The organism is Lichenicoccus sp. (genome assembly GCF_965277665.1).
Classification (GTDB): domain Bacteria; phylum Pseudomonadota; class Alphaproteobacteria; order Acetobacterales; family Acetobacteraceae; genus Lichenicoccus.
This window is the reverse complement of record NZ_OZ255835.1, coordinates 3288823-3399989: the sequence shown is the minus strand read 5'-3', so window position 1 is coordinate 3399989 and position 111167 is coordinate 3288823. Positions and strand designations below refer to the sequence as shown.

The following is a 111167-nucleotide window of genomic DNA, read 5'->3' as shown; positions in this document are numbered from 1 at the left end:
GCGCACCCATGTCACCATCTCGCCGCATCTCGTCGACATCACCGAGCGGTATCGTATCGCCGGTCAACTGGTCAGCGACGTTGAACTGACGTCGGTGCTCGAGGAGATCGAGCGGGTCAACCAGGGCGACGCCATCACCGTGTTCGAGGTGCTGACCGCCGCTGGCTTCCTGCTGTTCTCGCGTCATCCCGCGGACCTTGCCATCATCGAGGTCGGGCTCGGCGGCCGATACGATGCCACCAACGTGCTGCCCAGTGCCGCCGCCTCCGTCATCACCGCGATCTCGATGGACCATGAGGCGTTCCTCGGCGAGACGATCGAAGCCATCGCGGCGGAAAAGGCCGGCATCATCAAGCCGGGCGTTCCAGTGGTGACCGGCCGTCAGCCGGAGCCTGTGCTGGACGTGCTCGAGCGGGAGGCCAGGCGCCAGCGGGCCCGCCTGCTGCGGCGGGACCAGGACTGGCGCATCACATCCATCGGCGACGGCCTGCGCTACGAGGACGACGCCGGAGCGCTGTCTTTGCCGACGAGCGCGCTGCGCGGCCCGCATCAGATCGAGAATACCGGGCTTGCCGTCGCCGCATTGCGTGCCGCCGGCCTGAAGGTGCCGGAGCAAGCCTGGAGCGGCATCGCCTGCACAAGCTGGCCGGCCCGCATGCAGCGCCTCTCGGGCGCGCTCGCAGACGGTCTTCCGGATGGCTGGGAGCTCTGGCTGGATGGCGGCCATAATCCCGGCGCCGGCGTCGCGATCGGTGCAGTCCTCGCGACCTGGCATGACCGGCCGGTCGACCTGGTCATCGGCATGAAGCAGAGCAAGGATGCCGCCGGCTTCCTGCGGCCCCTGCTGGGTCATGCCCGCACGATCCATGCGGTTGTGGAGCCGCACCAGCACATGGCGCTGCCCGTCGAGGCGATCATCGAGGCGAGCGGCGGCCGGGCTCTGCCGGGTCCGACAGTGGCGGAGGCCTTGGCTTGCATCGTGCGGGAGGCGTCCGAGCCGGGCCGCATCCTGATCTGCGGCAGCCTCTACCTCGCCGGCGAGGTGCTGAAGGCGGATGGCTGGCGGCCATCCTGAAAACCCGCTTCCCTGAAGCCGGGAGGCCGTCCGAGTTGGTGAACCACCAAGTGCGAGGCTGCGGTTGCCTTTGCAGCCACATCGCGGTTTGCTCGGGTGAACCGGCGGCCATGCGTCGATTTCGTTCGAGGCAGCATCCGATCACATGGGATCGCTTTGCGATGCCGCGTGATGGATAAAGCTGCTGATCAAACGACAAGCAGAGCATGACTGGTCGTATCATGCTCTGGCTGGGGAACGCCGATGCGCAAGGTCATCTTTGACACTGATCCCGGCGTGGATGACGCGATGGCGCTGGCGTTCCTGACGCGCCGGCCGGAGCTGGAACTGGTCGGCGTGACCACCGTCCTGGGCAACGCCGATATCGAGACGGTCACCCGCAATGCATTGTTCCTGAAGGACCGGCTGGGCTTTGCGGCGCCGGTCGCGCAGGGTTCCGGTGTGACCGTGCTCGGCAAGCACGGCACCCACGCCAAGCATGTGCATGGCCAGAACGCGCTTGGCGACATCCCCATCCCGGATCTGATCACCAGCCGGCCGGACGGGCGGCGCGGTCATCGCATGATGATCGATCTGATACGCGCCAATCCAGGCACCGTGACCATCATCGCCGTCGGCCGGATGACCAACCTGGCGCGCGCCCTGGACAAGGATCCCGAGATCGCCCGGCTGGTGCAGGGCGTCGTGGTGATGGGCGGTGCGTTCGGCACCAACGGCCACACCGGCAACGTCTCGCCGGTTGCCGAGGCCAACATCGCCGGCGACCCCGAGGCGGCCGACGCGGTATTCACGGCGCATTGGCCGGTTACCATCATCGGCCTCGACGTAACTCAGGAGGTGGTGCTGGACGTACCGCTTCTGGAGCGTCTGCGCGATACCGGCGGCGAGTCGGGCCGCTTCCTCTACGATGTGTCGCGCAGCTACCTCGCCTTCCACCAGAAGACGCGCAAGCTGGACGGCATCTTCGCGCATGATAGCCTGGCGGTCGCCTATGCGGTGGATCCTTCCCTGTTCACCACCCGCCAGGGCCCGGTGCGTGTCATCTGCGGCGGCCTGGCGTCCGGGCAGACGATCCAGAAGATGCAACGCGCACCGTATCCCTCGACCGCCTGGGACCCGCATCCGTCGCAGTCCGTCTGTGTGGGAGTGGACGTGCCGCGCGTGCTCGACCTGTTCGCCAGCAGCTTCATCGGCAGCCCCTGACCGCCTTGTAGCCGCAGGCGCGGGCGCGGATGCGTGGGTAGCCGATCAGCCCTCCACTTGAGACCTCCATCCTGCGCTTCCTGCAACAGGCCGATCCGAGCGGTCCCGTCAGGCGGCGCAGCGCGCGCAGAGCCCCTCGATCTCGATGGTGCTCGCCAGCGGCCGGAAGCCGACGCGTCGCGCTGCGTCCCCGATCGCGGACCCGATCACGGCATCCTCGAGTTCCAGGACCGCGCCGCACTGCCTGCAGATCAGGAACTGCGCCGCATGATGCACCGAATCGCCTTCCGCCAGGTGTTTGTGGCCGTGCCCGTGCTGGATGCATCCCACGTAGGCGGAGAGCCGCTCGACCTTGTGGATCAGACCCTGCTCGAGCAGGAAGTCCAGCGCCCGGTAGATCGTCGGGGGTGCCGCACCCTTATGGTGCTCGCGCAGGCGGTCGAGCAGGTCATAGGCCGTCGCCGGACGCTCGGTGTCCAGGACCAGTGCCAGGACCTGCCGCCGCAGGCTGGTCAGGCGCGTCTCGCGGCGGTCGCAGATCCGGGCCGCCGCGGCGAGCTGCTGCTCGATCTCAGGCGAATAGCCGGAGCTGTCCATGACCACTTCCCACATGAAACGTTATAATATATCTTGAGCGGCTTTCCCGGAGGACAAGATGCGTCGTATTGCCGCTGCCGTCACTGCCCGCTTCCTGGCGGCCGGCCTGTTCGCTGTCCTGTCCACACGCACCCCGCCTGCCAGGGCCGCCGCGTCCCCGGCTGCTCCCCCTATCGTGGCGGCCCCGCGTATCGTGGCCGCCGAGAATGTCTATGGAGACGTCGCCTCGCAGCTTGCCGGAGCGGGAGCCCAGGTCAGCAGCGTGTTGTCGAATCCCAACCAGGATCCGCATTTGTTCGAGGCCAGTCCTTCGGTGGCCCGCGCCCTGTCCCGGGCCACCATCACGATCTCCAACGGCGCCGGATACGACGCCTGGATGAGCGGCCTGCTTGCAGCCTCGCCAGCCGCCGGGCGGCATGACATCGTCGTCGGCGACCTGCTCGGGGTCCGCCCTGGCAGCAACCCGCATCTCTGGTATGACCCGCAGACCATGGTCGTGTTCGCCGGCGGTCTTACCGAGGTCCTCGATGCTTGCGAGCCCGCGCGCGCCGCGGCGCATGCGGCGGCGCGTGACCGCTTCCTGGCGTCGCTGGCGCCGGTCACGAGGCGCATCGCCGAGATCCGCAGACGGTTCGGGGGCACCAGCGTCACCGCCACCGAGCCGGTGTTCGGGCTGATGTCGAACGCGCTCGGGCTGGTCATGCGCAACGAGCGCTTCCAGGTTGCGGTCATGAACGATGCCGAACCCAGCACCTCGGACGTCGTCGCCTTCGAGGACGACTTGCGCTCCCACCGGGTCGCGGTCCTGTTCTACAACAGCCAGGCCATCGACAATGCCGCGCGGCGACTGCTCGGCCTCGCCAGGACGGCTGGCATTCCCGTGGTCGGCGTGACCGAGACGGAGCCCGCCGGCCTGACATACCAGAGCTGGATGCTCCGCGAGCTCGATCTTGCGGAAAAGGCGCTCGCAGCGGCCGGCTCCGGCAAGCGTCCCAGCAAAGAGCCCAGCATCAAGCCATGAGTCGTCCGGCGTGAACGGCACGGCATGAGCCAGTCGCAGCCTACCATTCGCATGCGGCATGCAGCCCTGGCGGTGGGCGGCCGCCTGGTCCTGGACAGCGTCGACCTCAGCATCGAGCCCGGAGAGTTCGTCGGCGTGCTCGGCCCGAACGGCGCCGGCAAGACCACGCTGATGCGCGCGGTGCTCGGCCTGGTGCGTCCGCGCGCGGGACGCATCGAGGTGCTCGGCGAGCCGGTCCGGCGGGGCAATCCGGCCGTCGGCTACATGCCGCAGACGCGCAGCCAGGCGCCGTTTCCGCTGTCCGGCCGCAGCTTCGTCGCCGCGGCACTCGGCGGCCGTCGCTGGGGTCTGCCATGGATGAGCGACGCCAGCCGGCAGGAAGTCGAACGGGTGCTGGCACTGGTCGATGCGCAGGCGGTGGCCGATCGTCCGCTGGACCGCCTGTCCGGCGGCGAGCGCCAGCGCCTGCTGCTGGCGCAGGCCCTGCTCGGCCGCCCGCGCCTGCTGCTGCTGGACGAGCCCCTGATCAGCCTCGATCCGCCGCGCGCGGACGCCGTGGTGACGCTGGTACGGCGGGTGCAGCAGGCGCTCGGCATCACCGTGCTGTTCAGCGCGCACGAACTCAACCCGCTGCTGCCGGTGCTCGACCGCGTGCTCTATCTCGGCGGCGGCAGTGCGCGGCTCGGCCCGGTCGACGAGGTGATCACTGGTCCGGTGCTGTCGGCCCTGTACGGTGCCCCGATCGAGGTGCTGCATGTGCGCGGCCGCATCTTCGTGATGTCCGCCGGGCACGACCTCGAGCGCGGCATCCAGTGCGGCCCCGGCCATGCCTGCTCCGACCATGCGGCCCGGCCGGTGCGCCGCGAGGCGAGTGCCTGATGTTCGCCTACCAGTTCATGGACAACGCCTTCATCGCCGCGACCATCGTGGCGGTGGTCTCGGGCCTCGTCGGCTACTTCCTGGTCATGCGCGGACAGGCCTTTGCCGGGCACGCGCTGTCGCATGTCGGATTCACCGGCGCCACCGGCGCCGTGCTGCTTGGCCTGCCGCCGCTATGGGGCCTCGTCACCATGACGGTCGCGGCCGGCGTGGGCATCGGCCTGCTCGGCGAGCGGGTGACCAACCGCGATGTCGCCATCGGCCTGGTCCTCTCGCTCGCACTCGGCCTGGGGCTGCTGTTCCTGCATTTCTTCACCGCCTTTGCCACGCAGGCGACGGCGCTGTTGTTCGGCAACGTCCTGGCGGTGGACCGGCCGACGCTTTGGAGCCTCGCAGGGCTGGGCGCGCTGAGCCTGGGCTGCCTCGCGATCATTGCCAGGCCGCTGCTGTTCGCGAGCGTGCAACCCGACGTGGCGGAGGCGCGCGGGGTCAGCCTTCGCCTGGTGTCGGTCGCCTTCCTGGCCATCGTGGCGCTGGCGACCGCGGAATGCGCGCAGATCGTCGGCGTCCTGCTGGTGTTTGCCCTGATGGTCGGACCGGCCGCCTCGGCGCAGCATCTGACCGCCCGCCTGGGCCTCGGCCTGCTGCTGTCGGCGGTGCTGGCCCTGGCGGTAGCGTGGTCCGGCATCGCCATCGCCTGGTACACCGACTGGCCGGTCAGTTTCCTGATCAGCGCCCTCAGCATGGCGGCCTACCTCGCTGCCGCCGCCTTGGGCATACGATCAGCCTGACGGTTCGGCCGCCCGTGCGAACAGTTCGAGCTCGATCTGCATGCCGGCGATCTCGAAGCCATCGACGAACCGCAGGGTCGCGGCCGGCCGTGCCGCCCCGAACGCGTCGCGCAGATACGGAAAGCAGGCCGGGAAGGCGTCGGCGTCGTGCACGAGATAGACCACGCGCACCACGTCCTGCATCGAAAGCCCGGTCGTGGCGAGGGAGTCGGCGCCATTGCGCAGCGCCTGCCGGCACTGGTCCGACAGCCGGCGCGAGAAGCCGTTCTGGCCGCGGTCGAACCCGGTGACCTTGCGTATCTCGACCTCGCGTGGCCGGCCCTGGCGGCTCCGATGCTCGATCGCGGCGGGCGCGAACGTCCCGGACATCATGGCCGTCCGGGCTTTTGGCGCCGGCCTCACTAGCATCATGATGGACCTCTATGCCGGAAGCTCACAATTGCGTCACATTTCATGAAACGGCAATCATTATTTGGTCAGCTTGCGGCGATCTCCGGAACAGGGAGCCGCAGAGCCGCGCCGGGAGCAGCTTTATCGATTGCATGGCACCCGGGACAATTTTCATGTGCCCGGATGCTGCTCTAGCTTCAGCGGGTGAGAAGAGAGCTCCATGCCAGTTGTGCGTCCCTCGACGGCGCTGCGGTGCTGCTGCTCGGGCCGTCCGGAAGCGGCAAGTCCGACCTGCTGCTCCGCCTGCTCGATCGCGGCTTCTCCCTGGTCGCCGACGACCGCGTCGTGATCGAGGCCGGCAAGGCGGCGCCGGTGCCGGGTCTCGAAGGCCTGATCGAAATGCGCGGCCTCGGGATCCTGCGGCACGCCTATGAGGCGCCGGTCCGGCTGGCACTCGCATTCGAGCTCTCGCCGGCGGTGCCGGAGCGGCTGCCGCCTCGGATGGCGAGGCAGTTCCACGAGCTTCCGCTCCTGGCCCTCGATCCGCGTCCGGCCTCCGCGCCGTTGTTCGTGGCGCGCGCCCTGGCCTGCCTGCGCGATCCGCGACTGATGCAGACAGGCGCTTTCGCATGACGGATCCGCGCAGTGTCGTCCTGGTCAGCGGCCTGTCCGGCGCCGGGAAATCCTCGATCCTGCGCATCCTGGAGGATCTCGGCCACGAGGCGGTCGACAACCCGCCGCTGGCGACGATCGACGGCATCATCCAGCGCAGCACCGGTCCGCTCGCCATCGGGGTCGATGTGCGCACCACCGGCTTCGACACGGCCAGCCTGCTCGGCACTCTGGCGATGCTGCGCACCGATCTATCGCTCCGGCCGGAACTGGTGTTTGCCGTCGCCGAGGAGGCGGTGCTGCTGCGTCGCTACAGCGCTACCCGCCGGCGCCACCCGATGGCCCGCGGCGGCGCGGTCGCCGACGGCATTGCCGCCGAGATCGCGCTGACCGCGCCGCTGCGCAGCGACGCCGACTGGGTACTCGACACCTCCGAACTGCCGCCGCCGGAGCTGCGCCGCCTGGTCGAGGCGCGGTTCGGCGCCGGGTCGGAAGAGGATGGACAGGGTCTGACGCTATCCCTCACCTCCTTTGCGTTTCCCGCAGGTCTGCCCCGCGAATCCGACATGGTTTTCGATGCAAGATTCCTGCGTAACCCGTTCTACGACACCAGATTGTCATCAATGACCGGATTGGATGACGCAGTCGTCTCCTACGTGATGACCGATCCCGACTATCAGGTGTTCCTGGACAAGATCCATGGGCTGTTGCGATTGGTATTGCCGCGTTTCGTAACCGAGGGAAAAAAATACGCCACGGTCGCGGTGGGCTGTTCCGGTGGTCGGCACCGCTCTGTGGCGTTGGTCGAGGCGCTGGCGAGGTTGCTGAGAGGCGACCCTGCCCGCGGCAGTTGGGATGCGAATGAACAACCGGTTCGGGATGAAGCTCTCCGTCATGTCAGGTCGCCGATCATCGTGAGACATCGTGAACTGGCCAGGCCGGGTACGACATCATGATCGGGATGGTCCTGATCACCCACGGCGAACTCGGCGAGACGATGCGCGCTGCCATGGAGCATGTTGTCGGGCCGCAGAAGCAGGTCGGCACGCTCAGCATCGGCGCCGAGGACCAGATCACAGGGTGCCGAAAGGCGCTGCAGGCGGAGATCGACCGGGTCGATACCGGCGACGGGGTCATGCTGCTGACCGACATGTTCGGCAGTACGCCGTCCAATCTCGCCATCGCTGCCATGGAGCGCGGCGGCGTCGAGGTCATCGCCGGGGTCAACCTGCCGATGCTGGTCAAGCTGGCGAAGGTGCGCTCGCAGCGCACCCTGGAGGAATGCACCGACATCGCCGAGATGGCCGGGCGCAAGTATATCGCGGCGGCGTCGCATCTGCCCTCGAGCTGCCTCGGCGGCGCCGCGTGTTGCGGCAACAGCCTGGTGAGCCCGGAATCGCCACCGGTCCTGGCGCCCGTCGCAGGCTGAGGACCGTCCCGGTGGCCGGAGAGGATGAGGCTGCTCGCGTGGCGTCAGGCGGCGACGCGGTCCATCGCATCGTCACCATCGTCAATCAGCGCGGCCTGCATGCGCGGGCGGCCGCCAAGTTCGTCACCACCGCGGAGCGCTTCGGGGCCATGATCGAAGTGGCGCGCGAGGGTGAACTTGTCGCGGCGCGCTCGATCATGGGCCTGATGATGCTCGGAGCCGGGCGCGGCTCGACGATCGAGCTGATCGCCGAGGGCTGGGATGCGCGCGAAGCCCTCGACGCGCTGGTGGCGCTGGTCGAGTGCGGCTTCAATGAGCAGGACTGAACCCAAGGCTGCCGGGCGCCGGCGCAAGGCTCCGCCGGAGCGCCGCTTCAGCGGCGTTGCGATCTACCCGGGCATCGCCATCGGGCCGGTCGCCATGGCGACCGAGGCACCGGCCCCCTCCGTGGCACTCCGGATCGAGCCGGGCTGCGAAGAGGCCGAGCAGCTTCGCCTGAACGAGGCGGTCGCACGTTCCCTCAAGCAGCTCGACAAGGTGCGCGCACGCCTCGCCATGCTGCCCGAGGAGACCCAGCACGAGATCGCGCCGTTGCTGGACGCATACCGCCAGATGCTCGGGCCCTCCCGCCTGCTGCGGGGCACCCGTCGCCGCATCCAGCAGGAGCTGGCCAGCGCCGAGGCCGGTGTGCTGGCCGAGGCGGAAGCCCTCGCCGAGCGGCTGCAGGCGCCGGTCGGCACGGCCGCGGATACCGAGGATGCGGCCGCCGCCAACCGCCGCGCCGACGAGGTGCGCGAGATCGCCCGACGGCTCGTTCGCAACCTCACCAATGCGCCATACCGGTCGTTCGCCAACCTGCCGCCCGGCTCCGTGCTCGTCGCCGAACAGCTGCGACCGGCCGATGCGGCCCTGATCGATCCCTCGCGCGTGGCCGGCGTTGCCACCGACGAGGGCGGGGACGCCGATCATACGGCGATCATGCTGCGCGCGCTGGGCATCCCGTCAGTGCTCGGCGCGTCCGGTGTCGCCGCCGCCGCCCGGGCCGCCGCTTCGCAGGCCGGGGCGGCGGCGGTGATCGATGGTGCCGCCGGCACCGTGGTCATCGATGCGAAGCCGGCGACGCTGGCGGAGGCGCGGCGCGGCGTTGCCGCCTATGCCCGCACCCGGCAGAAGCTGGCGCGGCTGCGCCGGCTGCCGGCGGAGCTGTCCAGCGGCGAGCGCGTCGAGCTGCAGGCCAACCTCGAAATTCCGGCCGAGCTGCCGTTGATCGCCCAGTCCGGTGCGGCCGGCATCGGGCTGCTGCGCACGGAGTTCCTGTTCATCAACGCCGGGACGCTGCCCGACGAGGCCGCCCAGGAGATGGTCTATCGCGAGGTGATCGAGGCGATGGGCGAGGACTGCACGACGATCCGGGTGCTGGACTGGGGCGGCGAGAAGCAGAGCGAGGCCCTCGGCAATGCCGGCTTCTTCTCCGGCGATGTCGATCTCAACCCGGCCCTTGGCCTGCGCGGCCTTCGCCTGCTGCTGCTGCATCCGACTGTGCTGGAAACGCAGCTCGGTGCCATCCTGCGCGCCGCGACCGCGGGTCCTACGCGCATCCTGCTCCCGATGGTGACCTCGCTGGGCGAACTGCGCACGGCGCGCGAGATCTACGAACGGGTGTTCCGGCGGCTGCGCCGCAAGGGGGTGAAGCTGCCGGACCGGCCGCCCCCGCTCGGCGTGATGATCGAGACCCCGGCGGCCGCGATCAATGCGGAGGCGCTGGCGCTGGAGGCCGACTTCCTGGCCATCGGCACCAACGACCTCACGATGTACACCCTGGCGGTCGATCGCAGCGCGTCCGCGGTGGCGCGGCTGTACGATCCGCTGCATCCCGCCGTGATCCGGTTGATCGCCGATACCACCGCCGCCGCTCTGCGTCTGCGCCGCCCGGTCTCGCTCTGCGGCGAGATCGCGGGCGATCCCCGGGTGGTGCCTCTGCTGATGGGGCTGGGGCTGCGCTCGTTCAGCATGAATGCGTCGGCGGTGCCGCGGGTGAAGCAGGCGGTACGCGCGGTCAGCCTCGATGATTGCAGGCGGTTCGCCCGCCGTGTCAGCGACGAGGTCGATCCTGACCGGATCGCACGGCTGGTCGAGGAGTTCTCGGCATAGCGACCGGACGGACACATCTGCGTCGTTCCGCTCGGCGTTGCCGCGCCAGGTCTTCGGATCGGTCACGGCAGGGTTCCGAGACGGGCATTTGTGCAGGCCGGGCACGCGGGATAGATGGCGCCTTCTAGAGCAAGACCGGCTCAAGTTGAGCCGGTCTTGCTCTACCAGATTGATCTAGAGACTGATTCACGTCTCAGGCTGATTCAGCCTGAGACGTGAATCAGTCTCTAGTGTCCCGAACCAGAAGTTCGTAGGACTTCTGGTTCGGGACACTAGGCTTATCAACAAGATAGTGGCTTGCTCATTTCCAAAATTCGCGAGCGAATTTCGGAGGCAGGACACTAGCGCCACGGAAGGCCGCCTGCATGAGTTCCGCGATCCCCGCCGCCGGCGTCCCGGCTGACGCCGCGCCCGACATCGTACGGGTCCGCCGCGCGCTGATCTCGGTGTCGGACAAGGCCGGGCTGGTGGCACTCGGCGAGGCGCTGGTGCGGCATGGCGCCGAACTGCTCTCCACCGGCGGCTCCGCGCGCGCCCTGCGCGCGGCCGCACTGCCGGTGAAGGAGGTCAGCGAGCATAGCGGCTTCCCGGAGATCCTTGACGGCCGCGTCAAGACGCTGGTGCCGCAGATCCATGGCGGCATCCTCGCACGTCGCGACCTGCCGGCGCACCAGGCGCAGATGGCCGAGCATGCGATCGCTCCGATCGACCTCGTCTGCGTCAACCTCTACCCGTTCGAGACGACCGTGGCGTCCGGAGCCGCGGCCGCCGATTGCATCGAGAACATCGATATCGGCGGCCCGGCGCTGATCCGGGCGGCCGCCAAGAACCACTCCCATGTCGCGATCCTGACCGATCCCGCGCAGTATCCGGCGCTGATCCGGTCGCTCGCCGCGTCCGGCGGTACGACCAGCGCCGATCGCAAGGCCTGGGCGGCCGCGGCCTATGCCCTCACCGCCGCCTACGACGTCGCCATCGCGGCCTGGTTCGCGCACGAGGGCGGGGATGGCTTCCCGCTCCGGATCGGCCTCTCCGGCACCCGTGCCGAGGTGCTGCGCTACGGCGAGAACCCGCACCAGCAGGCAGCCTTCTATCGTGACGGCGGTGGCCGTCCCGGAGTGGCCACCGCGCGGCAGGTGCAGGGCAAGTCGCTGTCCTACAACAACCTCAACGACACCGACGCCGCCTTCGAAACCGCCTGCGAGTTCGAGCGGCCCACCGTGGTGATCGTCAAGCACGCCAACCCCTGCGGCGTCGCCTCGGCGGATACGCTCGAGACGGCGTGGGACAACGCGCTGCGCTGCGATCCGGTCTCGGCGTTCGGCGGCATCGTGGCGCTGAACCGGACGCTGGACGAGGCCACGGCGGCGCGCATCGCGGCGATCTTCACCGAGGTGATCGCGGCACCCGACGCCACCGAGGCGGCGCGCGCGGTGCTGGCGAAGAAGAAGAACCTGCGCCTGCTGCTGACCGGCAGCCTGCCGGACCCGGCAGCCGGCGGACTGGTCTGGCGCTCGCTCGCCGGCGGCTTCCTGGTGCAGAACCGCGACAGCGGCCGCATCGATCGCGACATGCTCCGGGTGGTGACGCGGCGCGCACCGAGCCCGCGGGAGCTCGATGACCTGATCTTCGCGTTCCGTGTCTGCAAGCATGTCAAGTCGAACGCCGTGATCTATGCCAGGGACAGCGCCACCGTCGGCATCGGCGCCGGACAGATGAGTCGCGTCGATTCCGCGCGGATCGCCGCCCTGAAGAGCCAGGAGGCTGCGCACGCGGCAGGCCTGGCCGTCTCGCTGGCGCAGGGCAGCGTGGTGGCCTCGGATGCCTTCTTCCCGTTCGCGGACGGCCTGGAGGCGACCATCGCCGCGGGTGCCACCGCGGTGATCCAGCCCGGCGGCTCGGTCCGCGACGAGGAGGTGATCGCCGCCGCGGATCGCGCCGGGGTCGCGATGGTGTTCACCGGCATGCGCCATTTCCGGCATTAGGACATCATGATGGATCAGTTGATGTCCTACCCGGCGGTTGCACGCGCCGCGATGGAGGGGCTGGACGGCTCGCTCATCCGGACCGTGTTCGCCGAGGGCGCCGGGCTCGAGGATGTCATTCCGCTCTGGTTCGGCGAGCCGGACGTGGTGACGCCCGGCTTCATCCGCGAGGCCGCCAAGCAGGGGCTCGATGCCGGCCGGACCTTCTACAACTCGAACTTCGGCATCGACGAACTGCGCGCCGCGATTGCGCAGTATCAGTCAGGGCTTGGCCGGAGTGTCCGCTTCGACGGCGTCTGCGTCACCGCCTCCGGCGTGAACGCGATCATGCTCGCCTGTCAGGCGCTGCTCGACCCAGGCGACCGGGTGGTGCTGCCGGAGCCGTTCTGGCCCAATCTCGCCGGCATCTCGCGCGTGCTCGGCGCCGAGGTGGCGACGGTACCGTTGCGGCTGCGCGGTGCGGCCTGGTCGCCCGCCTGGTCGGTGGACCTCGACGAGCTGCTGGCGGCACTCACCCCCGGCACCCGCATGGTCATGCTGAACGCTCCGGCCAACCCGACCGGCTGGATGCTGTCGCGTGCCGAGCAGGAGGTGCTGCTGGCGCATGGCCGGCGCCTGGGGATCTGGATCCTCGCCGACGACGTGTACGAGCGCGTGGTGTTCGACCAGCCTGCCGCGCCGGCCTTTCTCGACATCGCGCACGCAGACGACCGGCTGGTCTCGATCAACTCCTTCTCCAAGAGCTGGGCGATGACCGGCTGGCGGCTGGGCTGGATCAATGCGCCCAGCACGCTGATGCCGGCGCTGGGGAAGATCAGCGAGTTCAACACGTCCTGCACGCCGCCTTTCGTACAACTGGCCGGCATCGCGGCGCTGCAGCAGGGCGAGCCGTTCATTGCCGCCACCATGGCGCGCTACCGGGCGATGCGCGACCTCGCCTGCGCGCGGCTCGGTTCTATCCCGGGGGTGTCGGTGCCGGTTCCCGGCGGCGCGATGTACTCGTTCTTCGCAGTCGAGGGCTGCACGGACAGCCTGGCGCTGGCGCGTTCGCTCCTGCATGGCGCGCATGTCGGCCTCGCCCCGGGGCGGGCCTTCGGACCGGCCGGCGAGGGCTGCCTGCGGCTCTGCTTCGCGGTGGCCGAGGATCGCCTGCAGGCCGCGTGCGATCGCATCGCGGACCATCTCGCTCATACCGGAGGCCGCTGAGATGCGCCCGTCCCGGGAGCTCATGGTGCTGCTTGCCGCCCTATTCGTAGCCCTGGGCGCCACGAGGCCGGACCCCGCGGCCGCCCAGACGCCGGTCGCAGCCAGCCTGACGCCGGCCGACCGGGGCTGGGTGCAGCGCGTGCAGGACACGCTGAACGCGATCACCACCCTGAAGGCGCGCTTCCTGCAGATCGCGCCCGACGGCCGCACCACGCAGGGCACCGCCTGGCTCGACCGTCCCGGCCGGATGCGCTTCGAGTACGCCAAGCCGAGCCCGCTGCTGCTGGTGGCCGGCGGTGGCAAGCTGGTGTTCAACGACAGCGAGCTGAAGCAGACCACGGACGTTCCGCTGGACAAGACGCCGGTCGGCCTGCTGCTGCGCGCCAACCTGACCTTGTCCGGCGATGTCACCGTGACCGCGTTCCATCACGCCGGCGGCCAGTTGCAGATCACCCTGGTGCGGACCGCCTCGCCCGGCGACGGCAGCCTGACGCTGATCTTCTCCGACCAGCCGCTCGCGCTGCGGTCCTGGAGCGTGCTCGACGCGCAGGGCCGCGAGACCCGTGTCGACCTCTACGACGCCCGCCTCGGTCAGCCGCTGCCGCAGACCCTGTTCGACACCAGCATCGGCGAGCAGGGCGGCTAGACTTCAGAAATGCTCGACACCGGCAGGTAAACCTTCAAATCGCCCGGATCCTTGGCCATCATCAGGGCCATGAAGCCACTGATCGGTATCACCACCTGCCGCAAGTATTTCGGGCCGTTCGATATCGAGAACCATGCTGCGTCCGACACCTATGTGAAGGTGACGGACCGCGTCGTGCTCGGAGTTCCGGTGCTGATCCCGGCGAACGGCGAGGCGGTGGATGTGGAGACCCTGATCAACCGCCTCGACGGGCTGATCCTGACCGGCAGCCAGTCCAATGTCTCACCGGGCGAGTATGGCGGCGTCCCGCATCTGGCGGGCACGCCGGAGGACCAGATGCGCGACGCGGTGACCTTGCCGCTTACCCGCGCCGCGATCGCCGCCAGCCTGCCGGTGCTCGCGATCTGCCGCGGCTTTCAGGAGCTCAACGTGGCGCTGGGCGGCTCGCTGCATCAGCGGCTGCGCGACCTGCCGGCCCGTCTCAACCACTCCAACCAGGACCACGCGGATATCGCGATCCGGCGGGGCAAGGCGCACGACGTGGCGCTGGCCGATGGCGGCCTGCTGCATCGCCTGGCCGGCGGCCAGCAGGTGATCCGGGTGAACTCGCTGCATAACCAGGGCATCGAGCGCCTGGCCGCGCCGCTGAGCGTCGAGGCAATGGCGCCGGACGGCGTGATCGAGGCCGTGCGGGTGACGCTGGCGAGCGGACTGGCGCTGGGGGTGCAATGGCACCCGGAATACGATTTCGAGGTGGATCCGCTGTCGCGGGCCATCTTCATGGCATTCGGACGGGCCGTGCGGGCGCGGGTACGCGGCGACGGGCTGCCGGAGGACCTGCGCGTGCTGCCCTGCGAGCAGGGACGAACCGCCGCCGAGTGAGCAGGCCACCAGGCTCAGGCGGGGCAACCACGATCGCCAGCGTGCGTTGTTTTCATCGTCTGCCACTCATGGGAGAGAGACGATGGATAAAGACCGCACCGAGGGCATTGGTCACCAGGTGAAGGGTGCTCTCAAGGAGGGTGCCGGCAAGCTCACCGGGAACGAGCGCCTCGAAGCCGAGGGCAAGGTCGAGCGCACCGGCGGCAAGGTCCAGGAAGGCGTCGGCAAGGGTAAGGACACGCTCCGGGACGCCGCCGACAGCCTCAAGCGCTGATCTCCGGGCGCGTGACGAGATCAGGGGCGGTAGCCGGTGGCTGCCGCCCTATTTCGTTGTCCGGCTCAATTCGAGGGCGCGCGCATACACGACGCGTTTCGGCAGGTTGGTCGCTCCGGCGACCAGGCTTGCGGCATCCTTGACCGAGTGCCGTTCCAGCGCCTGCAGCAGGTCCTGGTCGAGCTTGTCCGTGCCGGTCGCGGCCGCCGGTGCCGGGCCGATGAGGACGGTGATCTCGCCGCGCGCCGGCTCCCCCTGGTAGTGCGTCGCCAGATCCCTCACCGTCCCGCGCCTCACCTCCTCGAACCGTTTGGTCAACTCACGCGCCACGGCCGCGTCGCGGTCTTTGAACATCTCGGCCAGGTCGACCAGCATCTCGGCAAGCCGGTGCGGCGCCTCATGCCAGATCAGCGTCGCCGACAGGCCGGCCTGCTCGGCGGCCCGCAGGACCGAGAAGCCCTCCCGGCGAGCCGTGCCGCGGGGTGGCGGAAACCCCACGAACAGGAACGGATGCGGCGGCAGCCCCGACAGTGTCAGGGCCATGATCGCGGCGTTCGGGCCGGGTGTCGCGGTCACCGGGACGCCCTCGGCGATGGCGGCGCGGGTCAGCCGGTAGCCGGGATCCGACAGCAGCGGTGTGCCGGCATCCGACACCAGGGCGAGCCGCTTGCCTTGCTTCAGCATCGCGACCAGGTGCGGCACCCGCTGCCGCTCGTTATATTCGTGCAGCGCCTCGAGGCGGGTCGCTATGCCGTGCGCCCCGAACAGGCGACTGGTCACCCGGGTGTCCTCGCAGAGCACGAGGTCGGCCTGCCGCAGGACAGCCATGGCCCGGAAACTCAGGTCCCCGAGGTTGCCGATCGGTGTCGATACGAGCACAAGACCGACTGGCAGGGGACCTGCCGACTGGAAACCTGGCAGGGGACCTGCCGACTGGAAACCTGGCAGGGGACCTGCCGACTGGAAACCTGGCAGGGGACCTGCCGACTGAAGACCGGCCCGATCCGGCGCGCCAGGGTTGACCTGAGAAGAATTTTGGGGAGTCGAGGATGCTTCGTCGGACATGGATGTTCCTCGCGCGGACGGGGACGCCCCGTCCAGTCCCGACCGCCATCCGCGTCGCGACCCTGGCATGCCTCGCCGGGCTCGCGGCCTGCACCACCGGGCCGATGGCCATGTTCGGCGGCACGTCGCAGCCGCCGCCGTTCGACCAGGGCAGCCCGGGAGCCGACCAGGCGGGGTCGCGCAGCACCCGCGTCGGGTTGCTGCTGCCGCTGACCGGTGCCAATGCGCCGCTCGGCCAGGCCATGCTGAAATCGGCGCAACTAGCACTGGATGCCCCGGGGGCTCCGGCGCTCGATCCGCAGGATACCGGGGACGCCCCGGGCGGTGCGGCACGCGCGGCACAGGCGGCACTCGGCGGCGGCGATGGCATCCTGCTTGGTCCGCTCACCTCGGCTGACACGGCGCAGGCAGCCCCGATCGCACATGCCGCCGGGGTGCCGATGCTGGCCTTCACCAGCGACCTGGCACAGGCGCAGCCGGGCATCTGGGTGATGGGCGTGACACCGGAGCAGCAGGTGCGACGGCTTGTGGCGGCGGCGAAGGCTGACAACCGCAACCGGATCGCGGCCTTGCTGCCGGACAACGCGCTGGGCCATTCGATGACGGACGCGTTGCGGCAGGCCTGTTCGGATGCCGGCCTGCCGGCGCCGGTGGTCGCGCAGCATGGCGAGAGCATGGAGAGCGTGAATGCCGCGATGCGCTCGCTGTCGGACTTCGCCGACCGGCGCGGGGCGATCGAACAGAAGGTGAAGGACGCCAAGGCCAGCCAGGATCCGGCGGTGCGCGCCACGGCGGCGGCACTCGGCCAGACACCGATCCCGCCGCCGCCGTTCGATGCGCTGCTGCTCGCCGATACCGGCATCGGCCTGCAGGAGGTGATCTCGGTCCTGGCCTATTACGACGTCTCGCCGTCGCAGGTGCGGATCATGGGACCGCTGCTGTGGGGCGCCTTCGCCGGCAAGCTGCATGCGCTGGAAGGTGCCTGGTTCGCCGGGCCGGATCCGCGCGACCGGCGCGGCTTTGCGTCCCTCTACGAAAAGAAGTTTGGCCAGCCACCGCGGCCGCTGGCCGACATCCCATACGACGCGGCGGCCCTGGCGGGCAGCCTGTCGCAGCGCGGCGGCTACGGCGTCGACACGCTGACCCGCGGGGACGGGTTCGCCGGGGTGGACGGGATTTTTGCCCTGCAGCCGGACGGCCACGTGCGCCGCGGCCTCGCCATCTTCCAGATCCAGCCCGGCGGCGGCGCCAGCATCATCCAGCCAGCCCCGGTCTCGCTAGGCGACACGAATACTTAGAGAGCCACCAAGATAGAAACGCCTGATGCTGGACGAGAGCGGCCCACAGGGCCGCGGCCGGCGTGACGTTTTGAGCACCGGAGCGGAGCGGCCTTCTCGGCCGTGAGCACCGGAGCGCAAAAACGGCGCGTCGGATCGCCAGCAGCAGGCGTTTCCAGGATCAGGCGGCGGCGATGGCCCCGCAGGAGAGGACGGGCCGGATGCAGTAGAGCGCCGCCTCGAAGCTCGCGAAGCTGCCGAGCTTGTGGTTGCGGACATGGTCGATCACCAGCCAGCGCATCCCTTCGGGACGGATCATGTATGCCGGGTCGGCGTTCTCGCGCACCCAGACCAGCACATGCTCGAGCGTCACCGGCTCGCGGTTCGACGCGGCACGCGGCGAGACGTCGACGTCGCACAGGCCCATCGAGGCCCCGGCTTGCAGCCAGCGCAGCAGGTACTCCCGGTGGCGCGGCAGGAAGGACAGCCGCAGGGACACGACGTTGGAGTTCGCGGGAAACTCGATCTGTGCTGCAGGTCTGGCCATGGGTGTGTCCCTCGCAACTTTGTGAGCCAAACTAATTGGTCCACACCGCCGGTGACAAAAGGATTCTGACGCTCACCGAAAAGCACCTCCCACACCCAGGGCCAGTGTGACATTTTAGCCAGGGTCTGTTACGAAATCGCCTCGTTCTTGCGATTCGCTCCAACCCTTGTGACTCCATCTTGTGTTTTTGAGCCGTGTCATCTTCCTCTAGGTGTTGCATCAAAGTTTTAGGCCAGTCCCTCGCTTTGGTTTCCAGCCTCCAGCAGCCGGTCCAGCGTGCCCTCGATCGCGGCCGGATCCGCCCACTGCAACCCGACGCCGAGCACCACGATCCCGGCACGAAACCCGGCCGGCAGGCGTATCGCGTCCTTCGGGGTGGTGACCAGCAACGCGCCCAGTGCCCGGGCCAGCTCCGAAAGCCGGCGCAGCTCGCCCGGGCGATAGCGGTGATGGTCCGCAAAGCCGGCCTCGGCGGCCACGTCGAGCCCGAGCGTGCGCAGGGACGCGAAGAACTTCTCGGGCCGCCCGATGCCGGCAAACGCGACCAGCCTGCGTCCGCGCAAAGACCGGGCTTCCGCCGACAGGGCCAGCTCGGCGCGCAGCACCGGCAGGGCGGCCGGCAACAAGGCGGCGACATTGCGCTGGTCAGGGCCGATCAGGATCGCGGCCCGCGCCCGCCCCGCCCCGGCCGCCACCGGTTCGCGCAGCGGGCCGGCCGGCAGCACGCAGCCATTGCCGAAGCCTGCCGCCCCGTCGATCACCAAAAGCGTGCAGTCCTGCACCAGCGTCGGGTTCTGCATGCCGTCATCCATGACCAGGCACCTGGCGCCGGCGGCGATGGCGGCCCGTGCCGAAGCCGCGCGATCCGCCCCTACCCAGGTCGGCGCGATGGCCGCCAGCAGCAGCGGCTCGTCGCCGACCTGGGCTGCATCATGCTGGGCCGGATCGACCCGCACGACGCCGCGCACCGTGCCCCGATAGCCGCGCGTCAACGCATGCACCACGACGCCGCGTGCCCGCAGCCGCGACAGCAGGTCGAGCGTCAGGGTGGTCTTGCCCGCACCACCGACGGTCAGGTTGCCGCAGCACAGCACCGGCACCGGCGCGTGCCAGCCTGGCCGCGCGAGCCGCCGCCGGGTAATGGCCTCGAACAGCCGGGCGCCAGGCCGAAGCAGGTGCGCGCGCAGCCCGGGCGTGGCGCTGGCCCAAAAGGCCGGCGCACGCATCAGGCCGCGTCCGTGAGGCCGAGCAGCCGACGTGCGAGGTCGACCGGCAGGCTGGAGGCCGGGGCGGCGATCAGCCGGGCTGCCTCCGCTCGCCTGGCCCGCAGGGCCGGGTCGTTCAGCATCGCGTCGGCCCAGTCGGCGATCGCCGCTGCCGTGGGTGTGACGGTCACCGCCTCCACCCAGTGCAGGGCTTCGAAGGCGGCGTTGAAGTTGCAGGTCAGCGGTCCGGTGGCAACCAGGCAGCCCAGCCGTGCCGGCTCGAAGGGGTTGTGGCCGCCGCCGGCGCCCCGGATGGCCGTCTGCAGGCTGTTGCCGAGGAAGGCGATCGGCGACAGGCGGTAGAGCAGCCCGAGCTCGCCGAGCGTGTCGCAGACCCAGAACGCCTGCGCCGGTCCGGGCAGCTCCCCGAGTGCGCGGCGCGGCGCGCCACCCAGGGCCCCGGCGATGCCGGCCCCGCGTTCGGGGTGCCTCGGCGCGATGATGGTCAGCAGCCCTGGCTGGCGGAGACGAAGCAAAGCGTGCGCCGCAGCCAGCACCGGCTCCTCGCCGTCATGCGTGCAGGCGGCGAGCAGGATCGGCCGGCCGCCGAGGGCAGCGCGCACGCGTTCGAGCTCGGCCGCGTCCACCGGCAGCGCCGACGCCGCCTGCTTCAGGTCGCCGGGTGTTTGCACATCCTGCGCGCCCAGCGCCCGCAAGCGGAGCGCGTCCTCGTCGCTGCGCGCGGTGATCCAGCTGAAGTGCCGGAGCAGGTCGCGCGACAGGCGCGGCAGTCGCTGCCAGCGTCTCGTGCTGCGATCGGACATGCGGGCGTTCAGCAGCGCCAGCGGCAAGCCGCGCCGGTGGACCGCGGCGATCAGGTTCGGCCACAGCTCGCTCTCGACCAGCGCCACCGCCTGCGGCCGCCAATGCGCCAGGAACCGGTGCAGCCAGCGCGGCACATCGAGCGGCATGAACTGGTGCAGCACGCGCGCCGCCAATCCCAGCTCCGGTAGGCGTTGCGCCAGCAGCCGCTGCGAGGTCAGCGAGCCGGTGGTCATCAGCACGTGCAGCGCCGGATCGAGGCGGCACAGCGCCTGCAGCAGCGGCAGCAGCGACACCGTCTCGCCGACGCTCGCCGCATGCAGCCAGATCAGGCGGCCGGGCGGCCGGGCCAGGCTGGCGCGCCCGCGCCGCTCGCCGAGGCGCGCCGCGAGCTCCTTGCCGCGCGCCACCCGGTGCCGCAGCAGCAACCGCAGCGGCAGCTCCGCCAAGCTTCCGGCGAGCCACCAGAGCCGGGCACTGGCCGGAGGTGCGGGCACCCTGGCAATCCGCCTGCCGGGCTGGTCGTCGTCGAGGGCGTCCAGGGCCCGCCCGATCACGTCGAAGCCCGCGTGCCAGCCCTGGCGCGGCACCGTGATCGGCGTGCCGCAGCGTATGGTGCCGCGGCCGAACGGCAGCGGCAGCATCATCCGGTCCCAGGAACGCAGGCGACGGCTCGGCCGGCAGAACACTGCGATCGGGACCACCGGCACGCCGGCGAGTGCCGCCAGCCGGGCACTGCCGGGCTGCGTCACCCGCCTCGGGCCGCGCGGGCCATCCGGCGTGATCGTCACCACCTGCCCGTCGCGCAGCAGCCCGAGCAGGTGGCGCAGCGCCGCCGCCCCGCCCTTTTCCGATTTGCCGGCGCGGGCGGAGGATCCGGTCACCGTATTGATCCGCCAGCGCCGGATGACGTCCGCGATCAGGCGCCCGTCGCGATGGCGGCTGATCATCACGTTGAGCGAGAGGTGCGGGTTCTCGCGCCGGGCCAGCAGCCAGAGCGCCGTCACCAGCGGCAGGTACTCGTGCCAGAACACCACGATGGCGGTGCGGCCGTCGCGGCCGGTCAGCAGGGCCCAGGTCTCGGCATCGGCCTGCAGCCGCCAGCGGGTGGAGCGAAGCGCGAGGTCGAGATACAGCCCGATCCCCCAGGCCGACACGGCCAGCATCGCCCGGCTGCGCAGCGCACGCTTCAGCAGGGAGTCTGGCTCGGATTCTGGGTCGGGCCTGGATTCTGGGCCCGGTGCCGTAGCAGGTGATCGGCCAGCACGCAGGCCAGCATGGCCTCGCCCACCGGCACCGCGCGTATGCCGACGCACGGATCGTGCCGCCCCGGGGTCGCGACATCGACCTCATGGCCGGAGCGAGTCACCGATTGCACCGGGGTCAGGATCGAGCTGGTCGGCTTGACCGCGAAGCGTGCTGTGATTGGCTGTCCGGTCGAGATGCCGCCGAGGATGCCGCCGGCATTGTTGGAACCGAACACCACCTCCCCATCTCGCAGCCGCATCGGGTCGGCGTTCTGCTCGCCACTGAACTCGGCGGCCGAGAAGCCCGCCCCGATCTCCACTGCCTTCACCGCATTGATGCTCATCAGGGCCGCGGCCAGGTCGGCATCCAGCTTGGCGTAGATCGGCGCGCCCAGGCCGGGTGCCACACCTTCGGCCTGCAGCTCGATGATGGCGCCGGCCGAGGAACCGCGCTTGCGTACCGCGCCGAGATACGCCTCCCAGACCGGCACGGTGCCCGCATCGGGGCAGAAGAGGGCGTTGCGGCCGACCTCCTCCCAGTCCCAGCGCGCGCGCTCGATGGGGTGCGGGCCGATCTGCACCAGGGCGCCGCGCACGCTGACGCCCGGTCCCAGCACCAGCCGGGCCACCGCGCCGGCCGCAACCCGCATCGCGGTCTCGCGGGCCGACGAGCGGCCGCCGCCGCGCGGGTCGCGTATGCCGTATTTGAGATCATAGGCAAGGTCGGCATGGCCGGGCCGATAGCGGTCGGCGACGGAGGCATAGTCGCGCGAGCGCTGGTCGAGATTGTCTATCACCAGGGAGATCGGCGTCCCGGTGGTACGGCCCTCGAACACCCCGGACAGGATGCGTACCGCATCCGGCTCCTGGCGCTGGGTGGTGAACTGCGACTGTCCCGGACGGCGGCGGTCGAGCCAGGGCTGGATGTCCGCCTCCGACAGCGCGAGGCGCGGCGGGCAGCCATCCACCACGCAGCCGATCGCCGGCCCGTGGCTCTCGCCCCACGTCGTGACCCGGAACAGGTGACCGAAGCTGTTATGCGACACCGACCCGCCTCGAGAACGCTACTACACCGGCAATCCGACGCGGCTCTCTGCGCTTCCGGTGCTCACGGCCAGAAGGCCGCTCCGCTCCGGTTCTCGATAGCCACGCCGGGCGTGCCGCTGCGCGGCACTCTTGCTCGGTGTAGCGCATTCTCGAAGCGGGTCTCAGTCCGAAACGGCGGCGATGTCCGGCGCCTTGGGGTTCTTCATGCCCACGGTATGGTAGCCGCTATCGACGTGGTGCACCTCGCCGGTGACACCGCTGGACAGGTCCGACAGCAGGTACAGCCCGGCGCCGCCAACCTCGTCGATCGACACGTTGCGCTCCAGCGGCGCATTGAGCTGGTTCCATTTCAGGATGTAGCGGAAGTCGCCGATGCCGCTGGCGGCCAGCGTCTTGATCGGCCCGGCGCTGATCGCGTTCACCCGGATGCCGTCGGCGCCAAAGTCGGCGGCGAGGTAGCGCACCGAGGCTTCAAGCGCCGCCTTGGCGACGCCCATGACGTTGTAGTGCGGCATCACCCGCTCGGCGCCGAGATAGGTCAGGGTCAGCAACGAGCCGCCGCGGTCCATCAGGGCTGCCGCCCGCCGGCTGACCGCGGTGAAGGAGTAGCAGGAGATGTCCAGCGCCTGCAGGAAGGCCTCGCGCGGGGTGTCGGCATAGCGGCCGCGCAGGTAGGTCTTGTCGGCCCAGCCGATGGCGTGCACCAGGAAGTCGAGGCGGCCCCACTCGCGCGCGATGATCGCGAAGGTCGCGTCCATAGCGGCATCGTCGGCGACGTCGCACGGCAGCACCAGCGCTGCGCCGACGCTTTCCGCCAGCGGCCGCACGCGCTTCTCCAGCGCCTCGCCCTGGAACGTGAAGGCGAGTTCCGCGCCCTGGGCGGCGCAGGCGGCGGCGATGCCCCAGGCGATGGAACGGTCGTTGGCCACACCCATGATCAGGCCGCGCTTGCCCTGCATCAAGGTGCCTCGCACGGGAAGGGGGTGGGCGCCGTCGGGCATGCGGCCTCGTCCTGATGAGAGATAGGAAGCCAGGCTTGAGCGGGCTGGCCTCTCGCGTGCCGTCCTGACACACACGCTGCCCAGCGACAAGCCTGTGCTCCCGGCACGGCGCGAACCGGCATCGGTCGGGCGGGTTAAGCGCGGTACGTTAAGCCCGGCAGGATAAGGAGTTGACCATGCCTGATGAGCCGCTGCAGTGCGATACCGACCCGATCGGGCTGTTCCAGCGCTGGCTCGCCGAGGCCGAGGCGGTGGAGCCGAACGATCCGAACGCGATGGCGCTGGCCACCGCCACGCACGAGGGGCTGCCCTCGGTGCGCATGGTGCTGCTCAAGGGCCTCGATGCGCGCGGCTTTGTTTTCTACACCAACAAGCAGAGCCGCAAGGGAGAGGAACTGGCGGCCAACCGCCATGCCGGCCTGCTGTTCCACTGGAAGAGCCTGCGCCGGCAGGTGCGCGTGGAGGGTCCGGTCGAGGATGTGACGGACGCGGAAGCGGATGCCTACTTCGCCAGCCGCTCGCGCAACTCCCGCCTGGGCGCCATTGCGTCCGACCAGTCGCGGCCGCTTGCGGACCGTGCCGAACTGGAGGGCCGGCTGGCGGCGATGCAGCAGCGCTACCCGGATGACGACGTGCCGCGGCCGTCGCACTGGTCCGGCTACCGCGTGCTGCCCGACATCATCGAGTTCTGGCAGGACATGCCGCACCGCCTGCACGACCGCCTGGTGTATCGGCGCGAGAGCGAGGCCAGCTGGCAGACGACCCGGCTCTATCCCTGACCATTCCATGCTAGTGCAGCAATCCAAACAGACTGAACCAGTCTGTTTGGATTAAAGCTGCACTATATCAATGTTCTAGGGCACCTTTAACCCAGACAAAGCTGCTCGCTTTGTCTGGGTTGGTGCACTAGTTTCGGCGATCGAGTAAGGAGGGAACTCGCCGATGAGCGAGCTGCGCAAGATCCTGCTGCCGCTGAACGGCACGCCGAACGGGGAGGCGGCGCTGGCGACCGCCCTGATCCTGGCCCGGCGCTTCGGCGCGCATCTCGCGGCGCTGCATGTCCGCAGCGACAGCCGCGAGGTCGCCCCGCTGGCGGGCGAAGGCCTGTCCGGCGCGATGGTCGAGGAGATGATGACCGCCGCCGACCGCGAGCAGGCCCGACGATCGCTGGCGGTGCGCGAGGTGTTCGACCGGCTGGTCGGCGCAGCCGGGCTGGAGGTGCGCGGCGGTCCGCCCGATCCGGACCCGCGCACCCACGACCTGGCCGGCCCGACCGCCAGCTTCCGCTCGATCACCGGCCGCGAGCACGAACTGGTCGCCTATGCGGCACGGCTCTCCGACCTCACCGTGGTGCCGCATGCGGATTCCGGCGAGGAGGTCTCGTCGTCGGAGGCCCTGCATGCGGTGCTGTTCGACAGCGGCCGGCCGGTGGTCATCGCGCCGAAGCTCTCGCCGCAGCAGGTCGGGCGCCGGCTCTGCATCGCCTGGAACGGCACCGGCGAGAGTGCCTCCGCGGTGCTGTCGATCCTGCCATGGGCCAAGCAGGCGGAGGCGGTCCAGGTGCTGCATTCCGAGGACTACCAGCGTCGCGGGCCGGATGCCGCCGCCTTGCTGGACTATCTGGCGCTGCACGGGGTGCGCGCGACGCTGCAATCCTTCCGGGCCATCGACAAGGAGGTCGGTGCCGGACTGCTGGCGGCCTGCACGAAGTTCGGCGCCGACATGGTCAGCATGGGTGCGTATTCGCACTCCCGCCTGCGCCAGCTCATCCTCGGCGGCGTCACCCGCCACGTCCTGGAGAACGCGCAGCTCACCGTACTCATGGCACGCTAGTGTCCTGAACCCGAAGTTCGCTTGAGAACTCTTGTACTCGACCTTTGTGTATGGGATACTCCTTTGGTTGGTGAGGAGCGGAACATGAGAGGTCGACCGCCTGCCGCCATAGTGTTGAGCGATGCGGAGCGTGCGGAGCTGCTGACGTTAAGCCAGCTGCGGTCGACCGCTCAAGGCCGGGCGATGCGTGCAAGGATCATTCTTGCTTGCGCCGATGGTGGCTACGGCAAGGACATCGCAGCGTCCCTCGGCGTGGATCAGGTCACCGTCAGCAAATGGCGGCGACGCTTTGCAGCGCATCGCATGGACGGGCTGCTGGACGAGCCACGCTCCGGAGCGCCGCGCACCCTTGACGATGCCCGGATCGAGGATGTGATTGTCCGGACCCTTGAGAGCCTGCCGCTCGGCGCGACCCACTGGAGTTCGCGCAGCATGGCCCGCGCCTCGGGCTTGTCGAGCACGAGCGTGCAACGGATCTGGCGGGCGTTCAGCCTGCAGCCGCACCGCGTCGAGACGTTCAAGCTGTCGACCGATCCGGATTTCGTCGCCAAGACCCGGGACGTCGTCGGCCTCTACGTCTCGCCGCCCCGGCATGCGGTTGTGCTCTGCGTCGATGAGAAGTCGCAAATCCAGGCGCTCGATCGAAGCCAGCCGATGTTGCCGTTGAGGCCGGGGCAGGTCGAGCGGCAGACCCATGATTACAAACGGCACGGCACGACATCGCTGTTTGCTGCCCTCGACATCGCCACCGGACATGTCATCGGCCGTTGCTATCCCCGGCATCGTGCTGGCGAGTTTCGCAAGTTTCTCGACGAGATCGAGGCCAATGTTCCGGCCCAGCTCGATGTCCACCTGGTGATGGACAACTACGCTACCCATAAGACGCCCTTGATCCGCAACTGGCTCGCCAAGCGCCCCCGGTGGCACATCCACCTCACGCCGACCAGCGCGTCGTGGATGAACCAGGTCGAGCGGTTCTTCGGTTTGCTGACCGAGAAGCAGATCAGACGCGGCGTTCACCGTAGCGTCGCCAGCCTCCACCAGACGATCGAGACTTTCATCAACCAGCACAACGCCGACCCGAAGCCGTTCCGTTGGACGAAGTCCGCCGACGACATCCTCGCAACCATCGAGAGGTTCTGCACCCGAACCACTTATACAGTTAATGAGCGAACTTCGGGTTCAGGACACTAGCGGCGGCTGCTTGAAAACGCCTGCTGCTGGCGATCCCCCGCTTTCAAGGTTGGGCGCCTTTTCTCCGCTCCGCTGCTCACGGCCGAAAAGGCCGCTGCGCTGCGGTGCTCGGAAAGGCACGCCGGGCGCGGCTCTACGAGCCGCTCTCATCCAGCATCAGGCGTTTTCAAGCAGCCTTTCGGGAGGCTTCTAAACACCTGGCATTTCGTTGACTGCTACCACGCGCCAGGATTTGGGGTGGCGCTCGAGGATTGTCAGCGACAGGTTCTGCACCGACAGCCGAAGGGCGGCGTCCGCATCGACGCCGAGGGCATGCGCTACCGCGGCCCGAATTGCGCCGCCGTGGCTGACCACCACGATGTCCTGCCCGTCATGCGCGTCGGCGATGCGCTCGATCGCCCGGCCGACGCGCTCGCAGACCTGGACCATGCTCTCGCCGCCCGGAGGCACCTCGTCCGAGGCCAGTGGCCAGAACACATGCGCGGGTGACTGCAGCCGCTCCGGCAGGTCGCCGTGCGCCAGCCCCTGCCATTCGCCCATGTCCTGCTCCAGCAGCCCGGGCTCGATCGCGAGCGGCGTCTGCGGGTAGCCCGCCTCCTGGATCGCCTGCGCGGTGCGCTGCGTGCGGCTGAGCGGGGTCGCATACCAGGCCGGGGTGCGCGGCAGCCGGGCTGCCAGCCCCTGATACATGCCCACCTGTGCCACCAGGCTGTCCGGGCAGAGCGCCACGTCCATGGTGCCGTACAGCATCAGGCGGGCGTTCTGCTCCACCAGGGCATGACGGATCAGCCAGAGCCGGGTGACCCCGGCTTCGAGTTGCGGGGTGTCGAGGAAGGTCGAGCGTTCGGTCATCGCCGCACCGTATAGCGTCACGCCGGCCGATCTACAGGCCCACCTGCCGTCCGGTCTGCACGAAATGGTCCGCCGGCAGGTCGAAGCGGTCCACGAAATGCACGGCGTTGCGATACATGAAGCCGAACAGCACCCGTCGCCAGCCCGGCAGGCGCGAGCGTGGGCGAGTGCGGTCGCGCACCACCTCGTCCCGGCCGCCGACGAACAGCGCATCCTGCGGCACCACCGGGCAGCCCTTGCTTTGCGCCAAGGAGAGCGCCGCCGAAAGGCTCGGGATCTCCACGAACCCGTAGCGCGCCACCATGTGCCACAGGCCGCCATCATAGCCGTTCAGCGTGATGCGCTCATCCTGCGCGACCCTCGGGGTCTCCTCGAACTCGACGGTGAGCGTCACGACATGCTGCTGCAGCGCCCCGAACTGCGCGACATGCGCAATCATCAAAGGCGAGATCGGCTCGCGGATGCGGGTGAGGAACACGACGGTGCCGGGCACGCGCGGGATGCCGCCGTCGGCGAGCTGCTGCAGGAATTTCTCCGGCGCCAGCACACCCTCGCCCGAGATGGCGCGGAGCGCGGCGATGCCGCGCCGCCAGGTGCTCATGACGGTGAACATCAGCAGGCCGGCCAGGAGCGGAATCCAGCCGCCCTGCAGCAGCTTCATCAGGTTGGCGGAGAAGAAGGCAAAGTCGATGACCAGGAACAGGCCGGCTACCGGCAGCGCCGCCGCCAGCGACCAGCCGGCGCAGCGACGCAGGTAGGAGAACAGCAGCACCGTGGTCAGCAGCATGGTGGTCGAGACGGCGGTGCCGTAGGCGCCGGCCAGGCCCGAGGAGCTGCCGAAGCCGGCGGTCACGCCGACGGTGAGCAGCATCATCACCCAGTTCACCGCGGGCACGTAGATCTGGCCGTATTCCTTGTCGGAGGTCTGCCGGATGTTCAGGCCGGGAAACCAGCCGAGCTGGATCGCCTGCCGGGTCATCGAGAACACGCCGGTGATGATGGCCTGGCTGGCGATGATGGTGGCGGCCGTCGCCAGCAGCACCATCGGCCAGATCGCCCAATGCGACATCGCCGCCGGCAGGATGCCGTAGAACGGGTTCGCGGGCAGCGACTTCTGGCCGATCAGCGACGCCGACTGGCCGGCGTAGCAGAGCAGCAACGCCGGCAGCACGATCACGTACCAGGCGAGGCGGATCGGACGCCGCCCGACATGGCCCATGTCGGCATACAGCGCCTCGGCGCCGGTCAGCGACAGGAACACGCCGCCGAGCACGGCCAGGCTGCCCCAGCCATGCTCGCGCAGGAAATGCGCGCCGTGCCGCGGGTCGATGGCGGCCAGCACCGCCGGATGCCGGATGAGGGCGACGGCGCCGAGGCCGCCGATGGTGATGAACCAGAGCAGCATGACCGGCCCGAACACCGCGCCGATCCGCGCCGTGCCGAACACCTGCAGCGTGAACAGCCCGACCAGGATGCCCAGCGCGATCGGCATGATCAGGTGGTCGAGCGCCGGCGTCGCGACCTTCACCCCCTCGACGGCGCTCAGCACCGAGATCGCCGGCGTCAGGATGCCGTCGCCGTACAGCAGGGCGCCCCCGAACAGGCCACAAGAGAGCAGGATGCCGGTCGCCATGCCGCTGCCGGTCCGCGCCCGGCTGCCGGTCACCAGGGAGGTCAGCGCCAGGATGCCGCCCTCGCCGTTATGGTCCGCCCGCATCACGAAGATGCCGTACTTCACCGACACGGTGAGCAGCAGCGCCCAGATGATCAGCGACAGCACGCCCAGGACGGTGTCGGGTGCGACATTGCCGCCGGTCGTCTGCAGGATGGTCTGCATCGTGTAGAGCGGGCTGGTGCCGAGATCGCCATAGACGATGCCGAGCGCCGTCAGCATCGCCAGCGGCAACGGAGGTTTCGGCTTCTGGAACGACTGCATCATGCGTCGCCCGGGCCGGGCGTGCCGGGCGGCCACGGCTCTGGCTGGGGCAGCGGGGCGTAGCTCGGTTCCGGATCAGCCCGCGCCATCGCCGGCCAGTAACGCAGCAGCAGCGTGATCTTGTCCAGCACGCGGCGCATGTCGGCGATCTCGCGCGCGATCCGGTCGTCGCTGCCGAGGCCGCCATGCGACGGCTCGCCGGACACCACGCGGGCGCCTGCCGAGATCCTGAGCGCCCCGGCCGGCACGCCGCCCAGCGTCTCGTGCGCGACCGGCACCGGCTGGCCGACATGGCATAGCAGCCGTGCCAGGACCCGCTCCGCCGGCGTCGCATGTCTTGGCAGGGCCCGGGAGACATCGGCATTCAGCCAGCGATACAACCGGCGCGCGCGTTCGAGCTGCAGCGGACATCGGTCGCCGGCGCCGGCTTGCCGGCCAGCCCCGGACGGCTCGAGCACCATGAAGCTCAGGATGGTCTGGAGCCGGTCCCAGGAGATCGCCGCCTGGCGCTGCGGCGCCGGCACCTCGATCAGCACAAGATCCGGATGGACGGCGATCGCCGCGCGCGCTGCGGCCAGGAAGCGCTCGAGCCGCTGCAGCAGCTGGGCCGCGGGCACCGCCTGGAATGCCCGCATTTCCGCCAGCGCCGCCTGCCAGCGCAGCACCATGCCGTGATTGACGGCGTCCGGCAGGTGACGCGCCGCAGGCACCCGCGCCGGCCAGTCCGTCCGGCTGCTGTAGGCGGCGAGGCCGGCCGGCAACGCCCCGGCCTGCAGCCGTCGCGCCACGGCCTGCGGCAGCAGCAGCGCCCCGCAGAAGGGCGGCCCGGTGAAGAATTTCGACCCGGTGATCATCACCATCCAGCCACGCGCCAGGTAGTCGCGGACATGCCCGGGATCGACCCGCGCCTGGCAGGCATCCACCACCACGTCACAGCGCTCGCCCGGCTGCGGGCCACCGAGGCTCACCTGCAGGGCGTCGATGGCGGCCGGCGACGGTGCCAGCAGCCCGGTCTTGGACAGGTCCAGCAGATGCAGCAGGACATGGCGGCCGGCGGCGTGCTCGGCGCGCGCCAGGCGCACGCAATCGCGGGCGATGTCGTCGGCGTCCCGCAGGCATCCGCTGCCGCCGCGTATCGCCACCGTGAGCACCCGTGTCTCGGTGGCGAAGCCCGCGACCGGGTCGCCCTTGCGGACCCGATGGCGTCCGGAGGTGTCGTCGGCGAAGTGCCGCCCGGCGGCCGCAAGCGGCACCCCGGTGCCGGTCTCCTCGGGCGCCACCAGGATGTTGCTGACCGCGGCCGCCTGGCCGGCCAGCGCCAGGGCCAGCAATTCGCAGTCGGTGCCGGAGGCCGCCAGGACGACCTCGCTGCCGGCGGTACGCGGATCATCCTGCAGGCCGTAATACGCCCCGATCCCGTCGCGCACCGCCCGCGCCTCGGCCGCGAGCGCGGTGTCGGCCTGGCCGCTGAAGGCCGCCGCCGCCAGACGCAGCCGGGCCAGTTCGGCGCCGCCGAAGCCGCGCTCCGACAGCGAGGAGGCGGTTGACGAGGCGAAGGTGATCGCCCACGGCCTCGGCCGGTGCGAGCAGCCATAATGGTTCAGGCCGGTCGCAGGATCGACCGCGAGCCGCTGGTCGCCGCCCTGTGCCATCAGCGCCTCGGCCGGCCCCAGCAGGTGCCAGATCGCCGCCAGGCGGCGGACCATCGCCGGGGGCACCCCGCTGTCATCGACGCCGAGGCAGGCCGCGCGCAGCAGGCGGTAGGACGGGCCCTGCAGTCCGCGCACCTGCGCCCAGACCCGGTGCAGCACGGTCTCATCCGGCGGCCGCTCGGCCGCCATGGCGGCCAGCCAGCTGACCGGCTCGATGCGGGTCGCGGCCTCGCCGGCCGGCCCGTCGAGCTGCCAGAACAAGGCGGCGGTGCGGGCGGCGCACAGGCCGGCCAGGATCGGCAGGTCGCACAGCAGCAGCGGCTCCGTCGCGGTGCGGGCGGCGACATCGAGCAGCATGGACAGCTCGAGCGCGTGCCGGATGTGGAACGCGCAGACGCGGGCAGGTCCCAGGCATGCCGCGCCGAGCACCACCTCGCCGCCGGGATCGGCGCGAAAGGCGGTGTCCAGCGACGCATCGAAGTCGATCCGGCGGCCTTCCGCCACGACGCGCAGGTCCGGACGGTCGAGCGCTGCCAGGAGCTGGGTGCTCAGCTTTTCCGCAAACATCGATCGACCGTCCGCCGGTTGGGTGGTGCCGCTTATTGCCCGCAAACGCATTGCCCGCAAACGGCAGCTCGCAAAGAGAGTGCCGTGTAACAGCGTGCAGTGTAACAGCCTCGGCTCACATTGTGTTGCTTGACACCGTTGAGGCTGCCAGATTGGCGCCGCCCGGCCTATCCGACCGGGTGAGTGGGACCGCAAAATGCGAATTCTCTTGACCGGCGGTTGCGGTTTCATCGGTTCGGCCGTGGTGCGCCACCTGATCCGCGCGACGGCGCACAGCGTCGTCAATGTCGACCGGATGACATACGCGGCCTCCGAGGATGCACTCGAGGAAGCCCGCACGCATGAGCGGCATACGCTCGTGCGCGCGGACGTCGCCGATCTTGCTGCCATGCAGCGTCTGTTCGCGGAGCATCGTCCGGAGGCGGTCATGCATCTTGCCGCCGAGAGCCATGTGGATCGCTCGATCGACGGGCCCGCCGTGTTCATCCAGACCAACGTGGTCGGCACGTTCGCCCTGCTCGAGGCGGCGCGTGGCTACTGGTCCGCGCTGGATGCGGCCAGCCGAGCGTCGTTCCGTTTCCATCATATTTCGACCGACGAGGTGTTCGGGGCGCTGGGCGACGGCGATGCGCCCTTCACCGAGGCCACGCCGTACGATCCGCGCAGTCCGTATTCGGCGAGCAAGGCGGCATCGGACCATCTCGTGCGCGCCTGGCACCACACGTACGGGTTGCCGGTCTTCGTGACAAACACGACGAACAATTACGGTCCCTGGCATTTCCCGGAAAAATTGATCCCGCTTGTCACCATCAACGCGATCGAGGGGCGGGAGCTTCCGGTCTATGGCGACGGATCGAACAAGCGCGACTGGCTGTTCGTCGAGGACCATGCCGAGGCGCTGGTGCGCGCGGTCGAGCAGGGCGTGCCCGGCGAGACCTACGCCATCGGCGCGCGTCAGCCACGCTCCAATCTCGAGGTCGTGCAGACAATCTGCCGCGTGCTCGACGATCTGCGCCCCGATCCCGCCGGCCCACGCGAGCGCCTGATCCGTTTCGTTTCCGATCGGCCAGGCCACGACTTTCGCTACGAGATCGATGCCTCGCACGCCGAGGCGAGTCTCGCCTGGCGCGCGGCCCATGATTTCGACCGCGGCATCCGCCGCACGGTGCAATGGTATCTCGATCACCAGGACTGGTGGCGGGCCATCCGGCGCAAGACCTATCCCGGCCAGCGGCTCGGGACGGCGGCATGACGGAGCAGAGGTCGGCCGAGGCCGAGGCGCCCCAGGCTGAAACAGCCCAGGCTGAAACAGCCCAGGCTGAAACAGCCCAGGCTGAAACAGCCCAGGCTGAAACAGCAATGAAGGGCATCCTGCTGGCCGGCGGCTCCGGGACCCGGCTGCATCCGATGACGCTGGCGGCGAGCAAGCAGTTGCTGCCGGTGTACGACAAGCCGATGATCTACTATCCGCTCAGCACTCTCATGCTGGCCGGCATACGCGACATCATGATCATCTCCACGCCGGCCGACCTGCCGCAGTTCGAGCGTCTGCTCGGCGACGGCAGCCGCCTCGGCGTGCAGTTCACCTATCGCGTGCAGCCGAGCCCGGACGGCATCGTGCAGGCATTCCTGATCGCCGACGACTGGCTGCGCAACGCCCCCTGCGCGCTCGCGCTGGGCGACAACCTGATCTTCGCCGACCATCTCGGCCTGCTGCTGCGCGGTGCGGCGTCGCGCGCCGAAGGGGCGACCGTGTTCGCCTACCAGGTGCGCGACCCGGAGCGCTACGGCGTGATCAGCTTCAACGAGGACGGGCGCGCGCTCGAGGTCGTCGAGAAGCCGACCAACCCGCAATCGAACTGGGCGATCACCGGCCTGTATTTCTACGATGCGCGGGTCAGCGAATATGCGCACCGCATCCGTCCGTCGGCGCGCGGCGAACTCGAGATCACCGACCTCAACCGCCTCTATCTCGACGAAGGTTCGCTGCATGTCGAGAAGCTGGGACGCGGCTGCGCGTGGCTCGATGCCGGCATGCCGGACAGCCTGATGCAGGCCGGTACGTTCGTGCAGACGATCCAGTCCCGCCAGGGTATGCTCGTGGGCTGCCCGGAAGAGGTCGCCTTCCGCATGGGGTTCATCGACAGCCCCATGCTGCGCCGTCACGCGCAGGGCCTGAGCAAGACCGAACTCGGCCGCCTGCTGCTCGAGCTTGCGGACGGGGCACACAAGTAGGGTCCCAGGACGCGATCCAGGAGAATACCACGTGCAGATCGAGCATCTTGCGATCCACGACATCGTTCTCGTGACCCCGGCGCGTTTCGCTGACGAGCGCGGTTTCTTTTCCGAGACCTACAACCGCGCCCGCATGCGCGAGGCCGGCATCGCACCGGAGTTCGTGCAGGACAACCACAGCCTGTCGAAGCAGCGCGGCGTGGTGCGCGGACTGCACTGCCAGGTGGCGCCGCATCCGCAAGGCAAGCTGGTTCGCTGCACCCGCGGCGCGATCTTCGATGTCGCCGTCGATGCACGGGTCGGATCGCCGAGTTACGGCCAATGGGTCGGTGCGGAGCTCTCCGAGGCGAACTGGTCGCAGCTCTGGATCCCGCCCGGCTTCCTGCACGGCTTCTGCACGCTGACCGGCGACACCGAGGTGCAGTACAAATGCACCGACGTCTGGGACCGCGCCGCCGAGCGCGCGGTGCTCTGGAACTCGGAAGAGATCGGCATCGAATGGCCGATCACGGCCGACGAGGCGGTGCTGTCGGACAAGGACAAACTCGCGCCGCCCTTCGCCCAGGCGGAAGGCTGGTTCCGGCTTTGACGCACCCGATTCTGGTCACCGGCGGCAGCGGCCAGCTCGCCTCGTCGCTGGCGGCAATCGGCGGCGAGCAGGTTCGTCGTGTCGGCCGTCCCGAGTTCGATTTCGACGTGCCCCCCAGCATCGATACGATCTTCGCGCGCGCCGCACCCCGGCTTGTGGTGAATGCCGCCGCCTGGACGGCGGTGGATGCGGCGGAGGCCGACGAGGCCGGTGCGGCGCGCGCCAATGTCGCCGGGCCGGCGCGGCTCGCCGGTCTCTGCGCCGATGCCGGCATTCCGCTGATCCATGTCTCGACCGACTATGTCTTCGACGGCGACAAGGGTGAGCCCTACCTCGAGACCGACCCGACATCGCCGACCGGGGTCTATGGTCGCACCAAGGCAGACGGCGAGCGAGCGGTGCTGGCGGCGTGCCCGCGCGCCATCGTGCTGCGTACGTCATGGGTCTATTCCCCGACCGGCAAGAACTTCGTCCGCACCATGGTCGAGGCGGCGACGCGACATCCGACCCTGCGCGTGGTCGGAGACCAGTACGGCCGTCCCACCAGCGCGGATGATCTCGCGGCAGGGATCCTGGCCATCGCCGGCCGCATCGAGGCCGATGGCTGGCAGGAGCAATACGGCGGCATCTTTCACGCAGCCGGCAGCGGCGAGGCCACCTGGCACGGCCTGGCGGTGGCGGCGCTGGAGGCGGCGGCCAGGCATGGCCGGCCGATGCCGGACGTGATCGCGATCCGCACCGCGGACTGGCCGACGCCGGCGCGCCGCCCGTCGGACTCGCGTCTCGATTGCAGCAAGCTGGACCGGGTGTTCGGCGTCCGGCTGCCGCCCTGGCGGCGCAGCGTCAGTGCGACGGTGGATCATCTCCTCGGGGCGGGGCAGTAGCCTTCGATACGCCTGCGGGCTAAAGCTTCTCGCGTGCAGCGGCCGGTCGTGATCCTGCTCTCCACCTACGAGGGCGCTCCCTTTCTGCGCGAGCAACTCGCCAGCCTGATCGCGCAGACCCACACCGACTGGATGCTGTACTGGCGCGACGACGGCTCCCGCGATGGCTCGGCGGCGATCATGGCGGAGTTCTCGCGCACCGCCGGCGCCGGACGCTGCAGGGCGGTCGAGGGCGGCCGCCATCTCGGCATCACCGCCTCGTTCCTGACTTTGTTGCGCGCCGCACCCCCGGGCCACGTGGTGGCGTTCGCCGACCAGGACGATGTCTGGCTGCCGGACAAGCTGGCCCGTGGGCTGGCAGGGCTCGGTGCTCCGGCATCCGCGCGACCGGCGCTGTACTGCGCGCGCCAGGTGCTGACCGATGGCAATCTGCACTCGATCGGCCTGTCGCCGGCGATCCGCCGCCTGCCGTCGTTCCCGGCGTCGCTGACGCAGAACCTCGCTACCGGCTGCACCGTGCTGCTCAACCCCGCGGCGGCGGCGCTGGTGGCAGGCAGCCGGCTGCCGGACAATACCCTGCATGACTGGTGGTCATACCTGCTGGTCGGCGCCGCGGACGGCGCGCTCGTGGTCGATCCGATCGCCGTCGTGCTCTACCGCCAGCATCACCGCAACGCGGTCGGCGCTCCGCATTCGACGCTCCGGCGTGGCCTCATGGCGCTGAGGCGCGGGCCGGACAGCTTCATGCGCCTGTTCCGCCAGCATGTGGCGGCGCTGCTGGCCCAGCCGGCGCCACTGTCCCCGCAGGCCCGCGCGGATCTTGCGATCATCGCAGCCGCGCTCGACAGCGACCGCCTTGCAAGGCTACGTGCCCTGCTCCGGCTGCACGCCCTGGCGCGCAGGACCTGGCCGGAGACGATGCTGTTCAGACTGTGGTTCCTGATTGGATAGAAGGTGCTGGCCGGATGAGCCGAAACGGGATTGTCCTGATCTGGGTGCTCGGCGCGGTGCTGGCCCTGCTGCTGATCTTCGCCGGGCCGAACCCGGTGGAACAGGCCTTGCGCGAGGCGATCGATCGCACGGAGTACACCCTCGACCGCCTGAGCGGGCCGACCATCGAGGTGGTGCGCGCGCTGGCGGTCGCCCTGTTCTGCGTGTTCCTCGCGCTCTGCGTGGTGGCGCTCCGGCGCGGACAGCCGGCGCTGGGGCTGGCGATCGCGGTCTCGATCGTCTTCCTGCTGCTGGCCGGCTACGACTTCGCCTGGATCATCTTCCTGCGCCGCCCGCACTGGGTGCTGGCGCTGCTGGTCGCGCTGTTCGGGTCGCTGTCGATGACGCGCCGGCTGCTGTCGGGCACATCGCTTCCGGCTCGTCGGGGTTGACACTTGGCATCGCGAAGCGATTCCAATTGATCGTATGCTGCTCTAGTTACGGACGTGCCGTGCCATCCCTTCTGACGCTCATGTCTGGCTCGCCTTCTCTGCATTGGCGAGCTGCCGGTCCAGCGTGACCAGCTCCGCGTCGAGTTGCCGGGCCAGCCAAAGATAGCAAGCGTCGTAGGCGGTCAGACCGGTGGCATTGGCCAGCTCCAGAACGCCGCCGTGATCAACCGTGGCAGCCGCCACCTGAAGCCGGCCGCGCATGCCGAAAGCTGCCAGGAGCGCGTCCCGCTGCTCCGGATGACGCCGGCTCTTGATCAGGCAAACATTGGCAAGCTCGAAGCCGAGCAGAGCGGGCGCCACCAGTTGCGCGCCCTCGAGCCGGACGGCGATTATGTCCGCCTCCGGTTCACCGAACAGCAGGGCAGCCAACGCCGAAGCGTCGACCACCTTAATGGCCATCGCGGTCCGCACGAACGATCGCTGCAGACTCACGCGGCGTATGCAGGCCCAACCGACGCATCTCGGCCAGAAGTTCGGCAGGCGTCGCCGGTCTGTCTTCCTCGACAGCGGCTTCGATGATGGCCAGCAGCTCGCCTTGCAATGATCGGTGATGCCGTTCAGCCCGCTCCTTAAGGCGCTGCACAACCCGATCAGGCGCGTTCTTGATCGACAGATTAACCGACATGGTTCCGATCTGGCTCCAGAATGGATGTGTTCTAGCAGCCCCTATGCGATCTGTCATGCGAGCAGTCAGACCTTGCCGAAGACGGTCGACGGACAATCCCGCGTCCAGCGCTTCAAGCCTGCGAACCGGCTTCCTCTCGGGTCAGCTCGGCCATCTCGATCATTGCCGCCTTGGCGCTGAGCGCCGGCAGCGGCGCCACGGGTTGCACGCGCGCCTGCATCGTGTGCATCCGGCGGGTCAGCGCAAAGGCGGTGACGACCGCCAGCAGGCCGAAGACGATGCCGCCCGCGGCCTGGCCGACCAGCACCCCGCGCGGGCCGTAACGCATGCCGAGCAGCACGAACGGGATGGTGCCCAGCGTCGCCCGGCCCCAGTTGAACAGTGTCGAGAGCAGCGGATGGCCGAGATTGTTGAAAGCGGCGTTGGCGACGAACAGCGCCCCAATGAACAGGAAGCTCGCCACCGTCCACGTGCAGAACAGGTGCAGCAGCATCGCCATGTCGCCGGTGGCCGAGAACAAGGCCACCACCTGGTCCTGCAGCAGCGCAAGTGCGAACCACATCGCCAGCACGCAGGACAGCACCAGCAGCAGGGCGCAGCGCAACGCCTCGCGCACCCGGGGGAACTGCCGCGCCCCCAGGTTCTGCGCCATGATCGGCCCGACCGAGCCGGTGAGGGCGAAGATGAAGGCGAAGGCGACCGGGATGATGCGGTCGATGGTCGCCTGGCCCGACACCGCGCCGAGCCCGAACTTCGCCATCACATGCGTCGTGTAGGCGCTGCCGACCGGCGTCGCGAGGTTGGTCAGCGCCGCGGGGAAGCCGACGGTGAGCACCGGCCAGGCATGCGCGGGTAGCATCCGCCAGTGTGGCCGCTGCAGGAAATCATGGTGGCGCACGGCGAGCAGGCCGAGCCCCGCCGCGGTGGCGCGCGACAGCACGGTGCTGATCGCGGCCCCCTCGAGGCCGAGATGCAGGCCAAAGATCAGCACCGGGTCGAGGCAGGCAAGCAGGAACGCGCTCCACAGCGTGACCGTCATCGAGCGGCGGGCGTCGCCGACCGAACGCAGCAGCGCCGAGCAGCCCATGCCGAGCGCGATCAGCGGCAGGAACGGCGAGATGATCGAGAGATTGCGCGTGGCCGCCGCCAGCACCGCGCCGCGTGCCCCGAGGGCGTGCAGCAGCGGGCCAAGCAGCAGCACCGTCCCCAGTCCGATGGCGAGCATGACCGCGACCATGACCGTCAGTGCCGCGGAGGCGATCTGACGCGCCTCGCCGACCGCGCCCGCGCCGATCCGGCGCGAGACCGCGGCCCCCAGCCCGATCGAGAGGCCGATCGAGACCGCCATCTGCAGATAGGAGACGGCGCCGATGAAGCCGATCGCCGCCGTCAGCCCCCGATCGTGCAGCATCGAGATGTAGAGCAGGTTGAGCAGGTCGACCGAGAACACCGCGAGCAGGCCGATCGATCCGGTGCCGGCCATGACGCAGGTGTGGCGCAGGATGGAGCCGGAGCAGAAGCGGGCGGGCCGGGTCGGGACGCGGAGCGGCTTGGAGCGGATCACGACGTCAATGTAGAGCGTTTCCGCGATCAGTTCAGAGCGGAAATACCATCAATTTCCAGGGCTCATCGGTCGGGCCGGAAGCCGCATGCCAGCAGGCCGGCGAGCATATGCGGCGGCGGCGGCGCGGTGGCCGTGACCGGCGGCTCGAGCGGCAGCCGGATCGCCCGGGCAAGCAGGTGCAGGCAGGGGTCCGCCTCTCGCCCGGTTTCGCCCGAGGGTTCGCCATACAGCGCATCGCCGATGATCGGGCAGCCGAGGCTCGCGCAATGGATTCGGGCCTGATGGGTGCGTCCGGTCAGCAGCTCGAGCTCGAGCCAACTCGTCGTCTCGGCGCGGCCGAGCACTCGATACCGGGTCCGGGCGGCCACACCCTGCGGGTCGGCACGCATGCGCCAACCCGTCCGAGCCGTGCTCCGCTTGAGCAACGGCAGGTCGATGATTCCGGCCGGCGCGGCGGGTGAACCGCGAACCATCGCCCAGTAGGTCTTGCCGGCGCGACCCTCCGCGAAACAGGCCTGCGCCGCGTGCAGCGCCGTGCGCCGGAGTGCCACCAGCAGGCAGCCGCTGGTGTCGGCGTCGAGCCGGTGCGCGAGCCATGGGCCGTCGCGTCGTCGGGAGAGTAGCCCGAACCAGTCCTCGACGGAGGGGCCGCCGCCAGGACCGGGATGCACCTTCAGCCCCGCAGGCTTGTCCAGGACGACGAACCGCGCGTCCGAGAACAGCAGCCTGGGGGGTGCCGTCAGGACTTCGCCCGCTCCAGATTTGGCAAGAACAGCGCCAGTATGCCGATCGCCGGCAGGAAGGCGCAGACCTCGTACACTGCGTCGATCCCGGCATGGTCCGCCAGCACGCCCAGCACCGCGGCACCCAGGCCGCCCATGCCGAAGGCCAGGCCGAAGAACAGGCCCGAGACCATGCCGACCCGGCCGGGCAGCAACTCGGTCGCGTACACCAGGATCGCCGAGAAGGCGGAGGACAGCACGAGCCCGATCACCACGCTCAGCGCGATGGTCCAGCCGAAGCCGACATGCGGCAGCGCCAGGGTGAAGGGCAGCACGCCGAGGATGGAGCCCCAGATCACGTATTTGCGGCCGATCCGGTCGCCGATGGGGCCGCCCGCGAAGGTGCCGGCGGCGGTGGCACCCAGGAACACGAACAGCTCGACCTGCGCGGTCTGGGCGGACACGCCGAAGCGGTGCATCAGATAGAAGATGTAGTAGCTGCCGATGCTGGCGAGATAGAAATACTTCGAGAACACCAGGGCGATGAGCATGGTCAGCGCCGCGCCGGTCTGCCGCCGGCTGAGCCCGGTGTTGCGCGGGGCGGCGTCCCTGCGCGCCAGCCGGCTGCGCTGCGAATACCAGCGCCCGATGGCGGCCAGCAGCCCCACCCCGAGGAGGGCCAGCAGGCAGAACCAGGCGAGGCTGGCGCGCCCGTTCGGCAGCACCACGAAGGCCGCCAGCAGCGGCCCCAGCGAGGTGCCGAAATTGCCGCCGACCTGGAACACCGACTGCGCGAAGCCGTGCCGGCCGCCGGAGGCCAGCCGGGCGATGCGCGAGGCCTCGGGGTGGAAGATCGAGGAGCCGACGCCGAGCAGGGCGGCGCCCCCGAGCAGGTGCGCGTAGGTCTGCGCCAGCGCCAGGATCAGCAGCCCGGTCATCGAGACGCTCATGCCGGCGGCCAGCGACCAGGGCAGCGGGCGGCGGTCGGTGAACTGGCCCACCAGCGGCTGCAGCAGCGATGCGGTGATCTGGTAGGTCAGGGTCAGCAGCCCGATCTGGCTGAAGGAGAGATGGAAGCCACCCTTCAGCAACGGATAGATCGCGGTCAGCAACGACTGGATGGTGTCGTTGAGCATGTGGCAGAGGCTGATCGTGCCCAGTACCAGGCCGGCGCGTCCCTGGGTGCCGCCGATCGGGGCGCGCAGCGGAACCTGCCGGCCGGCGACGCTCTGGCTCATGGACATGCCTCATGCTGCGGAACCGGTAAGCCTCTACGCCGCCCGCCGCGCCGTTTCAAACCGCGAGATACCGGATTGCTGCAAGGCAGCATCCCATCGCCAGTGAGGAGGGGGGACAGGCTGGATTTCCCGGCGCGCAGCCTGTAGCGGCATGATCCCATGTCGAGTGCGATCAGCGAGGACCCGCGTCCATCGGCGCCAAGGCTGGAGGCGCCGGCGCGGACGGACGGCCTGCATGGCCGCGCCCGGCAGCGCGCGATGCTGGCGATCGCGCTGTCGGTGCTGCTGTCCACCCTGGACTACGCGGTCGCCAACGTGGCGCTGCCGACCATCGCGCACGACATCCACTGCACCGCGGCGGACTCGATCTGGGTGATCAACGCCTACCAGCTCGCCACCCTGATCGGCCTGCTGCCGCTGGCGTCCCTGGGCGAGATCAGGGGCCAGGACCGGATCTGCCGGATCGGGCTGATGGTGTTCATCGTCGCCTCCGCCCTGTGCGCCGCCTCGGACAGCCTGCCCGAGCTTGCCGCGGCGCGCGTGCTGCAGGGTCTCGGGGGCGCCTGCATCATGAGCGTGAACGCCGCCCTGGTGCGCGCAATCTATCCGCAGTCGCTGCTCGGGCGGGGGATCGCGCTCAACGGCCTGGTGGTGGCACTCGGAGTGGCGCTCGGCCCGACGATTGCGTCCGCGGTGCTGTCGGTCGCCAGCTGGCGCTGGATCTTCCTGATCAACCTGCCGCTTGGCGGCGCGGCGCTGGTGTTCGCCTTTACCAGCCTGCCTGCGACCCTGCGCGGTGCGCGCCGTTTCGATCTGTCCAGTGCCACGCTGAGCATGCTCGCACTCGGTCCGCTGTTCATCGGGCTGGACCGTTTCGCGCACCACGGCGCGGTCGGCCTGTCGCTGGTGCTGATTGCCGTGGGCGGGGTCTGCCTGGCGTGGCTGGTGCGGCGGCAGCTTCGCATCGGCGAGCCGCTGCTGCCGGTTGACCTGTTGCGGCTGGGCGACTTCCGGACGGCCTTCACCGTCGGCATCCTCGGCTTCATCGCCTCCAATCTCTTCATCATCGCGATGCCGTTCTTCTTCGAGATGAACTTGCACCGATCGGCGGTACAGACCGGCCTGCTGATCACGCCGTGGCCGCTGGCGATCGTGGCGATCTCGCCGCTGGTCGGCCGCCTCGCTGACCGGCACTCCGCGGGCTTCCTGTCGAGCGTCGGCCTGCTGATCGCAGCTATCGGCTTCACCCTGCTCTGGCAGATGCCGGCAGCCCCGTCCGACTTCGACATCGCCTGGCGGATCGCGCTCGCCGGCAGCGGCTTCGGGCTGTTCCAGGCGCCCAACAACCGGGCGATGCTGACCGCGGCCCCGATGCACCGGTCGGGGGGTGCGAGCGGCATGATCCCGGTGGCGCGGCTGCTCGGCCAGACCATCGGGGCGATGCTGGTGGCGCTGGTGTTCGGGCTGCTGCCGGTCGAGAGTGCGCGGCATTGCCTCGCCTTCGGCGCCCTGGTCGGGATGACCGGCGCCGTGCTCAGTGCCGCCCGGCTGCTGCCCGGGACGCGCCCGAGATCTGCGGCATGAGCGGGGGCATGAGCAACGATAACGAGGGAACCGACATGCAACAGCCCGAGCAGGAACTGGTGGAGCGACTGTTCCGCTACCTCGCCGTCACCAGCCAGAGCGACGCCCACGCCCAGACGCTGCCCTCCACCCCGGGACAACGCGTGCTGGCCGAGTTGCTCGCCGGCGAACTGGCCGGGCTCGGGCTCGAGGATATCCATCTCGATGCGAATGGCGTGCTGACCGCGCTCCGGCGCGGCAGCGTGCGCGAAGCGCCCTGCATCGGCTTCGTGGCGCATCTCGATACCGTCGATGTCGGGCTGTCGCCGGACATCCACCCGCAACGCCTGCGCTACGAGGGAAGTGACCTGTGCCTGAACCGGGCCGCGGACATCTGGCTGCGGGCGGAGGAGCATCCCGAACTGGCGCCCTATGCCGGCGAGGACATCATCTTCGGCGACGGCACCAGCGTGCTGGGCGCCGACAACAAGGCGGCGATCGCGGTGGTGATGACGCTGCTCGCTCGCCTGAGCCGGGGCGACCTGCCGCACGGCGACATCGCGGTGGCCTTCGTGCCGGACGAGGAGATCGGGCTGCGCGGCGCCAAGGCGATGGATCTCGCGCGGTTTCCGGCGCGCTACGCCTACACCATCGACAGTTGCGAGCGTGGCGAACTGGTGTACGAGACCTTCAACGCGGCGAAGGCGACGATTGCGATCACCGGAGTGACGGCGCATCCGATGTCGGCCAAGGGCGTGATGGTGAACCCGGTGCGGGTTGCCGCCGACCTGATGGCGCAGTTCGATCCGCTCCAGACGCCCGAACATACCGACGGGCGCGACGGCTACTGGTGGTGCAACGATGTGGTGGCGAACTCGAACGAGGCGCAACTGCACCTGTCGATCCGCGATTTCGATGCGGCGTCATTCGCCGCACGCAAGCGGCACGTCGAGATGGCGGTGGACACGGTGCGGGCGCAGCATCCGCGCGCCAGGATCGAGTGCATCATCGAGGACCAGTACGGCAACATTGCAGATGCGCTCGGTGAGGACCGCACCGCCATCGAGCTGATGCAGGCGGCTTTTGCCGATGTCGGCATTGCGCCCAGGATCATCGCGATGCGCGGTGGCACCGACGGCTCGGCCCTGTCCGCGCGCGGACTGCCAACGCCCAACTACTTCACCGGCGCGCTGAATTTCCACTCGCGCTTCGAGCTCCTGCCGGTCAGCGCGTTTCGCGATGCCTATCGGGTCACAGAACGTATCTGCGCGCTGGCCGCGAGCATGACCGATCACGACAGCAAGGTGGCCTGAAGCATGGACCTGCATCTCGCCGGCAAGCGCGCCCTGATCACCGGAGGATCGAAAGGCATCGGCCTCGCCACCGCCCTCGTGCTCGCCGAGGAAGGCTGCGACCTCGTCTTGGTGTCGCGCGATGCTGGCACCCTCGCGTCGGCGTCCGAGGCGGTGCGGGCGCGCCGCCAGGTCGGCGTGCAGCTTATCGCCGCCGACCTCTCCCGCCAGCCCGAAGTGGAGCGCGTCGCGGCCGAGGCCGGCGCGCTCGACCTGCTGGTCAACAATGCCGGTGCGATTCCGGCCGGCAACCTCCACGCGGTCGACGATGCGGCGTGGCGCGCGGCCTGGGACCTCAAGGTGTTCGGCACTATCGGCCTGACCCGCGCGCTCTATCCGCGCCTCGCCGAACGGCACGGCGTGGTGGTCAACGTGATCGGTGCTGCGGGCGAGTATTTCGATCCGAACTACATCACCGGGAGTGCCGGCAACGCGGCGCTGATGGCGTTCACCCGCAGCCTCGGCCGCGCGGCGCCTAAGGATGGCATGCGCGTGGTCGGCATCAATCCCGGGCCGGTCGGCACCGGGCGCATCGAGACGCTGCTGCGCGCCCGGGCGGCGCGCGAATTCGGCGACGAGCAGCGCTGGCAGGACTACTACCGGACGATGGCCTTCGGGCGGCCTGCCACCCCGGAGGAGATCGCCAGCGCCGTGGCGTTCCTGGCCTCGCCGCGCTCCGGCTACACGACAGGCACCATCCTCACCATCGATGGCGGTCCCTGATGGGCTCTGGCAGTGTCGCGCCGGCGCGTACATAGTCGTGCCATCATAACGCGGCCAGGAGATCGCCATGGACGTGCAGACCATCGACCAGAGCTACCAGCAGCTGCAGGGACAGTCGCAGCAGACTGTGCAGGCGCTGCAGACGCTCGGCAACAAGCTGCAGACGGCAGCAGCGGGCGGCGACCAGCAGGCCCGCGAGTGGCTGCTCGACCTGCGCGAGCTGGCGCTCTCGTTCCGCTCCGAGCAGGACCAGGTCACCAACCTGCTGCAGGCCCTGCATGGCTTCGTCGCCAACCAGGCGCAGATGCAGCAGGCCAGCCCGCCGCCGCCGCAGGGCAACTGGGGTCAGAGCCCGGGCTACGCGCCGCAGCCGGGCTACCCGCAGCAGCAGCCGGGCTATGCCCAGGCGGGCGGCTTCATGGGAGGCGCCGCGCCGGCGGGCGGCATGATCGGCAACTTCCTGAACTCGGGTTTCGGCCGGGCCATCGAGATGGGCGCCGGATTCGGCATCGGCGACGACCTGATCAACAAGATCTTCTGACGATCCTCAGTCCCCGGCGAACGGCTTGGTCATGCCCGATCGTTGCAGGCGAGCGCGCCGTCCGGGGTAGGCCTACGGCCTGAGCGTGGCCGCAACCTGCCGCTCGATCTCGGCGAGCTCGCGCATCGTTTCGGTAATGGCGTTCTTCATGCTGCTCAGGTGCGCGATCCGCTTGCGCACCGCCTTCAGCAGGCGGCGCTGCTGCTCCTGGTGCCCGGGGTCGACATCGTAGAGATCGAGAAACTCCTTGATGTCGCGGAGCGTGAAGCCGAGCCGCTTGCCGCGCAGGATGAGCTGCAGGCGGCCGCGGTCGCGATGCGTATAGATACGCGCGCCACCGGCCCGCGACGGACTGATCAGGCCCTTGTCCTCGTAGAAGCGCAGGGCGCGCGCGGTCACCCCGAGGGCCGTCGCCAGTTCGGTCACGGTATAGAGCCGGGTCGCGGCGGCGTTCTGGATCACCTGGTCAGGCACGGGCGGCTGCACTCGCTGCCCGGAACTCGTGCAGCAGCCGGTCCACCAGTGCCGCCGCCGGGCGGACCGCGTCGATCGCGCCGATGCCCTGGCCGCAGCCCCAGACGTCGCGCCACGCCGTCGCCGCCCTGCTCACTGCGAGTTCTTTGTCACCGGATGCGGGCGGCAGGTCGTGCGGATCGTAGCCGGCATTGCGTATGGAACCGGCCAGGTAGTTGCCCGCAACGCCGGTGAAGAGGCCGGAATACACGATGTCGGCGGCACTGCTCTCGACCACCATCCGCTTGTAGCCGGCGACCGCATTGGCCTCTTCGGTGGCGATGAAGGGCGAGCCGATCGAGACCAGGTCGGCGCCGAGGATGCGCGCCGCCAGGATGCCGCGGCCGCTCCCAATCGCGCCCGCCAGCACCAGCGGCCCGTCGAACCACTGCCGCGTCTCGGCGAGCAGCGCGAACGGCGACTGCGTGCCGGCATGGCCGCCGGCTCCGGCCGCGACCAGGATCAGCCCGTCGGCGCCGGCCTCGACTGCCTTGCGGGCATGGCGCTGGGTGGTGACATCGTGCAGCACCAGGCCGCCCGCTTCGTGCAGCGCCGCGTTCACCTCGGGCTGCACGCCAAGGGAGGTGATGACCAGCCGCACCCGCCGCCGCACGCAGGTGGCGAGATCGGCCGCCAGCCGATCGTTGGTCCGGTGCACGATCAGGTTGACCCCGACCGGGCCGGCCGGCTCCCCCGCATTACCCGCCTCGATCCGATCGAGCCATTCGTCGAGTGCGCCGGGCCCGCGCGCGTTCAGGGCCGGGAAGGCCCCGATGATCCCGGCGCGGCATTGCGCGCCGACCAGGGCGGGGTTCGAGACGATGTACATCGGCGCCCCCAGCACCGGCAGGCGCAGGCCGGCGACAAGGTCGTCGAACGGCCTACTCAGGGTGCGCCGCCCCGGTCAGGTAGCGGCGCAGCTGGTCGCCGGTATCGACCGGCGGCGCGTCGTGTGTCGCCTCTTCCGGCGGCCTCACGATCTTGAAGATCCCCCGCGCCCGTGCAACCGGTTCACCGTCCGCGCGCAGCAGCGCGGTCGCGAATACCGTGCCGCGGGTGATGCGGTCGATCTCGGGCCGCGCCTCGACCCAGGCGCCGAGCAGGGTCGGGGCGAGGTAGTCCAGCGACAGGCTGACCGTCGGCAGGATCTGGGCGCCGGTGCGGCGTGCATACATCGCGGCGAGACCGAGATGGACATCGATGAAGGTCGCCAGCATGCCGCCATGGCAGTTGCCGGCCGGGTTGAGGTGGCGTCGCTCGACCCTGAAGCCGCCGAGCAGCGCGTCGCCATCCGCCTTGACCCAGAGCGGCCCGCACAGCACGTAGAAATCATCGTCGCCGAACCGTGGCAGCGGCTGGAAGCCCTCAGGAACGTCGCTCATTCCGCCCGCAGCGCCGAGGCCAGTTGCAGGGCGAGTGCCATGTCGCCGTCCACCTTCAGCTGGCCGGTCATGTATGCCATCGTGGCGTTCAGCCGGCCTTCCATCAGGCGTTCCAGATTGTCCGCCGACAGGCTGATCCGGCAATCCGCCGGCGCCTCCGCGTTGCCGACAATGGTGCCGTCGAGATGGATCAGGCCCGTGTCGCCAAGATCCAGCAACACTGGCCGCGACAGGCCGGCATTCTTCTCCGCGGTCTCGCGCACCCGCGCCGTCAGCTCGTCCAGTTCAGGCATTCAAGCAGCTCCCCAAGAGCTTTCAAAACGCATTGTCCGCGAGCGCCATCATCGACTGCTTGCCCGATTTGATCGCCAGGAACAGGGCGGTCGCTTGCGGCAGGATGCGGTCGATGAAGAACTGCGCCGAGGCGAGCTTGCCGCGGTAGAAACCGGCATCCGGGCCGGCATCGACCAGCTTGGCATGCGCGATCTCGGCCGAGCGGACGAACATGTAGCCCATCGCCACCAGGCCGAGCAGCCGCAGGTAGTCGGTCGCCGCCGCTCCTGCTTCCTCGGGATCCTTCAAGCCGGACTGCGCGATCTGCCCGGTCGCGAGCTGCAGCGCCCCGAAGCCCCGCTCCAGGTGCTCCACCAAGCCGCCGATGGCCGCATCCTTGCGGCGGGCCTCGATGAACTCCGACACCGGGTGGAAGAAGGTGCGCAGCGAGCGGCCCATATGCGCCGGCATCTTGCGGCCCACCAGGTCGAGCGCCTGGATGCCGTTGGTGCCCTCGTACAGCATGGCGATGCGGGCATCGCGGACATACTGCTCGACGCCGTGCTCGCGTATGTAGCCGTGGCCGCCATAGACCTGCACCCCGAGGCTGGCCGCCTCGAAACCGAGATCGGTGAACAGCGCCTTCACCACCGGCGTCATCAGGGCGACGAAATCCGCCGCCGCCGTGCGTGCCGCGTCGGTCTCGGCATGACGCGACAGATCGACCGCCTGCGCCACCCACAGCCCGACCGCGCGGCAGCCTTCGGCGCTGGTGCGCATGGTCATCAGCATGCGGCGCACGTCCGGATGCACGATGATCGGATCGGCGGCGAGATCGGGACGCTTCGCACCCCCGAGCGACCGGCCCTGCAGGCGGTCGCGGGCGTAGGCGACCGCCGACTGGTAGGCAGCGGACGCAATCCCGAGCCCCTGGATGCCGACGCCGAGCCGCTCCTCGTTCATCATGGTGAACATGCCCTGCATGCCCTTGTGCGGCAGGCCGACCAGCCAGGCTTTCGCATCGTCGAAGGCGATCTGGCAGGTGGCCGAGGCCTTCAGCCCCATCTTGTGCTCGATGCCGGTGCAGGCGACGCCGTTGCGCTCGCCCGGCGTGCCGTCCTCGCGCGGCAGGAACTTCGGCACCAGGAACAGGCTGATCCCCTTGATGCCGGCAGGCGCATCCGGCAGCCGCGCCAGCACCAGGTGGACGATGTTCTCGGTGAGGTCGTGCTCGCCGGCCGAGATGAAGATCTTGGCGCCGTTGAGCCGGTAGCTGCCATCCTCGCTGGGCACGGCGCGGGTACGCAGCAGGCCGAGATCGGTGCCGCAATGCGCCTCCGTTAGGCACATGGTGCCGGACCAGACGCCCTCGATCATCTTCGGCAGGTAGAGATCCTTGAGCGCCTCGGAGCCGTGCGCCGCCAGCGCCTTGACCGCGCCGTGGGTCAGGCCTGGATACAGGCTGAAGGACAGGTTGCTGGCGCAGATCATCTCCTGCACCAGCGTGTTGACGCTCTCCGGCAGCCCCTGGCCGCCATAGTCGGGATCGCCGGCCACCGAGCTCCAGCCGCCGTCGCGGAACACGCCGTACGCCTCCCGGAACCCCTTCGGCGTGCGCACGACGCCATTCTCGGCAACGCAGCCCTCGCTATCGCCGGACGCGTTCAGCGGCAGCAGCAGCTCGGTCGCGATCCTGGCGGCTTCCTCCAGCACGCTGTCCACCGTCTCGGCATTGAGGTCGGCAAAGGCCGGCAGCGCGGTGAGGGCGTCGAGCCCGTGCAACTCGTAGAGGTTGAAGCGCATGTCGCGCAGCGGTGCGTCGTAGGTCTGCATGGAAAGAATCCTATGCTCCGGGTGACCGGAAGGAAGTTCAGTTGCGCAGCGGCTTGCCGGTTTCCAGCGTGTGCTGGATGCGGTCCAGCGTCGGGCCGGTGCGGATCAGCCGCATGAAGGCCCGGCGTTCGAGCGCCAGCAGGTCCTTTTCGCTGACCGTATCGACATAGTCGGCGTCACCGCCGGTCAGCACCTCGGCCAGCCCATCCGCCACCACCAGGTCGTGCACGGAGGCGACGCCCTGGCGATGGAAGCCCTCGGCGGCGAGGCGCATTGCGAGGCGGCCACCGGCGCCCGGCAGCCTGAACTCGGGCGGCGTCGGTGGCGTGTAGCCCTCGACCATCGACAGTGCCCGGGCGCGGGCGTCGAACAGCAGCCGGTCGCGGTTCATCGTGATGCCGTCAGTCTCGCGCAGGAACCGCAGCGACTTCGCCTCCGCCGCCGATTTCGACACGGTGGCGACGCTGACCGTCTCGAACACCTTGCCCGGCGCCGGCATCGGCCCGTGCGGCGCACCGGGCGCATCGCGCCAGCGTTGCAGCATCTCGCCGCAGCCGCCCCAGCCCGGCACCAGCCCGACGCCGCATTCCACCAGCCCGATGTAGCTCTCCGCGTGCGCCTGCACCGCGTCCGCATGCAGCACCACCTCGCAGCCGCCGCCAAGTGCGAGGCCGGCGACGCCTGCCACCACCGGGAACGGCGCGTATTTCATCGCCTTCAGGGTGCGCTGGCCGCTGGCGACGAGCTTCTCGATCTCGCCCCAGGCGGCGATGTTGCAGGCGAACAGAGCCAGGCCGAGATTGGCGCCGGCGGAGAAGTTGGTGGCGTCGCTGTAGATCACCAGCGCGCGAAAGCGCTGCTTGACGAGGTCGATGCTCTTCTCGAGCAGCTTGAGGATCGGCTCGTCGATCGCGTTCATCTTCGAGCTGAACTCGAAGCACGCAACCCCGTCGCCGATATCCCACAGCGCCGCCGAGCCGTTGCGCAGTTCCGGCTCGCGGATGCGCTTGATGTCGGCCAGCAGCAGCACGCCCGCTTCGCGCGGCACCGGGCGATACTGCCCGTCGGTGCCGAGGAACCGCGTCTCGCCGTCCTCGATTTTGTAGAACGTGCCGTCGCCGACCTGCTTCAGCAGCGCCGGCGCCGTTTGTCCGCCCTGCTCCAGCCGCGCGGCGACCGCGGCCGGCCCGAGCGCGTCGAGCAGCTCGAACGGGCCCTGCTTCCAGTTGAAGCCGAGGCGCATGGCGGCATCCACCGCCACGATGTCGTCGGCGATCGCCGGCACCAGGCTCGCGCCATAGGCGAGCGTCGCCCCCATCACCGCCCAGGCATAGCGGCCGAGTTTTTCGGACGAGGCGATCAGCGCCTTCGGGCTTCGGGATAGCTCGCTGGGCACAGTGGCCCTGGACGAGGTGGCGTAGTCCCCGGTGACGAGGCCGATCGACTCCTTCACCTTCCCGGCCGTCCGGTTGATCCGATAAAAGCCGCCCTTACCTTTGCGGCCGGTATAGCCGTCCGCGATCATCCTGTTCAGTAGCGGCTGATCGCGCAGTGAGGCGAGGAACGCATCGTCCGCCGGCAGCGACGCCTTCATGCTGGCATTGATGTGCGGCATCAGGTCGAGCCCGACCAGGTCGAGCAGGCCGAACACGCCGGTCTTGGGAATGCCGAACGGCCGGCCCATGACCGCGTCGGCTTCCTCGACGGTCAACCCGAGATCGATCGCCGCATTGACGCCGTGCTGCAGCCAGAAGGTGCCGATGCGGTTGGCGATGAAGCCGGGCGTGTCCTTGGCGCGCACCACGGTCTTGCCGAGCCGGTGGTCGGAGAACTGCGCGATGCGGTCGACCAGGGCGGCATCGGTCTCAGGGCTGGTCACGATCTCCAGCAGCCGCATGTAGCGCGGCGGATTGAAGAAATGCGTGATCATGAAGTCGCGTTGCAGAGCAGCCGGCAGTCCGTCGACGAGCTGCGCCAGCGGGATCGTCGAGGTGTTCGAGCTGATCGCGGTGCCCGGACGGCGCACCGCATCCAGCCGGCGATACAGCGCCTGCTTGGCATCGAGGCGCTCGACGATGGCCTCGATCACCCAGTCGCACTCGGCCACGCGCCCGAGATCGTCCTCGATGTTGCCGGCCTCTACCAGCCTGGCTGCGGCGGGCGACATGAACGGCGCCGGGTCGGTCTTGAGCAGGCGCGCGATCGCTGCCTTGGCCACGCTGCTGCGGTCCGCACCCTCACCTTTCGGCAGGATGTCGAGCAGCAGCACCCGGACGCCAGCATTGGCCACCTGCGCCGCGATCGCGGCACCCATGACGCCGGCACCGATGACGCAGACGCGTTCGATGTTGCCCGTTCCCATCAGACACGCTCCAGCAGCGTCGCGATCCCCTGGCCGCCGCCGATGCATTGCGTCGCCAGCGCGTAGCGGCCGCCGTCGCGCGCCAGCAGCTGCGCCGCCTTGCCGACGATGCGTGCGCCTGTGGCCCCGAGTGGATGGCCGATCGCGATCGCGCCGCCATCGATGTTGAGCGCCTCGTCGCGCACGCCGATCTCGCCGGCGCAGGCAATCGCTTGGCTGGCAAACGCCTCGTTCAGCTCGACCACGTCCAGCTCGGACGCCTTCACGCCGCCGCGCTCGAGCGCCTTGCGGCTGGCCAGGATCGGCCCGAGACCCATGACTTCCGGCGCGCAGCCGGAGATCGCGACGCTGCGCAGCCGCGCCAGCATGCGCAGGCCGTTGCGGGATGCATATTGCTCGGTGCAGACCAGCACCGCGCTGGCGCCGTCGGTCAGCGGCGACGCGGTGCCGGCGGTGACAGTGCCATCCGCCTGGAATGCCGGCTTCAGCGCGGCGAGACCTTCGGCCGTGCTCTCGGGGCGCAGGCAGCCATCGGTGTCGACGATGCCGGCTTTGCTCCGAATTGGCACGATCTCGTCCGCAAGGCGGCCGTTCGAGCGCGCCTCGGCGGCCTTGCGCTGGCTGGCGAGCGCGAACGTCTCCTGCCTCTCGCGGCTGATCTCGTAGCGCTTCGCCACGTTCTCTGCGGTGTCGCCCATGCCGATATAGGCCGGCGCCTTGGCTGCGAGCTCCGGGTTCGGCAGCGGGTTGAAGCCCTGCATCGGCACCCGGCTCATGCTCTCGACGCCGGCACAGATGAACACCTCGCCGGCGCCGAGCGCGATCGCGCCGGCCGCCATGTGCACCGACTGCATCGAGGAACCGCAGAAGCGGTTGACGGTGACGCCGCCGACGGACTGCGGCAGGTCGGCGAGCAGCCCGATCAGGCGCGCGACATTCATACCCTGCTCGCCCTCGGGGAAGGCGCAGCCGACGATCAGGTCCTCGATATCCTCGGGCTTCACCCCGCTGCGCTCGACCAGGCCGCGCACCACCTGGCTCGCGAGGTCGTCCGGCCTGACCCGCGCCAGAGCGCCCTTGGACGCGAAATGGAACGGCGAGCGGGCATAACCCGCAATGACGATGTTCTGCATCACGCTTGCGTCTCCTGGCTCGGCGTCGCCGAAGGCATGGCCTGCCGTATACGTCAATCAGTGGAACCGGATTAGCACCGGCCCGGGCGGCAGGCAACCGCAACCGGAGGCAGGCATCCGCGCTGCGACGCCGGCTGCGATGATGGTCTTCTGAGGGTTGTTCGGGTAGCCTTGGGCAGGTATCAAAAATCAAGAAATCGGGCAGGGCGGCATGTTGCTTCTGGATGAGCTTGCGGCGCGCGAACCCGGGGCGCAGATCCCGGTCCGCCTGGTGCCGCAGGTGCTTGAGGAGACAGCCCGGGCGTTCCCGGGGCGTATCGCGGTGGACTTCCTGGGACGGCGCCTCGACTACCGGACGCTCGCGACGCTGGTCGATCGTGCAGCACGGGGACTGCAGGACCTCGGACTGACGCCAGGCGAGCGCGTCGGCCTGTGCCTGCCGAATTCACCGTATTTCGTGATCTTCTATTTCGCGGTCATGAAGGCCGGCGGCATCGTCGTGAACTACAACCCGCTCTATTCGGAGCCTGAGCTGGCCACGCAGGTGACCGATTCCGGCACCACGATGATGGTGGTCCCGGATGTCGCCGCCATCCACGACAAGGTGGTGGCGGTGGCCGCACGCACCGAGCTGCGCCGCCTGATCCTGTGCCCGCTGGCCGATGTCATGCCCTGGGTGAAGGGATTGCTGTTCCGCCTGCTGAAGCGCCGCGAGCTCGTGCAGTCCGGATCGAATGCCCTGCATGTGCCGTTCGCGCGCCTGATTGCCAATGCCGGCCAGCCGCACGCGGTGGCGGCCGACCCGCATGACGTGGCGCTGCTGCAATATACCGGCGGCACCACCGGCATCCCGAAGGGCGCGGCACTGACCCACGCCAACCTGACGGCGAACACGGCGCAGGAGATCCTGGTGATCGGCGGCGCGGAGGTGCGCGAGGAGGGCGTGCGGGTGCTCGGCGTGCTGCCGCTGTTCCACGTGTTCGCGCTGACCTCGGTGCTGAATTTCGCGGTGGCGACCGCGGCCGCGATGATCCTGCTGCCGCGCTACGAGATGAAGTCGCTGCTGCGCACCATCCGCCGCACCCGCCCGACCATGTTCCCGGCGGTGCCGACGCTCTATAACGCGATCAGCAGCGCGGTCGAGGGTGGCTCGCGACGCCAGGCCAGGGCGATGCGATCGATCCGGACCTGCGTGTCCGGCGGCGCGCCGCTGCCGGCCGAGGTGAAGCAGCGCTTCGAGGCGCTCACCGGCTGCCATGTGGTCGAGGGCTACGGCCTCAGCGAGGCCTCGCCGGTGCTGACCTGCAATCCGATCGGCACCGGCATGCCAGGCTCCGGGGGCAAGGCAGGCTCGGCCGGGCTGCCGCTGGACGGCACCGTCATCGAGATACGCGACCTGGAGGACCCGACCCGTGTCCTGGGCGTCGGCGAGCGCGGGGAAGTCTGCGCCCGCGGCCCGCAGGTGATGCAGGGCTACTGGCACCGTCCCGAGGACACCGCCGCGATCATGGTGGACGGCGCGCTGCGCACCGGCGATGTCGGCTATCTCGATGCGGACGGCTACCTGTTCCTGGTCGACCGCATCAAGGACCTGATCCTGTGCAGCGGCTACAATGTCTATCCGCGCACCATCGAGGAGGCGCTCTACACGCATCCCGGCGTGCTGGAGGCCACCGTCATCGGCGTGCCGGACGCGCATCGCGGCGAGGCCCCGAAGGCCTTCGTGGTCCTGCGTCCGGATGCGGCGGCGACGGTGGCGGAGCTGCGCGCGTTCCTGTCGCCGCTGCTGTCCAGGATCGAGCTGCCGCGCGAGATCGAGATCCGCGACGCGCTGCCGCGCACGATGATCGGCAAGCTGTCCAAGAAGGAGCTGGTCGCCGAGGAGCGCGGGCGTCGTGAGGCGGGTGGCAGCACCGCGAGAGCAGCATGAGTTGGCTGGCATGGCGACGGCGATCGATGGGCCCGGGATGCGTGCCGCCGTCCTGACCGGCGCCGGCGCCCTGCGTTTCGATCGCGTGCCGCCGCCGCAGCCGGGGCCGCGCCAGGTACGCATACGGCTCGAGGGCTGCGGGGTTTGCGCCTCCAACCTCGGCCCTTGGGCCGGACCGGCCTGGATGCAGTTCCCGACCCTGCCTGGGGCGCTGGGCCATGAGGGCTGGGGCGTCGTGGATGCACTGGGGGACGGCGTCACCGAGGTGGCGATCGGCCATCGCGTGGCGGCGCTCGCGCAGCACAGCTACGCCGAGTTCGACCTGGCGGACGCTGCTGCCGTCGTGCGGCTGCCGGCGTCGCTGGATGGCCTCCCGTTCCCGGGCGAACCGCTCGGCTGCGCGATGAATATCTTCCGGCGCAGCGAGATCGCCGCCGGCCAGACCGTGGCCATCATCGGCATCGGCTTCCTCGGCGCGATCCTGACCCGGCTGGCCACCGACGCCGGCGCCCGCGTGATCGCGATTTCCCGGCGGGCGTTCTCGCGCGATGTCGGGCGCGCGATGGGGGCGGCTGAGACCATGGCGATGGACGACCATCACGCCATCATTGCGCGCGTGGCGGACCTGACCGGCGGCCGGTTCTGCGACCGGGTGATCGAGGCGGTCGGCAAGCAATCGCCGCTCGACCTGGCCGGCGAGCTGACCCGCGAGCGCGGCCGGCTGGTCGTCGCCGGCTACCACCAGGATGGCCCGCGGCAGGTCAACATGCAGCTCTGGAACTGGCGCGGGCTCGACGTGGTCAACGCGCACGAGCGCGATCCGGCGGTCTATCTGCGCGGCGTGCGCGAGGCCGCGCTCGCGGCGGCGCGCGGTCGGCTGGACCCGTCGCCGCTCTACACCCACCGCTACCCCCTGGAGCGGCTCGGCGAGGCGCTGGATGCGGCCCGGGACCGTCCCGATGGTTTCTTCAAGGCGCTGGTGATGTTTTGACGATCCGGCTCGGCTGCCTGGGTGTCGGCTGGATCGGCCGGCATCGCCTGCAGGCGATCCTGCAGACCGGCTGTGCGGAGATTGTCGCCATCGCCGAGCCGTCGCCGGAGATGGCGGCGCAGGCACGCCTGCTGGCCCCCGATGCGGAACTGGTGGCCGACCTCGACGGGCTGATCGACGCTGGGGTGGACGGGGTGGTGATCGCAACACCCAGTGCCGCGCACGCCGCGCAGTCCATCCACGCCCTGCAGCGTGGCGCGGCGGTGTTCTGCCAGAAGCCGCTCGGGCGCACGCGGGCCGAGGTGCAGGCGGCGGTGGCGGCGGCGCGGCTGGCGGACCGGCTGCTCGGCGTCGACCTGTCCTATCGTTTCACCGACAGCTTGCAACGGATACGCGCCATCGTGCGATCGGGCGGCCTGGGCGAGATCTACAGCGTCGATCTTACCTTCCATAACGCCTACGGGCCGGACAAGCCGTGGTTCTACGACCCGGCGCTGTCCGGTGGCGGCTGCGTGATGGATCTCGGCGTGCATCTCGTGGATCTCGCGCTGTGGGCGCTGGATTTCCCGTCCGTCACCGAGGTCGCCAGCCAGTTGTTCGCGGCGGGGCAGCCATTGCCGCGCAATGCGTCCCAGGTGGAGGACTACGCCAACGCGACCCTGCGCCTCGCGAGCGGGGCCTCGGTGCGGCTGGCCTGCTCCTGGCGCCTGCAGGCCGGCCAGGACGCGATCATCGCCGCGGCCTTCTACGGCACCGAGGGCGGCGTCGGCTTGCGCAACGTCGATGGCTCGTTCTACGACTTTGTCGCCGAACGCTATCGTGGCACCGACCGGGAGACGCTGTGCGTGCCGCCCGACCCCTGGGGCGGCCGTGCCGCAGCCGCCTGGGCAACGCGCCTTGCCGCCGGGGAGCGCTTCGACCCCACATCCATAGGCCTCGTCGAGGTCGCCGATGTGCTGGACCGCATCTACGGCCGCTAAAAGCTGCTCGCTTTGTCCGGGTCGGTGCTAGCCTTTGATTTGATGGGCCGATTCACCTGCCGCTCGGGTAGTGAGCGTCAGGATCGGACCACTAGCCGCGCGACCCGAATATTGCATCGCACAACAAGTCGAGCCTTTTAATTGAGGCGGTTACTGATTATGGTCATTTAGGCGGAAAGTATTCGAGTTTACCGGCTTATTCCGGAGCAAGCGGGGTCGCGTCCTGTTGGTACATGCCGACATGCTCATCCTGGGCCTCTACATTTGTGCAACGATCGCCCTGGTCGCGGTCATGATCGGTCTGTCGTCCGTGCTGGGCGGCGTGCGAGACGGCCGGTCGATGCGGCTGCCGTTCGAGTCCGGCGTGCTGCCGGTCGGGGGAGCAAGGCTGCGGCTCCCGGTGCAGTACTACGTGATCGCGATGTTCTTCGTGATCTTCGACATGGAAGCCGTCTTCATCTTTGCCTGGGCGCTGGTGGTCCGCCAGGCGGGGTGGAGCGGCTATGCCTGCATGATGGTGTTCCTGTTCGTGCTGGTCGTGGCCTTCGGCTATCTCTGGCGCGTCGGCGCGCTGGAATGGGGGCCGCGGCCGTATCGCGCCGGCATGCCCCGGCGCGAGCGCACCGATACCGGCCGCATCGAGATGGAACGGAGTTGAGCCGATGCGCTGGTCCCTGAGCACGCCGGGCGAGGCGCCGCGATCTGCGGCCCCTGGGCGCAGCCAACTCCCTGGGCAGGGTGCCAGCTTCACCGAGACCCTGCAGAAGAACCTGGTGCTCGGCAAGCTGCAGGATTTCGTCTCCTGGGGCCGGGCGAACTCGGTGTGGCCGTTCAATTTCGGCCTCTCTTGCTGCTACGTCGAAATGGCCACCGCCTTCACCAGCAAGTATGACATCGCGCGCTTCGGTTCCGAGGTGCTGCGGGCGACGCCGCGCGAGGCCGACCTGATCGTCATCTCGGGGACCGTGTTCGTGAAGATGGCCCCGGTGATCAAGCATCTCTACGACCAGATGCTGGAGCCGCGCTGGGTGATCTCGATGGGTGCGTGTGCCAATTCCGGTGGCATGTACGACATCTACAGTGTGGTGCAGGGCGCCGACAGCTTCCTGCCGGTGGATGTCTATGTGCCCGGCTGTCCGCCGCGGCCGGATGCGCTGCTGGAGGGGCTGATGCTGCTGCAGAGCCAGATCGGCAAGCAGCGGCGGCCGCTGAGCTGGACGGTCGGCGACCAGGGGGTCGAGCGGGTTCCGCGTCCGAGCCAACGCGACCTGAAACGGCCGGAGCGCCAGGCGATGCGCACGCTCCGCTCACCCGACACGGTCTAGGAGGGTGCCGATGGACCAGGCGGTTGCGCGTGGCGAGGGCATCCCCAAGGTCCAGCACACGGCATCCGACCCGACCCTTGGCCAGAGCGTGCGGGACGATGTGGAGACGCTCTGGGCCTCGCGCGAGACCGCCGGCGACGTCCTGACCAAGCTCAAGCGGTCCGCGCCGACCCGGATGATGCTGTTCGATCTCACCGCCATCGACGAGCGGCAGCGCACGCAGCGGGCCGGGCAGCCGGCGTCCGATTTCACCATCGTGTATCATCTGATGCAGTTCGACCGGGCGTCGAAGGCGCCGCACCGCGAGGTGCGTATCAAGGTTGCGCTGCAGATGGCGTCGCTGACCATGCTGAGCATGGTCGATATCTGGCCGAACGCGAACTGGTACGAGCGCGAGATCTTCGACCTGTTCGGGATCCATTTCAGCGGCCATCCCGATCTGCGCCGCATCCTGACGCCGCCGACCTGGACCACGCATCCGCTGCGCAAGGACCACTACGCGCGCGCCACCGAGATGGGCCCGTACGACCTGACCGAGGATCGCGAGTTCGCCGAGCAGGAGGCGCTGCGCTTCAACCCCGAGGCCTGGGGGATGCAGCGTCGCAGCGCCAACAGCGACTTCATGTTCCTCAATCTCGGCCCGAACCATCCGAGCGTGCACGGCGTGTTCCGCATCGTGCTGCAGCTCGAGGGCGAGGAGATCGTCGAGGCGGTGCCGGATATCGGCTTCCACCATCGCGGCGCCGAGAAGATGGGCGAGCGGCAGTCCTGGCACAGCTACATCCCGTACACCGACCGCATCGACTATCTCGGCGGTGTCATGAACAATTTCCCCTATGTCATGGCGGTCGAGAAGCTGGCCGGCATCACCGTGCCGCCGCGCGCCGACATGATCCGGGTGATGCTGGCGGAATTGTTCCGGCTCGCCAGCCACCTGGTGTTCTACGGCACCATGTCGCAGGATGTCGGCCAGCTTTCCCCGGTGTTCTACATGTTCACCGACCGCGAGCGCGTGTTCGAGATCATCGAGGCGATCTGCGGCTTTCGCATGCATCCGGCCTGGTTCCGGATCGGTGGCGTCGCCGCCGACCTGCCGCAGGGCTGGGACAAGCTGATCGGCAGCTTCCTCGACTACCTGCCGAAGCGGCTCGACGAATACGAGAAGCTCGTGATGCGCAACCGCCTGTTCAAGGCGCGCACAGTGGGTGTGGGTGCGTACTCCCTGGAGGAGGCGATCGAGTGGGGTATCACCGGTCCCGGCCTGCGTGCCTGCGGCCTCGACTGGGACTACCGCCGCCGCCAGCCTTATTCCTGCTACGACCAGCTCGAATTCGATATCCCGACGGCGCAGAAGGGCGACTGCTACGATCGCGTCGTCGTGCACATCGCCGAGATGCGGCAGAGCCTGCGCATCATCCGCCAGTGCCTGGAGCAGATGCCGGGCGGCCCGATCAAGGCGGACCATCCGCTGACCACGCCGCCGCCGCGCGCCGGCACGATGCATGACATCGAGACCCTGATCACGCATTTCCTGAATGTGAGCTGGGGTCCGGTGATCCCGGCCGGCGAGGCGCGCGCCTGCGTCGAAGCCACCAAGGGGCTCAACAGCTACTATCTGGTCAGCGACGGCGGCACGATGTCGTACCGGACGCGTATCCGCACGCCGTCCTTCGCGCACCTGCAGATGATCCCGCTGATCAGCCGCGGCACGTACATCGCCGACCTGATCGCGATCATCGGCAGCATCGATTTTGTGATGGCCGATGTCGACCGCTGAGTTCCTGACCGACCAGGGCGCCGAGCGGCTGCCGGACGCCCTGCGGGACGAGATCCTCGACCTCAGCGCGCACGAGGCGCATCCGCGCGCCGCCTGCATCGAAGCCCTCCAGCGCGTGCAGCGCGAGTTCCGCTGGGTCAGCGACGCGCATCTGCGCGAGGTGGCAGGGCTGCTCGGCATGTCGGCAGCGGACCTGGACGGGGTCGCGACCTACTTCAACCTGATCTTTCGTCGCCCGGTGGGGCGCCGGGTGCTGCTGCTCTGCGACAGCGTCTCGTGCTGGCTGATGGGACGCGAGCGGCTCGAGGCCCACCTGCGCCAACGGCTCGGCATCAGGCCGGGCCAGACCACGGCGGACGGCGACGTCACGCTGCTGCCGACGGTGTGCCTCGGGCACTGCGACCATGCGCCGGCGCTGATGCTCGGCGACGAACTGCACGGCGATGTCGACGAGCAGCGGATGGATGCGATCCTGGGCCTGCCCCCCGAGGCGGAGAGAATGGGCCTGCGCCCGGAAGCGGCAAAATGACCGAGCGTCCGCTCACCGGCAGGATCCGGCCCGGCGAAGCACCGCCGGATCGCGAGGCCTACGAGCGGGCCGGCGGCTACCAGGCGCTGCGGCGGGCGCTGCTGCACATGACGCCCGAGGAGGTCGTCGGCGACGTCACCACATCGGGGCTGCGCGGTCGTGGCGGCGCGGGTTTCGGCACCGGGCAGAAATGGAGCTTCGTGCCGAAGCCGAGGTCCGGGCAACGTCGCTACCTGATCGCCAACGCCGACGAGATGGAGCCGGGCACCTTCAAGGACCGGCTGCTGCTGGAAGGCGATCCACACCAGATGGTCGAGGCGATCATCGTCAGCGCCTATGCCCTTGCCGCCACCGACGCCTACATCTTCGTGCGCGGCGAATACAAGCTCGCGATCGCGCGGCTGACGCAGGCGATCGGCGAGGCCACCGCGGCGGGCTATCTCGGGACCGACATCCTCGGCTCCGGCTACGCGCTCGCCCTGCACCTGCATGCCAGCGCCGGGCGCTATATCTGCGGCGAGGAAACCGCGCTGCTCACCGCGCTGGAAGGCCGCCGCGCGCTGCCGCGCAGCAAGCCGCCGTTTCCGCAGGTGAGCGGCCTGTGGGGCGCGCCGAGCGTGGTGAACAATGTCGAGACGCTGTGCAACGTGCCGCACATCGTCAATAACGGCCCGGACTGGTTCAAGGGGCTTGGGATCGGGCCGGATGGCGGCACCAAGCTGTACGGCGTCAGCGGCCGGGTGAAGCGGCCCGGCGCCTGGGAACTGCCGATCGGCACCAAGCTGCGGGAAATCCTGGAGGAGCATGCCGGCGGCATGCAGGACGGGTATCAGGTTCGCGCGTTGCTGCCGGGCGGTGCGTCAACGGGATTCCTCGGCGCCGACCAGCTCGATATCGCGATGGATTACGGGTCGGTCGAAAAGGCCGGCAGCCGGCTCGGCACCGGCACCGCGATCGTGCTCGACGACCGTGCCTGCCCGGTGGGCATGATCCGCAACCTGGAGCATTTCTTCGCCCAGGAATCCTGCGGCTGGTGCACGCCGTGCCGCGACGGACTGCCCTGGGTCGAGCGCATGCTGCAGGCGCTCGAGGATGGTGACGGCGAGGACGAGGACCTGCACCAGCTCGAGCGTCATGTCGGACTGCTCGGCATGGGACGCACCTTCTGCGCGCACGCGCCGGGCGCGATGGCGCCGCTCGGCAGCGGGCTGCAGAAGTTCGGCCGCGAATTTGCCCAGCACGTGCACCAGCATCGCTGCCCGTGGCCGGCGGCAGGAGTGCCCCGCGCCAGGGGCGCGCTTCAAGGAACAGCCTGATGGCGACGATCCATATCGACGGCCAACCCTTCGCGGCCCGCGCCGACACCAACCTGCTGCAGGCGTGCCTGTCCGCCGGATCGGACCTGCCGTATTTCTGCTGGCACCCGGACCTCGGGTCGGTGGGCGCCTGCCGGCAATGCGCGGTCAAGCAGTTCAGCGGGCCGGACGACAAGCGCGGCCGCATCGTGATGGCCTGCATGACGCCGGTGACGGACGGCGCGATGCTGTCGATCAGCGATCCGGAGGCGCATGATTTCCGTTCCAGCGTCGTCGAGTGGCTGATGACCAACCACCCGCATGACTGCCCGGTCTGCGAGGAAGGCGGCGAATGCCACCTGCAGGACATGACGGTGATGACCGGGCATCACGCGCGCCGCTACCGGTTCAGCAAGCGCACCCATCGCAACCAGGATCTCGGGCCGTTCGTGAAGCACGAGATGAACCGCTGCATCGCCTGCTATCGCTGCGTGCGGTTCTACCGCGACTATGCCGGCGGCGAGGATCTCGCGGCATTCGCCTCGCACAACAGCGTCTATTTCGGCCGGGCGGAAAGCGGCACCCTGGAGAGCGATTTCAGCGGCAACCTGGTCGAGGTCTGTCCGACCGGGGTGTTCACCGACAAGCCGTTCTCCAGCCGCTACGTGCGCAAGTGGGACATGCGCGGCGCGCCCTCGGTGTGCGTGCATTGCGCGGTCGGCTGCAACACCATCCTGAACGAGCGCGACGGCAGCCTGCGCCGGGTGCTCAACCGCTACAACGGCGAGGTCAACCGCTATTTCCTGTGCGACCGCGGCCGCTTCGGCGCCGGCTTCGTCAATGCCGCCAGCCGGATCCGCGCGCCGATGCTGCGCGCAGCGGACGGCACCTTGCAGGCGACGAGCATGCCCGGCGCGCTGGCGGCGTTTGCTCGCGCACTGTCCGACGGGCCGGTGATCGGCATCGGCTCGCCGCGCGCCTCGCTGGAGGCGAACTTCGCGCTGCGCACGCTGGTGGGCGCGCAGAGCTTCCATCTCGGCGTCTCCGGCATCGAGCACGACCTGCTCGACCTGACGCTCGATATCCTGCGCGTCTCGCCGGCGCGCATCGCGACCCTGCACGAGGCGGAGCAGGCCGATGCGGTCCTGGTGCTCGGCGAGGATGTCAGCAAGACCGCGCCCCGGCTCGGGCTTGCCCTGCGCCAGTCGGTGCGGCAGGCCTCGTTTGAGGCGGCGGCGCAGGCCCGGGTGCCGCTCTGGCTGGATGCCGCGGTGCGCAGCCTCGGCACCGATGCGCGCTCGCCGCTGTTCCAGGCAACGCCCGGGCCGACCGACCTCGACGCCATCGCCGTCGCCAACCTGCGGCTGGCACCGGACGATATCGCCCGTCTCGGCCACGCCATCGCGCACTGCATCGATCCCGCAGCGCCCGAGGTGCCCGAGCTGGCGGAGGCGGTGGCGCTGCAGGCCGCCCGGATCGCGGAGGCGCTGCTGGCGGCGTCGCGGCCGCTGGTGGTGAGCGGCGGCCAGTGCGGCTCCAAGGCGGTGCTGGGGGCCGCGGCCAACATCGCAGCCGCCCTGCATCGGACACGGCCGGAGACCCGGCTGATCCTGGGCGTGGCCGAGTGCAACAGCATGGGGCTGGCCATGCTCGGCGGCGAGCCGCTCGACGCGGCGCTGGAGGCGCTCGAAGCCGGTGTCATCGGGACCGTGCTGGTGCTGGAGAACGACCTGTTCCGGCGCGTGCCGGGGGCCCGGGCGCAGCACGCGCTGTCGCGGGCACGCCATGTCGTCGTGCTCGACCATCTGAGCAGCGCCACCACGCATGCCGCGGACCTCGTGCTGCCGGCGGCGACCTTTGCCGAGACCGACGGCACGCTGGTCAGCAGCGAGGGACGGGCACAGCGCTTCTTCCAGGTCAGCTTTCCGGTGGCGCCGGTGCAGGATGCGTGGCGCTGGCTGCGCGACGGCGCCGTGGCCGCCAAGCGCAACCGGGGCCTGGACTGGCAGCATCTGGACGCGGTCATCGCCGATCTGTGCGCGGCGCATCCGGGCCTCGCCGCCATGCGCCGTGCCGCGCCGGATGCGGGGTTCCGCATCGAAGGCTCGGCGATACGCAGCGAGACGCACCGGTTCAGCGGCCGCACCGCGATCCACGCCAATGTCAGCGTGCGCGACGCCAGGCCCGAGACCAATCCGGACGGGCCGTTGAGCACGACGATGGAGGGCTATTACGGCGAGATGCCGGCGGCGTTGCGGCCGTATTTCTGGGCGCCGTCGTGGAATTCCGGGCAGTCGCTGAACAAGTTCCAGGACGAGGTGGGCGGCCCGCTGCGCGGCGGCGATCCCGGCGTCCGGCTGCTCGACGGCGACCCGGTGGCAACGCGCTACCACGACACCATTCCGGCGGCGTTCGCACCACGCGTCGATGCGCTGCTGGTGCTGCCGATGGGCCGGCTGTTCGGGTCCGAGGAGCTGAGCGACCGGGCGCCGGCGGCAAAGTCCCGCATCGATCCTCCGGTGCTGTCGGTCTCGCCTGCGACGCTGCGGGCGCTCGCTAGCACGACGATGCTGAGCCTGACCGGGGCCGTGCATGCGGTCGCGGTGGTCGCCGATCCGAACCTGCCCGACGGCGTCGGACGGTATCCGGCGCACGCGCACCCGTTCCCCGGCTTCTCCGATCCGCAATGGGCCCAAACTTCAGCGGTCCAGACTTCAGCGGTCCAGACTTCAGCGGTTGGGCCTGCTGCGGTCGCGGCGGCGCCATGACCCTGGGCTTCGGCATCCTGGAGATCGTCGTCAGCCTGGCGGCGATGCTGAGTGCCGCGGCCGGCCTCACCTGGGTCGAGCGCCGGCTGCTCGGCTTCTGGCAGGACCGTGCCGGCCCCAACCGCGTCGGTCCGTTCGGAGCGCTGCAGGCGGTGGCGGACGGGATCAAGCTGCTGTTCAAGCAGGACTGGATCCCGCCATTTGCCGATCGCGGCGTGTTCATCCTCGCACCCGCCGCCGGCATGGCGACGGTGCTGCTGGGCTTCGCGGTAATCCCGGTCACCGCCGGCTGGAGCGTCGCCGGCCACCTCAATGTCGGGATCCTGTTCTTCCTGGCGATGACCTCGCTCGGTGTCTATAGCGTGGTGCTCGGCGGCTGGGCGTCGAACAACAAGTTCGCATTGCTGGGCGGCATGCGCGCGGCGGCGCAGATGGTCAGCTACGAGGTCTTCATGGGCCTCTCGCTGCTCGGCACGGTGATGCTGGCGCACTCCTTCAGCCTGGTCGATATCGTCATGGCGCAGAGCCGCGTCTGGTTCATCGTGCCGCAGTTCCTGGGCTTCGTGACCTTCCTGCTGGCCGGCATCGCCGAGACGCACCGCTTGCCGTTCGACCTTCCGGAAGGCGAGAACGAACTGGGCGCAGGGTTCCATACAGAATATTCCGGCATGAAGTTCGGCATGTTCTTCATTGCCGAATATGCCGGCATCGTGCTGATCGCCTCGATGATCACCACGCTGTTCCTCGGCGGCTGGCTCGGGCCGGTGCTGCCGCCGGTGGTGTGGTTCCTGCTCAAGACGGTCGCCACCATCTGCTTCTTCATCCTGCTGCGCGCGGCCTTGCCGCGTCCGCGCTACGACCAGTTGATGGCGTTCGGCTGGAAGGTGCTGCTGCCGGTCTGCCTGCTCAACGTCGCGGTGACCGGGGCGGCAATCCTGGTGTTCTCCCCGCTCGGCTAGGACAAGCCCATGCTCAGCAACGTGCGCACGCTCTGGCTGACGTTCCTGCACCTGTTCCATCGCAGCGAGACGGTGGGCTATCCGGAAACCAAGCCGTACATGGCGCCACGCTATCGCGCCCGCATCATTCTCTCGCGCGACCCGGACGGCGCCGAGCGTTGCGTGTCGTGCAACCTGTGCGCCGCCGTGTGTCCGGTTGACTGCATCAGCCTGCAGAAGACCGAGGATCACGGACGCTGGTATCCCGAATATTTCCGGATCAATTTCTCCCGCTGCATCTTCTGCGGTCTGTGCGAGGAGGCGTGCCCGACCTACGCGATCCAGCTCACGCCGGATTACGAGATGAGCGAATACGAGCGCCCGAACCTGGTCTATGAAAAGGAGGACCTGCTGATCAGCGGCACCGGAAAATATCCGGACTATAATTTCTATCGTGTCGCCGGTCTTGCTGTGCCGGGCAAGGACAAGGGCGAGGCCGAGCGCGAGGACCCGCCGGTCGACATCCACGGCCTGCTGCCATGAATGCGCTGTTCACGCTGGCCGCCATCGTCGCGGTGGTCTCGACCACCATGGTGGTGACACGCACCGTCGCCGTGCACGCCCTGCTCTATCTCGTGGTCTCGCTGCTGGCGGTGGCCACCGTGTTCTTCACGCTGGGTGCGGCCTTCGCCGCCGCCCTCGAAGTCATCATCTATGCCGGCGCCATCATGATCCTGTTCGTGTTCGTGGTGATGATGCTCAACCTCGATCGCGGCGATGCCGAGCGGGAGCGCGCGTGGCTGACGCCGCGTGTCTGGGCCGGACCGGCTCTGCTCGCGGCCGTGCTGGCCGGCGAGCTGCTGTATGCCGCCATAGCCGGGCACGGCGAGATCGTCTCGGCACAGGAGGTCGGTCCGGTCCAGGTCGCGCTCGCCTTGTTCGGCCCCTACCTGCTGGCGGTCGAGCTCGCCTCGCTGCTGCTGCTGGCCGGGCTGATCAGCGCCTACCATCTCGGCCGCGACAGCGGGCGGGGAGGCTGACCATGGGCGCCGTCGCACCGGCCAGCGCGATCCTGCTCGCAGCACTGCTGTTCGGGCTCGGGCTCGCCGGCGTGCTGATCCGGCGCAACCTGATCTTCATGCTGATGTCGATCGAGATCATGCTGAATGCCACCGGCCTCGCCTTCGTCGCCGCCGGCGCGCGCTGGGCGCAGGCGGACGGCCAGATCATGTTCCTCCTCGTGCTGACGCTGGCGGCGGCCGAGATCTCGGTCGGGCTGGCGCTGATCCTGCTGCTGCAGACACGGCGGCCGACGCTGGATTCCGACGTCGGCAACCGGCTGAAAGGCTAGCGGCGATGCAGCAATATCTTGCTCTCGTACCAGCCCTGCCGCTCGCGGCGAGCATCCTGCTGATGCTGGCCTCGACGTCGATCGGCACCAACGGCGTGCGCCTGCTCGGCGTCGGTTCGGTCGCGTTGTCCGCCTTGCTTGCCTGCCTGATCGCGTTTGCCCGGACTGGCGCCGGATGGGCGGTGCAGCCGTTCGACGTGACGCTGTGGCACTGGATGCGCATCGGCAGCTTCTCCCCGGACGTGACGCTGCATCTCGACGGGTTGTCGATGGTGATGATGCTGGTCATCACCGTCATCGGGTTCCTGATCCACCTGTATGCGTCCGCCTATCTCGACGACGATCCCGGCTACGCCCGCTTCTTCGCCTGCATGAACCTGTTCGTTAGCGCCATGCTGCTGCTGGTGCTCGCGAACGACCTGCTGCTGCTCTATGTCGGCTGGGAAGGTGTGGGCCTGTGCAGCTACCTGCTGATCGGGTTCTGGTACGACGATCCCGCCAACGGCCGCGCCGCGCGCAAGGCGTTCATCGTCACCCGCGTCGGCGACACCGCGCTGATCAGCGGGCTGTTCCTGCTGGCGACGACTTTCGGCACGTTGGCCATCCCAGCCTTGATGCAGCACGCCACCGCCCGCTGGCCGATCGGCACGGCGATGCCGACACTGGCCGCCTTCCTGCTGCTCGGCGGCGCGCTCGGCAAGTCGGCGCAGCTGCCGTTGCAGACCTGGCTTGTCGATGCGATGGCCGGCCCCACGCCGGTCTCGGCGCTGATCCATGCCGCGACCATGGTGACCGCCGGCGTCTATCTGATCGCGCGCACGCACGTGCTGTTCGCGCTCGCACCCGACGCGCTGCTGGCGACCGGGCTGATCGGCGGTGCCACCTTGCTGCTGTCCGGCGGCAGCGCGCTGGTGCAGACCGACATCAAGCGTGTCCTGGCGTATTCCACCATCAGCCAGATCGGCTACATGTTCCTGGCCCTCGGCGTCGGCGCCTGGGATGCCGCGATCTTCCACCTGGTCACGCATGCCTTCTTCAAGGCGCTGCTGTTCCTCGCGGCGGGTGCGGTGATCCTGCGCATGCATCACGAGCAGGACATCACCCGCATGGGCGGCCTGCGCACGGCGATGCCGGGCGTGTTCTGGAGCTTTGCGATCGGCAGCGCGTCACTGGCGGCGCTGCCGCTGGTCACCGCCGGGTTCTACAGCAAGGAGGCGATCCTCGGCGGCGCGTGGGACGCCGGGCCCTCCGGCCGCCTGCTCTGGTGCGCCGGCCTCATCGGCGCCTTCCTGACCGCGCTCTACATCTTCCGCCTGCTGTTCATCGTGTTCATGGGCGAAGAGCGCCACCACCCGCACGGCGTCACCGGCTGGCGTATCGGATTGCCGCTGGGGGTGCTCGCGGTGCTGGCCATCATCGGCGGCGGGTTGCAGACCCCGGCGCTGCTGGGCGGCGTCGGCATCATGCCGGGCATCCTTGGCGGCGTGTTCGGCACCACGTCGCACGAGGCCGCGCTGGCGGTGGCGCCGCTGCTGGTGGCATCCCTGGTGCCGCTGGTCGGGATCTGGCTCGCCTGGCGCTGGTGGGGCGGCGGCCTGACAAGCCGCTTCGAGACCCGGTTCACCGACCTGCTGTACCGCGGCTGGGATTTCGATCTCGCCTATGACCGCCTGATCGTGCAGCCGCTGATGTGGCTGGTGCGGGTCAACCATACTGACTGGATCGACAGTTTCTACGAGGGACTGGGCGCGCTCGCGCGGCGCGCGCACGAGGGCCTGAGCCTCAGCGAGAACGGACGCGTGCGCTGGTATGCCGGTTGGCTTGCCGCCGGCTCGGTGGCGGCGCTGGCCATCGCGGTGCTGTCATGATGCTGCCGGCGCTGATCATCGTCCCGTTGCTCGCGGCGCTGGTCGCCTGCCTCGGCGGACGCACCCGCGCCGACTGGCCGCGCTGGATGACGATCGCGGCGCTGCTGATCGACGCGGTGATCCTCGCCGCGTTGTCGCGTCCGGTGCCGGCGCCCGGCCTGGCGCCCGGCTGGCTGGCGCATTTCGACGCACCCTGGATCCCGCAGCTCGGCATTGCGGTGCGCCTGGACATGGACGGGCTCAGCCTGCTGCTGCTCTGGCTGACGCTGGCCCTCACGCTTGCCAGCGTGCTGATCTCCTGGCGCGAGGTCACGGAGCATGTCGGCTTCTTCCATGTCTGCCTGCTGGCGACCACGTCCGGCATCATCGGGGTGTTCCTGGCCACCGACCTGTTCCTGTTCTTCTTTTTCTGGGAGATCATGCTGGTCCCGATGTATTTCCTGGTGGCGGTCTGGGGGCACGAGCGCCGGGTGCATGCGGCGATCAAGTTCTTCCTGTTCACCCAGGGCAGCGGCCTGCTGATGCTGCTGGCGATCTTCGCCCTGGCGTTCGTGCACCGGCAGGCCACCGGGGAATTCACCTTCGACTATTTCCGGCTGCTCAACACGCCGATGTCGCAGGGCACCGGCATGCTGCTGATGCTTGGCTTCTTCATTGCGTTCGCGGTCAAGCTGCCGGTGGTGCCGTTCCATAGCTGGCTGCCCGACACCCACACCCAGGCGCCGACCGCGGGCAGCGTGCTGCTGGCCGGCATCCTGCTCAAGACCGGCGCCTACGGGCTGATCCGCTTTACCATCCCGCTGTTCCCGGACGCCGCCGGCCGGTTCACGCCGGTGGCGCTGGCCCTCGGCGTGCTCGGCATCCTGTACGGCGCCGTGCTGGCGATCGGGCAGACCGACATGAAGCGGCTGGTCGCCTACAGCAGCGTGAGCCATCTCGGTTTCGTGCTGCTCGGCATCTTCGCGTGGAACACGCTGGCCCTGCAGGGTGCGGTGATCCAGATGATCGCGCACGGCATCAGCACCGGGGCGCTGTTCATCCTGGTCGGCGCCGTGCAGGACCGGCTGCACACGCGCGACCTGCGCAAGCTCGGCGGCCTGTGGCACGCGGCACCGCGCTTCTCCGGCGTGTTCCTGTTCTTCGCGATCGCGTCGCTCGGATTGCCGGGGCTCGGCAATTTCGTCGGCGAGTTCCTCACCCTGCTCGGCACCTGGCGGGTCAGCCCGCCGGCGGCGGTGCTCGGCGCGGTCGGGCTGGTGATGGCGGCGGTCTATGCGCTGCTGCTGGTCGCACGCAGCCTGCTCGGGCCGGCCAACCCGCAGGCGGTGATGGGCGAGTTGTCCGGGCGGCACCGGTTCACGATGGCGGCGATGATCGTGGCCATCGTGGCGCTGGGCGTCTATCCGCAGCCGGTCATCGACATGGCGGCGCCGTCGCTGCGCCATCTCGGGCCGGTGACGGCGGCTGCGGCACCCCTCGTCCGCATCGCCAGCAGCCAGGACCGGCCATGAGGATCGACGGCTTCCTCGCCCTGCTGCCGCTGCTGGTGCTGTCGGCGGGAACCGTCGTGGTGATGACCGGGATTGCGATCCGGCGCTCGAACTTCCTCGCCACCCTGACCACGGGACTGGTCCTTGTCGTCGCCTTGCTGGCCTTGCTCCCGGTGGTGAACGTGCTGCCGGTGCGGGTCGCACCGTTGTTCCTGGTGGACGGCTATTTCGTGTTCGCGGCAGCCCTCGTGCTGCTCTCGGCGCTCGCGGTCCTGCTGCTGTCCTATGGCTACATCGCCGCCCTGCGCAACATCCCGGCGGACGAGTTCTACCTGCTGCTGCTGGTGGCGACGCTGGGCGCGGTCGCGATGCTGGCGAGCGACCATTTCGTGACCTTCTTCCTCGGGCTGGAGACGCTCAGCGTCGCCCTGCTCGGCCTGATCGCCTATTCGCGGCACCGTCCGGATGCGACGGAGGCCGCAATGAAATATCTGGTGCTCGCGGGCACCTCCTCGGCCTTCCTGCTGTTCGGCATCGCGCTGCTGTATGCCGACCAGGGCACGCTGTCGTTCAGTCTGGTCGGGTCGACCCGCGGCGCCGCGCAGGGGATCGGGATCTACCGCATGGCGGCCTCGGCGCTCATCCTGACCGGCATCGGCTACAAGCTCTCGATCGTGCCGTTCCACATGTGGGCGCCCGATGTCTATGACGGCGCGCCGGCGCCGGTCGGCGCCTTCATCGCCGTGGTTTCCAAGCTCTCGGTGTTCACCGTGCTGATGCGCTACTTCGTGGCAGGCCCGGGACGCGCGGATCACGCCGCCTTCCAGGCGATCGCCCTGTTCGCGATCCTGTCGATGCTGCTCGGCAACCTGCTGGCGCTGGGCCAGGACAACCTCAAGCGGCTGCTCGCCTATTCCTCGATCGCCCATCTCGGCTACCTGCTGGTGGCGTTTCTCGCCCCGGCCACCTTCGGGATCGAGGCGTCCAGCTACTATCTCGCGGCCTACGCGGTCACCACGCTCGGGGCGTTCGGCGTCATCGGCCTGCTGTCGGACCCGGACGCCGGGGCCGACCTTGCCGACCTCGCGGCCTATCGCGGCCTGTTCTGGCGCCGCCCCTGGCTCGCCGGCATCCTCACCCTGATGCTGGTGTCGCTGGCCGGCATCCCGCCGACGATGGGCTTCATCGCCAAGGCCTACGTGATGACCGCCGGTGTCGGCAGCGCGCTGACGCTGCCGCTGGCCGCCCTGGTGATCGGCAGCATCATCGGCCTGTTCTACTACCTGCGTGTCGTGGTGGTGATGGCGCAGCCGTTGGCAAGCACGACGCAAGCCAGGTTCCCGCGAGTGCGGATGAGCGGCGCGATCACCGTCGGCGTGCTGGCACTCGTGGTCGTGCTGCTCGGACTGCAGCCGGCCGCGCTGATCGCGTCGATCCGGCGCGCCGATCCGCGTACGCCTTCCGCGCCGATGCTCGCCGCGCAGCAGATGCCGCACGTCGCCGGCCGGGGGGCGCCCGCCCAGGAATAGCGCCGGAACCGCCCCCGCCGTGGCCGCGTTGTCCAGGGCTAACGTGCCCGGGGATCAGTGGCTTGGCAGTGGATCAGACGGCATCCGGAACGAGTGCATCGCCGGGTACGCCTCGCGGACGCAAGCCACGCCGGCGGCGCCTTTGGCCCTGGATCCTCGGCGTCATCGCGATCGCCATCATCGCACTGATCGCGCTGTGGAACTGGGACTGGTTCATCCCGCTGATCGACAGCCGCGCCTCTGCGGCCCTGGGGCGCAAGGTCACGATGCAGCACCTGCATGTCCGTCTCGGGCGGACCACGGTGGTGACCGTGGACGGGCTCCGCGTGGACAACCCGCCCGGCGTTGGCGCAGATGCCTTCCCGCCCGACCAGCCGCTGGCGAGCATCGACCATCTCGGCATCAGCGTCGGCGTCCTGACCTACCTGCGCGAGCGGGTCATCGACATTCCGCTGATCAACATCGACCATCCGGTGGTCAATGCGCTGGCGCACGAGGACGGCACCGCGAACTGGACGCTCAAGAGCCAGGGCAGCACGTCCCCGGGCAGCGCCGGCAAGCCGCCGAAGCTGGGCCTGCTGCGCATCCATGACGGCCACGTGCATGTCGTCGACCCGAAGTTCAAGACCGACATGAACCTGCAGGTGCACACCACGGGCTACCGTGATCCCGATGGCGGCCGCATCGTGGTGACCGCCGACGGGACCTACGCGCACCAGCCGATCACCGGGCGCTTCGTCGGCGGCGCGCTGCTGACCCTGCAGGACCGCACCCGCCCCTATCCGATCGATCTGCATGTCGCCAACGGTCCGACCAGGGTGGCGCTGACCGGCGAGGTCGACCAGCCGCTGACCTTCGGCGGCGCGCGGCTGCAGCTGGTCTTTATCGGGCCGGACATGGCGCTGCTGCTGCCGCTGACCGGCGTGCCGATCCCGCATACGCCGCCATTCAAGGTGACCGGCAATCTCGACTACCAGCAGCGCCGCATCGTGTTCGACAAGTTCCACGGCACCGTCGGATCGAGCGATCTCGGCGGCCGCATCGCCGTCGATGCGCGGACCCGCGTGCCGGACATCAAGGCCGACCTGGTCTCGCAGAAGGTGGACCTGAACGACCTTGCCGGCTTCATCGGCGGCACTCCCGGCACCGCGAAGAGCGGCAATGCGCAGCAGAAGCAGGAGATCGCCGCCTCGAAGAAGAGCGGCGACATCCTGCCCGACCAGAAATTCAGCATCCCCAAGCTGCATGCCGCCGACGTGCACCTGACCTACAAGGGCGCGCACATCGAGAACAAGTATGTCCCGCTCGACAACATCGTGGTCGCGATGGACATCGTGGACGGGCACGTCACCCTGCATCCGCTCGACTTCAAGGTCGGTACCGGCAGCATCGATTCGAACTTCGACCTGAACCCGGTCGGCAGCGACCTGCGCACCAAGGCCGAGATCACCTTCCGCCATGTCGACCTGTCGCGCATCCTGCGGGCGACGCATGCCTTCAACGGCGACGGGGTGATCGGCGGACAGGCCGACATCACGACCACCGGCTCGTCGGTCGCGACGATGCTCGGCAACGGCTCGGGCGGGGTGACGATGATCCTTTCCGGCAGTGGCGATATCAGCGCGCTGCTGCACGACATCGCCGGCCTGGAAGTCGGCAACGCCATCCTGTCGGCGCTGGGCGTGCCGACCCGCGCCAACCTGCGCTGCTTCATCGCGGACCTGCCGCTCAAGGACGGCATCCTGTCGATGAAGACCTTCCTGTTGCAGACCAGCGAGGCGCGCAGCATCGGCAGTGGCACGATCGACCTGCGCCGCCAGACGCTGGACTACTCGCTCACCACCCGGTCCTCGCATTTCAGCGTCGCTTCGCTGCCGGGACCGATCAACGTGACCGGCAAGCTCGGCAGCCCGAGCATCCGGCCCGGGGCCGAGGTGGTGGCGCGGGCCGGGGCCGCCGTCGGATTGGGTGTGCTGTTCGCACCGTTGGCGATCCTGCCGACGGTGCAACTCGGCGTGGGCGAAGGCGCCTGCACCGATGCGCTGCGCAAGACCGACGAAGCCCCCGCCGCACCTCCCGCCACGCCGGCCAAGGCGAAGCGGCCCAGGCCGCATACGCACCATCAGCGCACCGATCAACAGTGACTGCCGGCGCCTGCGCGAGGGCTGTCGGACCCGACATCCGCCCGCTCAGGGGCGGCCGGTGAGCTGCCTTGCGGGGTTGAACGCCGTCGCGGGGTCGCCCTGGCCGGCGCCATCCGCCCTATAGCCGGCGGTCAGGACCAGCCTCGCCAGGCCCGGCAGCGACCTCGAGGACGTCTTCTTCATGATCGAGGCCCGGTGGTTCTCGACGGTGCGCTGGCTGATGCGCAGGTCGGCGGCGATGTTCTTGCTCGGGTGCCCCGCGAGCACCAGGTCCATGACCTCGCGCTCGCGTTGCGTCAGGCTGGCAAGGTGCGCCGAGGCGTCCCGCTGCCAGCCTGGCAGCTTGCCGGCATCCCGCGAATGCTCGACCGCCCGGGCCACGCTCGACAGCAGCTCCGCGTCGCCGATCGGCTTCTCGATGAAGTCGGTGGCGCCCGCCTTCATCGCCTGCACCGCCATGGGCACGTCGCTGCTGCCGGTGATCATGATGGCCGGCATCAGCTGGCCGTTCTCGGCCAGCCGGTGCAGCAGCTCGAGCCCCTGCATGCCGGGCAGGTAGGCGTCCACCAGCAGGCATGCGCCGGACCCGGGCCTGAAATCGGCCAGGAAGGCCTCGCAGGTGGGAAAGGCGGCGACCAGATGGCCACCGTCCACCAGCACGCGGGTGATGGCATCGCGGACGTTCCTGTCATCGTCGATGACGAACACCGTCGCCGGCTCGGCCTGCAGATCCGGACCGGCAACGGCCTCGGGGTCCCGCGCCCTGGGCGAGGATCCGTGCCGCGCGCCGTTGGGCGGCAGCAGGCTGGCGATGGCCTTGGTCAACTCGTGCGCCTTGATCGGCTTGCCGAGCTGCAGGCATCCGGCGCGCTCGATCTCCTTCAGCGTCCCCGGGGAGATATCGCCGGTGAGGATGACGGCCGGTATCCGGCGGTGCAGCCTGTCGCGCAGCTGTGCCGTGACCTGCAGGCCGTCCATGCCGTTCGGCAGGTTGTAGTCTGCCAGGATCAGGTCCGGCGTCATCGTCCCGGCTTTCACCAGATCCAAGGCAACCAACCCGTCCGGGGCGCCGATGGCCCGGTGCTTCTGCTCGACGAGCAGGACCTCCAGCAGTTGCCGAAGCTCGGGGTCGTCCTCCACGATCAGGATCGAGCCCGGCTGCGGCGCCGCGGACGCCTGGGGGGCCGCACCAGGCGTCCGCGGCGGCGCCGGATCGGCAGGCGGCCGTGGCGCGTCCGCTGCCAACGCCACCTCGAGGGCGAACCGCGACCCCGATCCCGGCTTCGAGCTGACCCGGACCTTGTGGCCGAGCAGATCGCCCAGCCGCCGCACGATGGAGAGGCCAAGTCCCAGTCCCCGGCTGCGTTCGCGCGCCGGGTTATCGACCTGATGGTATTCGGTGAAGATGGCGTCGAGCTCGCCGGCCGCGATGCCGATGCCGGTATCGTGCACCTCGATGCTGAGAGTGGCGCCATGCCGGCGGCACCCGACCAGGATCCTGCCCCGGCGCGTGTACTTGATCGCGTTGTTCATCAGGTTGCGGATCATCTGCTCGAGCAGACGGCGGTCCGAGCGGATGTCGAGGCTGCACGGGACGACACGCAGCGCCAGTCCCTGCGCATCGGCGTGATACCGGAATTCCTCGCCCAGTTGACCGAGCAGGTCGGCGACCGGGAAGTCGGCGATGGCGGTGCGCAGGGTGCCGGCATCGATCTGGTTGATGTCCAGCAGGGTGTTCAGCATCCCCGACATCGCGCCGATCGTCGGATCCAGCATCGCCACCAGTTTCTGCGCCGCGTCGCCCGCGACGCGCTTGACCAGCAATCCCTGGATCAGCGTCAGCGTCTGCAGCGGCTGGCGCAGATCGTGGCTGACCGCCGCGAGGAAGCGGGATTTTGCGGCGTTCGCCTGCTCGGCATGCTGCTTGGCAACCTCGAGCGCGCGCTTGACCCGTTTGCGTTCGGAGATGTCGGCAAAGGTGACGACGACGCCTTCGACGCTATTGTCGTGCGTGTAGTACGGCAGGATCCGGCGCAGATACCACGCCCCGCTGCGTGCCTCGATCTCGCGCTCGACGGTGACCGGTTCGCCCAGCATGGTCCTGGCATCGGCGAGCAGGTCGGCGTCCTCGGACAACGAGGTGAGGTCGGCGAGCGGACGGCCCACGTCGCCCGGGATCAGGTTGAACAAGGCGCGCGTCGCGGGCGTGAAGAACCGGATCTTGAGGTCGGTATCCAGGAACAGGGTTGCCATGTCGGTGCTGTAGAGAATGTTCTTGAGGTCGTTCGACGTGGTGCGCTGCTTCTCCAGGCTGTCCTGCAATTGTCCGTTGAGTGCGACGAGCTCCTCGTTGAGCGCCTGCAGCTCCTCCTTTGAGGTGACCAGCTCTTCGTTGGTCGACTGGTATTCCTCGTTGAACGAGAGCGCCTCGTCATTGATCGCCTTCTGCTCGTCGTTCGAGGTCTCCAGTCGCTGCAGGGCGGCCTGCAGCTCGTTCCGGGTGGCTTCCAGTTCCAGTTCGAGTTCGGCGATCCGCGGCGCAACGGTGGAAAGGTCCGGATGCTCGAGCTCGCGGCCGGACACCGGATCGTTGACGAAGCAGACCAGCAGCAGCCGCTCGCCGTCCTGCTCGACCGGCCGCACCGCGATGCTGAAGGCGAAATTGCGCCCGTCGCGGGTGATCTGGCCGCCGCGCACGATGACGTTCGCGTTCCGGCCGGCCGCGTTCCGGTCGGCGGCCTGATGGATGGCGGTGCGAAGCCGGCCGCGCATCGACGGACGCGCCAGGGTGAGCAGGTCATGGGTCGGCCGCCCGGGCGCCACCTGCAGATAATGGTCGGTCGGCCCCTGGAAATGCAGGCACTCGTTGCGGCCGTTGATGAGGACCGCGGCCGGTGCATAGTGCTCCGTCACCTGCTGGCGGCAGAGTTCCGCGAACGTCGCCTGTTGCGAGAGCGCGGGCGTCGGCCGGCTGAGCGCCGGCGCCCTGGTGATCTCGCTCGCGCGCAGCGAGGAGGCGACCTCGCCCGGCGGGCTGCGGCCGATATGGCGGTAGATGCGCTCGGCCTGGGAGACGACCTGGAAGCGCCCGCTGACCAGGCCTGCGGTCTCCGAACTGCCGAGCAGCAGCAGCCCGCCGGTTCGGAGCGCGAAATGGAACAGCCGCAACACCTTCGCCTGTGCTTCCGGCAGCAGGTAGATCAGCAGGTTGCGGCAGGAGATGAAGTCGAGCCGGGAGAAGGGCGGATCCGACAGCAGGTCCTGCACCGTGAACACGACGCCGGAACGCACCTCCGGCTTGATCCGGTAGCCCTGCGGTTCGCGGACGAAGAAACGCTCGAGCCGGGCGTCCGAGACCGAGGCCTCGATGGTGTCCGGATACAGCCCGTCCCTGGCGGTGGCGATCGCCTCCGCATCGACGTCCGAGGCGAAGACCTGGATCTTCAGGTCGAGATCAGCCGCAATCATCGCCTCGCTGAACAGCATCACCAGCGAATAGGCCTCCTCGCCGCTGCTGCACCCCGCGACCCAGAGACGCAGCGGCTGTGCGGGCGCATGATCGCGGATCATGTCCGGCAGCACGCGGGCCGCCAGGACGTCGAACACCTCGCGATCGCGAAAGAAGCTGGTCACGTTGATCAGCAGATCGCGGGCGAGCAGGTCGCGTTCCTCGCGGCTGCGCTCGAGCAGCGCCTGGTAGTCGTCGAAGCGGGCCGGCTCGATGGCGGCCATCGCCATCCGCCGCTCGATGCGGCGCAGCAGGGTGCCCCGCTTGTACAGGCGGAAATCGTGCGCGGTGGTCTCGCGCAGGGTCGCGATGATGCCGCCGAGCCGGTCCTCCGCGCGCGGCTCGACCGGATTCGGGAGCAGGTCGGAATCGCTCGTCGTGGCGTGCGGCCCGGCCAGGGCGGCGGCGATCTGCTCCACCGGCAGGACCGCATCGACCAGCCCGGTGGCGATCGCGCTGCGCGGCATGCCGTCATATTCGGCCTGGCTTGGGTCCTGCACGAGCACGCGGCCGCCCTGCTCGCGGATCGCCTTCAGCCCGACGCTGCCATCCGAACCGGCGCCCGACAGCACGATGCAGGCGGCGCGGCGGCCGAATTCCCGGGCCAGCGAAAGCAGCAGGACATCGAAGGGCAGCCTGGCCTTGTGCTGCGCCCGCGGCTGCGACACACGCAGGGCGCCGTGCGCGACCGAGAGAAAGGTGCCGGGGGGGATGACGTACAGATGTCGTGGCTCCAGCAGCATGCCGCTGGCCGCAAGTCGCACGGTCATCGCCGTGTGGGACACCAGCAACTCGACCATCATGCTCTCATGCGCCGGGTCGAGATGCTGGACCAGGATGCAGGCGAACCCCTCGCCGTCCCCAAGGCTGCCGACCAGTTTCCTGCAGGCGTCGAGGCCTCCGGCTGACGCGCCGATGCCGATGACCGACAGGGTCCGCCGGAGGCCGGGAGGCCCGCGCGCTGGCGTCTGGCCGGGCGATGCGGCAGCCGGTGGGTCGGTTGGCGGCATGCGGGGCTCAGGTGCCTGCGCCTCTGACGTGTGCTTCGTCGCCATCCGTGAGAATTCCCGCACGGGCCGTTCCGCGTGCCCGGAGCCTAACAGCATTGGGCGACCTTGACGACAGCGCAACAAGTACCGGAAAGCCTGCGGCGCCAGTTCTGAACATCGAGAGCGGCCGGGGCTGTGCCGTCGCGGAAACTATTGGTTGAAGCCGGGACCCCGGATGTGGAACGTTTCGCAGGCGCACAGTCGCCCGGGGAGTTGCATCGTGTCCGTCGAAATCCGCTATCGCCTGCTCGCCGATGATGACGGAAGCTGGTATGTCCGCTGGCTCTGCGGCGCGCGCTGGCTGCTCGTGCATGGGCCGGCCACCCAGGCGCAGGCCCGCGAGTGGATGGACGGGATGCGCGCCCAGGTCCTGTAGCCGTGCCGGACGATCAATCCCGCCGCGTCAGGCGGATCCGACGGAGCTGGCAAGCTTGAGGAACACGCCACTCATCTTGGTGCCCAGAGAACTCACCGCGGAGACGATCACGACGGCGATAAGGCCGGCGATAAGCGCATACTCCAGGGCGGTGACCGCGCGACGGTCCTTCCTGAGAGACGCGCAAACCATCATCCAACTGACCGGCATGGGCCGCTCCTCATCCTTTGACCAAACGGCCGGCCGCACAGACATGTTAACGGACAATTAACACTAGAGAAGCGAGGTGGCGGGTTCAAGACAGAATTGATTCGCTACCGGACCTATAAGGTGCCCCCGCGCGACCCGAAGATCTTCGCCGCCGCGCCGAGATGGTCCTGCTTGCGGCCGATCATCGCCTCGGCGCGGGCGATCTCGCCCTGCAACTCGGCGATGTAGGACCGCAGCTCCGAGACGCCGAGATCGTCGAGCGGCAGGATGGCAAGGCGCGTCCGTGGACGCTCCGGGAGCTCATCATTCATTTCGGTCGGTCTCCAGGTCGGGGCGACTCTTGCCTGAATCGCCCAGGTCTTGGAAGTCGCCTCACAGCCGTTCGTCGGGACCGAGCTCCGGCGTCGCCTTGGCCAGGACCGCCAGCAGGGCCGCGGTCAGCGGGGTCGCGAAGATCAGCCCCGGAATGCCGAGGATCGCGCCGAACGCGGTCTGCGACAGGATGGTCAGGCCGGGCGGCAGGTCCACCGCCCGCCGCTGGATCAGCGGCGCCATGACGTTCCCCTCGAATGCCTGGATCGCCACGTACAGCACGATCGTCTCGATGCCGGCCGCCGGGGTGACCGAGAAGGCAATGATGACGGCCGGCACGGCGCCCATGATCGCGCCGATATAGGGCACGAAGTTCAGCAGCCCGGCGACCACGCCCAGCACCGCGGCCAGCGGCACGCCGATGAACCAGAGCCCGACGCCGGACAGGATGCCCACCACGAGCATGTCCAGCGCCTGCCCCGCGCTCCACATCCACAGCGCGTGGCCGGCGGTCTCGAGCAGGCCCTTGGCGCGCCGGCGGTGGGCGACCGGCACCAGGCGCAGCGCGCCGTTCGCGTAGGTGCCGGGAGCGCCGGCGAGGTAGAGCCCGGCGATGACGACCACGACGAGGGTTCCGAACAGGCCGAACACGGAGCCAAGGAAGCCCGCGACGGAGCCGGCGAGACCGGACGGCACGCCCGCGCCGTCCCCGCCCTGCTTGTCGCCGCCGAACGAGGACGGCACCTGTTCCAGCGCGATCCGGCCCCAGCGCGACTGCGAGAGACGGTCGTGCAGCCCGTGCGCCTGCGTGCCGAGGGCCTGGCGCAGCTTGTCGGCCTGCTCGCCGAGGCCGGGGCCCGCCATCCGGCCGAGCCCGATCAGCGTCGCCAGGATGGCCAGCACCACCAGAGCCAGGGAGAGCCAGTACGGCAGCCGGGTCAGGCGGTGCAACAGCCTCGCGACCCCGTGCAGGATCACCGCCAGCAGCGAGGCGGCGAAGACGACGGTCAGCACGTCCTTGAGCAGCCAGATGGCCAGGATGATCCCGGTCGCCGCCAGGGCCAGGCGCGCGAGGTCGTAGAGGCGGTCCTGAGCCACTGCTTGATTCTCCCGTCTCCGGCCCGGAGCCTGCTCCGGGACATCCCGCGCAGGCTGGCCCGACGTGCCCGGGCCTTGCCAGCGGTCAACGGCTGCCCGACAAGTCCCGACAATGCAATGGCCTGTGCCTGGACCTCAACCGCCGCGCCGGGCTCGCCCATGAAGGTCCTGTTCGCGTTCGAGAACCCGCTGCCGAGCAACGAGGCCGATGCGGAGGTCTTCACCACCACGGCGCGCTATCTTGCCCGCCATGTGCAGCAGTCCTGGCTGCACCTGCCGCTGGCAGCCGGCACCGCGGCGGAGCCGGCGGCACGGATCGCCGGCATGCCGGTGGTTCGGGCCTGGGCGCCGGTCCGGCCGGCGGCGCTGCGGCATCTGCTCTGCGGCCTGACCCTTATCTTCCGGCGGGAGTTCAGGCGAGCCGACATCATCTACACGCGCAATCTCTGGGTCGCCTGGATGTCGGTCCTGGCTCGACGGCGCGTGGTGTTCGACCATTACCGCCCGTGGGGCGACCAGATCCCGCCGCTGCAGTTCTGGATCCATCGGCTGCACTGCCATCCGCGGTTCCTGCTCAACATCTGCCATTCCGACTATACCAGGCGGAAGTACCTCGATCTGGGCGTGCCGGCGGCCAAGCTGCACTGCGTCCGGAACGGCTTCGAGCCGGCCCGCCTGCAGGCTCCGGTCGCGCCGGAGACGGCGAAGCGGCAGATCGGCGTGCGCCCCGACCAGGCGACCGTCGTCTATACCGGGCGCCTCAACCACAAGAAGGGCCTCGACCTCGTCCTGCAGGCCGCGCGCATCCTGCCGGACATCCTGTTCATTCTCGTGGGCTCGACCGGACCGGGCCCGATCGAAAGCATGGCCGCCGGCAGGCGCAACATCCGGATCGTCGCGTTCCGGCCCGACGCGACACTCGCGCAGTACATCTTCGCGGCGGACATCCTGCTGATCCCGCCTTCGCACAAGCCGCTGGCGACCTTTGGCTCGACCGTGCTCCCGCTCAAGCTCTTCCTGTACATGGCGTCCGGACGCCCGATCGTCGGCGGCGACACGCCCGATGTCCGGGAAGTCCTGACGCATCGGTGCAATGCCTGGCTGTGTCGCCCGGACTGCGTCGCGTCGCTGGTCGGCGGCATCCGCGCGGTGATCGGCGACCGGGCGCTGGCCTCGCGGATCGCGGCGCAAGCCGGGCTGGACAGCCGGGACCTTACCTGGGATGCCAGGGCGCGCCGGATCGCCGAACTCATCGCGGCCAACGCGGCGGCGCAACCGCGCCGCCACGGCCAATGGAGCGCCAGACACTCGCGGACCTGGCTGCGGCAATCCGGGCGCTGGCTGGCGCACCTGGCCCGGACCCGCGCATGGGTGCTGCCTCCCGCACCGCTTGCCTAAGCGCGTGCAGGATCATCGCCGCGACCTGGGGAAAGGCTTCAACTGGCTGGGCGGCGCCACGGTCGCCGCCAAGATCATCGATTTCTGCACGATCCTCACGATGCTGCTGTTCCTGAGCAAGCGGCAGGTCGGTATCGCGTCGCTGGTGCTTTCGATCGGCATGGTCGTCGAGGCCTGCAACGGGCTCGGCACCAGCGAGGCGTTGATCCAGTCGAAAACCATCTCCCGCCGGCAGGTCGATGCCCTGTTCTGGTACGTGACGGGTGCCGCGGTGCTGGTGGGCACGCTGACGCTTCTGGCGGCCCCGGTGATCGCCGCGATCTACGGCATGCCCGGGATGGCGACATACTTCCTTGCCATCGCCATCAAGCAGCCGCTCGTCGGCATCGCCCTCATCCCGCTGGCGATGATGAACCGGAACCTCCAGTTCGAGCGCATCGCGATCGTCAATGTCTGCGCGACCTTTGCCGCCGCGGCGACGCGCCTGGCGCTGGGTGCCGGGGGTGCGGGCGTATGGGCACTCGTCGCGGGCTATTCGGCGAGCGGCTTCTACATCATGGTCGGCGCCCTGCTGGCCCGGCCGTATCGGCCCCGGCTGCGTCTGCACCTGTCCGCGGTCCTGCCGCTTGCCCGCTACGGCTGGCGCGCCGCGACGAGCAACATCTCCGAGCAGATGTTCAAGAATGTCGACTACATGCTCATCGGATGGTTCTACGGACCGTCCCTGCTGGCGGTCTATCGCGTGGCATTCGACGTCGCCATGGAGCCGGCGATGGCCGTCGGCACGCTGGTCAACCGGACCGCGCTGCCGGTGTTCGCCCGCGCCTCGGCGCAGGCGGCCGACCTCACCTCGATCCTGCGCTGGTCGCTCGGCAAGATCGCGGTCCTGGTGGCGCCGTTGATGGCCGCGCTGGTGCTGGCCGCCGGGCCGCTGACCGCGATGCTGCACGATGACCGGAACAGCAGCTACATCGCCGCCGCCACGCCGTTGCGCTTCCTCGCGGCTGCCGCCCTGCTGCGGGTGATGACGATGCTGTTCTCCACGATGATGCTGGGCGTGGGCCGGCCCGGGATGGCGGCGCGCCTGGCGCTGGCGACCCTGCTGCTGCTGGCGTCGGCGATCCTGCTGGTAGGCCTCACCTTCCAGGCCGAGACGGGCATCATTGCCGCCGCCGCCATCTGGCTCGGCCTGTATCCGCCCGTGCTGCTCTGGGCGACATGGATCCTGTGGCGCCGGTGGCGGATCAGGCCCGGCGCGCTGGCGAGGGCCTTCGCGGCGCCCTGCATCGGCATTGCCGCCCTGGTCCTGCTGGTCGCGGGCGGCGACCTCCTGGTGGGTGCCGACCCGAAGGCGCGGCTGGCACTGGTCGCTGCCGCGACGGCACTGATCTACGCCGCCCTGTTCCTGTGGGAGCGACGCCGGGCGCCGCTTCCGTCTCAGTGACCTGCTGTGCCGGCGACCGCCTGCGCGCCGCGATACCGGTCGAACATGCTCATCTGGTGGACGCAGCTCAGCGTGCAGGTCGGGCTGCATGGCTTCTCGGTGCGGTATTCGCGCCGGATATCCTCGATGCTGTAGTCGAGCAGCGGGATTCCCGGCGTGCCACGCTGCTGTGAGCACCAGTGGACGCGGCCATCCTCGGCGACATACAGGTAGCGCGCGCCGGCGCGGCACTTCCAGTCATTCGCCTGGCCGTGCATCAGGTTCTTCTGGAACAGCCAGTAGTTCAGGCCATGCACGACGGATGGCGAGATCCTGGTCACCTGCTCGTAGGCCTGCATCTGCGCCGCGCTGAGCGGTTTCAAGGTCCCGGTATGATCATGCAGGACGCCGACCGAGTGCTGCAGCCCATGCCTGGCCGCGGCGGTCGCGACCGCGACCACGTCCTGCGTGCGTTCCGTGGTGACGCCGAGGACCGAGTTCACGTTCACCTTGAAGCGGGCATGCGCCGCCAGCAAGGCCAGCTTGCCCTCCACCGAGGACAGGCTTTTCATCGAGATGTCGTCGGGCCTGATGTTGTCGATGCTTATCTGCATGCCCTGGAGACCGGCCGCGTTCAGGCGGTTGATCCACTGGCGGCTCAGGCGGAAGCCGTTGGTGATCATCGTCACGATCATCCGATGATCGCGCGCCGCCCGGATGACGCGGTCGAGCTCGGGATGCAGCAGCGGCTCGCCGCCGGTCAACGTGATCGACGCGGTCTTCAGGCTCGCGAGATGATCGACCCAGGACAGCAGGTCGGCCAGCGGCACGGGCGGCGAGAAATCATCATATTCGTTGCAGTAGCCGCAAGCCAGGTTGCAGCGGCGCGTGACGACGACCTGGGCAAGCAGCGGGTTGTAGCGTGAGCCGACGACGCGTGCGAGGAACCGTGCTCCGGAGGCCGCGCTGGCCATCCGGCGGCCGAGTGACTGCGCGCGCATCAGGTTCGCGTCGCGCTGTCATGGAATGGAGCGAAGAGTTGCATCCGGCTGCATAGCATCGATGCCGCGGCGGCGGAAATCTTGGGCGATCAGGGCGGCGTAGAAGGTCTCGAGTGCTGCGTTCTGTCGGCGGATATCGAACCGCCGCTCGACGAAGTCCCGCGCGGCAGGCCCCATAAGCAGGCGTCGGGGGGCGTCGTCGACCAGCGCCAGCATGGCCTGGCGCAGCGCATCCGGGTCGCGCTCGGGCACCAGCAACCCGGTCCGGTCATCGTCGACACCTTCCGGAATGCCGCCGACCCGTGTGGCGACCACAGGCACGCCGAGCGCCGCCGCCTCCAGCAGGACCATCCCGAGCCCCTCGACGCGGCCGGTTCTCGTCTTGATGCTCGGCAGCACCAGCATCATCGCCCGGCGCATCCGGTCGAGCACCTCGGCATGCGGACGTGCGCCGAGGAAGCGCACCTGGCTTGCGATGCCGCATGATCGCGCGAGTGCCTGTAGCGGGCGTCGCAGGTGGCCGTCCCCGATGATGACCAGTTGCAACCCGGGGCGCTCGCGCACCAGTGCGGCGAAGGCCAGGATGAGGTATCGGGTGCCCTTCATCTCGACCAGGCGCGCGACATGCAGGACGACCGGCATTTCCTGGGCCGGATCGCGCGGTGTCACGGCGTCGCAATCCACCCCGGTATAGTGCAGATGCGTTCGCTCCTCGGGGAAGCCCATCGCCAGCACCCGGTCGCGGATGAAGGACGAGACGCAGAGAAACAGGTCGCCTCGCCGGGCCAGTCGGCGGCGGAATAACGGGTAGTTCACCCAGGCCGGCGAGGTGAACAGGGCCGCCGTCGACAGGGTCGCGTCGTAGCCGTGGAAGGTGGTCACCAGCGGGATTTTCAGGCGCTCCGCGATCGGCAGCGCATAGACGCCGTCGATCCCGAAATGGGCATGGATGAGCGCCGGCCTCCGAGCGCCAAGCAGCCGCAGGTACGGCACCGGGTTTCGGGTGAGCATCTGCCAGCCGATGCGAGGCCATGTGCGCAGGCCGCTTGTATCCTGCAGGGCGAGGGAGTCTGCGCCCTGCGGCGCGGCACCGAAGCGCAACCGTCCCAGATAGCAGGGCGAATAGTGCTCCAGGCGCTGCGCCTGTTGCGTGATGAAGGGTTCGGAGGTCCGGAACAGATTATTGCGGAAGATGGCGATCTCGGGTCGCGAGGTTCCGTCCGGGCTGTCGGTCTCTGACATGCTAGACTTGGCCAAGCTCAGGTTGATTCTTCGGTCGGACCAACACGCATGGGTTGCAGACCTGCACAGGATCCTGACTCAATGGTTGTCCCGCCCTGAATTGGACTTCATGGTAGCGCTAAGTTAGCTTCGATCGGGAGTGCCGCACCGCCAACAGGCTCGACCCGATGACGATTCCCCCCCGACTGCACTTCTTCTGGATCGGCAAGCGGCTCCCCTGGGCGTATGTCTTTGCGGTCATTTCGGCGGTTGAGCGCAGCGAGATACCGGACATCATCTTCCACCACACCGATAGGCTTGAGGATGGCGCAGAGCGTTCCGCGCTGGAAGCCGAGGCCCGTGTCCGCATGGTCCGGATCGACCCGGCGGAATATCTCGCCGAAACCGGCGATCGGCTCGGCCTCGCGGAGGCCTTCGTGGCGCTGTATCGAAGGCTGGAGAGTCCGGTCGCGCGCTCGGATCTGCTGCGCGCGGCGATCCTGTATCGCGAGGGTGGCATCTATCTCGACCTGGATACGGTGACGATTGCGTCGCTACTGCCACTGCTGGACGTACGGCATTTCCTGGGATCCGAGTTGATCGTGTGGCCGCAGCGCGCCCGCACGTCACGCTCTCCGGTTGTCCTGTCGCGACACCTGGTGCTCGACCTGGTGCGCAAGGCATGCCGGCGCATCCCGCACGGCTGGGCGCTGTTCAGGCAAGTGGAGCGCTTCTACACCCGGAGCGTCAACAACGCGGTGATGGGTGCCGAGGCCGGGTCGGACCTGGTCGCGAATTATCTCGTCGGCATGGTCAGGGCATCGCCGGAGCAGCAGACGCGGCGCTATGGGCTGGGCCCCGATCTGCTGCGCGAGGTGGTCCGCCGGTATGACCATGCGGCTCTCGTGATCCATCGGCCGGCGGTGTTCTATCCGCTGGCTCCGGAGATTTCCGAGCACTGGTTCCGCATCGCGTCGCGCATCCGGCTGCGCGACGTGCTCTCGCGGGAGACGCGGGTTGCGCATTGGTATGCTTCGGTTCGCACGAAAGCCCTTGTGGCTCACATAACCCCCGGCTACGTGCGCAGGAACCGCGACAGGCAGCTCTACAGTGCTCTGGTCTGCGCCAGTATCGATGAATTCACGCACGCGACATGAGCGTGCGCGACCTCAGCATCTCCTGTCCGGCGTCGACGGCATCCGCGAGAGGTGTATGACTGCCGTAATTTCCGTGGCGAACAGGACCCCGCCGCCTTCCCCGCTGCTTCCTCGAATTCAAGGCTGATGACGATGAACCGAGACACGATCCGAATCGCAATCGCAGGGATCGGCAACTGCGCCAGCGCCCTGATCCAGGGACTACATTATTATACGCCCGAGCGCTGCCGCGAAGGCGTGGTCGGGCTGATGCATACCGAGATCGGCGGCTACCTGCCCTCCGATATCAAGGTCGTCGCGGCGTTCGACGTCGATGTCCGCAAGGTCGGCGTGGATGTCCACAAGGCAATCTTCTGCAAGCCGAACTGCACCAAGGTGTTCCACGCGGACATTCCCCAGAGCGGGGTCATCGTCCGGATGGGGCAGGTCCTGGACGGCATCTCCGAGCACATGATGGACTATTCCGATGATCGGACGGTCATCCGGTCCGACGCGGCCCAGCTCTCGAAGGCAGAAATCGTCAACGAGTTGCGACGCAGCGGCGCGGACATGCTGCTGAACTACGTGCCGGTGGGTTCGGAGCAGGCGGCACGGTTCTATGCGGAGTGCGCCCTGGAAGCCGGGATTGCCTTCGTCAACAACATGCCGGCGTTCATTGCCAGCGACGCGGCTTTCGCCGAGCGGTTCAGGCAGGCGAACCTGCCGATCATCGGCGACGACATCAAGTCGCAGCTCGGAGCCACGATCGTCCACCGGGTGCTGACCGACCTCTTCGCCAAGCGTGGCGTCAAGCTGCTCAGGACCTACCAGCTGAACACCGGCGGCAACACCGACTTCCTGAACATGAAGAACCAGGAGCGGCTGACCTCGAAGAAGACCTCCAAGACGGAGGCGGTGCAGTCGGTCGCCAAGAAGCGCATCGAGGACGAGAACATCCATGTCGGCCCGAGCGACTACGTGCCCTGGCAGAACGACAACAAGATCTGCTTCCTGCGCATCGAGGGCCATCTGTTCGGCGATGTCCCGATGGAACTGGAATTGCGGCTGTCGGTCGAGGATTCGCCGAACTCGGCAGGCGTTGTCATCGACATGGTCCGATGCTGCAAGCTTGCCCTCGAGAACGGCATCGGCGGCGTGCTGGAGGGGCCGAGCGCCTATTTCTGCAAGCACCCGATCGTGCAGTACACCGATGACGTAGCCTACACGATGACCGAGGCCTTCATCCGGGCGTATGGCCGGAAGAACCCGGCCGCGACCGACGCTGTCCTGGAGGCCACCGCCGCTCAATGAAGTGCCTGATCGTCGCCGCCGGCCAGGGTGCCAGGCTGAGGGTGGGCGTCGAATTGAAGCCCCTGGTCCCGGTGGGCGGCGTGCCGCTGATCGAGCACGTCATCCGGCGTGCCCGCCAGGCCGGCGTGGACGAGTTCTTTGTCGTGAGCGGCTATCGCGGTGACGAGTTGCGCGACGCCCTGGACGGGCTCGCCGCGCGGGACGGCGTTTGCATCAGGCACATCGTCAACGACGAGTGGCAGCGCGCCAACGGCGTCTCCCTGCTCAAGGCGAAGGGCCATCTCGATGGGCGCTTCCTGTTGACGATGTGCGACCATCTGGTCGATCCCGGCATATTCCGGGCCCTGATGTCGGTGCCACCGCCGCCGGACAGCGTGATCCTGGCCGTCGATTTCAACATCGTGGATCCGCTCAATGATCCGGAAGACGTGACCAGGGTGGCCAGTGCCGACGGGCGTATCCAGGCGATCGGCAAGGGCATCGAGACGTATGATTGCTTCGATACCGGCGTGTTCCTCTGCACGCCCGCGATGTTCGCAGCACTCGAGGAAAGCCAGGCCTCGGGCGATGACAGCATCTCGGGCGCGATGACCGTGCTGGCGCGGGAGGGTCGCGCGTTGGCGTTCGACATCGGCGACCGGGCCTGGATCGATGTCGACGATCCGGTGGCGCTCGGCAAGGCCGAGGCACTGCTCGCCGACGGGCGGCTCTGATCGCGGTGCAGGCGGCCGAGCCGGTCCGGCGCACGCCGGAGATCGAGGAATTCACCAACCGCCTGGTCATCCACCCGGTCGCCGGCCGGCTGGTCCGGCTGTTCGCCCGGCTGGGTGTTGCGCCCAATGCGGTTTCGCTGCTCGGGATGGCCTGCGGGATCGGCGCAGCACTAGCCTACCTGCATTATGACCGACCGGCCTGCGTCGTCGCCGGGTTCTGCCTGATGATCCTGTGGCACGTGATGGATGGTGCCGACGGCCAGCTGGCCCGCCTGACCGCCTCGCAGTCCGAGCTCGGCAAGGTCCTGGACGGCGTCTGCGACTATGTGACGTTCATCGGGGTCTATGCGGCCCTGGCGGTCGGGCTCGCGGCCCGTCACGGCGCCTGGGTCTGGGGTGTCGTTATCGTCGCCGGCCTGTGCCATGCCGTCCAGGCCGCCGCCTACGAGAAGCAGCGCGAGGAGTACGTGCTCTGGGGCCGGGGCCGGTTGTCGGCCCAGGCGGGAACTGACCCGGGGACCGGTGCGCCGTCCAGGCTGTTCCGGCAGTTCCACCGCGCCTATGCCGGGCTGCAATCGTTCACCGCGATCCCGGCCGCGGCCCTGAGGCAAGACTATTTCGCCAGCCTGGCATCGCGGCCCGAGCGGGCGGCGGCCAGTCGGGAGCGCTATCGCAGGACCTTCGCACCCGCCGTGCGACGCTGGTCGGTGATGTCGGCGAACTACCGCACCATCGGCATCTTCCTGTTCACGCTATGCGGCATCCCGCTCTACTACTTTTGCGCTGAGATCCTCGGCCTAAGTCTCGTCCTGGTGCTGCTCCTGGCAGCACAGCGCGCGCTCTACCGCCGCTTCTGCGCCAACCTGGAAGTGGCTGGAGCCGATGAACAGGTCGTGCCGCCCGAGAGGCTGTCTGCAGACAGCCTCTACCGGCTGGCGGAGCGGAACAGGTAGAGCGACAGCCAGATCGTCAGGGCGGCCGGCGTCAGGGCGGTGAGCGCCGCGTTGAGATCGAGCAGGAGGCCCAGGCGGCTGAAGATCAGCTGGCCGAGCGAGAAGGCGACCCCGAAGCCGACGCCGAAGGCCAGGCTTCTGCCGGGGCCCTGGGCTCGCCCGGCGCCGAACACGAACGAGGCCGCAATCATCACCATCGCGGCCAGGGTGAAGGGCAGGCTGATCTTCGCCCACAGCTCGTGCTCATAATGCGCCGCCGGCTCGTGTTTCAGCGCGAGGCGACGGACCTCCCGATACAGCGCCATCGGCGGTATGCTGGTCAGCGGCAGCGTCAGGACCTGCATTTCCTGCGGCGTCACGAACGAGTGCCACATGAGCCGGGGCAGATGGTCGGTGGTCAGCTCGGCGCCACGGTCGAGTTTGCGGGACACGTCCGCCAGCAGCCATTGTCCATCCGGTCGGAGCTGGGCGCGGGCTGCGTGGATGATGCTCAGCAGGCTGCCATCGGCGGCGAAGCTGTAGATATCGATCCCGACCGGCGTGTGGCCGCGGTCGAACCGCTCGATGTTCAGATACTCCCGGTTGCTCTGTGCCCAGAAGCTGTTGTCGCCGGACGCCGCCCGCGTCGCATTCAGGGCGGCGGCGCGCCCGTCCTGCGCCAGGCGCTGCGCCGGCGGGATCACGAACTGGGCCAGGATCAGCAGGATGGCGACGATGGGAATGAGCGGCGTCAGGACCGAGCCGACGATCCGGCGTTCCGGGATGCCGAGTCCGAGCATCGCCGCGAGCTCCGAGTTGCGCGCCAGCGCGCCGAGCGCCAGCAGCGACCCCAGCAGGGTCGCAATCGGCGTGATCTGCAGGAACCGGCCGGGCGCGGTCAGCAGGACATAGACGAGGGCGTCGCCCAGGCGGTAGTGCCCCTGGCCGACGGAGGCGAGTTGTTCGACCAGTTCGAGCAGGCTGAGCAATGCGGTGAGGGCCGCGGCGACCAGGGCGAAGGCCCTGACCGCGGCACGCCTGACGTAGCCTTCCACCATGTCATCTCACGTTCAGGGCGACGACTGGCCGGGAGCATGCCGCCCGCTGGTCATTTCCCGAGTGCAAGAGCTGGCTGGCGTCCGGCCATCGACGTCAACAACAGGCCGAGTATGCCCGGCGCCCACCAGATTCCCGGGAACTCGGCAATCGTGCCGTGCTGGACCCAGGTCCGCGCGCATGTGCAGAGCAGATAGTATCCGAAATAGACCGCGAAGGCCTTGCCGAAGATCAGGTTCCTGCTCTGCCGTGGTTTGGTGCGACTGAGCGGGATGCCGAGCAGTCCGAGCAGAAGCGTCGAGAGCGGCGTGGAGAGGCGCCACTGCAGTTCCGCGATATCCTCGCTGGAGCCGGAGGCCGCGATCTGCGCCGTGCTCGCGGCGACGCTGCTGTAGCCGGCCGGCGCTGCATTGCGGCTGTTGGGATCGACGGTCATCGCCTGCACATGCAGGACCTCGTCGGACTTTCCTGGCACATGGCTGAGTTCGTACAGGTTGGCGTCGCTCATGGCCACGTCGGAGCCGCCATTCGCGATCCCGGTCGGGACCGCACTCGCCAGCCGGCCGGAAATGATCTCGTCATGGTCGCTGTACGCGAGCTTCACGAACACGTCCCGCGCCGGCGTGCCGGGGCCATCGCGGTGGGTGAGGAAGACGACGCGAGCCCCGTGCTGGCTCACATAGAAGGAGCCGGCCTGCATCGCATCGACATCGAGCAGCGTGGCGGCGCGGTCGGCCATCTCGTGCAGGTTCCGGTAGGCCCACGGCCTGACGAAGATCGACAGGCCGCCCACCACGAGTGCGAGGACGGCGGACAGGGTCAGCACCGCACGGACCATGACCGCGGGCGTCAGACGCAGCGCGAACATGGCGGCGAACTCAAGGTCGCTGTGCAGCCTGGCGAAGGTCAGGATGACGGACACGTACAGCGCCGCCGGAATCAGCACCTCGAGCGAGATGACGACCTTCAGGAAGGTCAGTCTGGCGACCGCACCGCCAGGCAGGAGGCCGTTGACGGCATCGGACAGGAAGCTGGCGGTGCTGTAGCTGGCGAACAGCGCCACCAGGATCGCAAGGATCGCCAGCAGCGGCTTGCTGAGTTCCCGCAGCAGGTAACGGTCGATGATCAGTGCCGGCCACCACCCCGCATGGCGGCGGCGAGCGACGGCTGCCCGTGCGGGGCCGGATTGTGCGGAGAGCATCGCGGGCAGCGATAACAGATGCTGGCGAGCGGAACAAACCCGTGGTGGGACGGCCTGCTTCCCGGCATGCGGCTGCCGCCTTTACGGCGCTGCCGCCGCGGGCAGCGGGCGATCGATCGGGGCAAGCAGGATCGCGCCGTTCGGGCCGGTCGCCACCGGCGCGTAGATCCCCGCGAACGGGCCGATGACGGGATCATGGCCCAGGCTGCGGATCGCGTTGCGATGGGTGGCGGAGCCCGGGTCGTATTCGAACATGGCATACCCGCGGCGGGCGACCATCCTGCGGAACGGCTCCGCCGACCGGCCGCTCAGGATGCTCTGAGTCAGGTTGAAGATGTCGACGCTGAACGGCTTGCCCGCCCAGATGCAGACCGACGGCATCTCGCAGCCTGCCGGCCCTCGTGACGCTGCCAGGCGCTCGATCATCGGCTGCCAGGCCGCCTGCCGTGCCTTGCGGTCGGCGATCTCGTGCCAGGCGGCGGGCAGGCGCCATGGCAGCGCGCCCACCACCGGCAGGGCGGCGAAGACGAGCAGGGCGGCCGGCCCGATCGACCGGCGCCGGATGGGCAGCGGAGATCGGGACAGCGGCGCGAGCACGAGCCCGAAGCCGAGGCAGACCGCGATCATGGTCTCGAAATGCGCGTTGTAGTTCACCCCCTCGCCCATGCGCTGCACGATGCCGGTCAGCAGGCTCACGCCCGCGAACAGCCCGACCAGCACGGCGCCATCGCCCGCGACGCGCCGACGCAGCGCGAGTGCCGCGATTGCCATGGGGAGCAGCGGCGCGAGGCCGCCGATCGCCCGGGTCAGCCGATAGGCATGAAAGACCCGCGGATGGTGCAGGATGTCGCTGTAGGCCGCCGACCCGAACAGGGCGCCGGTCAGGCCCAGCCCGGCGCAGGCTCCGGCCGCGGCGGCGGCGATCCAGACGATCGCCAGGCGACGGTCGAGCCAGGCGAGCCAGAGCGTCACCGCCACCGGCAATGCCACGAGGTTGTGCTTGACGAAGCCGCCCGCGACCATCAGCAGGGCCGCGAGGATCATCCGTCCCGGCGGCGGCCCGCCCGGTTCTGGCCGGCGCGGGACCCCCGTTCGCAGCAGCAGCGCCAGGCTGCCGAGCATCATGGCATGGGCGAGCCACTGCGGATCGTCCATCGCCACGTAGCTGCGGTAGAAGGTCGCCGTCGACAGCAGCAGCAGCAGGCCGGCGGCGCAGGCGGCCCGTCCGGTCCCGCCGAGCTGCCGGACGCACAGGCCGAGCAGGCCGGCGCAGCAGAACAAAGCCGCCAGGGCCACCACCCGGCCACCGACGATCATGTCCCGGAAGACCAGCCCGGCCACGCCGACGATGTAGAAGCCCAGCGGCGGGTAGTTGTTGAACACGAAGCTGTCGGAGCCAGGGTACAGCGGTCCCGCAGACGGCTGCATCGCGCGGGTGTCGAAGCCGGCGTTCCAGCCTTCGTTGTAGTTGATCGGGATATGCAGCGGGATCGTCAGCACCGGCCCGAGCAGCAGCAGCACGAGCAATACCGAGCCGGCCAAGAGCACCCTGTCGAACGCGTTCATCCGCCAGGGCCTACCGGATCCGGCCGACACCGTCGCCGCTGGCATCGCTCCCCGTCGGCCGAAGGCGTTGCCGTGTTTCAGGTTGGATGGACCCGCGCCCCCCGCAGGAGGGGTTGCCAGGCGCCCGCGGGTGCCCGCGGACCGGCCGGGCAGCGCCGCAGGTCGAATGCGATGATCAGCCGCCGGGTCTGCCGGCGCAGGGCGTCGCGTTCGGCGAGCGTGCGGCGGGTGCCGGCGGCCCTGGCGTTGGCCGGCAGTCCGGTGAAGAGCGCGATGCGCTGCGCCGCTGCGACATCGGGCAGTTCAGACAGGGCGGCGAAGGTCAGCGGCAGGGTGAGCTGTTGGGTCTGGCCGCGCACCAGCGAACTCGAAATGCCGAATGGCGGGCCGCCGGTGATCGAGGGTCCGAGCGCGAACCCGCCGCTCGCGGTGAATGTGCCGGTCAGGTTGATGGTGATGTCGTGTGTCAGGATGGGCAATTCAGGGTTGGCGGCCTGTGCCTTGCACTGGGCGGCCCGCGCCGCTTCGGCGAAGCGGATCGGCCCGGCACCCACGACACTGACGGCGCCCGCCGCCTGCAGCTGGTTCTGCAGCTCATCCAAGGCCACGGCAATCGTAACCGGCCGGGACTGCGAGGCGCAGCCGGTCAGCAGCACCCCGACCAGCACCAGACGCCGCATGCTCCGCTCCCCTTGGTCAGTGACGGTCCGGCGCGGTGACCAGTTGGCGGATACAATCCGGCCCGGCATAATGTGGGTCAAGGCCGCCGGGTTAGCACAGCTGGTAGTGCACCTGATTTGTAATCAGGGGGTCGGGGGTTCGAATCCCTCACCCGGCATCAACCTCTGCTAGCCCCTTGAGGTGGCTGGAAACGGTGGTTTTCCTGGACTTCTGAGGCTTCCGTGGGCACACAGCGCGGGCACACAGAAGCTAATGGCGACGATCCACGTGAGCGACCCCTGGAAGGACCCGCGAACCGGTGTCCTCTACTTCCGCAAGCGCATCCCAGCACGGTTCAAGGCGGTGTCCGGGCTGGCCGGCGACACGATCAAGATCAGCCTCAAGACCTCGGACCGGCGGGCGATTGCACAGCCCTGGGCCGAAGCGTTGACTAGGTGGGCGGAACTGGAAGCCGAGTGGACGCGCAAGCTCACGGTCGTGACGCTCACCCACGCGCAGGGTGCCGACATCGCCGCGAAGTGGGCAGCGTGCATCGCCGGCGGCGCACCGCTTCACCGCGACGGCGAGAACAGCGACGTCTTCGATCTGGTGGATTTGCCCGAGGAGCGGACGGAAGAGAACATCGCCCGGATGTGGGACCGGGTCGAATATCATGCGGACGAGGCGCTGCGGCTGGTCGGAGTCGAGACAACGCCGGAAAGCCGGTCTTCATTCGTCGGCGGGATGCTGGACGTGGTCCGGTGCGCCTACCTGGACGCTGATCTGAAGGCGCTGGGAATGCGCGGAAATCGTGCCGTGGAGCCTCTACAGGCCGCGCGGGACGCTCTGCCGCCGGTTGCCGATGTGCCCACGCAGCAATCGTCAACGGCCGCGAGAGTGCCCTTGCTAGGCCTGTTCGACGCTTGGAAGGCGAGCGCGGTCGTGAAGCCTCGGACAATGAGCGACACCCGCTACATCCTAGATGCCCTGATCAAACACCTTGGACACAACGACGCGGCCTCTGTCAGCAGGGACGACATCGCACAGTGGCGCGACGCGCTGAAGGCGTGCGGCTTGAGTAACAACACCTGGAACAATCGTCTCTCGCTTGTCCGTCAAGTTTTCGAGTGGGGGTTCCGCGAAAGTAGGCTTCCCGCCAACGTTGCAGACGCCAACCTACGGCTGAAGAAGAGCAAGACCGCTACCCGGCTGCCCTACACCGATGCCGACACCGTCCGCATCCTCCAGGCCTCTCGGCTCGAAGCGCGGGAGTCCCTGCGCTGGGCCCCTGGGTGATGGCTTTCTCGGGGATGCGGATTGGCGAGGTCCTACAGCTATCGGGGTCGGACATCCGCAGCGATGACGGGGTCTGGTTCATTGCGGTGCATGAGGACGACGCCGACAAGATCGTGAAGAGCGGACAGCGCCGCAACGTTCCGATCCACTCGGCCCTGATCCGCGAGGGCTTCCTGACCTATGCCCACTCCCTGCCGGACCCGTCAGCGCCGCTGTTCCCAGACAAGGGCCTGGACGCCCACGGCAACCGAGGCGGACGGGGCTGGAACGTGACCGGAAAGTGGATCAGGGACACGATCGGGATTGATGACGAGCGCAAAGCACCGAACCACAGCTTTCGGCATCGCTGGGAAGACGAGATGCGTGCAGCGGAGGTTCCTGAAGACGCTAGAGACGCCGTCGTGGGCCACGCGAGAAAGACTACAGGGAGGCTCTACGGCATCCGAGGCGAGGCGCTGAAGAGGCTTCAGAGAGCGGTGGAACAGGTCAAACCGCCTGCTGGGCTATTCGCTTGATTAGTGAGCCGCTGCTGAAAGGTCTGCCAGCCGCCCCAGTCTTCCCCGTCACGATGCTCGCATCGGCGTTGCTCAAGGTCAAGACTTGGCCCGAGTCCGCTCCCGTGGTCGGGTGCTAAATTAGCGGAGGCAGGTTTGGCTGGAAGCTGTACTGAGAGCCTTAGCAGGTTGACTACGATCATAGCTACCGTGGCCCCGGTAGTCTCTTCTATAGCCGCCGCGCTCATCACGGCCTCAGTCGCAGGGAGGTCGTCGAAGCAGGCAAAACTTGAACGTAGGCGTCAGGCCGCAGCTTACGCCGTGCGTCTCCATTGGTTGCTGGAGCAAGTCGTGTCAGCAGCCCATCATCAACGGGAGGCTGCCATCTACTGGAAGGGCCACTGTGGATCGGGAGCGATATCGGAACGCATCGGGTTCGACAGCATAGACCTACCGGACGAACTCGATCCCACGAGGTGGAGAGACCACGCTCTGCTTGACACAGATGTGTATCAGGCAATTAACGATTTTGGAGCGGCGACCGCAAACTTGGGAGGCTTTTACCTCCGGAAGGCAAACGAGGAGCTTGAGTTCGACCCTCATCCGCTCCTCTTCTTCAGGGTTGAAGGCGAGGCTTCCGACCCGGTCGGAGCACAGGGCAGACTGGAACAGCGAACTGACGAGCTTAGGCGCCTTCTCGACGCAGCCGATCAGCTGTCTGACCTCCTTCAGCGGTATAGAGGAACACTCAGGTTGCCTCGGCGGATCGGTTGGGAAGCCCGAGCAAGAGCGCTGAGCGGAACGCCGCCGCCAACACCGCCGAATTGGATGAGCCGGAAAGCGTCTTCAGCAAAAGCGTGGCTGCGGCGCCGAGTTTGAGGCACTTTGCTTCTCAGCCGCTATACCGCTCTTGATGACCCTCACACATCCCCGTAGAAGCCCGTAGAGGCCGTCTGGAGGCCTTCCGGCTACCCTGTACCTGCAGGGTTGCGAGGCAGCTGTGCGGGCTTCTACGAGTCACTGCGGCATACCCTTCACTTTAATCCTCGGCGTCTCACCAAGCAGGCTCTCAAACGAGCTGATGAGTGCTCGTGCGGCCGCGTCTATGTGACACTGGGGCACCAGAACGGCATCGTGCAGGGGCAACGCCGCAACACCTTGCGTCATCAACGCCTCAAGCGTGCCAGCCATCACTGTTGACTCGAAACCTGTCAGCCATTGGCCCAATACCCAACCTTCACGACCGATCGGAGCCAACTGCCGAATATCGTCTGGGAGAAGGGCAATCGGTTCACCGAGCATGGGATAGGCTGAGAGCGCAGCGGATCGGGCGTCTCGCAATGCCACCCGCCGCACAGCGTCGTCCGTATCTCTCGCCCATTGCCGCATCGGTCGCCCGCTGTTCAGGCTCTGGTTTAAGAACGCCTTCGCCGCCTCGCGGGGCTGCTGGGCGAGCGCGCCAGCCTGGTAGGGGTCGAACGGGATTGGTCGTCCAGCCACCGACAGGAAGACTGAGAGCAAGGCGGCTGAGAGAGCGACTTCTGCAACCGGCTGCCCGTCGATCCGCATAAACTGCCTGGCCTCCTTCCGGCGGCTATGGAACGTCTCCCCTCCCACCGCAACAAACCTTCCCCCAAGACGCAGGTCCGCAAAGAAGCGCCGCCGCAACACTGGGGGGACACAGCCCGTCACCTCGAACGAAGCAAGATGAGCGTTGAAACATTCAATCTGCTGTCTCGTGAAGGTGACCTGCTCGTGCTGTTCCGGTGGGAACTCACAGGGCGTTCGAAGCTCGCTCTCTGCAGCAGGCACCTCTACGCACTCAACAAGGCCTTCAGGCGGTAGCTTTGGGCGCCTTGAACGGGCTTCTGCGGTCAGGTGCCAATGTTCGTCAAAGGCACCGGCTCCTAGTCCGCACCTCGATGCCAGTGCCAGCAGCGAAGGCCGTGCCGCCAACAATGTAGCCCTGCCGCCTATTACGCCGTTGTCGAAGAACGAAACACCCAGGCGAGACTCGACGTGGCCCAGGCTGACCAGTGCATCGATACGAGCTCAGAATGCTTTGTGACTGACTTCGAGGTCATCTGGCCAAGCACGCCCCTTGCCACGAGCGGCCCGAACAGCTCCGTTCTGAAGAAGGCCCGCAAGGATCGAGCCAGTCATTCGACGATGAGTGGCGCGTCCGGCGGGTCCCCACGGGCGCTTCCTGCTCAACAGAGGTTCGGTCAGCTCGGAAATGGCTTCGCAAAAGACGTGTGCTGCGTCAGTCGCCGGCTCTCGGATGAGGGAAATGAACTCAACCCGTTCCCGCAGAACAGCGTCATTGCTCAAGGGAGATGATAGGGCGGTGAGCACTCGAAACGCTCCTAGAATGAAAAGACCCTACTACGGGAAGCGGAGCCGAACATAGTTATTAAAGGGAGATGAACGTGAAGCTCCCTCACCAGCACTTTCATAGCCATAGCGTGAAGGTTCACCCTTTCCTGTCTCCGAGAATTGTCTTCTTCACGAGGCTCCAGTCGAAGGACGTGGATAAATCACACTTACGGGTAGTGAATAGCCCCGTTTGCTCCTGCTAGTAACGGCTCAAACCTGAGGTCCGGGGAGGACCTGCCGTGGAGTCAGGCTATAAACAAGTGGCGTCATGCCAATGCTGTGCTTACGGATCAGCAAAGTTATCAACCGGCTTCGTTTGAGACCTCCCTTTACCAATGCACTGTCACGCGATGGGGGCCACAGGACGCCGCTGGAGCCTCACAGAATGCCCCGGAGAGGCTTGCTTCCCCAGAGCTTAGAAGGTCCGCGTCAGGGAGCTACGGAGGCCCTGAGCAGGCAAAACAGCCCCTAGAGGGCAATCCGTGTCACTTTTGAAGCCGCTTCAAAGCAGCGTAAGAATACGGCGGACATGCGAACCGACTACTTCCCTACGCCCTCAGCGATCTCGATAATCCTGTAGACGCTTGCGCGCCCGATGCTCAGCCGCCTCGCGATCTCGGTTGCCCCTACGGCTTGACGATGCAGGTCGAGGACCGCTTCCGGTGCGATGCTGGCCTTCCGGCCTTTGTAGACACCAGCCGCTTTCGCCGCCGCGATGCCCTCAAGCTGCCGCTCCTTCCGAAGCGACGTTTCGAACTCTGCGAACACCCCCAACATATCGAGGAACGCCTTCCCGGCGGCTGTGGAGGTATCGACGGGCTGCTCGATTGCCTTCAGCGACGCTCCTTTGGCCTTCAACTCATGCACAATGTCCTGCAAATCTCTCACGGAGCGGGCAAGCCGGTCTATCCGAGTGACAACTAATATAAGGCATCCCCAGGCCGCAGGAAGTCCATGAGAGACTGCAGCTCCGTTCGCCCGTCTCGCTTCGTCCCGCTCATCTTCTCAGCGCGAATGACTGTGCAGCCCGCCGCCTTGAGCGCTGCCTGTTGAAGGCTGAGGTCCCGGGAGCCGCTGGAGACGCGGGCATAGCCGTAGAGGTGTTGGGACATAGGTCAGTGCCTCGTTAGGGTCTAGACCAAGACTGTATGATGCCTCGTAACTCGTTCTGGAAACGTAATAAGACATCCTGTCCGCTGTTTCACTGTCTCATCCTATCGCCTCGGTAGAGTATACGTTAGCGAGACACAGGCAGCAGCAGCGAACCAAACAGCCGCGACCACTCGGGACCGCCGCCTACTCTTTCGACACCTTCACCTGTGATCGACTTGCATCTCATTGCGTCTCGCTTCTCTCGCGTGAGAACTCGCCGCTGCTGTCGCCGACGGGGTAGGGGTCTTGTGAGCCTTGGCTTCAAATAGTCGGCCTCAGTTGTTGTTGTTGTTGAATATCGCAGCCCTCGCTCTGTCTGCGACGTGCTCTGGCTGGAGAAGAGTAGCCAAGAGGGCCGGCGGAGTTCTCTCCGGTCCACGCATAGGCCTCTCGACAGACCAGCGCGGCGGATGGTCGTCCGTCCGTAGCCGCGGACTACCTACAGGTCCATAGGGGCAGACACGCGACAGGGCCAATCTGTTGAATACGATCAACCTCAAAACTGCATCCGGCTCCGCGCCCCCTCTATTCTCTTCCCGTCAAGCACTTGGAGATGATAGTCGAGCGCTTTTCCTCGACCTGGCTCATTTGTTCCAGAAACGGCTGTGCGACCACGTCCAACTTCCAGCTGAGCGAGTGAGACGAAGTGCTTCAAGCAATCTTCGGCCACTAGCCGCATCCGCAATCTCTCATCTGATCCTGCGCCGTTCCATAAAACCGCGATCTGATGCGCCATCACAATCTGATCCAGTATTCGCGGACGGAAGCCCTGATACGCCCCAATCTTCTCCCGGCCGTAGTCGTTGTCGGTCCTATTTTTGAAAAGCAGTCTACCTTGCTCCACAAGAACGGAAGTGGAGAAAATAACCTGCTCAAGCTTAATGTGGCGCCTTTCCGGCGGCAGGTTGGCTTCATCTAGGTAGCACAGTAGGCATAACGTTTGTAGATCTTTGATGACATCTTTGGACCACTCGAGAACATCTTCTCTGCGGAGAGCTGACTCTCGAGTCCTGAGCCAGCTTGAGTAAAAACCGATCAACAGGCCAATACATGGCACAAGAGCAGAGACGATTGCTGTGTAGGTTGCTATCACGGTCTCAATCCTACTCGACCTCCACATCTTCGAAATAATCCAAGTCGATCTTCTTAATGTCGACGCTCAAGGCAATCCTCGTCCCGACGTTGAACCGAACCATCAGCTTGGTAAGCGCTCCGCCATCAATAAGAACCACGCGCACCGAACCTGAGCGGTTCGCCGCACCCATGGCGGATTTTGTGAAAGTGGATGTTGTGATGAACACGCCCTTCTGAGCGCCCTTCCCGATCAAGGCCCCGATAAAAGCTTGAACGGTTTCGCCTGGGACGGTGTTACCGGGGCGATAACGCTTAGCCTGAAGGTAAATTTGATCGAGACCTAGTTGATCCTCTCGGATCACACCGTCAACGCCGCCATCCCCTGTGCCTCCCAGCTGCTCGCCGGCATCAAGTCTGGAGCCGCCGTAACCCATCGCGAGGAGGAGATCGATGATCAGCTTTTCGAAGAAGGCCGGAGATGCTTCGAGTATCCTAGCCAGAAGTGCATCGCGTAGCGCCTCATCAATGGCAACTGAAGCCGCCGCAATTTGTTCCTCCGGAGTACTCGAGGGCGCGGGGACTGTAGGTCCGAGAGTCGGCGTGATCGGCTCCGCCCCACCTTCGCCTACAACTTTGGCGCGCCCGAGGAAGGCGCGAAACTCGGCGAACTGCTGGAGAAGTGCGGGATCGATGCGCCCCGGTTTTCTACTCAGGACTTCTCGGCCTCTCTCCGAGATTTGGACAACGCCCCTCTTTGGTTGCTCTAGCAGCCCAGCCTGCTTCAGGTAGGTCTTGGCCCAGTGGACACGGCTTGCGATGACACTTGTTCCTCCGCTTGGTATCTGCTGGCTCCGCTCCTCTGAGGTCAGATTCAAGTCGTCAGCGATCCGCGACACCAGGTCTCGCATGATCCACGTCTTCTCGCCGCAGCGGCGAAGCACCGGAAGCATGAGGAGGTCATAGGTAGGAATAGGCACATTGCCTCCAGATAGCTAAGGGCGCCTCCCGAACGGGTTGAAAGGCAGTCGGTAACGTCTCCGAGAGCATATTAGGCAATCCGCCAGCTCCTTTTCCCGAGGTGAGCCTCACTCCGCCTCGCCAACACCGAGAAGTCTAGCCTTCAGCTTCATGGGTAAGAAGGTAGTTGGATAAGGCTACAGCGAACCCTCGACTGCCTCTGCCGCCCGCTGGCGCGAGGGCTTCTCCCGGGCCTGTTAGCCAGAGAGCTGCCCGATCAGGCCGTGGGGGGCTCTCGCCGTCACCTAGGGCACTCAACAGACCTTCGAAGATGCGAATGTGGGTGTAGGAGGGCAGAAGTGCGGAGTAGTGGGCCTTTCGCGAGGCGCGTTCGTTTCTGAGCCGGCAAACGAGCAGGCGTCCTTGTCATCTGCCGATTCGCAAGGGTAACTGGCTCGGGGGATTCAGAGCTTAAAATGACTTACCAACAGGTGATTAAGAACCGGCGCAATTACGTGCTCCTGGTTGGTGCGGCGTCACTGATTGGTTTGCCGACACTAGCGCTGACAATCCTGAAGGTAACCTTCGTCCACGAACAACAACTGGCTCAATACAATCCACATCTCGATCCGATCCTAGGCGTCCTGAGGCTCATTTTCGGGGTGATCCCAGCGTTACTTCCGGTTTGGCCATGGCTGTCGGATGGACTTGGCTTCGGGTGGCCCTACGGCTTGTTTCTGGCTCCGACCGCGCTTGTAGCATGGGTGCTAGCGTTTCTGGCCGGTCACTCGGTCAACACGGTCAAGAGGTTGACTAGGAGGCTGACGGAGGTGCGAGAACTAGTGGATAAAGAGGAAATGGCTGCCTCACGGCGCCCGGCATCAACAAGACAGTCTGTCGAGGGCGTGACGTCAGGGCGCGATACAGTCATAAACCTGACCAGCCACTACAATCATCGTCCGGACAGCCCGAAGACTACCCTCTCCGTCGCGATGATAGGCGCATTCGGGGCGGTTGCTGCTGCTGTTATAGGCCTACTGCACCGTTCCTAGAATTGGATTTCCCAGCGCTTAGAGGAAGGACCGAAGCCTTCGGTTGCTGATAGAACCTAGCACCCACACGATGCCATTTCTTGTAGCGACGACTGCTTCCGCGCTAGCTGATTTCGTTCTTGCGCGGGCACCCTTCATGGGCACACATTGCGTCACCCGCCGGCTTTGTAAGTGCCGGAAAACCGCCATTCTAGATGTGTGCCCGTCGTTTCCCTCACCCGGCACCAATCAAATCAATGAGTTAAGGCGAAACCGGGTTGGTATAACATCGATCAGCCTTTGTCGCGGACTCATTGCGGACTCATTTGGTCGGCGGCGTCGGCTGCAACCTCGCGCTCTGAGGCGACGTGTGCATGACCACGACGAGCGGGGCGAGGAAATCAGGAATGCGGGCGACGGCGGCACGGCGGGGCTGGTGGCGCCGGCCCTGTACCGGAAATCCGGTGATTTGAACGACATCACGCTCGGCAACAACAACGGCTTCGAGGCTGGTCCCGGCTGGGATCCGGTGACGGGGCTGGGCTCGCCCAAGGGGGATGCGATCGCAGCGACCCTGTCGGAGGCGTCAGTGCGTTCCTGACGCGCCCGAGCCGGACCCCACCCCAGGGCCAACCCCGCGCGCCCCGATCAGACGGGTGCGTCGCGGCCGCGCGTCAGAAGCGGCGTGGGTTGTGGCTGCCCCTCGTAATAATCGGCCTCGCGCAGGAATCCATGCCGGCCGAGGGCGTCGATCACGAGCGCGCCGCTGTCGGGATAGGTGCAGACCTCCCCGGGCGGCTCGGCGCCGATCGCGAGATAGACCAGGTCGCCCGTGCCGTCCGGGGTCGCGGGGTTGGCGATCTGATGGGCGATCCCGGTGTCGGCCGGACAGGAAATGCAGTCTCCGGGGCGGATCTCGTGCACGCGATCGCCGTAGCGGAACAGACCTTGCCCTTCGAGCACGACGAAGATCTCGTCGGCCATAAGGTGCGTGTGTGCCGGGCACGCGCTGTGGCCCGGGGGCACCCTTCTCGCGTTCATGCCGAGACGGCCCACCCCGAAACGCCCCAGCCCCGCATCCTTCATCGCAGGCGTCAACTCGCGCTGGAAATGCGTCCAGGCGGCGGGCACTTCGGCCGCGATTTCCGGCGCCGTGTGCATGTTGACGATCGTAGGCGCCTTCTCGGTCATGTCGTCCTCTTGTATCCGCGCAGACAAGCGCGGGCCGATCTTCCCACATGCGCGCCGCGATCACCACGTCGTGCCGGGGGGCGAGCGCGCAGACCGGATCGGAGTTTCCGGTACGACCGGCACCATGTGGCGCTCGAAATGCGGCGGGATGGAGGTGTCGGAGGCGCGGCGTCTGTACTGGCAGTAGCACTCGCAACGGTATCGCCTGCGCATGCCGAGAGACTTGCTGTTCGAGATGTCGGCGACCTGTTTTCGCAGGCTTGTATTGCCAATCTCGGTGGCCGGGAGGCGGTGGAAGCCTGGGCACGGGACGAGAACCTGACGCGGATGACCAACCAGACGGGTCTTAACCTCTTCACCGCGGATCCGGACGGGGAGGCGTGGCAGATGGTGACCCCGACAATCGCTACGTTGTCGCCATCCGCAAGCCGCCGGGACCCCTGTCCCGACCATCGTTCCCACCGTCAGGCTGCGCTGTCTATGCGGAGCGCGCCGACCCCGCCGCCTCCGCGCGCGAGTTCTCGGTGATCGTCGCGGGGCTGCCAGCGCCGCTTGGCAAGGGTCACGTGCTGGGCGACCAGACGAAGGCCGGCCCCTATGGCATCAGGACGCTACGGCTAGGTGACGGGCGCGACGACAAGACGATCAGGTCAATGATGATGGCAATAACGGACGAGCAGGCCGGCGGCACATATCAGGTTACCATGCAGTTGAACCGACTTCGCTAGAAGCTCTCGCGCATGCTAGCCAAGGAAAGCATAGGAACCCATCGCGGTTCTCACCACCGCCCCCGGCCGGGCAGCCATCCGCGATCTCATATCGCGGAGGCTGGGTTGGCGGATTGACGGTAATGGCGCAGAGCCAACGGAAGATGCTTATCGTGAACATGGAGCCGTCTCTTCGCCGCGAGTCAGTTTAGCTGGACTGGAGCGCTGAGAATATGCGCAGCGGACGAACGTGGTGCCAGGAAGCAAATCGAGCTGCGCCCGTGGCAAGCAGGTCCACGCAAACAGCTATGAGTACGGCTCCAATGGCAGATCGTTTTGACATACGCACTCGGGTAGCAAGTGGAACTGCCCGTGCTCCTCGACCGATCCTCAAGACCCAGGATATGTAGTAGCTCGCCGCCACGGCGATCGAGACCAGGACGACAGCCCGAACGATATCAACTGCGACATAGTGTAGGTGAGCCAGGAATACCGCGGACAAGAGGGTATCGAAAGCCAAGATGAGCACGGCAAGCACGAAGCCGAACCACTTCAGTATATTCCGCAGCATGTCCCGTGAGCCCCGTTGCTCTGACGCAATGGCATACAACAGGTTGACGGGCACAAGCTACTTGCTCGACGGTCGATTGCCGGATGCCTGATCGTTGTGACGGAGCGGCTCAACGCCCCGATGATGTCAGCGGGCGCGCCGGCCGGCAGGCGGTGCCGTGCTTCGCCCCATGAACTCGGACAAGAGCGGGCAGCATATCCCGCGCACCTCATAGGGGCGACGCTCATCCCGTCGCCAGCGGTCGCCTGCTCTGACCGGCGCTGCATCCGGCGAATAGGATGCTATACGGCTTCCATGTCACCATCCAGCCGAACGAGATGACGCGGCGCCCGCGCCGGAAGCTGTACGTGTGCCCCACGTGCGCGACCAAGGCCCTCGCCGGATACCGGGCCATCCTGGTCTGCGGCGCTTGCAGCCAGCCGATGCACCGCAAGGACACACCTCCAGCAGAGCCGACGCCACCGGTCGAGCGGCCGGAGGGCAGCGACAACGAGACCGACCGGCTCATGAATGCGATCGCGGTCCTCGCCGCTGCATCTGACCGGGCAGCCGTGCGGGACCTGCTATGGGAAGCCGGACTCGCCGACTAATCGACCGGCATGGACCCTCAAGCGGTTGCGGGCTTCGATCAATCGCAACCCTGATCTTGTAGACGGCCAACATCCATTGGTAGATCGGGTAAAGGCACAGGCCGGAGACCGCAAATTCTAATCCTCATGGATATAGAGCAGCTTGAGAGACTTGTGTTCAAGCGATCTGAACGAGACTTCAGGAGGTGATCTGCGCTCTATAAAAAACTGACGAAAAGCCTCGAACGTCGGCGCTGCCGTCCCGATAGCTGCCATCTTGATGTGGGTGAGGATCGTGACGTTCGGCCGGAGAATATCGCTTTTAATCGAGCGGGCTCCGGAAGCTTCTCGGATACGCCGGTTCGGTAGCAGTCCAGGTGCTTGCGAGCGTGAACGCGACACGACAATACGCTGGGACCAAGCGAAGCTCCCGCAAGCGACGCCAGCCAGCCATACGGCTGTCACCAAGACGATCTCGACACTATCCCACCACTCGACGGGCACACTCAAGCCAGGGCCCCTACTCCTAGGCCCATTCCGTTATCGAAACGCCCCGGCATTGTCCAGGAGCGGTTCCCACGGGCTCAATCATTGCGTCCACCGCGATGACGCCGGCCGGCAAGTGGTCCCGGCGCGATCGGCGGCAGGACCTCGGCAAACGCTCACCAGATGCGGAGCCGGTGCGCTAGGCTGCCGTGATGAGCAATCCCAGGCCCTCATGGCAGCGGCAACTGCTTTCTGCCTCAGCCGCCCTCGTCGCGTTTATCATCGCATTCTGCTGTCTGATGACACTCGTGGACTCGGCTTGTATCCGGTACGTCAACTGGAAGTGGGGCGACGATTCCGGCATGGGAGATGCTGTGGTCTGGATCTTCTTTGCTGCATCCCCTGTGGCGATACCCATTGCTGGGATCATCTCTGCCATAGCTGCAACCATCACCTATCGGGCTGTCGTTCGACGGTGTTGAACGAAGGCAGCCCTTGCTGCGGCCAATGCGCGTGGTGTGAGGCTGGATTCAACATCTCCGAAGACAAGGCCCTCGCCGAAGTGATCGAAGTGATCAGCGGGCAGGACGCACCTGACTTCGACCTGTCCGTCACCATGGCAGACGGCTGGTGCACGGTCTCGACTACAGCACTCGACACCGGCACCCGTGCGATCGGCGAGGGGCCAGATTTCGGAGCGGCGTGGTTCGACCAGAAACCCACTTGGGCGCAGGAGAACCGGCCATGATCACCGGCCCGCAGATCCGTGCAGCCCGTGCCTTCCTGAACTGGAAGCAGAGTCGGCTCGCCGATCAGACCGGCCTGCCGCCGCAGGCGATCAGTGCCAGCGAGCGCGGCATCGTCCCGCCTGCGACGGACCTGCATCTACTCCAGCGGGCGCTGGAGCGGGCCGGCATTGTCTTCATTGATGATGTAGGTGTCGGCATCGCAGGAGCGGCAGGAAGGTAGGGACCATGCTTAAGGGCATCGACCAGCACGAAGCGATTTTCGGGCCGGACGGCGCCCTCATCATCCCGGCAACGTAGAGTCTCGACAGGCGCCGAGATGCGCTCTGGCCGCCGTGCCGACCATGTAGCCGGTAGTGCCAAACAAAACCGCGCCGAACATCGCTAGCCCGATGATGGCCCAAAGGAACCCCGCCGGCAGAATGGGCGTCGGGGCGGCCGGGCTGGTAGTCTCGACGCTGCTGGTCATGGCTGGCGCCTAAGATCGAGAGTGTAGCGCAACCGCGCGGCGGCCCTAGTCCGGCGGTGACGCTCCCTGCCGGCGACCGGGCACCCGGCTTCTGGTCGAGCAGACCGACGACGGTGTTCTGCTGACCGAGATCGAGGCGTCGGGCGACGTGGAGGGGTGAAGCCGGCCGACTAGGGGTTGGCGCGCAACCAGATGATCGCGTCGAGGGCCAGGACGCCGGCCGCGAACAGCATGGTGATCCGAACCAGCGTGCGCTGATGGCGCATGACAAACGGCAGCCGCTCAACTGTGCGGAATTGGTTATCGACTGCCGCATGGTCGAGGGCGGCGCGGCTCGCGGCGATCGAGGCCTGACTGCGTGGTTCGGGATCGGTCATCGTGGCGGGATGGTCTATCGTTCTGGCCTTGGTGGCAAGTCGATCCGGCACCACCAGAATTGGATCAATCGGGCTTGCACGGGCACACAGTTTGGGCAGACAACCTCGCATCGGCTGATCCAAAAAGTGTCGGAAGACCGCTAATGTCGAGCGCGTTTCCCGAATCCCTCACCCGGCATCAACTTCTTCTGGGTCCAGTCCGGACAGATGGGTGACACTGGGTTCCTAAGACATGGGTGACAACCTCGTGCCGAACGGGTTGTCGATGGCTTGCAGGGTTTTCTGCTCCTGGCCGATATAGCCCGGATCGTAGCCGATCGGTCGTGCCGAGATCGGACGCTGAGAGAGCCCGCCCGAGCCTGGCCCCGGCCGGTGCCGGGGCGACGGGCCAAAGGATTGCACGACCCGGAAGAAGGATGCCAAAACACCTCCAAACGGGAGGCAGTCGGCCCTGGTCGGCACCCCCGCCACAAAGCAACCGCAAGCGAGGATGACGATCATGGTCGATGGCAGGATGGCATCGCAGGCCCATGCGAAGGCCGGCTTCATCGCGGCGCTCGACCAGAGCGGCGGCTCGACGCCCGGGGCCTTGCGAGCCTACGGCATCCCGGACAGCGCCTATAGCGGGGACGCCGAAATGTTCGCGAAAATGCACGAGATGCGCGTGCGGATCATCACCTCGCCGGCCTTCACCGGTGCCAAGGTGATCGGGGCGATCCTGTTCGAGGCCACCATGGACGGCGAGGCGCAGGGTCGTCCGGTGCCGTCCTATCTGTGGCAGGAGCGCGGCGTGGTGCCCTACCTGAAGGTCGATAAGGGGCTCGAGGCCGAGCGCGACGGTGTCAGCCTGATGAAACCGATCCCCGGGCTCGACGGGCTGCTCGAGCGCGCGGTGAAGCTCGGGGTCTATGGCACCAAGATGCGTTCGGTCATCAACCTCGCGTCGCAGGACGGCATCGCCGCGATCGCGCGCCAGCAGTTCGAGATCGGCGCGCAGATCTCCCGGCACGGGCTGATGCCCATCCTCGAGCCGGAGATCTCCATCAAGAGCCCGGACAAGGCAGCTGCCGAGGCCATCCTGCTGGCCGAGCTGCTGAAGGGCCTCGACGCACTGCCGGACGGCGAGCGGGTGATGCTGAAGCTGACCATCCCGGAGGTGCCCGATGCCTACGCGCCGCTGACCGCGCATGACCGGGTGGTCAGGGTGGTGGCACTTTCGGGCGGCTACAAGCGCCCGGATGCCTGCCGCCGCCTCGCCGCCAACCAGGGCATGATCGCAAGTTTTTCCCGAGCGCTGATCGACGACCTCAGGCAGTCGATGAGCGACGCCGAATTCGATGCGGCCCTCGCGGCCGCGATCGACGAGATCTACCGGGCTTCGACAGTGAAAGTCTGAAGTCCCGCTTCGGGTGATGAAGCTGCTGCCATAACGCACCTGGGCGCAAAGCCGAAACAGGCTCTAACCCGTTGCAACACTGCCAGTTCAGCCCTAGCGTTAAAGCCACGAATACTGCCTGCTCCAAATAAAGAGCGGACACGTCAAAACTAAGGTTGCTGCGGGACTTTCATTATCCTTCCGCATTATGGCAATCTTGTCTCGCGGGAACTGACAAAGATCACCTAACCGGCATGGTGATTTGCCGTTTACTTGTTTCACTACGTCGCTGCCCCCAGCTTTGACTTGTTTTCACGAGAACGTGAGTTCATGATCGGGTTGGGTCGTGTTTCAGGTGGTGGTGACAATGCGTGTGCTTCTGGTTGAGGACGACGTGACGGCTGCGCGTGGGATCTCCTCGGTGCTCAAGAGCGCGGGCTTCACGGTCGATCATACGGACCTGGGCCATGAGGCGCTCGACATGGTCCGGCGCTATGACTACGACCTGATCCTGCTCGACCTGATGCTGCAGGATGCCGACGGCTACGAGGTGGTCCGCCGCATGCGCGCCGCCCGCCTCGCCACGCCGGTGATCGTGCTCTCGGCGCTGTGCCGCCCGCAGGCCAAGGTGCGGGCGTTCGCGGTCGGCGCCGACGACTTCATCACCAAGCCGTTCGACCAGTCCGAACTCGTCGCTCGCATGCAGGCGATCCTGCGTCGCAGCAAGGGCTACAGCGAGCCCACCCTGCGCGTGGGCAGCCTGCAGCTCAACCTCGACAGCCGCGACGTCTCGGTGAACGGCACCCAGGTCCACCTCACCGGCAAGGAATACGCCATCCTCGAACTGCTGGTACTGCGCAAGGGCATGGTGCTCACCAAGGATGCCTTCCTCAACCACCTCTATGGCGGCCTCGACGAGCCGGAAATGAAGATCATCGACGTCTTCGTCTGCAAGCTCCGCAAGAAACTCCAGCTCGCCGGGGCGGGAAACCTGATCGGCACCGCCTGGGGCCGCGGCTATACGCTGCGCGACGAGACCCTGACCAAGCAAGCGGCCGCAAAACCGGAGCGTCCAGCGAAGCCGGAGCGCGCCGGTGCCAATGTTGCCTTCGCCACGCTCTGCGACATCGGGGAACCGGCGCTCGCGGTCTAAGGCGGCGCGATTCAGCCCTGGGCGGTCGGTCGTATGACGATGCTCCCGACATCGACATCATCCGGCTGCTCGATCGCGTATGCAATGCCGCGAGCGATCGCCTCCGCTGGGATCGCGATATCGCCCAGGCTCTTTGCCATCGCCTCCTTCACCGCCAGGTCGGTCATCGAGGTGGCAAAGTTGGTCGAAATCAGTCCCGGAGAAATCTCGGTGACCCGCAAATCCGGCCCCGCTTCCTGCCGCAGTGCTTCGCTGACCGTTCGGACCGCGTTCTTGGTCGCGGCATAAACTCCCATCGTCGGAAGGATCTTGAGCCCGGCGGTCGAGACGATGTTGATGACGTGCCCCGATCGCTGTCGCTGGAAGACCGGCAACGCCGCGGCGATTCCATAAAGCGTACCGCGCAGATTGACGTCGATCATCGCGTCCCAATCCTCGACGCGCAGTGCGTCGAAGCGCGAGATCGGTCCGATCCCTGCGTTGTTTATCAGCACGTCGAGCCTCCCGCCCAGCGCGATCGCCATCGCGACGAGCGCTTCGAGGTCACCGCGATGGCGCACATCGGTCACCTTGTGCACGGCCTTGCCGCCCGCAGCGGCGATCGCGTCGACCACCGCGATCAGCGCGTCCTCCCGGCGTGCGCCCAGGACGACGAGCGCGCCGCGCGCTGCGAGCAGCATTGCCGTCGCGCGACCGATTCCGCTGCTCGCCCCGGTGATGATGACCACCTTGCCCGCAATACCCACCATCACCCTCCGTTAAAGATCATCCAGGCTCTGCCGTCCATGCCGTTCGCCCTGGGGAACGCGGACTTCCTGCTCGATATCCGGCTGGTTCTACTGGCGTCAGTGCTCAGGGTGCTTCGCCTGCCATACCTGCATCTGCGCAATTTCCTTTTGCTGTGCGTTGATGATTCCCCTCGCCAGCCGCAACATCTCGGGGTCTTTGCCGTATCTGAGCTCGACTTTTGCCATACCCACGGCGCCGGCATGGTGCGGCAGCATCCCGGCCACGAAGTCCTGATCGGCATTGCCCGTCATCGGGCGATCCATGCCCCTCATCATCTTGTCGTCGGCAGCCTTGAATGCCTTCGTCGAAGGACGAGTATCCGCAGCCGAAGCCATCGGCATCGTGGAGCTTGACGTCGGCCGGGGCTGCTGCGCCATCACTGGGCCAGCCATGACCGGCAGCATGATAGCGGCTTGAAGGGCCTTGGAGAGGTTCATCTGCGTCTTCCTGCTATCGGGTGCCGGCCTGGGCCTTCAGGTCGGTTGGCACGCGGCAGAAGCGAGCACCCGGGGATTGCGGCGATCTAGAGCAGCATCCGATCACTTGGAATCGCTTCGCGATGCCAAGTGTCGGATAAAGCTGCTCTATCAAACGACAAGCTGAGCATGATCGATCGGATCATGCTCTAGGCGCCGGCATCTAGATCAAACAACCTGCACCACGGCAGGCCTGCACGGCGGTGGATCAGGCGTGCTGCACCTCCACCGTCACATGCGAGAGAGCGGGGAAGCGCGACAGCAGGCGACGATAATGCTCCGGTCCCTGCGACGTCCGCGTCGTCGCCACCGAGACGATTGCGCCAAGATGCCCCGGTCCCAGACGCCACAAATGGAGGTCCGTCAGCCGGTCTCCCTCAGCCTCGACCGCTCGACGAACGGCATTCTCGGTGCGCTGGTCGGGAACCATGT

108 protein-coding genes, 1 tRNA gene and 1 pseudogene (2 of these 110 only partly in view) are annotated in these 111167 nt (G+C 67.8%); 65 read left to right on the top strand and 45 right to left on the bottom strand.

Features of this window, described 5'->3' with window-relative positions:
* A protein-coding gene (locus tag ACQY4O_RS15890; protein WP_428377321.1) for a bifunctional folylpolyglutamate synthase/dihydrofolate synthase crosses the window boundary here: on the top strand, positions 1-1075 show its 3' portion. Its footprint begins 254 nt before the window's first position; the window shows 1075 of its 1329 coding nt (coding positions 255-1329); its start codon lies off the left edge, out of view; its stop codon occupies positions 1073-1075.
* 243 nt (positions 1076-1318) lie between these two features.
* On the top strand, positions 1319-2278 hold the full coding sequence (locus ACQY4O_RS15885; RefSeq protein ID WP_428377320.1) for a nucleoside hydrolase: 960 nt from the start codon (positions 1319-1321) through the stop codon (positions 2276-2278).
* 108 nt (positions 2279-2386) lie between these two features.
* Here ACQY4O_RS15885 and ACQY4O_RS15880 read toward each other — a convergent pair whose 3' ends face one another.
* Positions 2387-2875 carry a Fur family transcriptional regulator gene (locus tag ACQY4O_RS15880; RefSeq protein ID WP_428377319.1) on the bottom strand — a complete coding sequence of 163 codons (489 nt, stop codon included), beginning with the start codon at positions 2873-2875 and terminating at the stop codon, positions 2387-2389.
* Between the two features lie 58 nt (positions 2876-2933).
* Here ACQY4O_RS15880 and ACQY4O_RS15875 point away from each other — a divergent pair, with 58 nt between their 5' ends.
* From ACQY4O_RS15875 to ACQY4O_RS15865, 3 genes are read left to right on the top strand one after another with little or no spacing between them, the layout of a single operon-like run.
* Positions 2934-3896 carry a metal ABC transporter solute-binding protein, Zn/Mn family gene (locus ACQY4O_RS15875; protein WP_428377318.1) on the top strand — a complete coding sequence of 321 codons (963 nt, stop codon included), beginning with the start codon at positions 2934-2936 and terminating at the stop codon, positions 3894-3896.
* 51 nt (positions 3897-3947) lie between these two features.
* The gene (locus ACQY4O_RS15870) at positions 3948-4775 is read left to right on the top strand and encodes a metal ABC transporter ATP-binding protein (protein ID WP_428377317.1); all 828 of its coding nucleotides are present in this window, start codon (positions 3948-3950) and stop codon (positions 4773-4775) included.
* Positions 4775-5566: a metal ABC transporter permease gene (locus ACQY4O_RS15865; protein WP_428377316.1), complete on the top strand. Its 792-nt coding sequence runs from the start codon at positions 4775-4777 to the stop codon at positions 5564-5566. The genes ACQY4O_RS15870 and ACQY4O_RS15865 overlap by 1 nt, the downstream gene beginning before the upstream one ends.
* Here ACQY4O_RS15865 and ACQY4O_RS15860 read toward each other — a convergent pair.
* Positions 5558-5938 carry a Rid family hydrolase gene (locus tag ACQY4O_RS15860; protein WP_428377315.1) on the bottom strand — a complete coding sequence of 127 codons (381 nt, stop codon included), beginning with the start codon at positions 5936-5938 and terminating at the stop codon, positions 5558-5560. The genes ACQY4O_RS15865 and ACQY4O_RS15860 overlap by 9 nt on opposite strands.
* A gap of 222 nt (positions 5939-6160) precedes the next feature.
* Here ACQY4O_RS15860 and ACQY4O_RS15855 point away from each other — a divergent pair, with 222 nt between their 5' ends.
* From ACQY4O_RS15855 to ACQY4O_RS15810, 10 genes are all read left to right on the top strand, one after another.
* Positions 6161-6589 carry an HPr kinase/phosphorylase gene (locus ACQY4O_RS15855; RefSeq protein WP_428377314.1) on the top strand — a complete coding sequence of 143 codons (429 nt, stop codon included), beginning with the start codon at positions 6161-6163 and terminating at the stop codon, positions 6587-6589.
* On the top strand, positions 6586-7524 hold the full coding sequence (rapZ, locus tag ACQY4O_RS15850; RefSeq protein WP_428377313.1) for an RNase adapter RapZ: 939 nt from the start codon (positions 6586-6588) through the stop codon (positions 7522-7524). Before ACQY4O_RS15855 ends, rapZ begins: the two co-directional genes overlap by 4 nt.
* The gene (locus ACQY4O_RS15845) at positions 7521-7997 is read left to right on the top strand and encodes a PTS sugar transporter subunit IIA (RefSeq protein WP_428377312.1); all 477 of its coding nucleotides are present in this window, start codon (positions 7521-7523) and stop codon (positions 7995-7997) included. The genes rapZ and ACQY4O_RS15845 overlap by 4 nt, the downstream gene beginning before the upstream one ends.
* Positions 7998-8008: 11 nt before the next feature.
* Entirely contained in the window at positions 8009-8323 is a 315-nt protein-coding gene (locus ACQY4O_RS15840; protein WP_428377311.1) for an HPr family phosphocarrier protein, read from the top strand.
* The gene (gene ptsP / locus ACQY4O_RS15835) at positions 8310-10148 is read left to right on the top strand and encodes a phosphoenolpyruvate--protein phosphotransferase (protein WP_428377310.1); all 1839 of its coding nucleotides are present in this window, start codon (positions 8310-8312) and stop codon (positions 10146-10148) included. The genes ACQY4O_RS15840 and ptsP overlap by 14 nt, the downstream gene beginning before the upstream one ends.
* 365 nt (positions 10149-10513) lie before the next feature.
* On the top strand, positions 10514-12133 hold the full coding sequence (gene purH / locus ACQY4O_RS15830) for a bifunctional phosphoribosylaminoimidazolecarboxamide formyltransferase/IMP cyclohydrolase (RefSeq protein WP_428377309.1): 1620 nt from the start codon (positions 10514-10516) through the stop codon (positions 12131-12133).
* A gap of 21 nt (positions 12134-12154) precedes the next feature.
* Complete coding sequence (locus tag ACQY4O_RS15825) at positions 12155-13339, top strand: pyridoxal phosphate-dependent aminotransferase (protein ID WP_428377308.1); 1185 nt, start codon at positions 12155-12157, stop codon at positions 13337-13339.
* A 1-nt stretch (position 13340) separates the two neighbouring features.
* The gene (locus ACQY4O_RS15820; protein WP_428377307.1) at positions 13341-13985 is read left to right on the top strand and encodes a LolA family protein; all 645 of its coding nucleotides are present in this window, start codon (positions 13341-13343) and stop codon (positions 13983-13985) included.
* Between the two features lie 69 nt (positions 13986-14054).
* Complete coding sequence (locus tag ACQY4O_RS15815) at positions 14055-14867, top strand: gamma-glutamyl-gamma-aminobutyrate hydrolase family protein (protein WP_428377306.1); 813 nt, start codon at positions 14055-14057, stop codon at positions 14865-14867.
* An 82-nt stretch (positions 14868-14949) separates the two neighbouring features.
* The gene (locus ACQY4O_RS15810; RefSeq protein ID WP_428377305.1) at positions 14950-15141 is read left to right on the top strand and encodes a CsbD family protein; all 192 of its coding nucleotides are present in this window, start codon (positions 14950-14952) and stop codon (positions 15139-15141) included.
* A 48-nt stretch (positions 15142-15189) separates the two neighbouring features.
* Here ACQY4O_RS15810 and rsmI read toward each other — a convergent pair whose 3' ends face one another.
* Positions 15190-16206, bottom strand: a complete 1017-nt coding sequence (rsmI, locus tag ACQY4O_RS15805) for a 16S rRNA (cytidine(1402)-2'-O)-methyltransferase (RefSeq protein ID WP_428377304.1) — start codon at positions 16204-16206, stop codon at positions 15190-15192.
* Between rsmI and ACQY4O_RS15800 the strand changes: the two genes are divergently transcribed.
* Complete coding sequence (locus ACQY4O_RS15800; RefSeq protein ID WP_428377303.1) at positions 16191-17504, top strand: penicillin-binding protein activator; 1314 nt, start codon at positions 16191-16193, stop codon at positions 17502-17504. The genes rsmI and ACQY4O_RS15800 overlap by 16 nt on opposite strands.
* A 160-nt stretch (positions 17505-17664) precedes the next feature.
* Here ACQY4O_RS15800 and ACQY4O_RS15795 read toward each other — a convergent pair whose 3' ends face one another.
* From ACQY4O_RS15795 to fabI, 5 genes are all read right to left on the bottom strand, one after another.
* Positions 17665-18030, bottom strand: coding sequence for a hypothetical protein (locus ACQY4O_RS15795; protein ID WP_428377302.1), 366 nt, complete (start codon positions 18028-18030; stop codon positions 17665-17667).
* Positions 18031-18257: 227 nt separating this feature from the next.
* A complete protein-coding gene (lpxK, locus tag ACQY4O_RS15790) occupies positions 18258-19256 on the bottom strand; it encodes a tetraacyldisaccharide 4'-kinase (protein WP_428377301.1) in 999 nt (332 codons plus the stop codon).
* A complete protein-coding gene (locus ACQY4O_RS15785; protein ID WP_428377300.1) occupies positions 19256-21223 on the bottom strand; it encodes a glycosyltransferase N-terminal domain-containing protein in 1968 nt (655 codons plus the stop codon). Before ACQY4O_RS15785 ends, lpxK begins: the two co-directional genes overlap by 1 nt.
* Before the next feature lie 23 nt (positions 21224-21246).
* Positions 21247-22350, bottom strand: coding sequence for a chorismate synthase (gene aroC, locus ACQY4O_RS15780; RefSeq protein WP_428377299.1), 1104 nt, complete (start codon positions 22348-22350; stop codon positions 21247-21249).
* A gap of 162 nt (positions 22351-22512) precedes the next feature.
* Positions 22513-23352, bottom strand: a complete 840-nt coding sequence (gene fabI, locus ACQY4O_RS15775) for an enoyl-ACP reductase FabI (protein WP_428377298.1) — start codon at positions 23350-23352, stop codon at positions 22513-22515.
* Between the two features lie 176 nt (positions 23353-23528).
* Here fabI and pdxH point away from each other — a divergent pair, with 176 nt between their 5' ends.
* The 3 genes from pdxH (at position 23529) to ACQY4O_RS15760 (ending at position 26379) form a co-directional block, all read left to right on the top strand.
* A complete protein-coding gene (pdxH, locus tag ACQY4O_RS15770) occupies positions 23529-24131 on the top strand; it encodes a pyridoxamine 5'-phosphate oxidase (RefSeq protein ID WP_428377297.1) in 603 nt (200 codons plus the stop codon).
* A gap of 163 nt (positions 24132-24294) precedes the next feature.
* On the top strand, positions 24295-25185 hold the full coding sequence (locus ACQY4O_RS15765) for a universal stress protein (protein ID WP_428377296.1): 891 nt from the start codon (positions 24295-24297) through the stop codon (positions 25183-25185).
* 84 nt (positions 25186-25269) lie between these two features.
* Complete coding sequence (locus tag ACQY4O_RS15760; protein WP_428378057.1) at positions 25270-26379, top strand: IS630 family transposase; 1110 nt, start codon at positions 25270-25272, stop codon at positions 26377-26379.
* A gap of 189 nt (positions 26380-26568) precedes the next feature.
* On the opposite strand, the gene ACQY4O_RS15755 is transcribed toward ACQY4O_RS15760, so the two are convergent.
* The 3 genes from ACQY4O_RS15755 to ACQY4O_RS15745 are packed head-to-tail and all read right to left on the bottom strand — an operon-like array spanning position 26569 to position 31386.
* A complete protein-coding gene (locus ACQY4O_RS15755) occupies positions 26569-27231 on the bottom strand; it encodes a histidine phosphatase family protein (RefSeq protein ID WP_428378219.1) in 663 nt (220 codons plus the stop codon).
* A gap of 31 nt (positions 27232-27262) precedes the next feature.
* Positions 27263-29170, bottom strand: coding sequence for a potassium transporter Kup (locus ACQY4O_RS15750; protein WP_428377295.1), 1908 nt, complete (start codon positions 29168-29170; stop codon positions 27263-27265).
* A complete protein-coding gene (locus tag ACQY4O_RS15745) occupies positions 29167-31386 on the bottom strand; it encodes a hypothetical protein (protein ID WP_428377294.1) in 2220 nt (739 codons plus the stop codon). Before ACQY4O_RS15745 ends, ACQY4O_RS15750 begins: the two co-directional genes overlap by 4 nt.
* Before the next feature lie 196 nt (positions 31387-31582).
* On the opposite strand from ACQY4O_RS15745, the gene rfbB reads away from it, so the two are divergent.
* The 6 genes from rfbB to ACQY4O_RS15715 all read left to right on the top strand — a co-directional run bounded on the left by rfbB (position 31583) and on the right by ACQY4O_RS15715 (position 36476).
* Positions 31583-32638, top strand: coding sequence for a dTDP-glucose 4,6-dehydratase (gene rfbB / locus ACQY4O_RS15740; protein ID WP_428377293.1), 1056 nt, complete (start codon positions 31583-31585; stop codon positions 32636-32638).
* Positions 32639-32745: 107 nt separating this feature from the next.
* The gene (gene rfbA, locus ACQY4O_RS15735) at positions 32746-33621 is read left to right on the top strand and encodes a glucose-1-phosphate thymidylyltransferase RfbA (protein ID WP_428377292.1); all 876 of its coding nucleotides are present in this window, start codon (positions 32746-32748) and stop codon (positions 33619-33621) included.
* A 31-nt stretch (positions 33622-33652) separates the two neighbouring features.
* Entirely contained in the window at positions 33653-34210 is a 558-nt protein-coding gene (gene rfbC / locus ACQY4O_RS15730; protein ID WP_428377291.1) for a dTDP-4-dehydrorhamnose 3,5-epimerase, read from the top strand.
* A complete protein-coding gene (gene rfbD / locus ACQY4O_RS15725; RefSeq protein ID WP_428377290.1) occupies positions 34207-35094 on the top strand; it encodes a dTDP-4-dehydrorhamnose reductase in 888 nt (295 codons plus the stop codon). Before rfbC ends, rfbD begins: the two co-directional genes overlap by 4 nt.
* Before the next feature lie 33 nt (positions 35095-35127).
* A complete protein-coding gene (locus ACQY4O_RS15720) occupies positions 35128-36045 on the top strand; it encodes a glycosyltransferase (protein WP_428377289.1) in 918 nt (305 codons plus the stop codon).
* Between the two features lie 14 nt (positions 36046-36059).
* Positions 36060-36476, top strand: a complete 417-nt coding sequence (locus ACQY4O_RS15715) for a hypothetical protein (RefSeq protein WP_428377288.1) — start codon at positions 36060-36062, stop codon at positions 36474-36476.
* 78 nt (positions 36477-36554) lie between these two features.
* Here ACQY4O_RS15715 and ACQY4O_RS15710 read toward each other — a convergent pair whose 3' ends face one another.
* From ACQY4O_RS15710 to ACQY4O_RS15690, 5 genes are all read right to left on the bottom strand, one after another.
* Positions 36555-36947 carry a type II toxin-antitoxin system VapC family toxin gene (locus ACQY4O_RS15710; RefSeq protein WP_428377287.1) on the bottom strand — a complete coding sequence of 131 codons (393 nt, stop codon included), beginning with the start codon at positions 36945-36947 and terminating at the stop codon, positions 36555-36557.
* A complete protein-coding gene (locus tag ACQY4O_RS15705; RefSeq protein WP_428377286.1) occupies positions 36925-37161 on the bottom strand; it encodes a FitA-like ribbon-helix-helix domain-containing protein in 237 nt (78 codons plus the stop codon). Before ACQY4O_RS15705 ends, ACQY4O_RS15710 begins: the two co-directional genes overlap by 23 nt.
* Before the next feature lie 112 nt (positions 37162-37273).
* A complete protein-coding gene (locus ACQY4O_RS15700) occupies positions 37274-38644 on the bottom strand; it encodes an MATE family efflux transporter (RefSeq protein WP_428378218.1) in 1371 nt (456 codons plus the stop codon).
* Positions 38645-38787: 143 nt separating this feature from the next.
* Positions 38788-39468: an RluA family pseudouridine synthase gene (locus ACQY4O_RS15695; protein ID WP_428378217.1), complete on the bottom strand. Its 681-nt coding sequence runs from the start codon at positions 39466-39468 to the stop codon at positions 38788-38790.
* Positions 39465-40685, bottom strand: a complete 1221-nt coding sequence (locus tag ACQY4O_RS15690; protein WP_428377285.1) for an MFS transporter — start codon at positions 40683-40685, stop codon at positions 39465-39467. The genes ACQY4O_RS15695 and ACQY4O_RS15690 overlap by 4 nt, the downstream gene beginning before the upstream one ends.
* Positions 40686-40844: 159 nt before the next feature.
* On the opposite strand from ACQY4O_RS15690, the gene ACQY4O_RS15685 reads away from it, so the two are divergent.
* From ACQY4O_RS15685 to ACQY4O_RS15670, 4 genes are all read left to right on the top strand, one after another.
* The gene (locus ACQY4O_RS15685; RefSeq protein WP_428377284.1) at positions 40845-42269 is read left to right on the top strand and encodes an MFS transporter; all 1425 of its coding nucleotides are present in this window, start codon (positions 40845-40847) and stop codon (positions 42267-42269) included.
* Between the two features lie 8 nt (positions 42270-42277).
* Positions 42278-43561 (top strand): peptidase T, encoded by a 1284-nt coding sequence (gene pepT / locus ACQY4O_RS15680; protein ID WP_428377283.1) that lies wholly within the window; start codon positions 42278-42280, stop codon positions 43559-43561.
* A 3-nt stretch (positions 43562-43564) separates the two neighbouring features.
* The gene (locus tag ACQY4O_RS15675; protein WP_428377282.1) at positions 43565-44323 is read left to right on the top strand and encodes a short-chain dehydrogenase/reductase; all 759 of its coding nucleotides are present in this window, start codon (positions 43565-43567) and stop codon (positions 44321-44323) included.
* Between the two features lie 67 nt (positions 44324-44390).
* Positions 44391-44864, top strand: a complete 474-nt coding sequence (locus ACQY4O_RS15670) for a hypothetical protein (RefSeq protein WP_428377281.1) — start codon at positions 44391-44393, stop codon at positions 44862-44864.
* Positions 44865-44936: 72 nt separating this feature from the next.
* Here the strand turns inward: ACQY4O_RS15670 and ACQY4O_RS15665 are convergent, their stop codons facing one another.
* The 7 genes from ACQY4O_RS15665 to ACQY4O_RS15635 are packed head-to-tail and all read right to left on the bottom strand — an operon-like array spanning position 44937 to position 52360.
* A complete protein-coding gene (locus tag ACQY4O_RS15665; RefSeq protein ID WP_428377280.1) occupies positions 44937-45338 on the bottom strand; it encodes a MerR family transcriptional regulator in 402 nt (133 codons plus the stop codon).
* A complete protein-coding gene (locus tag ACQY4O_RS15660; RefSeq protein WP_428377279.1) occupies positions 45331-46221 on the bottom strand; it encodes an NAD(P)H-dependent flavin oxidoreductase in 891 nt (296 codons plus the stop codon). The genes ACQY4O_RS15665 and ACQY4O_RS15660 overlap by 8 nt, the downstream gene beginning before the upstream one ends.
* A gap of 37 nt (positions 46222-46258) precedes the next feature.
* A complete protein-coding gene (locus ACQY4O_RS15655; protein WP_428377278.1) occupies positions 46259-46759 on the bottom strand; it encodes a PaaI family thioesterase in 501 nt (166 codons plus the stop codon).
* Positions 46756-47052, bottom strand: coding sequence for an SCP2 sterol-binding domain-containing protein (locus ACQY4O_RS15650; protein WP_428377277.1), 297 nt, complete (start codon positions 47050-47052; stop codon positions 46756-46758). Before ACQY4O_RS15650 ends, ACQY4O_RS15655 begins: the two co-directional genes overlap by 4 nt.
* Positions 47053-47074: 22 nt before the next feature.
* The gene (locus tag ACQY4O_RS15645) at positions 47075-48865 is read right to left on the bottom strand and encodes an acyl-CoA dehydrogenase C-terminal domain-containing protein (RefSeq protein WP_428377276.1); all 1791 of its coding nucleotides are present in this window, start codon (positions 48863-48865) and stop codon (positions 47075-47077) included.
* Between the two features lie 37 nt (positions 48866-48902).
* Positions 48903-51227 carry a 3-hydroxyacyl-CoA dehydrogenase NAD-binding domain-containing protein gene (locus ACQY4O_RS15640; RefSeq protein WP_428377275.1) on the bottom strand — a complete coding sequence of 775 codons (2325 nt, stop codon included), beginning with the start codon at positions 51225-51227 and terminating at the stop codon, positions 48903-48905.
* A complete protein-coding gene (locus ACQY4O_RS15635) occupies positions 51227-52360 on the bottom strand; it encodes a thiolase family protein (RefSeq protein ID WP_428377274.1) in 1134 nt (377 codons plus the stop codon). Before ACQY4O_RS15635 ends, ACQY4O_RS15640 begins: the two co-directional genes overlap by 1 nt.
* Before the next feature lie 211 nt (positions 52361-52571).
* Between ACQY4O_RS15635 and ACQY4O_RS15630 the strand changes: the two genes are divergently transcribed.
* The 17 genes from ACQY4O_RS15630 (at position 52572) to ACQY4O_RS15550 (ending at position 73275) form a co-directional block, all read left to right on the top strand.
* Positions 52572-54290, top strand: coding sequence for a long-chain-fatty-acid--CoA ligase (locus ACQY4O_RS15630; RefSeq protein ID WP_428377273.1), 1719 nt, complete (start codon positions 52572-52574; stop codon positions 54288-54290).
* Positions 54291-54300: 10 nt separating this feature from the next.
* The gene (locus ACQY4O_RS15625; protein WP_428377272.1) at positions 54301-55281 is read left to right on the top strand and encodes an MDR/zinc-dependent alcohol dehydrogenase-like family protein; all 981 of its coding nucleotides are present in this window, start codon (positions 54301-54303) and stop codon (positions 55279-55281) included.
* Entirely contained in the window at positions 55278-56261 is a 984-nt protein-coding gene (locus ACQY4O_RS15620; RefSeq protein ID WP_428377271.1) for a Gfo/Idh/MocA family protein, read from the top strand. Before ACQY4O_RS15625 ends, ACQY4O_RS15620 begins: the two co-directional genes overlap by 4 nt.
* Before the next feature lie 241 nt (positions 56262-56502).
* Entirely contained in the window at positions 56503-56919 is a 417-nt protein-coding gene (locus tag ACQY4O_RS15615) for an NADH-quinone oxidoreductase subunit A (RefSeq protein WP_428377270.1), read from the top strand.
* A gap of 4 nt (positions 56920-56923) precedes the next feature.
* Positions 56924-57586, top strand: coding sequence for an NADH-quinone oxidoreductase subunit B (locus ACQY4O_RS15610; protein WP_428377269.1), 663 nt, complete (start codon positions 56924-56926; stop codon positions 57584-57586).
* Positions 57587-57596: 10 nt separating this feature from the next.
* Positions 57597-59363, top strand: a complete 1767-nt coding sequence (gene nuoC, locus ACQY4O_RS15605) for an NADH-quinone oxidoreductase subunit C/D (RefSeq protein WP_428377268.1) — start codon at positions 57597-57599, stop codon at positions 59361-59363.
* Complete coding sequence (gene nuoE / locus ACQY4O_RS15600) at positions 59350-59892, top strand: NADH-quinone oxidoreductase subunit NuoE (RefSeq protein ID WP_428377267.1); 543 nt, start codon at positions 59350-59352, stop codon at positions 59890-59892. Before nuoC ends, nuoE begins: the two co-directional genes overlap by 14 nt.
* The gene (nuoF, locus tag ACQY4O_RS15595) at positions 59889-61208 is read left to right on the top strand and encodes an NADH-quinone oxidoreductase subunit NuoF (RefSeq protein WP_428377266.1); all 1320 of its coding nucleotides are present in this window, start codon (positions 59889-59891) and stop codon (positions 61206-61208) included. Before nuoE ends, nuoF begins: the two co-directional genes overlap by 4 nt.
* The gene (gene nuoG / locus ACQY4O_RS15590; RefSeq protein ID WP_428377265.1) at positions 61208-63955 is read left to right on the top strand and encodes an NADH-quinone oxidoreductase subunit NuoG; all 2748 of its coding nucleotides are present in this window, start codon (positions 61208-61210) and stop codon (positions 63953-63955) included. Before nuoF ends, nuoG begins: the two co-directional genes overlap by 1 nt.
* Positions 63952-64914 (top strand): NADH-quinone oxidoreductase subunit NuoH, encoded by a 963-nt coding sequence (nuoH, locus tag ACQY4O_RS15585; protein ID WP_428377264.1) that lies wholly within the window; start codon positions 63952-63954, stop codon positions 64912-64914. The genes nuoG and nuoH overlap by 4 nt, the downstream gene beginning before the upstream one ends.
* A gap of 9 nt (positions 64915-64923) precedes the next feature.
* A complete protein-coding gene (gene nuoI / locus ACQY4O_RS15580) occupies positions 64924-65436 on the top strand; it encodes an NADH-quinone oxidoreductase subunit NuoI (RefSeq protein WP_428377263.1) in 513 nt (170 codons plus the stop codon).
* Complete coding sequence (gene nuoJ / locus ACQY4O_RS15575) at positions 65433-65933, top strand: NADH-quinone oxidoreductase subunit J (protein WP_428377262.1); 501 nt, start codon at positions 65433-65435, stop codon at positions 65931-65933. Before nuoI ends, nuoJ begins: the two co-directional genes overlap by 4 nt.
* Positions 65934-65935: 2 nt before the next feature.
* Positions 65936-66244 carry an NADH-quinone oxidoreductase subunit NuoK gene (gene nuoK, locus ACQY4O_RS15570; RefSeq protein ID WP_428377261.1) on the top strand — a complete coding sequence of 103 codons (309 nt, stop codon included), beginning with the start codon at positions 65936-65938 and terminating at the stop codon, positions 66242-66244.
* Positions 66245-66249: 5 nt separating this feature from the next.
* Entirely contained in the window at positions 66250-68112 is a 1863-nt protein-coding gene (gene nuoL, locus ACQY4O_RS15565; protein ID WP_428377260.1) for an NADH-quinone oxidoreductase subunit L, read from the top strand.
* Positions 68109-69623, top strand: coding sequence for a complex I subunit 4 family protein (locus ACQY4O_RS15560; RefSeq protein WP_428377259.1), 1515 nt, complete (start codon positions 68109-68111; stop codon positions 69621-69623). The genes nuoL and ACQY4O_RS15560 overlap by 4 nt, the downstream gene beginning before the upstream one ends.
* Positions 69620-71131 carry an NADH-quinone oxidoreductase subunit N gene (locus tag ACQY4O_RS15555; protein WP_428377258.1) on the top strand — a complete coding sequence of 504 codons (1512 nt, stop codon included), beginning with the start codon at positions 69620-69622 and terminating at the stop codon, positions 71129-71131. The genes ACQY4O_RS15560 and ACQY4O_RS15555 overlap by 4 nt, the downstream gene beginning before the upstream one ends.
* A gap of 68 nt (positions 71132-71199) precedes the next feature.
* Positions 71200-73275 carry an AsmA family protein gene (locus tag ACQY4O_RS15550; RefSeq protein ID WP_428378216.1) on the top strand — a complete coding sequence of 692 codons (2076 nt, stop codon included), beginning with the start codon at positions 71200-71202 and terminating at the stop codon, positions 73273-73275.
* 45 nt (positions 73276-73320) lie between these two features.
* On the opposite strand, the gene ACQY4O_RS15545 is transcribed toward ACQY4O_RS15550, so the two are convergent.
* Positions 73321-77793, bottom strand: a complete 4473-nt coding sequence (locus ACQY4O_RS15545) for a chemotaxis protein CheB (protein WP_428377257.1) — start codon at positions 77791-77793, stop codon at positions 73321-73323.
* Positions 77794-78052: 259 nt separating this feature from the next.
* On the opposite strand from ACQY4O_RS15545, the gene ACQY4O_RS15540 reads away from it, so the two are divergent.
* Positions 78053-78208 (top strand): hypothetical protein, encoded by a 156-nt coding sequence (locus ACQY4O_RS15540; RefSeq protein ID WP_428377256.1) that lies wholly within the window; start codon positions 78053-78055, stop codon positions 78206-78208.
* A gap of 27 nt (positions 78209-78235) precedes the next feature.
* On the opposite strand, the gene ACQY4O_RS15535 is transcribed toward ACQY4O_RS15540, so the two are convergent.
* The 3 genes from ACQY4O_RS15535 to ACQY4O_RS15525 all read right to left on the bottom strand — a co-directional run bounded on the left by ACQY4O_RS15535 (position 78236) and on the right by ACQY4O_RS15525 (position 79828).
* Positions 78236-78418 carry a Flp family type IVb pilin gene (locus ACQY4O_RS15535; RefSeq protein ID WP_428377255.1) on the bottom strand — a complete coding sequence of 61 codons (183 nt, stop codon included), beginning with the start codon at positions 78416-78418 and terminating at the stop codon, positions 78236-78238.
* Positions 78419-78531: 113 nt separating this feature from the next.
* Positions 78532-78729, bottom strand: a complete 198-nt coding sequence (locus ACQY4O_RS15530) for a DUF1192 domain-containing protein (protein ID WP_428377254.1) — start codon at positions 78727-78729, stop codon at positions 78532-78534.
* A 61-nt stretch (positions 78730-78790) separates the two neighbouring features.
* The gene (locus ACQY4O_RS15525; protein WP_428377253.1) at positions 78791-79828 is read right to left on the bottom strand and encodes an AI-2E family transporter; all 1038 of its coding nucleotides are present in this window, start codon (positions 79826-79828) and stop codon (positions 78791-78793) included.
* 159 nt (positions 79829-79987) lie between these two features.
* Between ACQY4O_RS15525 and ACQY4O_RS15520 the strand changes: the two genes are divergently transcribed.
* Positions 79988-81226: a glycosyltransferase family 4 protein gene (locus ACQY4O_RS15520; RefSeq protein WP_428377252.1), complete on the top strand. Its 1239-nt coding sequence runs from the start codon at positions 79988-79990 to the stop codon at positions 81224-81226.
* A gap of 4 nt (positions 81227-81230) precedes the next feature.
* Positions 81231-82670, top strand: a complete 1440-nt coding sequence (locus ACQY4O_RS15515; protein WP_428377251.1) for an oligosaccharide flippase family protein — start codon at positions 81231-81233, stop codon at positions 82668-82670.
* Here the strand turns inward: ACQY4O_RS15515 and ACQY4O_RS15510 are convergent.
* Positions 82664-83623: a radical SAM protein gene (locus tag ACQY4O_RS15510; RefSeq protein WP_428377250.1), complete on the bottom strand. Its 960-nt coding sequence runs from the start codon at positions 83621-83623 to the stop codon at positions 82664-82666. The genes ACQY4O_RS15515 and ACQY4O_RS15510 overlap by 7 nt on opposite strands.
* A gap of 45 nt (positions 83624-83668) precedes the next feature.
* Entirely contained in the window at positions 83669-84892 is a 1224-nt protein-coding gene (locus tag ACQY4O_RS15505) for a glycosyltransferase (protein ID WP_428377249.1), read from the bottom strand.
* A gap of 167 nt (positions 84893-85059) precedes the next feature.
* Between ACQY4O_RS15505 and ACQY4O_RS15500 the strand changes: the two genes are divergently transcribed.
* The 4 genes from ACQY4O_RS15500 (at position 85060) to ACQY4O_RS15485 (ending at position 88984) form a co-directional block, all read left to right on the top strand.
* A complete protein-coding gene (locus ACQY4O_RS15500) occupies positions 85060-86028 on the top strand; it encodes a glycosyltransferase (protein ID WP_428377248.1) in 969 nt (322 codons plus the stop codon).
* A gap of 126 nt (positions 86029-86154) precedes the next feature.
* On the top strand, positions 86155-87318 hold the full coding sequence (locus ACQY4O_RS15495; protein ID WP_428377247.1) for an inositol-3-phosphate synthase: 1164 nt from the start codon (positions 86155-86157) through the stop codon (positions 87316-87318).
* Positions 87315-88031, top strand: coding sequence for an NTP transferase domain-containing protein (locus ACQY4O_RS15490; RefSeq protein ID WP_428377246.1), 717 nt, complete (start codon positions 87315-87317; stop codon positions 88029-88031). The genes ACQY4O_RS15495 and ACQY4O_RS15490 overlap by 4 nt, the downstream gene beginning before the upstream one ends.
* Positions 88032-88036: 5 nt before the next feature.
* A complete protein-coding gene (locus ACQY4O_RS15485) occupies positions 88037-88984 on the top strand; it encodes a CDP-alcohol phosphatidyltransferase family protein (RefSeq protein WP_428377245.1) in 948 nt (315 codons plus the stop codon).
* Here the strand turns inward: ACQY4O_RS15485 and lptG are convergent.
* The 4 genes from lptG to ACQY4O_RS15465 form a co-directional block, all read right to left on the bottom strand.
* On the bottom strand, positions 88957-90021 hold the full coding sequence (lptG, locus tag ACQY4O_RS15480; RefSeq protein WP_428377244.1) for an LPS export ABC transporter permease LptG: 1065 nt from the start codon (positions 90019-90021) through the stop codon (positions 88957-88959). The genes ACQY4O_RS15485 and lptG overlap by 28 nt on opposite strands.
* A gap of 50 nt (positions 90022-90071) precedes the next feature.
* Positions 90072-91220 carry an LPS export ABC transporter permease LptF gene (gene lptF / locus ACQY4O_RS15475; RefSeq protein ID WP_428377243.1) on the bottom strand — a complete coding sequence of 383 codons (1149 nt, stop codon included), beginning with the start codon at positions 91218-91220 and terminating at the stop codon, positions 90072-90074.
* A gap of 81 nt (positions 91221-91301) precedes the next feature.
* On the bottom strand, positions 91302-92786 hold the full coding sequence (locus ACQY4O_RS15470; protein ID WP_428377242.1) for a hypothetical protein: 1485 nt from the start codon (positions 92784-92786) through the stop codon (positions 91302-91304).
* Between the two features lie 77 nt (positions 92787-92863).
* The gene (locus tag ACQY4O_RS15465; RefSeq protein ID WP_428377241.1) at positions 92864-93466 is read right to left on the bottom strand and encodes a hypothetical protein; all 603 of its coding nucleotides are present in this window, start codon (positions 93464-93466) and stop codon (positions 92864-92866) included.
* Between the two features lie 85 nt (positions 93467-93551).
* Between ACQY4O_RS15465 and ACQY4O_RS15460 the strand changes: the two genes are divergently transcribed.
* The 4 genes from ACQY4O_RS15460 to ACQY4O_RS15445 all read left to right on the top strand — a co-directional run bounded on the left by ACQY4O_RS15460 (position 93552) and on the right by ACQY4O_RS15445 (position 96115).
* Positions 93552-93624: transfer RNA gene (locus ACQY4O_RS15460), tRNA-Thr, on the top strand.
* A gap of 95 nt (positions 93625-93719) precedes the next feature.
* Positions 93720-94742 carry a site-specific integrase gene (locus tag ACQY4O_RS15455; protein WP_428377240.1) on the top strand — a complete coding sequence of 341 codons (1023 nt, stop codon included), beginning with the start codon at positions 93720-93722 and terminating at the stop codon, positions 94740-94742.
* The gene (locus tag ACQY4O_RS15450) at positions 94742-95257 is read left to right on the top strand and encodes a tyrosine-type recombinase/integrase (RefSeq protein ID WP_428378215.1); all 516 of its coding nucleotides are present in this window, start codon (positions 94742-94744) and stop codon (positions 95255-95257) included. Before ACQY4O_RS15455 ends, ACQY4O_RS15450 begins: the two co-directional genes overlap by 1 nt.
* A gap of 330 nt (positions 95258-95587) precedes the next feature.
* On the top strand, positions 95588-96115 hold the full coding sequence (locus ACQY4O_RS15445) for a hypothetical protein (protein WP_428377239.1): 528 nt from the start codon (positions 95588-95590) through the stop codon (positions 96113-96115).
* Between the two features lie 138 nt (positions 96116-96253).
* Here the strand turns inward: ACQY4O_RS15445 and ACQY4O_RS15440 are convergent, their stop codons facing one another.
* The 4 genes and pseudogenes from ACQY4O_RS15440 to ACQY4O_RS15425 all read right to left on the bottom strand — a co-directional run bounded on the left by ACQY4O_RS15440 (position 96254) and on the right by ACQY4O_RS15425 (position 100788).
* Positions 96254-97048: a hypothetical protein gene (locus ACQY4O_RS15440; protein WP_428377238.1), complete on the bottom strand. Its 795-nt coding sequence runs from the start codon at positions 97046-97048 to the stop codon at positions 96254-96256.
* Positions 97049-98152: 1104 nt separating this feature from the next.
* A pseudogene (locus ACQY4O_RS15435) lies at positions 98153-98724 on the bottom strand (recombinase family protein).
* Between the two features lie 536 nt (positions 98725-99260).
* Positions 99261-99857, bottom strand: a complete 597-nt coding sequence (locus ACQY4O_RS15430; RefSeq protein WP_428377237.1) for a hypothetical protein — start codon at positions 99855-99857, stop codon at positions 99261-99263.
* 10 nt (positions 99858-99867) lie between these two features.
* Positions 99868-100788: a restriction endonuclease gene (locus ACQY4O_RS15425; protein WP_428377236.1), complete on the bottom strand. Its 921-nt coding sequence runs from the start codon at positions 100786-100788 to the stop codon at positions 99868-99870.
* A 483-nt stretch (positions 100789-101271) separates the two neighbouring features.
* Here ACQY4O_RS15425 and ACQY4O_RS15420 point away from each other — a divergent pair, with 483 nt between their 5' ends.
* Together ACQY4O_RS15420 and ACQY4O_RS15415 are read left to right on the top strand one after the other, a co-directional pair.
* Positions 101272-101847 (top strand): hypothetical protein, encoded by a 576-nt coding sequence (locus tag ACQY4O_RS15420; RefSeq protein ID WP_428377235.1) that lies wholly within the window; start codon positions 101272-101274, stop codon positions 101845-101847.
* Between the two features lie 349 nt (positions 101848-102196).
* Positions 102197-102427: a hypothetical protein gene (locus ACQY4O_RS15415; protein WP_428377234.1), complete on the top strand. Its 231-nt coding sequence runs from the start codon at positions 102197-102199 to the stop codon at positions 102425-102427.
* 47 nt (positions 102428-102474) lie between these two features.
* On the opposite strand, the gene ACQY4O_RS15410 is transcribed toward ACQY4O_RS15415, so the two are convergent.
* Positions 102475-103017 carry a cupin domain-containing protein gene (locus tag ACQY4O_RS15410; RefSeq protein ID WP_428377233.1) on the bottom strand — a complete coding sequence of 181 codons (543 nt, stop codon included), beginning with the start codon at positions 103015-103017 and terminating at the stop codon, positions 102475-102477.
* 380 nt (positions 103018-103397) lie between these two features.
* Between ACQY4O_RS15410 and ACQY4O_RS15405 the strand changes: the two genes are divergently transcribed.
* Complete coding sequence (locus tag ACQY4O_RS15405) at positions 103398-103745, top strand: NMCC_0638 family (lipo)protein (RefSeq protein WP_428377232.1); 348 nt, start codon at positions 103398-103400, stop codon at positions 103743-103745.
* Between the two features lie 828 nt (positions 103746-104573).
* Positions 104574-104885: a hypothetical protein gene (locus tag ACQY4O_RS15400; RefSeq protein ID WP_428377231.1), complete on the top strand. Its 312-nt coding sequence runs from the start codon at positions 104574-104576 to the stop codon at positions 104883-104885.
* 117 nt (positions 104886-105002) lie between these two features.
* Here ACQY4O_RS15400 and ACQY4O_RS15395 read toward each other — a convergent pair whose 3' ends face one another.
* On the bottom strand, positions 105003-105374 hold the full coding sequence (locus tag ACQY4O_RS15395; RefSeq protein WP_428377230.1) for a hypothetical protein: 372 nt from the start codon (positions 105372-105374) through the stop codon (positions 105003-105005).
* A 454-nt stretch (positions 105375-105828) separates the two neighbouring features.
* Between ACQY4O_RS15395 and ACQY4O_RS15390 the strand changes: the two genes are divergently transcribed.
* Together ACQY4O_RS15390 and ACQY4O_RS15385 are read left to right on the top strand one after the other, a co-directional pair.
* The gene (locus tag ACQY4O_RS15390; protein WP_428377229.1) at positions 105829-106098 is read left to right on the top strand and encodes a hypothetical protein; all 270 of its coding nucleotides are present in this window, start codon (positions 105829-105831) and stop codon (positions 106096-106098) included.
* Positions 106095-106319, top strand: a complete 225-nt coding sequence (locus tag ACQY4O_RS15385) for a helix-turn-helix domain-containing protein (protein ID WP_428377228.1) — start codon at positions 106095-106097, stop codon at positions 106317-106319. The genes ACQY4O_RS15390 and ACQY4O_RS15385 overlap by 4 nt, the downstream gene beginning before the upstream one ends.
* Before the next feature lie 60 nt (positions 106320-106379).
* Here the strand turns inward: ACQY4O_RS15385 and ACQY4O_RS15380 are convergent, their stop codons facing one another.
* The 3 genes from ACQY4O_RS15380 to ACQY4O_RS15370 form a co-directional block, all read right to left on the bottom strand.
* Positions 106380-106565: a hypothetical protein gene (locus tag ACQY4O_RS15380; RefSeq protein WP_428377227.1), complete on the bottom strand. Its 186-nt coding sequence runs from the start codon at positions 106563-106565 to the stop codon at positions 106380-106382.
* Between the two features lie 170 nt (positions 106566-106735).
* Positions 106736-106942 (bottom strand): hypothetical protein, encoded by a 207-nt coding sequence (locus tag ACQY4O_RS15375; protein ID WP_428377226.1) that lies wholly within the window; start codon positions 106940-106942, stop codon positions 106736-106738.
* A gap of 225 nt (positions 106943-107167) precedes the next feature.
* The gene (locus ACQY4O_RS15370) at positions 107168-107443 is read right to left on the bottom strand and encodes a hypothetical protein (RefSeq protein ID WP_428377225.1); all 276 of its coding nucleotides are present in this window, start codon (positions 107441-107443) and stop codon (positions 107168-107170) included.
* Here ACQY4O_RS15370 and ACQY4O_RS15365 point away from each other — a divergent pair.
* On the top strand, positions 107442-108338 hold the full coding sequence (locus tag ACQY4O_RS15365) for a fructose bisphosphate aldolase (protein ID WP_428377224.1): 897 nt from the start codon (positions 107442-107444) through the stop codon (positions 108336-108338). The genes ACQY4O_RS15370 and ACQY4O_RS15365 overlap by 2 nt on opposite strands.
* A 346-nt stretch (positions 108339-108684) precedes the next feature.
* Entirely contained in the window at positions 108685-109470 is a 786-nt protein-coding gene (ctrA, locus tag ACQY4O_RS15360; protein ID WP_428377223.1) for a response regulator transcription factor CtrA, read from the top strand.
* Positions 109471-109481: 11 nt separating this feature from the next.
* On the opposite strand, the gene ACQY4O_RS15355 is transcribed toward ctrA, so the two are convergent.
* From ACQY4O_RS15355 to dmeF, 3 genes are all read right to left on the bottom strand, one after another.
* Entirely contained in the window at positions 109482-110219 is a 738-nt protein-coding gene (locus tag ACQY4O_RS15355) for an SDR family oxidoreductase (protein ID WP_428377222.1), read from the bottom strand.
* Positions 110220-110315: 96 nt separating this feature from the next.
* Positions 110316-110696, bottom strand: coding sequence for a CopM family metallochaperone (gene copM / locus ACQY4O_RS15350; protein WP_428377221.1), 381 nt, complete (start codon positions 110694-110696; stop codon positions 110316-110318).
* A gap of 247 nt (positions 110697-110943) precedes the next feature.
* A protein-coding gene (gene dmeF / locus ACQY4O_RS15345) for a CDF family Co(II)/Ni(II) efflux transporter DmeF (RefSeq protein WP_428377220.1) crosses the window boundary here: on the bottom strand, positions 110944-111167 show its final stretch. The gene runs 991 nt beyond the window's last position; the window shows 224 of its 1215 coding nt (coding positions 992-1215); its start codon lies off the right edge, out of view — the gene reads right to left on this strand; it ends in the stop codon at positions 110944-110946.

Excerpts from the sequence above, each read along its gene's own strand:
- ACQY4O_RS15885 (WP_428377320.1), top strand. The coding sequence starts at position 1,319 with ATGCGCAAGGTCATCTTTGACACTGATCCCGGCGTGGATGACGCGATG.
- ACQY4O_RS15880 (WP_428377319.1), bottom strand. The coding sequence starts at position 2,875 with ATGGACAGCTCCGGCTATTCGCCTGAGATCGAGCAGCAGCTCGCCGCG.
- ACQY4O_RS15875 (WP_428377318.1), top strand. The coding sequence starts at position 2,934 with ATGCGTCGTATTGCCGCTGCCGTCACTGCCCGCTTCCTGGCGGCCGGC.
- ACQY4O_RS15870 (WP_428377317.1), top strand. The coding sequence starts at position 3,948 with ATGCGGCATGCAGCCCTGGCGGTGGGCGGCCGCCTGGTCCTGGACAGC.
- ACQY4O_RS15865 (WP_428377316.1), top strand. The coding sequence starts at position 4,775 with ATGTTCGCCTACCAGTTCATGGACAACGCCTTCATCGCCGCGACCATC.
- ACQY4O_RS15860 (WP_428377315.1), bottom strand. The coding sequence starts at position 5,938 with ATGATGTCCGGGACGTTCGCGCCCGCCGCGATCGAGCATCGGAGCCGC.
- rapZ (WP_428377313.1), top strand. The coding sequence starts at position 6,586 with ATGACGGATCCGCGCAGTGTCGTCCTGGTCAGCGGCCTGTCCGGCGCC.
- ACQY4O_RS15845 (WP_428377312.1), top strand. The coding sequence starts at position 7,521 with ATGATCGGGATGGTCCTGATCACCCACGGCGAACTCGGCGAGACGATG.
- ptsP (WP_428377310.1), top strand. The coding sequence starts at position 8,310 with ATGAGCAGGACTGAACCCAAGGCTGCCGGGCGCCGGCGCAAGGCTCCG.
- purH (WP_428377309.1), top strand. The coding sequence starts at position 10,514 with ATGAGTTCCGCGATCCCCGCCGCCGGCGTCCCGGCTGACGCCGCGCCC.
- ACQY4O_RS15825 (WP_428377308.1), top strand. The coding sequence starts at position 12,155 with ATGTCCTACCCGGCGGTTGCACGCGCCGCGATGGAGGGGCTGGACGGC.
- ACQY4O_RS15820 (WP_428377307.1), top strand. The coding sequence starts at position 13,341 with ATGCGCCCGTCCCGGGAGCTCATGGTGCTGCTTGCCGCCCTATTCGTA.
- ACQY4O_RS15815 (WP_428377306.1), top strand. The coding sequence starts at position 14,055 with ATGAAGCCACTGATCGGTATCACCACCTGCCGCAAGTATTTCGGGCCG.
- ACQY4O_RS15810 (WP_428377305.1), top strand. The coding sequence starts at position 14,950 with ATGGATAAAGACCGCACCGAGGGCATTGGTCACCAGGTGAAGGGTGCT.
- ACQY4O_RS15800 (WP_428377303.1), top strand. The coding sequence starts at position 16,191 with ATGCTTCGTCGGACATGGATGTTCCTCGCGCGGACGGGGACGCCCCGT.
- rsmI (WP_428377304.1), bottom strand. The coding sequence starts at position 16,206 with ATGTCCGACGAAGCATCCTCGACTCCCCAAAATTCTTCTCAGGTCAAC.
- ACQY4O_RS15795 (WP_428377302.1), bottom strand. The coding sequence starts at position 18,030 with ATGGCCAGACCTGCAGCACAGATCGAGTTTCCCGCGAACTCCAACGTC.
- lpxK (WP_428377301.1), bottom strand. The coding sequence starts at position 19,256 with ATGCGTGCGCCGGCCTTTTGGGCCAGCGCCACGCCCGGGCTGCGCGCG.
- ACQY4O_RS15785 (WP_428377300.1), bottom strand. The coding sequence starts at position 21,223 with ATGCTGGCCGTGTCGGCCTGGGGGATCGGGCTGTATCTCGACCTCGCG.
- fabI (WP_428377298.1), bottom strand. The coding sequence starts at position 23,352 with ATGCCCGACGGCGCCCACCCCCTTCCCGTGCGAGGCACCTTGATGCAG.
- pdxH (WP_428377297.1), top strand. The coding sequence starts at position 23,529 with ATGCCTGATGAGCCGCTGCAGTGCGATACCGACCCGATCGGGCTGTTC.
- ACQY4O_RS15765 (WP_428377296.1), top strand. The coding sequence starts at position 24,295 with ATGAGCGAGCTGCGCAAGATCCTGCTGCCGCTGAACGGCACGCCGAAC.
- ACQY4O_RS15760 (WP_428378057.1), top strand. The coding sequence starts at position 25,270 with ATGAGAGGTCGACCGCCTGCCGCCATAGTGTTGAGCGATGCGGAGCGT.
- ACQY4O_RS15755 (WP_428378219.1), bottom strand. The coding sequence starts at position 27,231 with ATGACCGAACGCTCGACCTTCCTCGACACCCCGCAACTCGAAGCCGGG.
- ACQY4O_RS15750 (WP_428377295.1), bottom strand. The coding sequence starts at position 29,170 with ATGATGCAGTCGTTCCAGAAGCCGAAACCTCCGTTGCCGCTGGCGATG.
- ACQY4O_RS15745 (WP_428377294.1), bottom strand. The coding sequence starts at position 31,386 with ATGTTTGCGGAAAAGCTGAGCACCCAGCTCCTGGCAGCGCTCGACCGT.
- rfbB (WP_428377293.1), top strand. The coding sequence starts at position 31,583 with ATGCGAATTCTCTTGACCGGCGGTTGCGGTTTCATCGGTTCGGCCGTG.
- rfbA (WP_428377292.1), top strand. The coding sequence starts at position 32,746 with ATGAAGGGCATCCTGCTGGCCGGCGGCTCCGGGACCCGGCTGCATCCG.
- ACQY4O_RS15715 (WP_428377288.1), top strand. The coding sequence starts at position 36,060 with ATGAGCCGAAACGGGATTGTCCTGATCTGGGTGCTCGGCGCGGTGCTG.
- ACQY4O_RS15705 (WP_428377286.1), bottom strand. The coding sequence starts at position 37,161 with ATGTCGGTTAATCTGTCGATCAAGAACGCGCCTGATCGGGTTGTGCAG.
- ACQY4O_RS15700 (WP_428378218.1), bottom strand. The coding sequence starts at position 38,644 with ATGGCCGGCACCGGATCGATCGGCCTGCTCGCGGTGTTCTCGGTCGAC.
- ACQY4O_RS15690 (WP_428377285.1), bottom strand. The coding sequence starts at position 40,685 with ATGAGCCAGAGCGTCGCCGGCCGGCAGGTTCCGCTGCGCGCCCCGATC.
- ACQY4O_RS15685 (WP_428377284.1), top strand. The coding sequence starts at position 40,845 with ATGTCGAGTGCGATCAGCGAGGACCCGCGTCCATCGGCGCCAAGGCTG.
- pepT (WP_428377283.1), top strand. The coding sequence starts at position 42,278 with ATGAGCAACGATAACGAGGGAACCGACATGCAACAGCCCGAGCAGGAA.
- ACQY4O_RS15675 (WP_428377282.1), top strand. The coding sequence starts at position 43,565 with ATGGACCTGCATCTCGCCGGCAAGCGCGCCCTGATCACCGGAGGATCG.
- ACQY4O_RS15670 (WP_428377281.1), top strand. The coding sequence starts at position 44,391 with ATGGACGTGCAGACCATCGACCAGAGCTACCAGCAGCTGCAGGGACAG.
- ACQY4O_RS15655 (WP_428377278.1), bottom strand. The coding sequence starts at position 46,759 with ATGAGCGACGTTCCTGAGGGCTTCCAGCCGCTGCCACGGTTCGGCGAC.
- ACQY4O_RS15650 (WP_428377277.1), bottom strand. The coding sequence starts at position 47,052 with ATGCCTGAACTGGACGAGCTGACGGCGCGGGTGCGCGAGACCGCGGAG.
- ACQY4O_RS15645 (WP_428377276.1), bottom strand. The coding sequence starts at position 48,865 with ATGCAGACCTACGACGCACCGCTGCGCGACATGCGCTTCAACCTCTAC.
- ACQY4O_RS15640 (WP_428377275.1), bottom strand. The coding sequence starts at position 51,227 with ATGGGAACGGGCAACATCGAACGCGTCTGCGTCATCGGTGCCGGCGTC.
- ACQY4O_RS15635 (WP_428377274.1), bottom strand. The coding sequence starts at position 52,360 with ATGCAGAACATCGTCATTGCGGGTTATGCCCGCTCGCCGTTCCATTTC.
- ACQY4O_RS15630 (WP_428377273.1), top strand. The coding sequence starts at position 52,572 with ATGTTGCTTCTGGATGAGCTTGCGGCGCGCGAACCCGGGGCGCAGATC.
- ACQY4O_RS15625 (WP_428377272.1), top strand. The coding sequence starts at position 54,301 with ATGGCGACGGCGATCGATGGGCCCGGGATGCGTGCCGCCGTCCTGACC.
- ACQY4O_RS15615 (WP_428377270.1), top strand. The coding sequence starts at position 56,503 with ATGCTCATCCTGGGCCTCTACATTTGTGCAACGATCGCCCTGGTCGCG.
- ACQY4O_RS15610 (WP_428377269.1), top strand. The coding sequence starts at position 56,924 with ATGCGCTGGTCCCTGAGCACGCCGGGCGAGGCGCCGCGATCTGCGGCC.
- nuoC (WP_428377268.1), top strand. The coding sequence starts at position 57,597 with ATGGACCAGGCGGTTGCGCGTGGCGAGGGCATCCCCAAGGTCCAGCAC.
- nuoE (WP_428377267.1), top strand. The coding sequence starts at position 59,350 with ATGTCGACCGCTGAGTTCCTGACCGACCAGGGCGCCGAGCGGCTGCCG.
- nuoF (WP_428377266.1), top strand. The coding sequence starts at position 59,889 with ATGACCGAGCGTCCGCTCACCGGCAGGATCCGGCCCGGCGAAGCACCG.
- nuoG (WP_428377265.1), top strand. The coding sequence starts at position 61,208 with ATGGCGACGATCCATATCGACGGCCAACCCTTCGCGGCCCGCGCCGAC.
- nuoH (WP_428377264.1), top strand. The coding sequence starts at position 63,952 with ATGACCCTGGGCTTCGGCATCCTGGAGATCGTCGTCAGCCTGGCGGCG.
- nuoI (WP_428377263.1), top strand. The coding sequence starts at position 64,924 with ATGCTCAGCAACGTGCGCACGCTCTGGCTGACGTTCCTGCACCTGTTC.
- nuoJ (WP_428377262.1), top strand. The coding sequence starts at position 65,433 with ATGAATGCGCTGTTCACGCTGGCCGCCATCGTCGCGGTGGTCTCGACC.
- nuoK (WP_428377261.1), top strand. The coding sequence starts at position 65,936 with ATGGGCGCCGTCGCACCGGCCAGCGCGATCCTGCTCGCAGCACTGCTG.
- nuoL (WP_428377260.1), top strand. The coding sequence starts at position 66,250 with ATGCAGCAATATCTTGCTCTCGTACCAGCCCTGCCGCTCGCGGCGAGC.
- ACQY4O_RS15560 (WP_428377259.1), top strand. The coding sequence starts at position 68,109 with ATGATGCTGCCGGCGCTGATCATCGTCCCGTTGCTCGCGGCGCTGGTC.
- ACQY4O_RS15555 (WP_428377258.1), top strand. The coding sequence starts at position 69,620 with ATGAGGATCGACGGCTTCCTCGCCCTGCTGCCGCTGCTGGTGCTGTCG.
- ACQY4O_RS15545 (WP_428377257.1), bottom strand. The coding sequence starts at position 77,793 with ATGCCGCCAACCGACCCACCGGCTGCCGCATCGCCCGGCCAGACGCCA.
- ACQY4O_RS15535 (WP_428377255.1), bottom strand. The coding sequence starts at position 78,418 with ATGCCGGTCAGTTGGATGATGGTTTGCGCGTCTCTCAGGAAGGACCGT.
- ACQY4O_RS15530 (WP_428377254.1), bottom strand. The coding sequence starts at position 78,729 with ATGAATGATGAGCTCCCGGAGCGTCCACGGACGCGCCTTGCCATCCTG.
- ACQY4O_RS15520 (WP_428377252.1), top strand. The coding sequence starts at position 79,988 with ATGAAGGTCCTGTTCGCGTTCGAGAACCCGCTGCCGAGCAACGAGGCC.
- ACQY4O_RS15510 (WP_428377250.1), bottom strand. The coding sequence starts at position 83,623 with ATGGCCAGCGCGGCCTCCGGAGCACGGTTCCTCGCACGCGTCGTCGGC.
- ACQY4O_RS15505 (WP_428377249.1), bottom strand. The coding sequence starts at position 84,892 with ATGTCAGAGACCGACAGCCCGGACGGAACCTCGCGACCCGAGATCGCC.
- ACQY4O_RS15500 (WP_428377248.1), top strand. The coding sequence starts at position 85,060 with ATGACGATTCCCCCCCGACTGCACTTCTTCTGGATCGGCAAGCGGCTC.
- ACQY4O_RS15495 (WP_428377247.1), top strand. The coding sequence starts at position 86,155 with ATGACGATGAACCGAGACACGATCCGAATCGCAATCGCAGGGATCGGC.
- ACQY4O_RS15490 (WP_428377246.1), top strand. The coding sequence starts at position 87,315 with ATGAAGTGCCTGATCGTCGCCGCCGGCCAGGGTGCCAGGCTGAGGGTG.
- lptG (WP_428377244.1), bottom strand. The coding sequence starts at position 90,021 with ATGGTGGAAGGCTACGTCAGGCGTGCCGCGGTCAGGGCCTTCGCCCTG.
- lptF (WP_428377243.1), bottom strand. The coding sequence starts at position 91,220 with ATGCTCTCCGCACAATCCGGCCCCGCACGGGCAGCCGTCGCTCGCCGC.
- ACQY4O_RS15470 (WP_428377242.1), bottom strand. The coding sequence starts at position 92,786 with ATGAACGCGTTCGACAGGGTGCTCTTGGCCGGCTCGGTATTGCTCGTG.
- ACQY4O_RS15465 (WP_428377241.1), bottom strand. The coding sequence starts at position 93,466 with ATGCGGCGTCTGGTGCTGGTCGGGGTGCTGCTGACCGGCTGCGCCTCG.
- ACQY4O_RS15455 (WP_428377240.1), top strand. The coding sequence starts at position 93,720 with ATGGCGACGATCCACGTGAGCGACCCCTGGAAGGACCCGCGAACCGGT.
- ACQY4O_RS15450 (WP_428378215.1), top strand. The coding sequence starts at position 94,742 with ATGGCTTTCTCGGGGATGCGGATTGGCGAGGTCCTACAGCTATCGGGG.
- ACQY4O_RS15425 (WP_428377236.1), bottom strand. The coding sequence starts at position 100,788 with ATGCTTCCGGTGCTTCGCCGCTGCGGCGAGAAGACGTGGATCATGCGA.
- ACQY4O_RS15420 (WP_428377235.1), top strand. The coding sequence starts at position 101,272 with ATGACTTACCAACAGGTGATTAAGAACCGGCGCAATTACGTGCTCCTG.
- ACQY4O_RS15410 (WP_428377233.1), bottom strand. The coding sequence starts at position 103,017 with ATGACCGAGAAGGCGCCTACGATCGTCAACATGCACACGGCGCCGGAA.
- ACQY4O_RS15400 (WP_428377231.1), top strand. The coding sequence starts at position 104,574 with ATGCTATACGGCTTCCATGTCACCATCCAGCCGAACGAGATGACGCGG.
- ACQY4O_RS15385 (WP_428377228.1), top strand. The coding sequence starts at position 106,095 with ATGATCACCGGCCCGCAGATCCGTGCAGCCCGTGCCTTCCTGAACTGG.
- ACQY4O_RS15380 (WP_428377227.1), bottom strand. The coding sequence starts at position 106,565 with ATGACCAGCAGCGTCGAGACTACCAGCCCGGCCGCCCCGACGCCCATT.
- ACQY4O_RS15375 (WP_428377226.1), bottom strand. The coding sequence starts at position 106,942 with ATGACCGATCCCGAACCACGCAGTCAGGCCTCGATCGCCGCGAGCCGC.
- ACQY4O_RS15365 (WP_428377224.1), top strand. The coding sequence starts at position 107,442 with ATGGTCGATGGCAGGATGGCATCGCAGGCCCATGCGAAGGCCGGCTTC.
- ACQY4O_RS15370 (WP_428377225.1), bottom strand. The coding sequence starts at position 107,443 with ATGATCGTCATCCTCGCTTGCGGTTGCTTTGTGGCGGGGGTGCCGACC.
- ctrA (WP_428377223.1), top strand. The coding sequence starts at position 108,685 with ATGCGTGTGCTTCTGGTTGAGGACGACGTGACGGCTGCGCGTGGGATC.
- ACQY4O_RS15355 (WP_428377222.1), bottom strand. The coding sequence starts at position 110,219 with ATGGTGGGTATTGCGGGCAAGGTGGTCATCATCACCGGGGCGAGCAGC.
- copM (WP_428377221.1), bottom strand. The coding sequence starts at position 110,696 with ATGAACCTCTCCAAGGCCCTTCAAGCCGCTATCATGCTGCCGGTCATG.